We start from the raw sequence: 115,343 nt of genomic DNA on the forward strand, positions 1-115,343 counted from the left end.
AGGCCATGGTAGTTTGAGACGGCCCCTTACTTTTACTCCTGGACCGGCTACACTGAATTGGACAATTTTTTTAAGGTCTAGCAGATGGCATTTAACTGGAAAGCGGCAAAACAGACGTCCTCCAGTTCTCATTGGACTTTGACAACCAAAGCCAAGTAAAAAGCTAGACATACCCAAATGGCAGCAAAGTTATCTACGAATACGACACGCTGAGAAGAGTTCTCACGGAAAGCTACCGCCACCAGGGAGCAACCCGCACCACGACGTATGTGTATCGGGACGGTGAAGCGTCCGGCACGGGCGCGGAGGGGCTGGGGATCGTCGAAAGAATTTTTTGCCCGATTCGTCCGGATCATTACCTACTACACACCATACGGGGACATCGCCTACCAGGAGCAGCACGGGACGAGCGGAGGCAAACGTCCGCTGCTAGAAAACGAGTTTACGGCAGACGGTATGCAGATCAGCCGCACCACCCCATTCGGCAACCAGGCGCAGAGCACCACGTATGCCTACGACTGGGACGGCTTCGTCTACCAGACTACGAACGCCTTGGGTACGACCCGCTCCCATCGGGCCAACGCGTATTCAGACGGAACCAGCTATTTGCCGCGCCTGATCGAACAAACATTGTCACCCAACGGCTACATCGTCACCACCTACCGCGACCTGTACGGCCGGGTAGAGAGCGTGGAAGAAACGACCCAACGAGGCAGCCACCACCGCGTGACCAACTACCAGACCGACCGCTTCGGAAAAGTTACCGACAAGGAAGTCACGGACGGCAGTACCACTCAACGCTGGACAATGCGCTACGATCACAACGACCAGTTGGTCTATTTGCGCGACCCGGAAAACAATGTGAATGAATACAGCTACGACGGACTCGGCAACCTGACCACCGTGATCGAAAACGGCACCCCTACTGCCGTGTACACGTACAACGCGCTGTCCTGGAAGTTGTCCGAAAAGAACCCGGAAACCAAGGCCGAGCAGTACACGTACGAGAAAAACGGCGCCGTCAAAACTTTCAAAGACAAAAACGGCGTCCTGTTCAGCTACCAGTATTCGCCGTTCAACGAAATGACGAAACTGTCTGCGGGCAGCAGCTTCTATGAAGAACGCAGCTACGATCCACTCTCCGGCTTGCTTTTGATGGAAACAAACAACTACGGTCAAACTGTCCGCTACGGCTACGACGAATACCGCCGCCTGAACCGGCAAACGATGATGGGAAAAGACTACCAGCTCGTCTACTCCGACAACGATGAGAGCATCGACGCCCTCATTTATCCATCTCGCAGTGCGGTTTCCGGTTCGGCCCCTACTTTGCGCGTTGATTATACCTACGACAATGCCGACCGCCTCAGCGCCGTGACAATCCCAGGCGTAGGAACGACGAGCTACAGCTATACGATGAACAATAGTGGCGAGACCAACACTGTCTCCTACCCCGGCCAGTCGTCGGCGATGCAAAAAACGATCAGTTCCTTTTCCGAGATCACGGGGATCAATCACGCGGATGGTTGGAATGAGACGAACAGCCACGACCTGTTCGGCAACATCATAAGCCAAAAGCGCGGAAGTACGATCTACGGCACGTTTGCCTACGACAAACTGTCCCGAATTAAAGAAGAAACCATTCAGGGCAACACCCGACAGTACGCCTACGACCGCCGCGGCAACCGCCAAATCTATGCCAATGCGCCCGCAGATTCGACGCGCAGCTACGAGTTGAAGCACGATTTGCTGAATCGCCTGATCGAGTACAAAGACGCCAAAGGCACCACAAAGTACACGTACTACCCAGGCGGCCTGCGCGCGACGAAACAGCAGACCGGAAGCGTCACGGACACGACTCATTATGTGTATCTCAACGGGCAAGTGATCGAAGAACTGACCCAGGACGGTAGGGTCAAAGCCCGCAACGTCTTTGGCAACCAGCTGATCTGGCGCAAGGACTACACGACGAACCAGGAAGGCACGTACTATTACAACACCCACGGGGATGTCGTGAAGATCAAAGCTCCGAATGGGAATGTGTTGAATACGTATGAGTATGACATCTGGGGCAACTTGCTTGCCGATAAAGTCAAGGAAACGATGCCGAACCCGTTTGCATATGCGGGGGAGATGTACGACAAGGAGAGCGGTTTTTACTACCTGCGTGCCCGGTATTATGATCCGAAGATGGGGAGGTTTGTGTCGGAGGATACGTATAAGGGGCAGGTGGATAATCCGCTTAGTTTGAATCGGTATGCGTATGTGAGTAATAATCCGTTAAAATATGTTGATCCAAGTGGACATAGTAATGTAATAGTTGGTGAAGGGAATCCTGGAACCTATTATTATTTTGATAATGAGGGTGTCAGGAGAATTCATGGGACAAAGGAGATTGATTGGCAGTATTACCGAGAGTGGTTCGAAAAAGATCAAGCAGGGATGCAGGATGCACTGAGAGGTACAAACAAAATTAAAAATGCCATAGCGGCTAAGGTTACATGGGATTGGGCGATGGAAAATGGCATCCCTATGGACGGCGGAGGAGTAGGTAAAGCGCCAGTTGTAACAAAGAGTAAATCAGCTACTTTCAAGTCGTTATTTGGATGCAACTGCTTTACGGCAGGAACAAAGGTGTTAACAGACGAAGGGGAGAAACCTATCGAGGAAATCGAGGTAGGGGATAGGGTTCTCGCTAAGTCTGATGAGACCGGAGAAGTGGCATATAAAGAAGTCGTGGGTCTGTTCCAAAAGCAAGCTGACGAAATATACTACATCCATATTCAGGATGAAATTATCGAAGTTACGGGTGAACATCCATTCTGGTTGGATGGTAAGGGATGGACGCTTGTTAAAGACCTTAAAGTTGGTGACTTGCTTGTTTCGAGCGACGGCTCTAAACTTGCAATAGATAAGATTGAGAAAGAGCCACGTGAAGCAACGGTCTATAACTTTGAAGTAGCTGACTTTAATTCTTACTTTGTATCCAATCTTGGCATTTGGGTGCATAATTGCAGTACATTAAGGTACGCATTAAAGTCTCAAGATTTAGATTGGAGAGGTACTGGGAAAACATACAAGGATGCTCTTGACCAAGCGTTTAAAAATACTGGTGTTGACCGAAGCGAATTTACTGTGACGAAGTGGGCCAAAGACCAGTATGGTAAATCAGTTCCGGTTGAATGGCGTTCAAAAAATGGCGCAGAGGTTAGTATTGACTATGCTCACTATGGTGTTGATAGGAATGGAAATTGGGTAACAGGACCGGATGCTCCGCATATTGGATGGCAAACACCAGGAAAGAAAAATTCTGTAACAGGTCACATAATTGTTGATTCAGTACCTTATGGAAGATAAGGAGGAATGTCCTATTTGGGATATTAAGGAACAAATTTTCGCCGCAAGTCAGATGTTAAATATACCATTTAGAATTATGGAAGATGCATCGAAAGAATCAATTATTTCATCGGTTATGGAAAAGTATTGTAAGGTAAAATCGCACTGGCCCATATGGGAAAAATTCAGTGATTTTGTCGGGGTAAGTAATAAAGATGCATGGCAGTGGATTGAAGAATTTGTAGGCTCGAACAAATGCATTTTATTTTTTAATCCTTCCGATGAGAAAAGGGCGTACTTATTTGAATCAGGACAACATGTAGTGTCAGTGATTGAAGAATTGTTTAACGTCGAATTTTATGTCACCAATGAAGCAACTGACTATTTACTATGCTTTAATCATCACGATTGTTTAATGGCGTTAGGTAATGCAATAGATTGGTTAGATACTAGAGGTTAGTTTTTTCATTCGGCCTTGAGGGTGGCAATCCTCAAGGTCTTTCTTGTGCGCCCAGCATGGGCGTCCATCTTTAGGGTGAAAGTCCCGAACGGGGGCTGGCGAGCGCCTACCGTTAGCCAAGAGCAAGGGTGTCCATCGTGAGGTGGAATCTGAAGGAAGCTGGAGGCAAATGCTCGACCCAAGGTACACGAACCCAATTTGAGGCTAGGGTAGTCGTGGATCGGCTACACTGAATTGGACAATTCTCTTAAGGTCTAGTAGATTGAAAGCAAATCGATACAGAACGGGGAGAATGTCATGGGGAAACGTGAGCGTCGGTCATTTACAGACGAGTTCAAGCGGCAAATGGTTCAACTCTACGAGAATGGAAAAACGCGTGCAGATATTTTGAGAGAATACGATCTGAGTGCATCTGCGTTTGACCGTTGGGTCAAACAGAGCAGAACGACAGGTTCTTTCAAAGAAAAAGACAATCGAACGGAAGAACAGAATGAACCTTTCTCTTATTGTAATTAGGTTTTGAGAGTTTACACAGAATATTTTACAGTCCCGAATTTGCTTGATTTAGCTTAACCATGCTCTTTGACCTTGAGGGCACATTCCTCAAGGTCTATACTCTTATCCCACCTAGTGCCGAGTAAATTGGGCGGCTCTATGATATTCCTAAAATTTTCTTGTACGCACATAAATACTTGAGTTTTATCCCCCAAATAACGGGATACATTTACGTTGAACAGGTTGATTATGGTCAGATAGCACCATGATTGACCTGCTTTTTGTTATCTTCGTTTTCTCACGCTCGTTAAAATTAAATAACAAATGAAAAATATTGTTAATTAAAACTTTGTTTTGCCCCACTCTTCCAGAACGTAAACAAAAAACAGAAACCATATACCCCCTTTCCACCCCAAAATACCTCCGGGCGAACAGGGGGCTTTTTGCGAAAAAACGCTCAAAACGGCTCCCAGCGCAGCTTCCGCGCCTGCTGGAAACGCTCCTCTACATAGGGCCAATTCACGATCTTCCACCAGTTTTCCACGTATTTGTCCCGCTGGTTTTGATACTGGAGAAAATAAGCGTGCTCCCAGACGTCCAGCACGAGGAGCGGGACCGCATCCCATTGCGCCAGGTTTTGATGCTTTTCCGCCGTCAGGATTTCCAGGTGCTGGGCGCGCGGCGACCAGACGAGGATTGCCCAGCCGGGGCCCTCCACTTTTCCGGCTGCCTGGGAAAACTGCTGCCGGAATGCGTCAAAAGACCCGAAGTACCGTTGGATCGCCTCTGCCAGCTCGCCTGTTGGCGTATCGCCTCCGTGCGGGCTCATGGACGGCCAGAAAATGGAATGCAAATAATGGCCAGCCCCGTTAAAAGCCAGCTCGCGCTCCCAGTGGCGAATCAGGTCGTAGTTGCCGTTTTGACGGGCTTCGGCCAGCTTTCGCTCTGCTGTATTCAAGTCATCTACATATTTTTGATGCAGCTTCTCATGATGAATGCGCATCGTCTGCTCGTCGATATACGGCTCAAGCGCGTTGTACGCATACGGCAAGGGCGGGAGGGTATGACGGCCAGGGGCGACGGGGCGCGCGACGCGTATGGGTTCGCGTGCGGTTTCACGTACAGCCTGGTACGGAGCGGAAATGGCCGTCTCCCTCATCTGGGCAGGTGTTGCTTCGCAGGTTTCTGTCGCTTCCTGAACCGCTTCTGCTTCAAAAAGCTCCTCCTGCGCCACTGTCTGCTCCACGAACCGCTCATCCTCCGTCAGCTGGGTCAGCCGCAAAAAATGGTGGAATTGCTTCTGTACCTCCTCAGCCCGCGCGATGAGTATCGGGAGTGCCTCTGCTGCTTCTGCCTTGTGAATCCGCGTAGCCTGTCTTCCTATTTTGATAAAAGATTCTTCAAATTTGTGCAGATGCCGCTCCAACTCCCGGTTCAGTGTTTTTTTTCTCCGCAAATGGTCGATCCATTGGCGGCCCCACTGACTCCAATCCAGCAATTTTCTGGCTTTCTCTTCCAAAAAAATTCCTCCTCACTTGGGCGCATCTCACCCTCAGATTATGAACGCAGCCCAGAGAAGGTGCGACATTCGCGGAGTACAAGAAAATTAAATGCCGCATATGGTAGTAGCACAAATGTTTGAGTGGTATGCTGTACTATATTCATTACAACAGGGGAGACACATTGCATGAGTAGAGATGAAGCGATTGCCGTCATTGATTCAGGAGTGGGAGGATTGACCGTAGCAAAGGAAGTCATGCGTCAGCTACCCGAAGAAAAAATCATCTACGTAGGAGACAACGCGCGGTGCCCGTACGGCTCCAAGTCCCCGGAAGAGATTCGGACATACAGTTTTCAAATGATCGATTACGTCATGAATACGCCGCTCAAGGCGCTGGTGATTGCCTGCAATACGGCAACAGCAGTTGTTCTGGAGGAAGCGATGGCTGATTTGCCGCTGCCGGTGATCGGGGTGATTGAGCCGGGAGCGCGCGCGGCCGTTTCGGTGACGAAAAATGGACGCGTCGGGGTGATCGGGACAGAGATGACCATCCGCACGAAAGCGTACGAGCGTGCCTTGCTGCGTGCCGAGCCGAATTTATATGTGGTGGGAAAAGCTTGTCCGGCGTTCGTGCCGCTTGTGGAGAATCATCTGGCAAACTCGGACCAGGCGCGAATGGTCGTCGAAGAAGCATTGGCGCCTTTGCGTGCGGAAGACCTGGACACCTTGATTCTCGGCTGTACCCACTATCCGCTCCTGGCCCCGGTTATTCAGGAGGTCATGGGGGAGGGGGTCAGGTTAATCAGCTCCGCCGAGGAAACTGCGCGCGAGCTGGCCGTACAGATTGCGCCGTTGGCGGCACGCAGACAAGAGGAGCCGCCACAGCATCTGTTTGTCACGAGCGGAGACGCGGAGCGCTTCCGGACGATTGCCGAAGAGTGGCTTGCGGGCAAGGTGAACGTCCTGCATCATTCTCTGGAAAAATCCGTGCAGCCGTAAAAGCGCGGCTGGCTGTCCTTTTTGCCAGACAACTTTCAACGCATAAACCCAAGCCCTGCTCGTATACATGGTAGTACAAAGTGTCTGGAGGAGGCTGGGGAAATGAAGATGGGACACATAGGCAAAATGACGACCGTTTTGGGGGTAAGCGCCGTGCTTTTGTCGGGCTGCGGTCTCTACGGCCCGGAAACGGAAACGAGCAGCATTGACGCACCGCCACAGGTGTCGGTCGATCAGCCGAACGGAGCAGTGTCACCAGATGTCGCCGTTCAGGGCAGCGAGCAAGCGGTTCAACAGACAAGCGAAAGAACCGTCTATTTGCTCGACGCAAACGGCTACGTCGTACCGGTGTCGCTGACGCTTCCGAAAACAGAAGGCCCTGCCAAGCAAGTTTTGAGCTACATGGTCAAGGGCGGGCCGGTAGAAAGCATGCTGCGGGGCGGTTTTTCAGCCGTGCTGCCGCAAGGGACGGAAGTGAAAGGACTGGTTATCAAAGACGGCGTGGCCACGGTTGATTTTTCCAAAGAGTTCAAAACGTATGAGGAAAAAGACGAGAAGAAAATTCTCGACGCCGTGACCAGGGCGCTGACCGAGTTTTCCAACGTCAAGACCGTGCAAATCTGGGTGAACGGAACTCCGCTTACCGAAATGCCGGTTGCCAGCACGCCGATTACGCAGTTGGACCGCAGCCATGGGGTCAATCTGGAGCTGGCGGAAGGGGCCATGCCGGGAAAAACGTCAGCGGTGACCGTATATTTCCAGGGGCAACTGGATGACCAGCGCACGTACTACGTTCCAGTCACCCGTCTCGTCCCGGAAACGGCTGACATCGCCAAGGCGACCGTGGAGGAGCTTATCAAAGGGCCGAAGCAAGGTTCGCAGCTGTTCAGCTCCCTATTGCGGACGACCCGCGTGCTGGACGTAAAACAGGAGAAAGACCTGATTACGGTCGATCTGAGCAGCGACATTCTCAAGTACGACGAAGGCAAGGAGGCAAGCCCGGAAGCTTTGCAATCCCTCGTGCTCTCCTTGACCGAATCGACGGGAGCCAAACAGGTGCAGCTTCTCGTTGAAGGCAAGCCGCTTGCCAACGGCGCATTCACAAAGCCTGTGAGCCGTCCGCTGCAGCTCAACCCGATCGCGTTCTAATCAACCGAAAGCCTGCCCACCCACGCCCGAATGCTGCGAGCGTGGCTTTTTCTTTGCAAAAAGAAGCAAAGTCATACGAAAATTTGCAATTGGTGTAAATAAGGGAGAGCGGTTTGGGCAGTGGCAGAGCGTTTCCTGCCTCTGGTATAATGAGCGGAGTGTATTAAAGCAATTTAGGAGGAACTTGGAATGAGAGTGGATGGCCGTGCCCATGACCAGTTGCGCCCAGTAACCATTACGCGCAATTACATTAAACACGCGGAAGGATCGTGCCTGATCGAAGTTGGAGATACCAAGGTAATTTGTACGGCAACTCTGGAGGATCGGGTACCGCCTTTCATGCGTGGCGGCGGGAAGGGCTGGATCACAGCCGAGTACTCCATGCTTCCCCGCGCGACTGCGACCCGCAACGCGCGTGAGTCTTCCAAAGGCAAGGTCGGAGGACGGACGATGGAAATCCAGCGATTGATCGGACGCGCGCTGCGTTCGGTGGTGAATCTGGAGGCGATGGGAGAGCGCACGATCTGGCTGGATTGCGACGTGATCCAGGCGGATGGCGGTACGCGCACAGCTTCCATTACGGGAGCGTACGTGGCGATGGTCGACGCGATGCAAAAGCTGGTGGAGAGCGGCGTATGGAAGCAACTGCCGCTGAACGATTTTCTGGCGGCGACATCCGTAGGCGTGATTGGCGATGAGACCGTGCTGGACTTGAACTACAAGGAAGATTCGACAGCGACGGTGGACATGAATGTCGTCATGACGGGCAAAGGCAAGTTCGTCGAGCTGCAGGGCACCGGCGAGGACGCTCCGTTTTCCCCGGAACAGCTGCAGGAGATGATCGCTCTTGCAAAAATCGGGATCGGCAATCTGATTCAGAGCCAGAAGCAGGCGCTCTCTGATGTTCCCCTGACGTTTGCTGAAAACGTAGTGGAGGAAAGCCATGTCTGATCGAAAAAAAGTCGTTCTGGCGACACGCAACCAGGGAAAAGTGAAAGAGTTCAACCGACTGTTTGCCGATTACGGCTGGGAAGGCATCAGCCTTGCGCAGTTCGAGGGCGTGCCGGAAGTGGTGGAGGACGGTGACACGTTTGAAGCCAATGCGCTGAAAAAGGCAATCGAAATTTCTACATACTTGCAACTGCCGGCTCTTGGCGACGACTCCGGGCTGGAGGTAGACGCACTGGACGGACGCCCGGGCGTCTACTCCGCCAGATACGCCGGAGAGGAAGCGACAGACGAACAAAACTGGCGCAAGCTGCTGCAAGAGCTGGAAGACGTGCCGATGGAGCAGCGCACCGCGCGCTTCCGCTGCACGTTGGCGCTGGTCATTCCAGGCGAGGAACCGATTATCGCAAACGGCGCCTGTGAAGGGCTGATCGCCCGGGAGCCAAAAGGGACCAACGGCTTCGGCTACGATCCCGTCTTCTACATTCCCGAGCTGGGAAAAAGGATGGCGGAGCTTTTGCCGGAGGAAAAAAACCGGATCAGCCACCGCGCCAAAGCGATGCAGAAGCTCTTGGAAGTGCTGAAATAACGGGCAAGCAGCCTGACTGAAGAGAACACGGGAGAGTGAGGCTCGATGGCAATTCTCGTCATGAGTGACAGCCATGGTCTGGTTCGGGAAGTAACTCAGGTGGCAAACAGACATGCTGTTGACAAAATTTTGCATTGTGGCGATTTTTGCGTCGATCACGAGCGCGATCCGTTTTCCCGGATGACGCTGGTGAGAGGAAACTGCGATGTCGCTTCCGAGGTTCCGACCGAGCAGCAGACAAAATGGCGGGACCTTCACATCCTGCAAACGCACGGGCATCTGTTCGGGGTCAAAAGCTCGCTGCTTCGCCTGCATTACCGGGCAGAGGAGGTCGGAGCGAACGTGGTCGTCTTCGGTCATTCGCACGTCCCCGCCTGTGGCGTCGAGCGGGATATTCTGTTTGTAAACCCGGGGAGCCTGCAACTGCCGAGAGGCTTTGACGTGCCGACTTACGCAATTATCGAGGAGACGGGCGCCAAGCCCCAAACGGTCCAGGTGGCCGTCACCTTTTACGACTACCAAGGCAACCTGGTGCGGGAGTTGGGCGGAAGCTATTCGATTCGACGCTGAGTCGGGTAGCTTCTTGTAAAATAAAAGATTTATGCTATACTAGAATGGTTATAATGGCTAGAATATTATCGTCGGAGCCTGCGAAGATACCACGGCGCGGCTGGCGATGTTCTGTTATTCGATTTAGGAGGGGAAGTTTACGTGACAGCAAAATGGGAAAAGGTAGAGAATAACCAGGGAGTCCTGACGGTTGAAGTAGATGCTGCGCAAGTAGACGCAGCATTGGATCAAGCGTTTAAAAAAGTTGTGAAAAAGGTGCAAGTTCCAGGATTCCGCAAAGGAAAAGTACCTCGCAAAATGTTCGAATCCCGTTTTGGTGTAGAGTCTCTGTACCAAGACGCGCTCGATATTCTGCTTCCAACTGCTTACGGACAAGCTGTTCGTGAAACTGGCATCGAGCCGGTAGATCGTCCAGAGGTGGACGTAGAGCAAATGGAAAAAGGGAAAAACCTGATCTTCAAAGCTACTGTAACGGTGAAGCCTGAAGTGAAGCTCGGCGAGTACAAAGGTCTGGAAGTCGAAGAAAAAGACTTCACCGTGACTGACGAGAGCGTGGATGCTGAACTGAAGCGCATGCAAGAGCGTCACGCTGAACTGGTAACAGTAGAAGAAGGTACTGCGCAAAATGGCGACATCGTTGTCATCGATTTCGAAGGCTTCCAGGATGGCGTTGCATTCGAAGGCGGAAAAGCAGAAGACTACTCTCTGGAACTCGGTTCCGGCACTTTCATCGCCGGCTTCGAAGAGCAACTCGTAGGTCTTGCCATCGGCGAAGAGAAAGAAATCAATGTTACCTTCCCGGAAGAGTACCATTCTCCTAACCTCGCTGGCAAGGAAGCCGTATTCAAAGTGAAACTGAACAGCCTGAAGCGCAAAAACCTGCCAGCATTGGACGACGAGTTCGCAAAAGATGTGAGCGAGTTCGATACGCTGGAAGAGCTGAAAGCTGACACCAAGAAAAAACTCGAAGAAAAAGCTGCGCAAGAAAAAGAACAGTACGTTCGTGAACAACTGGTTCTGAAAGCAGCAGAAAACGCGGAAATCGATCTGCCAGCCGTTATGGTTGAGCACGAGCTGGACCAAATGGTGAACGAGTTTGGTCAACGCCTCCAGTTCCAAGGCATGACACTGGATCTGTACTACCAGTTCTCCGGCATGGATGAAAGCCAGCTGCGTGACCAACTGCGTGCAGATGCGACCTCCCGCGTGCGCACTTCCTTGACATTGGAAGCAATCAGCAAAGCGGAAAAAATTGAAGCGACAGAGGAAGATGTAACCGAAGAGCTGAACAAGCTGGCTGGCGTTTACGGCCGTCCTGCTGACGAGCTGCGCAAAATCTTCACTGCACAAGACAACATGATGGCACTTTACCGCGATGTGCAAATTCGCAAAACGGTTGATTTCCTGGTTGCACAAAGCAAAGCAAGCGCATAAGCTTAGGAAGAACGCATGATGATTGGCCGGTGGTCAGGCATTCTGGACCGCTGGCTGTACCAACTACAAGGCACGATGCACTCGTGCCTTGTTTTTCCACCATCGACTTTTTGGTAAAATCCTTCCCAACTAAAGGGTGACACCTTTTACCTTAAAGGAGGAAAGATACATAATGCTGATCCCTATGGTCATCGAGCAAACCAGCAGAGGCGAGCGCTCCTACGATATTTACTCGCGTCTCCTGAAAGACCGGATCATTCTGCTCGGCACCGAGATTGACGATCAGGTAGCCAATCTGGTAGTGGCCCAGCTGCTCTTTTTGCAGGCAGAAGACCCGGACAAAGACATTTCGCTATACATAAACTCTCCAGGCGGTTCTGTAACAGCAGGGATGGCTATCTATGACACGATGCAGTACATCAAGCCGGACGTGTCCACCATTTGCGTGGGCATGGCTGCCAGCATGGGGGCATTCCTCCTCGCTGCTGGTGCCAAAGGCAAGCGCTTTGCCTTGCCAAACAGCGAAGTGATGATTCACCAGCCACTCGGAGGCGTACGTGGGCAGGCGGAAGACATCCGGATTCATGCGGATTGGATTCTGAAAACGAAGCGCCAACTGAACCAGATTTTGTCCGAGCGTACAGGTCAACCATATGAAAAGGTCGAACTGGATACAGATCGCGACAACTTCATGAGTGCAGAAGAAGCCAAGGCCTATGGATTGATTGACTCGATTATTGAACGCAAAAACTGACCCGTTGTGAGGTGAAGCGCATGTTTAAGTTTAACGACGACAAGGGCCAACTGAAGTGCTCCTTCTGCGGCAAGTCCCAGGAACAGGTGCGCAAGCTGGTAGCCGGTCCTGGCGTTTACATTTGTGACGAGTGTATCGAACTGTGCAACGAGATTGTACAGGAAGAGCTGGGGACGGAAGAAGAAATCGACATGAAGGAAATTCCGAAGCCTGTGGAGATCCGCAAAATCCTGGACGACTATGTCATCGGTCAGGATCTGGCGAAAAAATCGCTGTCTGTAGCGGTGTACAACCACTACAAACGGATCAACTCCGGGGCGAAGATCGAGGATGTGGAGCTGCAAAAATCCAATATCCTGCTGATCGGGCCGACAGGTAGCGGGAAGACGCTGCTCGCGCAAACGCTGGCGCGCATCCTGAACGTGCCGTTTGCGATTGCGGACGCCACCTCCTTGACAGAGGCAGGCTACGTGGGCGAAGACGTGGAAAACATTTTGCTCAAGCTGATCCAGGCTGCTGACTACGATGTAGAAAAAGCCGAAAAAGGCATCATCTACATTGATGAAATTGATAAAGTCGCGCGCAAGTCGGAAAATCCTTCGATTACACGCGATGTTTCCGGGGAAGGCGTGCAGCAGGCTCTCCTGAAAATTTTGGAGGGAACGGTTGCCAGCGTTCCGCCACAAGGCGGGCGCAAGCATCCTCATCAGGAGTTCATCCAGATCGACACCTCGAACATTTTGTTCATTTGCGGCGGTGCATTCGACGGGATCGAACAAATCATCAAGCGTCGTCTGGGTAAAAAAGTAATCGGCTTCGGTGCTGATTTTTCCGATGGGGTCAAAGGCGATCTGAAAGCGGGCGAATACCTCAAGTACGTCCTGCCGGAAGATCTGCTGAAATTCGGTCTGATTCCCGAGTTCGTCGGTCGTTTGCCTGTTCTGGCTACATTGGAGCCGTTGGACGAGGAGACGCTCGTGCGCATCCTGACCGAACCGAAAAACTCTTTGGTGAAGCAGTATCAAAAGCTGCTTAGCCTGGACGGTGTTGAGCTGGAGTTTGACGCTGGCGCCCTCCTGCAAATTGCCAAGGAAGCGATCAAGCGCAATACCGGTGCACGCGGACTGCGTGCGATCATCGAGCAAATCATGCTCGACATGATGTATGAGCTGCCTTCCCGCGACGACGTGACCAAATGCGTCATTACGGAAGAGACCGTGCGCGACAAGGTGAAGCCGCGCCTCATGACCAAAGAAGGCGTCGAAGTGCACGGTGAAACTGCATAAGCTTGTGTTACGCTAACCATCCCGTTTTTGCGGGGTGGTTTTTGTTTTGTCGAAAAAAGGGGGCCTATTTTCCAAAATCATCCAGATTGCTTTGCGGGTTTATGGTTTACGCATACGGATGCGAGGCAATACTACTTGATAATCGCTGAAGAGACACTTTTACATATGTGTACAAAAGCTGCAAGGACGCATGGGAGGGACTGCATATGGACTATACGACGTTGGTCATTGCTGTCATTGAAGTGGTTGTCGGCATTGTCATTGGCACCTACTTCTGGAATTTGCTGCGAGCGCAGAGAAACTCAAAGACTTCCACGGAAAAAGAATCGCGAAAAGACCTGGACACGATTCGCAAAATGAGAATGATTGCTCTGACCGAGCCTTTGTCGGAAAAAACACGGCCAGCTACCCTGGAAGAAATCGTCGGGCAAGAAGACGGGCTGCGGGCACTGCGGGCTGCGCTGTGCGGACCGAATCCGCAGCACGTCATCATCTACGGACCGCCGGGCGTAGGCAAGACGGCTGCTGCCCGTGTCGTGCTGGAAGAAGCGAAGAAAAACCAGCTGTCCCCTTTTAATGCGGACGCCAAATTTATTGAGATTGACGCGACGATTGCCCGGTTTGACGAGCGGGGGATTGCCGACCCGCTGATCGGTTCTGTTCACGATCCGATTTACCAAGGGGCGGGCTCGCTCGGTCAGGCGGGCATTCCCCAGCCGAAGCCGGGTGCTGTGACAAAAGCGCACGGAGGGGTCCTTTTCCTCGATGAAATCGGAGAGCTTCACCCTGTCCAAATGAACAAGCTGCTAAAAGTTCTCGAAGACCGCAAAGTCATGCTGGAGAGCGCCTACTACAGCGAGGAAAACAGCCAGATTCCGTCGCACATTCACGATGTGTTCAAATACGGGCTGCCAGCCGACTTTCGACTTGTCGGTGCGACGACGCGGCTTCCCGAAGAGCTTCCCGCTGCCTTGCGCTCCCGTTGTCTGGAAATTTTCTTCCGTCCGTTGAAGGGGCCGGAAATTGGCAGCATTGTGCGCACTGCCGTTGCCAAGATGCAGATGAGCATGGAGGACGATGCGGTAGCAGTTATCGAACGCTACGCCACCAATGGCCGGGAAGCGATCAACACGCTGCAAATCGCCGCGGGAATCGCACTTACCGAGGAACGCAAAACGATCATGGCCAAGGACGTGGAGTGGGTCGTACACAGCAGCCAGAAGTCGCCTCGTCCCGAAAAGCAGGTGCACGATACGCCGCAGGTAGGGCTGGTAAACGGACTTGCCGTTTACGGACCGAACATGGGCAGTGTCATGGAACTGGAAGTGACGGCAACGTCTGCCGCAGTGCCTGGTCAGGGCAGATTGACGATGACAGGCATGGCGGAGGAAGAGGAAATGGGAAGCCGCAGCCGGACGATTCGTCGCAAGTCCATGGCCAAAGGATCGATTGAAAACGTCTTGACTGTGTTGCACAGAATGGGCGTTCGTCCGTACGATTACGATCTTCATATCAATTTTCCCGGCGGGGTCCCGGTCGATGGCCCTTCGGCGGGCATTGCCATTGCGACCGCCATCTACTCGGCGATCATGGAAGTGCCAGTCGACAACCTGATTGCCATGACAGGCGAAGTAAGCATTCACGGAAAAGTGAAGCCGGTAGGCGGCGTGGTAGCCAAGGTCGAGGCGGCTCGTCAGGCGGGAGCGACGCGCGTGCTGATTCCCCAGGAAAACTGGCAGAGCATTTTCGCCGACATGAAGGGCATCGAGGTCATTCCGGTTTCAACCGTCTCGCAAGTCATGGAACTGGCCATGCCGAAGGTCGCCGTGCAGGATGAGGAGGCGTCCGGATTTACCCTGCAAATTCCGGCAAAGGATCTGGCATCCTCGCCGATGACACTCTGACAGTCGCAAGCGCCCGTGGATTAGACATCGGATTGTGTTTGCGCTACAATGGTAAAAAGCTTCTGCTTGCAAAGAGCCCGGGGCCCTACCCGGCCTGTAACGGGCTCCCCAAATGAGGGGATGGACCGTCAGAACGACTGTCTTTTCTGTGTGTCGTTTGGGGTGATTCGGATATGCCGGGTGGGCAAAAAACGGCTTTGGGAGCCGTTTTTGTCTGTTATCAGGCTCTTTGTTAAGAAGGGATAGATCAACAAGGAGAGGTGCATCCGCTTGGGCGAACGTTCCGGTAAACGAGAATTACCGCTTCTCCCGTTGCGAGGATTGCTTGTGTATCCGACTATGGTACTCCACCTGGACGTTGGACGGGAAAAGTCCATCCGCGCACTGGAGCAAGCCATGGTGGACGACAACAAGATTTTGCTTGCGACACAGGAAGAGGTACACATAGAGGAGCCAGATGCAGAGCAAATCTACAGCATCGGTACCGTTGCGCGTGTGAAACAAATGTTGAAGCTGCCAAACGGCACAATCCGTGTGCTGGTGGAGGGACTGCAACGCGCAAAAATTGAGGAATATCTTCAACAGGAAGATTATTTCGTCGTGTCCATTACATACTTGGAAGAGGAAAAAGCGGAGGAAAACGAAGTAGAAGCGCTGATGCGCTCGCTGCTGAGCCATTTCGAGCAATACATCAAGCTGTCGAAAAAGGTTTCCCCCGAGACGCTTACATCCGTGACAGACATCGAAGAGCCAGGGCGACTGGCTGACGTGATTGCCTCCCACCTGCCGCTGAAAATGAAGGACAAACAGGAGATTTTGGAGACGGTCAACATCAAGGAGCGGCTCGAAATTCTGTTGGAAATCCTGAACAACGAGCGCGAGGTGCTGGAGCTGGAGCGCAAGATCAGCAATCGCGTGAAAAAGCAGATGGAGCGCACGCAAAAAGAATACTACCTGCGCGAGCAGATGAAGGCCATTCAAAAAGAGCTCGGCGACAAGGACGGCCGTCAGGGCGAAGTGGATGAACTGCGCGCTCAGCTGGAAAAATCGGACGCTCCGGAAAGAATCAAGACCAAGATCGAAAAAGAGCTGGATCGTCTGGAGAAGATGCCGACCACTTCTGCGGAAGGGTCTGTCATCCGCACGTATATCGACACGCTGCTCGCCCTGCCGTGGACGAAGAAGACAGAGGACAATCTGGACATTCACCACGCGCAAGAAGTGCTCGACGAGGATCACTACGGACTGGAAAAGCCGAAAGAACGCGTCCTGGAATATTTGGCGGTGCAAAAGCTCGTCAACTCCATGCGCGGGCCGATTCTTTGTCTGGTTGGACCTCCCGGCGTCGGGAAAACCTCGCTCGCCCGCTCGATCGCACGCGCGCTGGAGCGCAAGTTCGTGCGCATTTCGCTCGGGGGTGTGCGTGACGAAGCAGAGATTCGCGGACATCGCCGCACTTATGTGGGTGCTCTGCCGGGCCGTATCATCCAGGGGATGAAGCAGGCGGGCACGATCAATCCAGTCTTTTTGCTGGATGAGATCGACAAGCTGGCATCCGATTTCCGGGGCGATCCTGCATCGGCGCTCCTGGAAGTGCTGGACCCGAATCAAAACGACAAGTTCAGCGATCACTATATCGAAGAGACGTACGACTTGACCAATGTCATGTTCATCACGACAGCGAACAGCCTCGACACGATTCCACGTCCGCTGCTCGACCGGATGGAGGTCATTTCGATCTCGGGCTACACCGAGCTGGAGAAGCTCAACATCATGCGCGGATACTTGCTGCCGAAGCAGATGGAAGAGCACGGACTCGGCAAGGATAAGCTGCAAGTGCACGAAGATGCCATGCTGAAGCTGATTCGTCTGTACACGCGCGAAGCCGGGGTGCGCAACCTGAACCGGGAAGCAGCCAACATTTGCCGCAAAGCCGCCAAGCTGATTGTCAGCGGGGAGAAAAAGCGCGTCGTCGTCACCGCGAAGACACTGGAGGGGCTGCTTGGCAAACCGCGCTACCGCTATGGCCTGGCAGAGAAAAAAGACCAGATCGGCTCCGTGACGGGTCTTGCCTGGACACAGGCAGGCGGCGATACGCTGAACGTAGAGGTCAGCATCCTGCCGGGAAAAGGAAAGCTCACCTTGACCGGAAAGCTGGGCGACGTCATGAAGGAATCCGCGCAGGCGGCCTTCAGCTACATTCGCTCCCGTGCAGACCAGTGGGGAATTGACCCGGCTTTTCACGAGAAAAACGACATCCACATCCACGTTCCGGAGGGCGCGATACCAAAAGACGGTCCGTCTGCGGGGATTACGATGGCTACCGCGCTTGTATCGGCGCTCACCCATATCCCTGTGAAAAAAGAAGTGGGGATGACGGGCGAAATCACACTGCGCGGAAGAGTTTTGCCGATTGGCGGCCTGAAGGAAAAGTGCATGTCCGCCCATCGTGCTGGCTTGACGACGATTATTTTGCCAAAAGACAACGAGAAAGACATCGAAGATATTCCGGAGAGCGTGCGAAATGAACTGACCTTCTATCCGGTCGAGCACCTGGATGAAGTGTTGCGCCACGCCCTGACCAGACAGCCGACAGCAGGTGAAAAAGCATGAAAATAACTTCTGCGGAGTTCGTTATCAGCGCTGTCGGACCTAAGCAATACCCGCAGGACGGCCTGCACGAGATCGCTCTCGTCGGCCGCTCCAATGTGGGCAAATCTTCCCTGCTCAACAAAATGATGAACCGCAAAGGGCTCGCGCGCACCAGCTCGCGGCCAGGGAAGACCCAGACGCTGAACTACTTCCGCGTCAACCAGATGCTCTATTTCGTCGACTTTCCCGGCTACGGATACGCCAAGGTCGCGAAGACGATCAAGGAACAGTGGGGAAAGATGATCGAGGGCTATTTGAAAAACCGGGAACAGTTGCGGTTCGTCATCCAACTGGTCGACATCCGTCATGCTCCATCCAAGGACGACGTGGCGATGTACGATTGGTGCAAGCAAATCGGCATCCCGACCGTAGTGGTTGCGACCAAGGGCGACAAAATTGCGCGCGGCCGCTGGCTGCAGCACACCAAGATCATCCGCCAGACCTTGAACATGCGCGGCGACGATACGCTCATCGTGTTTTCTTCGGAAACAGGACAAGGCAAGGATGAGCTGTGGGGAGAAATCCTTCGCCGTCTGCGCGAAAAAGACCAGCCTGCGGCAGAGGAAGGAAGAGAGGCGGCGGACGCTTCTGTTCCTGCTGCGGCAAGCGAGACGGAACAGTAAAACAGATACAGTCAAAGACCCAATCCGCAAGTGGGAAGGGGAGGCAGCTTTGTGAGCAAACTGGCTTGCTTTGCCGTACGCGGTGTGATCGAAGGCTTCTACGGAACGCCCTGGACGCATGCAGAGCGGCTGGACATGATTGACTTTTTGCATCGCCACGACTACAATGCGTATTTCTACGCGCCCAAGGACGATGTGTTTCTGCGGGAGCGATGGATGGAGCCGCATCCGGAAGCGGCGATGCGCCAACTGGACGAATTGATTGCCAGCACGGCGGGGCGGGGTATGCAGTTTGTGTATGGTGTAAGTCCTGGCCTCAGCATGGAATATGCAAATCCGGCTCACACAGAGTTGCTTGTCAAAAAATATCGGACGATGTACGACAAAGGCGTCCGGTATTTTTCCTTGTTGTTCGACGACATCCCGATGCAGCTGCTGCATGAACGGGATGTCGCGCAGTTTGCCCATCTCGCAGATGCTCACGTGCAGACAGCCCGGCGCGTGTATGAGCTGATGCAGGAGTGGGGAGAACCCGTCAAGCTGGTCGTCTGCCCGACGCAGTACAACGGCATTGGCAAAGAGCCGTACATCCGGTACCTTGGCCAGCATTTGCCCGAAGCGATTGACGTGTTCTGGACGGGGCGGTTTGTCTGCTCGCCGTATCTCACGGACGGGGATGCCGTTCGCTTCGCGGAGTACACGGGGCACAAGCCGTTTTACTGGGATAACTACCCGGTCAACGACCTCGCGATGGCAAATGAGCTGCACATCGGTCCCTTGCGCCATCGCGATCCGGACTTGTGGCAGCACGCCGCAGGCTACGTGGCCAATGCAATGTCGCTTGCGGAATGCTCGAAAATTCCGTTGGCGACAACGGCGGCCTATTTGCGCGATCCGCAAGGCTATGATCCGACCGTGGCCTGGAAGCAGGCGGTGGAGGAGGTGGCAGGCAAGGACGATGCCGCAGCCTTTTTTGCGTTTGCAGATAATGTGCAAGGCTCGTTTTTGTGCGAAGTCGAGTCGCCGCGCCTGCTCGAAGCGTTCCTTTCCTTTCGCTTCCAGTTTTTGCAGGGAGATCGGAACAAGGCGGTGTCCGAGCTGACTTTGCTGTTCCGTGAAATGGAGCAAACCGCCCAGCAACTGCTCGGCGGGATGCGCAACCGAAAGCTCGCGCAGGAAGCGCGGCCCTGGATCGAAAAATACCGCCACTGGGCAAAAGTCGGCCAGGCCGCCGTCGCCCTGATCGACCACGGTACTAGCGGCAAAATCCCGCAAGCCGCCTATCACCTGCTGCGGCTCAAACAGTGGATCAGGCGCACGGAGCGCTTGCCGCAAAAAGTATGCGGCCAGGTCATGCAACTGTTTGTTGACGCGATTTTGCAGGAACTACGAAAAAGCAACTGACCAGTGACTGACTGCTGGATCAGGGCTTTTTTCGCTTGCACAAAAAAGGTTCCTTTCCGGTTAGGGAGAAGGAACCTTCTTTGTCATTTCAGGCAGACTCTCGGCCTTCTTTTGCCTTGCCTTTGCGCGCGCGTGACTGTGCGAGCCATTGTCCAATCGGTAGCTCTGCCAAAATCATGCCGGTAAAAATCATCAGACAGCCGGTCAACTGTCTGCCGCTTAATACCTCGTGGATAAAGACGTACGAAGTCAGTGCAGCGAACACAGGTTCAAGGGCGAAAATGAGCGCCACCCGCGTTGAACTCGTTTGCTTTTGCAAAGCCGTCTGGGCCAAAAAGGCGAGGGCGGTTGCAAAAATCGAAGTAACGATCAGCCCCATGGCCACTTCCGGGGCGAGCAGGATCGCCGGATCAAACGCACGGCCCCAGTCCTCGAAGAAAAAGGCGTAGACCCAGCTCATGACGGCAACAGTCCCGAGCTGAACGATTGCCAGCGGCAATGCCGCAAAGTGCGGCGCGTATTTTCCGGTAAAAACGATCTGCAAGGCGAAGCAAATCGCGCAGCCGAAAACGAGAACATCCCCCAAGTTGAAGGAGAAGCTATGGTTCTGTGTCAGCAGATACAAGCCTGCTGCTGCGAGGATGACGCCGATCACCGCCACAGGCTTGATCTTGTCTCGCAATAGCAAAAAGGAGAACAGCGGAACAAGTACGACAGACAGGCCCGTAATGAATCCGGCTTTGGATGGCGTCGTGTACAAGAGGCCGACCGTTTGCAGCGCGTAGCCGAGACAGAGCCAAAAGCCGAGAATGATGCCGGAGCGAATGAGCGGGCCGCGAAAGGTTGCAAGCTGGTGGCGCGAGCGTATCAGCAAGATGACGAGCAAAAACAGGGCGGCCACCGTGAAGCGCACTGCGTTGAACGTATTGGGAGGCAGGGAGGCGATTGCCTGCTGCACAACCAAAAACGTCGTGCCCCAGATAAAAGCGATGAGAAGCAGCGTTATATCCGCCATCCATGGTTTTCTCAATGTCTGTTTTCTCTCCTCTCCGTCGGACTGTTTATAAAATTTCATATTTGAGACGTATAGCCAGCATCATACGTGATTCAAAGCCGGATTTCAAGCGGATTCATTCGCGATTTGTCGCTTTTTGCAGCCGGTTGAAAGCTGTTTTTTCGACAAGGGAAGCGCCCAAAAGTGTGTTCAGTTAAAAAACTTTTCACAATTACTCGTGGCTGACTCGGGACATAATGATATAATAATAGTGCATTTTACACATGGCGTATGCACGATTGTCATTCTGGGAGGACACTATGGATATTCTTTTGCTGGGCTTAAACTACAAAACAGCGCCTGTCGAAGTTCGCGAAAAGTTTACATTCAGCGATGATGGGACTGCACGCGCTCTTCATCTTCTCTCCCAGACGAAGAGTATTGCAGAATGTGTCATCCTCGGGACATGTAACCGTACAGAACTGTATGTCGTCTGCGATCAGGCCAATATCGGCCGTGACTATACCCTTCGCTTTCTGGCGGAATGGTTCGGTGTGGAAAAAGAGAAATTCAAGGCTCACCTTTATATAAAAGAAAATGAACAGGCAATTGAACATTTGTTCAGAGTGTCTGCCGGTCTCGATTCCATGGTGATGGGAGAGACGCAAATTCTCGGACAAGTCCGCGATGCGTTCCTGATGGCACAGGAGCTGAAAACGACGGGGACGGTGTTCAACACGCTGTTCAAGCAAGCGATTACATTTGCCAAGCGCGCGCATACGGAGACCGCGATCGGACAAAATGCCGTATCGGTCAGCTATGCTGCCGTCGAACTGGGGAAAAAGATTTTCGGCTCTTTTGCAGGGAAGTCTGTCCTGATTGTCGGAGCGGGCAAGATGAGCGAGCTGACGGCCAAACATTTGCACGCCAATGGTTCCGAGCGCGTCATGGTGGCAAACCGCACATTGGAGCGGGCACAGCTTTTGGCGGAAAAATTCAAGGGAGATTCCTGTACGATGGAGCAGTTGCCTGAGGCGCTGCTCACTGCCGACATCGTCATCAGCTCTACGGGAGCAACCGGATACATCCTGGGCAAAAAGGATCTGGCACCGATCATGAAGCAAAGAAAACACCGCCCGCTGTTCATGGTGGACATTGCGGTTCCGCGTGACCTGAATCCTGACCTGCACGAGCTGGATAACGTCTTTTTGTACGACATCGATGATCTGGAAGGAATTGTCGCAAGCAATATCGCAGAACGTTCGCGGGAAGCAGAACGGCTCGATGCGATGATTGAAGAAGAGATTGTGGCCTTTACGACCTGGTATCAGACGCTGGGGGTAGCGCCCCTGATTGCCGCGCTGCGTGAAAAGACGCTCGGCATTCATGGCGAAGCGATGCGCAAGATTGAAAACAAGCTGCCGAACTTGACCGAGCGGGAAATGCACATCATCCGCAAGACGACCAAAGGCATCGTCAACCAGCTCATGCATGATCCGGTCGTGCGTCTGAAGGAAATGGCAGCAACCAAATCCGGCGAGGAAGTGCTGGATATTTTCACCAAGATGTTTGCCCTGGAAGAAATTTTGGAGCGCAAAGAGCAGGAAGCGCTCTGGGCAGACGACAAAAGCAAGCAGCCGGCAGCTCGCGAGCAGGTTCTGGCTTCCCGCGTGCCGAAATAAGACCTTCTCTTCTTTGAAAAGAAAGATAGATTGCCATTGATAGAAACCGATAGGGGAAAGAGGGGAGAGAGTGCATGGCCGAGGTGAGATGGATCTACGACCTGACGATCTTTCTCTACGCTGCAAGTGTTCTCTTCTATTTTAACGACTTCTTGCAAAGCAACCGGAAAGTCAATCGTCTGGCTTTCGGGTTGCTTATTGTCGTTTGGGCCTTGCAAACTGCTTTTTTTGTGTCGCAGACCGTGATGAAAGCTTACTTTCCTGTCATTACGCTGTTCGAGACGCTCTTTTTTTACTCGTGGGTGCTGGTAAGTTTGTCACTTGTCTTACACTATTTTTTTCGCATTGATTTACTGGTTTTTTTTACAAATATTATCGGGTTTGTCGTTCTGGTCATGTCGATGTTTTTGCCAGAGACGCCCATCGTCGCAGTATCTGACGTCCTGACCTCGGAGCTGCTCTTGACGCACGTGACGCTGGCGATGTTCAGCTACGGCGCATTTTCGCTGTCGATGATTTTTTCCGCCATGTACCTGTTGCAGCATAAGATGCTCAAGGGGCGTCGCTGGAATCCGCTTCTGCGCAGGCTGCCCAGCCTCGACCAGTTGGAGGGCTACGCCTATCGGATGAATATGCTCGGCGTGCCAATGCTGCTTCTTTCGATTGTACTGGGGATTATTTGGGGAAAAATGGTACTGCCGGAGAAGTTTTGGCTGGACTCCAAGGTGGTTACTTCCATGCTTGTTTTGGCCAGCTATTCGTTCTGGCTGTACAAACGCTATCGGGATACGCTGCAAATGCGCAGACTGGCCCAGTGGAACGTCCTCGCGTTTTTGCTTTTGCTCATCAACTTTTTAGGCATTACGACTTCTACATTTCACAGCTGGTGGTAGTGGCTGTTCATCAAGGAGGCTGTCATGGGAAAATGGAAAGTAGGGACGCGTCGCAGCAAGCTGGCGCTCACCCAGACGAATTGGGTTGTGCAAAAACTGAAGGAGATCGCGCCGCAAGCTGAATTTGAGCTGCACGAAATCGTGACGAAGGGCGACCGCATTCTCGATGTGACGCTGTCCAAGGTTGGCGGAAAAGGGCTTTTTGTCAAAGAAATCGAACAGTCCCTGTACGATAAGGAAACGGATTTTGCGGTGCACAGCTTGAAGGACATGCCGGCTGAATTGCCGGAGGGCCTTGTGATCGGTGCGATTCCGAAGCGGGTTGACCCGCGGGACGTCCTCTTGTCCCTGGATGGCAAGACGCTGGATGAACTGAAAGAGGGAGCATTGGTAGGCACGAGCAGCCTGCGCCGCAGCGCACAGCTTCTCGCCTATCGCCCGGACATTCAGATCGAATCGCTGCGCGGCAACATTGATACGCGCATCCGCAAGCTGGAAGAAGGCAACTTTGATGCGATCATCCTGGCGGCAGCGGGTCTTGAGCGCGTCAACTACAAAGGGAACATTTCGCAGTATTTGCCTGTGGAAATCAGCCTGCCCGCAGTAGGTCAGGGAGCGCTCGCCATCGAATGCCGCGCCGACGACGAAGAGACGCTGGCCTTGTTGAAGCAGCTCGACGACGAACCGACGCGACTGGCGGTGACAGCCGAGCGCAGCTTCCTGCACAAGCTGCAAGGCGGCTGCCAGGTTCCGATCGGGGCATACGCAACGGTAGGCGAAGACAAGCAGATCACCTTGACCGGAATGGTCGGCTCGCCAGACGGAAAACAAATGTTCAAAAACACGGCGACTGGCCGCGATCCACTGGCGCTCGGCGTACAGGTAGCGGAAGCGCTTCTGGCGCAAGGAGCTGGCGAGGTGCTCGCACAGGTGCTGCGGGAGAACGAGCAATGACAACCGATGGATCGCGCGGGCCGCTTGCGGGCAAGCGCATCATGGTGACGCGGGCGAAAAGCCAGGTGCAGGAGCTGGTGGAAAAAATCGAGCGGCTGGGCGGAGAGGCGTATGCCTTTCCGCTCTTGAAAATGATCCCGCCCGCAGACAAAACCAAGCTCGACGAAGCCATCCGGGAGCTTGCGAGCTACGACTGGGTGATGTTTACCAGTGTCAATGGCGTGCGGTTTTTTCTGGAACGAATGGAGCAGGTGGGAGCCAGCTTCGCGTCGTTTTCCGGGAAGATCGCCGCAGTCGGGCCAAAGACCGCACAGGCTCTGACAAAGCACGGGCTTGCGGTTGCGGTCATTCCCTCCGATTATGTGGCGGAAGGGTTGCTTGCCAGCTTGCATGACCAGTTGCAGCCAGGGCAGCGTGTACTGCTGCCGCGAGCCGATATTGCGCGCAAGGCTTTGCCGGCAGAGTTGAAGGAGCTGGGGCTTGCCGTGACAGAGGTAGACGTCTATCACACGGTGATCGACGGGACATTGGCGCCGGAAGCGGCGCAACAGCTGCAAGAAGGCCGGATTGATGTCATTTTGTTTACCAGTTCATCTACCGTGACTCATTTCATCCAGGCGCTGGCGCCGTTTGCCTCGCCAGGCTGGCTGGATCAGGTGCGGATTGCCTGCATCGGTCCGATCACGGCCGAGACAGCCAGAAAAAACGGACTAGCCGTCGATGTGGTTGCAAGCGAGTACACCGTGGATGGACTGCTGGAAGCTTTACGAGAGAATCTGGGAGGGAATTGACATGGCACTTACATTTGATCGTCATCGCCGCCTGCGCAAAAGCGCGGCAATGCGCAATCTGGTACGGGAAAATCACGTTCGCGTGGAGGACCTGATTTATCCTCTGTTTGTGGTGGAAGGGACCGGGATTAAAAACGAGATTGCTTCCATGCCAGGCGTGTATCAGCTCTCCCTGGATATGTTGGCGGAAGAAATGAAGGAAATCGCGGAGCTGGGCATTCAGTCGGTTCTGATGTTTGGCGTGCCATCGCACAAGGACGCTTGCGGAACGGAAGCGTACAACGACGAGGCGATTACACAGCAAGCCATCCGGCAGATCAAAAAAGACCATCCGGAAATGATCGTGATTGCCGATACGTGCCTGTGTGAATACACCGATCACGGACATTGCGGCGTCATTCACGAGGGCGAAGTTGTCAATGACGAGACGCTGGAGCTGTTGGGCAAGACTGCTGTGTCCCAGGCAAAAGCCGGGGCGGACATCATTGCGCCATCCAACATGATGGACGGCTTCGTGATCGCCATCCGCGAAGCGTTGGACGAAGCGGGCTTCCAGAAAATTCCGATCATGTCCTACGCAGTGAAATACGCGTCCTCCTTCTACGGACCATTCCGCGATGCGGCTGGATCGACACCGCAGTTTGGCGACCGCAAGAGCTATCAGATGGACCCGGCAAACGCACGCGAAGGCTTGCGCGAAGCGGCTTCCGATGTGAAGGAAGGGGCAGACTTCTTGATCGTGAAGCCAGGACTGGCCTTCATGGACATGGTGCTGCGTCTGCGTGAAAACTTCAACCTGCCGATCGTCGCCTACAATGTGAGTGCCGAGTATTCCATGGTCAAAGCCGCTGCGCAAAACGGCTGGATCGACGAAGAGCGGATCGTGATGGAAACGTTGGTTGGCTTCAAACGGGCTGGTGCGGACCTGATTATTACGTACCATGCCAAAGATGTCGCAAAATGGCTGGCGAGGTGAGGAAGCGATGACAAGAGAAAAATCGACGCAGTTGTTTGCAGAAGCACAGAAATACATACCAGGCGGAGTGAACAGCCCGGTGCGGGCGTTCAAGAGCGTGGGAGGCAATCCGGTCTACATTGCCAAAGGGGAAGGCTCCCGGATATTTGATGTGGACGGCAACAGCTACATTGACTACATTGGCTCCTGGGGACCGCTCATTCTCGGACATGCGCATCCGCGCGTACTGGCCGCAATTACGGAAGTGGCGGCGCTGGGCACGAGCTTCGGTGCGCCGACAGAGCGTGAAACCGAAATGGCCAAGCTCGTATGCGAGCTGGTGCCGTCCGTAGAAGTCGTGCGCATGGTCAACTCCGGGACAGAGGCGACGATGAGCGCCCTGCGGCTGGCACGCGGCTATACGAAGCGCAACAAAATCATGAAGTTCGAAGGCTGCTACCACGGCCATGCGGACAGCTTGCTGATTAAGGCAGGCTCCGGTGTCGCTACGCTCGGTCTGCCGGATAGCCCGGGAGTGCCGGAAGGGACAGCTTTGAATACGATCACGGTTCCTTACAACGATTTGGACAGTGTGAAGCTCGCCTTCGAAACGTTCGGCGACGACCTGGCGGCTGTCATCGTGGAGCCGATTGGCGGCAATATGGGTGTTGTACCGCCACTGCCCGGCTTTTTGGAAGGGTTGCGCGAGATTACGGCGAAATACGGCACGCTGCTTATTTTCGATGAAGTCATGACGGGCTTCCGCGTCGCGCTTGGCGGTGCCCAACAGCTGTACGGCATCACGCCAGACCTGACCACGATGGGCAAAGTCATCGGCGGCGGTCTTCCGGTAGGAGCCTACGGCGGCAAACGGGAGATCATGCAGCAGATTGCTCCGGCAGGGCCGATCTACCAGGCGGGAACGCTTTCCGGCAACCCGCTGGCGATGGCGGCCGGCTTGACCACGCTGCAAGAGCTGAGCAAGCCGGGGGTATATGAACATCTGGAAAAATTGTCGGCACGTCTCGGGGAAGGTCTTGCGGAAAACGCCCGCAAACTGGGTATCCCGCACACGATGAACCGGGTCGGCTCCATGGTTTGCCTGTTCTTTACCGATACGCCTGTCATCAACTACGAAACAGCGAAAACGGCTGATCTGGAGCGTTTTTCCGCTTACTTCAGCTACATGCTGGAAGAAGGCGTCATGCTTCCGCCGTCCCAGTTCGAAGGGATGTTCGTCTCGCTGGCGCATACCGAGGAAGATATTGAGCGCACGATTGAAGCAAGCTACCGCGCGATGCAAAAAACGCTGAAAGCCTAAAGCGAGCGCCAAAAAACATAAGCAAGCACCTCCTGACTGATTTTCGGGAGGTGTTTTTTCTGTTAAGAAACATGATGCACAGCAGGATTTTGCGATCGAGTCTGAGAATAGGAGGGGAGCATAGAGGGATCATGCGGCGGAGAGCAGAGAACGCGTACGACAAAGGCATCCCACTCCGTCAAGCAACGGGTCTAAGTATCTTGTAAAAAATCGAGACGAGTTGTACAAGCAGTACGGAATCGATCATGGGATTTTCGCGTTTGGTAATCCTACTAAATGGAAAGCCCCGGCGGGCCAGGAAGAAGTTTTCCTGCAAAAAGAGCCTGCAAGTTTTTCCTGGATGCCAGCGACAAGAAAGAGCAGCTCACCCCCAAAGGATTGAAGCGGTTTACGCGCAGATAGCAGAAAGGAGCAGATGCAGATGAGAAAAGAAGCACAACTGACAAACGGCGTCAAACTGGCGTATGTGGAGGAAGGAACAGGCGAGCCGATCGTCTTGCTGCACGGCTTTTGCGGCAGCCTGAACTACTGGGACAAGCTCGTGCCGTTGTTGAAGCGCTCGCACCGCGTGATCGCCGTCGATTTGCGCGGCCACGGACACAGCTCTGCGCCGGATGAAGCGTATTCGATGGAGCGGTTCGCCGAAGACATTGCGCTTTTTGCGGCGGCAGTCGGCCTGGACAAGTTCCACCTGTTCGGGCACTCGCTCGGCGGCTACATTACGCTCGCTTTTGCCGAAAACTACCCGGACAAGCTGCTCGGCTTCGGATTGGTCCATTCCACGCCATATCCCGATGACGAGGCGGCCAAGGCCAACCGCAACAAAGGAGCCGACAGCATTCGCGAAAACGGCATGGAGCCGTTTATCAAGGCGCTCGTCCCCAAACTGTTCGCCCCGCAGCATGTAGCGTCGATGCCAGCAGAAGTACAGGCTGCCAAGGAAATCGGCCTGGCTACCAGCCCGATTGGAGCGATTCAGACGCTGTACGCCATGCGCGATCGCAAGGACCGCAACCACGTCTTGCGGGAGACGACGCTGCCTGTGCTGTTGGTCGCAGGCGCAGAGGACCAGATCATTCCCGTGTCCAAAACGTTCACGGTGCAAAAAAACAACGTCGTCGAAGCATTGCTGCCCGAAGCGGGACATATGGGCATGCTCGAAACACCGGAACAGTTGGCAGAAGCAATTGGCGGGTTTATCGAAAAGAACAGGAAAAGAGAACCATTGTCCTAGAAAACTTTGTTATAATGGAAGAGCTATCCTATCCAAATTACATAGATGAGAGGGGAATTTGAGCATGAAAAAATCACGTCGCGTGATGATGACAGCGTTTGCATCTGTCGTATTTGCATCGCTGATGTCAACCTCCGCACTCGCAGCTCCACTGCATCCTGTCAAACACGTTGACTGGATGGAGAAAAAAGCGATCGTCACTGCCGGACAAAATGGCGACCTGGCGCTGGATCGCGCTGTTACGCTTGCGGAGGCAACGGTTGTTTTCGCCAAGCTCAAAGGTGCACAAATCGGGACAGCAGCAAAAGGCGCACACTGGGCGACTCCTTATCTGGACTGGGCAAAAGGGCAAGGTGCAGTAACCCAGGATGACTTCAAAAATCCGGGCCAGGTGCTGACGTCCGCGAAGCTGGCGCAACTGGCGGACAAACTCGGCTACAAAATCGCGCTCGACAGTAAAGCGACCGTGACGCGCGGCGAATTTTTCCAGGCTCTCGGTGATGCGGCAACGACCCACATTACAATCGCGCATACAAACGATACACACGGACACATTCAGGAAGACAAAAGCCAAAAGGAATACGGCTTTGCCAAAATTGCGACCTTGCTGAAAGAATGGCGCGCGGAAAACGACAACTTCCTCTTGCTCGACGCGGGTGATACGTTCCAAGGCACGATTTTCGTGAACCAGTTCAAAGGTGAGTCTGTCGTTCCGATCCTCAACAGCCTCGATTACAACGTGATGGCTGCGGGCAACCACGAGTTTGACTTTGGCTACGAGCAACTGCTCAAGCTGCGTGACATGCTGGAGCATCCGGTCATCTCCGCGAACGTGTTCAAGGCGGATGGCAAAGAGCTGTTGCTGCCAACCTTCAAGGCTGAGATCGGCGGCAAGAAGTTCGGGTTCGTCGGCTTTGTCGCGGAAGACACGCCAGTGCTGACTCACCCTGACAACGTCAAGGGCCTGACCTTCAAAAATCCGGTGGAGGTAGCGAAAGTCGTTGTCCCTGAGCTGAAAAAAGAAGTGGATCACGTCGTTGTCGTTTCCCACGTCGGGGTGGACGTAGACCGCGAGATCGCGAAAAACGTGCCTGGCATCGACTTGATCGTCGGCGGCCACTCCCATACCCCATTGACAACGCCTGAACTCGTAAACGGCACCTACATTGTACAAGACTGGGAGTACGGCAAATCGCTCGGACGCGCTGACCTGTACTACCTGGGCAAAGAGCTGGTAGCGTTCAGCGGCGGTCTGAAAGAATACGATGAAACCGTCGTGGCTGACCCGGAAATTGACAAAATGGTTCAGGAAATTGTGAAAAAAATTGATACCGTAATGAATGTCGTGATTGCGAAATCCGAGGTTCCGCTCGACGGCGATCGCGCACTGATCCGGACAAAGGAAACAAACGTAGGCAACCTGATTGCCGACATCATGCTGGAGCGCACCAAGTCCATCAAAGGATACGAGGCAGATGTAGCGCTGGCAAACGGCGGCGGTATCCGCACGCAACTTCCGGCAGGCGACATTACGAAGAAAGACTTGTACACACTGCTGCCGTTCGAAAACAATACGCTGGCGATTGTGGAAGTGACAGGCGAGGAACTGAAGCAGGCACTGGAGAACGGTGTCAGCCAGGTGGAAACAGGCGCAGGACGCTTCCCGCAAATCAGCGGCATGAGCTTTACGTACAACCCGACCAAGCCTGCAGGCGAGCGTGTTCTGGAAGTGAAGGTAGGCGACAAGCCGCTTGATCTGACCAAAACGTACAAAGTAGCGACCATCGACTTCCTGGCAGCAGGCGGAGACGGCTATGAATCGCTCAAAAAGCCGTTCTTCAACACAGGCTTGTCCATGTACAGCATCGTGGAAGAAAGTCTGATGAAACGCAAAGTGGTCAATCCGAAAGTGGAAGGCCGCATCGTCGAAGTGAAATAAGCTTGCACACGAAAGCAAGGACAGGGAGCGCGTTACTCCCTGTCCTTTTATATCATAAAGTACCTTGCAATATGCAATACCTCTTTGGTAAGCTTTGACATGGGTGATGTACATTGAACGTACAGTTTAAAAAAGGTGTCCTGGAGCTGTGTGTTCTCGTTTTGACAGCGAAGCGGGACAGATACGGATACGAACTGGTCGCAAGCATCTCGGAGCGGTTTCATATCGCCGAAGGAACGGTATACCCTTTGCTGCGGCGCTTGACCCAGGAAGGCTTTTTCATAACCTATTTGGCAGAGTCGCAAGAGGGTCCGCCGCGAAAATATTATCACCTGACGGAGCGAGGGAGACAGTACATGAACGATCTCGTGCTGGAATGGCGAATATTCAATAGCGGCGTCAACGAAATGATCGAGGAGGGACTGGGCTATGACAAGGCGTGAGTTTATGGACGAGCTGGGCGCATTGCTTGGCGAATTGCCGGACAAGGAGCGTCTGGACATTCTCGCTGATTATACGGAGCATTTTTTGATCGGGATCAAGCAGGGAAAAAGCGAACACGAAATTGCCGAAAGCCTGGGCAGTCCAAAAGCAGTAGCGAGAGAACTGCTTGCGGGCTACCGGATCGATCAGGCGCAGTCGAATGCGTCCGTTGGCAACATGTCCAGGGCGATCATTGCCACAATCAGTTTGGGCTTTTTTAATCTCGTGTTTGTGCTGGGGCCGTTTTTCGGACTGATTGGCGTGCTGGTCGCCTGTTACGCCGTTTCCTTGTCGCTTTTGGTGGCACCGCTCGGCATTTTGATGGAATACGGAGTTCCCGCGCCGTCGCCGGAACGGCTGTTGCTTTTGTTCGGAAGTCTGGTTTCCATCGGACTGGGGGGAATGTTGGCGGTAGGCTTGCTGCGGTTGACCAAATGGCTGTACCGTCTGTTCCTGAAGTATCTGCAGTTTAACGTGCAGATGATTAGGGGGAAATAAGATGAAGAATTGGGGAAGAAAACTGTTCGGACTAAGCTTGCTGTTGTTTGTCGTGGGCGTGTGCGGACTCATCTGGCTGTTTGCGAGACAGGAGCACTTCGTGTTTTCCTTAAAAAAATTAGAGGATGTGCGCGTCATCGAGCAGCCGTTCAAGGCGGTCTCCATAGAGACGGCAACAGCGGATCTCGTCATTACGCCGACGAAAACGGCACAAGCGACTGTGCGCCTGACAGGGGAAATCTCGGAGCAACACAAGGAACGGCTGCAATTGACGAGCGAAGTCACAGAAGACGGAACCTTGCGCGTCCAGTTGCAGGAAAAGCTGTTCGTCAGTCTGTTTTACCCAGGCAGCGAGGATTTGAGACTGGAAATCATGCTGCCGGAAAAAGAGTACGAGAGCATTCGGCTGGAAACGGCTACGGGAGACATCAAAAGCGGAGTGCTCACGGCGAAAACGGGGAAAGTATCGTCCGGCGCAGGTGATGTCGATTTGACCGGGTATGCGGGAGAGCGCCTGGACGTGCGGACGGATACGGGCGATCTGAAGCTGGCTGGAATTCGCGCCACCTTGAACGTCTACAGCTCTACAGGTGAAATCGACAAACTCGTCTTGCCTGAGTTGACGCAAGATGTAACCGTGCGCACGGATACGGGTGATGTGCGGATTGAGGTGGAAAAGCTGCCGGAAGCAGCGCAGTTGGAGCTGGCATCCGACGTGGGAGACATCGAGGTCCAGTGGGCCAACCTCTCCTTTGCCAAAAGAGAAGAGCAAAACATCAAGGCATCTGTCGGGACAGGCGGTCCAAAACTGGCTGTGAAAAGTTCTACCGGAGATATTCGCATTCAATAGTAAAAGTCTGGAAACAATAATGGATAGGATTGGAAGAGGCGCGAAACGAAAAGATTTTGACACAAAAGAGTCATTACTTGTCGAATACCCAATGGTATCATATTGATGGGATAGATTATTGTGCAAAGAGAGGTTTATTCATGACTTCCAAACCATTTAACGATACGTTTTTGAAAGCATGTCGCGGGGAGGCGACAGAGCGTGTCCCTGTCTGGTATATGCGCCAGGCGGGACGCTATCAGCCTGAATACCGCGCCATCCGCGCGAAGTATAGCTTTTTTGAAATGAACTACATACCGGAAGTATGTGCGGAAGTGACGCGTCTGCCTGTCGAACAGCTGGGCGTGGATGCTGCCATTTTGTTTGCCGACATCATGACGCCGTTAAAGCCGATTGGGGTCGATGTGAACATCGAGTCGGGCGTTGGCCCTGTGATCGGCAATCCGATTACCTCGCTCGCGGATGTAGAGCGCCTGCAAGACCTGGAGCCGGAAACGCACGTGCCGTATATTATGGAATCGATCAAGCTGTTGCGCGAGCAGCTGTCCGTCCCGCTGATCGGCTTTGCGGGAGCGCCATTCACGCTCGCCAGCTACATGATTGAGGGCGGTCCTTCCAAGCATTACCACAAGACAAAGGCGTTCATGTACACCGAACCGGCTGCCTGGCAGGCATTGATGGACAAGCTCGGCGACATGACCATCACCTACCTGAAGGCACAGATCAAGGCCGGGGCGCAAGCGGTTCAGGTGTTTGACTCCTGGGTAGGCGCGTTGAATGACGAAGATTACCGCGAGTACATTACGCCTGTGATGACGCGAATTTTCCAGGCGCTGAAAGAAACCGGAGTACCGACGATCTATTTCGGGATCGGGGCGGGTCATCTTCTGCTGGATTGGAACCGCTTGCCTGTCGATGTTGTCGGTCTGGACTGGCGCACTTCGATTACAACCGCACGAAACATGGGCGTTACCAAAACGCTTCAGGGCAATCTCGACCCGACACTGCTGCTCGCTCCGTGGGAGAAGCTCGAAGCCAAAGCAAAAGAAATTCTCGACGAAGGAACAAAGCAGCCGGGATTCATTTTCAATCTGGGGCACGGTGTCTTCCCTGACGCCAAAGTAGAAACGCTGCAAAAATTGACCGCGTTCATCCACAGCTACAAAAGGGACGTGTGACCAGGAGGGGTATGAGATGGCAAAGCCAAAAACAGGGCTTTTGTTGATGGCGTATGGAACGCCGCGCAGCCCGGAAGAGATTGAGCCGTACTACACGCACATTCGGCGTGGCCGCAAGCCGCCGCAGGAACTGCTGGACGATCTGAGGGCGCGTTATGAGGCAGTCGACGGCCTGAATCGGTTTGCCGACATCACAGACGAGCAGGTGCGCGCGCTGGAGCGGGAGATGAATGAGCGCTATCCGGACCGGGAGTTTGTCGGCTACCTGGGGCTCAAGCACATCGCGCCGTTTGTGGAGGACGCCGTTGAACAAATGAAGCGCGACGGGATTACCGAGGCGATCAGCCTGGTGCTCGCTCCGCATTACTCCAGCTACAGCGTCAAGGAATACAACGGCAGAGCTTGTGAGCATTCCGAAGCAATCGGCGGTCCGAAAATCACCTGTATCGACAGTTGGTACAAGGAGCCGGGCTTCATTGCGTACTGGGCAAAAGCAATCGAGGACACGTTTGCTGCGATGCCAGCTGAAGAACGCGAACAAGCCGTGGTCATTTTCTCCGCGCACAGCCTGCCGGAAAAAATCCTGAAATCCGGGGACCCGTATCCGCAGCAACTGGAGGACACCGCCAGACTGATCGCCGAGCAGGCAGGGATTGAACGGTACGCAATCGGCTGGCAGAGCGCCGGGAATACACCGGAGCCGTGGCTTGGCCCGGACGTCCAGGATTTGACGAGAGAGCTGTATTCGACGCACGGCTATCGCTCCTTTGTCTATTGTCCGGTCGGATTTGTCGCGGAGCATCTGGAAGTTTTGTACGATAACGATATGGAATGCAAGGCAGTCACGGAAGAACTGGGTGTACAGTACCATCGTCCTCCGATGCCGAACGCCAGACCTGCGTTTATCTCCTGTCTGGCTGATGCCATCGAGAAAAAGCTGGCGAACTAGGAGATGGATCACATGAGTGAGAAATCATGTCATGTCACGATTGTTGGCGGCGGCATCACCGGATTGACCGCTGCTTTTTACTTGCAAAAAGAGATCGAGGCCAAGCGGCTGCCGATCCGCTTCCAGCTGATCGAGGAACAAGACCGTCTTGGCGGCAAAATCAAGACATGGCGGCACGAAGGCTTCGTTATTGAGCTGGGGCCCGATTCCTTTTTGGAGCGGAAAACAAGTGCAGGCGAGCTGGCGGCAGACCTTGGGCTTGCCGATGAACTGGTTCGCAACAGTACCGGACAGGCGTACATTTGGCACAAGGATCGGCTGATGGCGATTCCGGAAGGGGCCGTGATGGGCGTGCCGACCCGGCTGATGCCTTTTGTCACGACAGACCTGATCTCCTGGCCGGGCAAAATTCGCGCAGCACTCGACCTGATCCTGCCCGCTTCCAAAGGGAACGAAGACATTTCCGTAGGAGAGTTTTTCCGGCGCAGGCTTGGCGACGAGGTCATCGACAACCTGATTCAGCCGCTTTTGTCCGGCGTCTACTCCGGCGATCTCGACAACCTCAGCCTGCTCGCGAGCTTCCCGCAGTTTGCGCAAATGGAAAAACAGCACCGCAGCCTGATTTTGGCGATGAAGCATTCCCGTCCGCAGGCGAAGACGCAGGGCAAGCCAAAAGGCATTTTCCTGACGCTCGCAAACGGCTTGCAATCGCTTGTGGAAGGCATCGAAAAAAGCTTGCCCAGTGAAGTGCTGCAAAAAAACAGCGGGGTAGCCAAGCTGGAAAAGCAGGCGAACGGCAAGTACACCCTTGTTTTGAAAAACGGCCAGGTGATCGAGACGGACGCTGTCTTGTTCACGGTGCCGCACGCCGTGACGGAGCCTTTGCTCAGACCGTATGCCAGTGTGCCTGCTCTGCCTGCTGCCAAGCCGCACATGGTGGCGACGATTGCGATGGCATTTCCCGAGAGCGGCATTGAGCTGGGGATGGAAGGGACAGGCTTCATCGTGCCGCGAAACTCGGGTGCGACGATTACGGCCTGTACGTGGGCGCATCGCAAATGGCCGCACATGGCCCCGAAAAACAAGGCGCTTTTGCGCAGCTTTGTCGGAAGAGCGACAGAACAATCGTTCATGCAGATGACGGATGAAGAGATTTTGGAGGTCGTGCTGCGCGATCTGCGCAAAATCATGACGATTCGCCAGCCGCCTGAGTTTTACAGTGTGACGCGCCTGCAAAATGCGATTCCGTACGTAGTCGGCCATCAGGCGTGGGTAAAAGACGTAAGGCAGAAGCTGCAAACGAACCTGCCGGGTGTATTGGTGGCAGGCGCCTCCTATGACGGAGTGGGCGTGCCTGATTGTATTGCGCAAGGAAAAAAAGCGGTTTCGGAATTGATTGCATCTGTGCAACCGGGGAGATAACCCCGGTTTTTCCTTTTTTCGGTGCTAAACGGCTCGTCCTGTCCATATAGTATAGGGAAATGTCCTGCACTTGGTCGATTACAGGCTGCCTGCATCTGTATCGGCCTTGGCGCAACAAGGCATCGACCAAAACAAGCTTGGCGAAGCCAGGTTTCGAAAAAGGAGGAGCACGAATGGCGTTACAGGATGGGCTGCTTTCGTTTGCCATCAAGGAGACCATTTTCCTCTCATCCGATAGAGCCGGGATCGGCGAGTTGCAAGAGCTGGAATTGGTACCCGATGTAGAGGTTCTGGAAAACGACTCCTACGTCTCCATCACCGGATGCCTGCAGTTGGTAGGAAAATACGAGCCGATCAGAGAGGCCGCAGAAGCGAACAGCGGCGGGACGGAAACTCTGGTTGAGGCAGTCACTTTTCCGCCATTTCGCAAGGAAGTGTCGGGGGAGGGGCAATATGGCTGGGAGGAACAGATCAGCCATCGCATACCGTTGAATATTACCATTCCGTTGGATCGAATCGCGGAAATCGGTGACATTTATGCGATCGTGGACAGCTTTGACTACAAGCTGGAGTCGCCGCATCAAATGCTGATTGACGCCGATCTGAAAATCATGGGGATCCGTCTTGGCGAAAATCAGGTTGACGAAAATCAGGCGCAGCCGGCTTTCGCCGATCAGGAGCCTGTGGAGGAAGCACAGACATGGGAGTACGCCCATGTGGCGGAGGAGACGCCGCAAGCACACGTTGTGCCATCTTCCCTTGAAGAGATCGAGGAAAAGCTGAGCGCTTTGGAAGCGGAACTGGATCGGCAAGCTTTGCCGGCGTCGTATGACTCGGCTGAATCGCCTTCCGTGTTTGACACTCCTGCGATTGCCTACAACCAGCAAGAAGAGTACCAGCAGCAGTTCGGCGAAGTGCAGGAGCCGTACAGCGAAGTGCAAGAGGTGGCCGGAAACGAAGCGCAGGACGCTTGGAGAGCTGATCCTGCCTCCTACGGAACAGAGCGGCAGTCAGAAGCGCAGTATGATTCCCCGGCGTACGACGTGCCTGCCATACGCGATGTGCAGACGCCGGAGCCTGTCAGGGGGCAGACTGAAAAAGAGGAGCCGATTCTGGTCGTTCACGATCGGGATCATCAGGAGCATGTAGACTACGCACGGGGCGACACAGAAGCAGCAGAGTCCGCACACGCAGCAGAGCATGTGCGGGAAGTGCATGCGGACGCCGAGGAAGAAGTGGCAGAGCCGGTTGTCGCGCAGCCGGAAGTGGTGGAAGAAACAGAGCTCAAGGTAGCGATTTCCGGCAAGGCTTCCCGGGAAGAGTCCGACAACGTCAATCTCACGTCGATTTTCTCGCAGGCGTCTCGCGCCAGACAGGAGGCGCAGGAGATGGAGGCGGAATCCTCATCCAGTTCGTCCCGGCAAAGTGCAGCAGTCAGCACCAATTCGGCGACGATGGAAGCGATGCAAAATCTCACTTCTTTTGTACGGCGCAAGGAAGAGACTACCAGTCAGCTCAAGCTGTGCATCATCCAGCGCGACGAGACGCTGGAACAAATTTCCCAGAGATACCAACTGCCCGTTTCCCGAATCGTGGAAGTGAACAGGCTGACTTCCGAGCATGTTGTCGCGGGACAAATTTTGTACATCCCACAATAAAGGAGTGGGGGACCGTGGATAAGATTGATCTCTCCGAAGTGTGCCAGCATTATCGAGCGCGCGTGATCCGCATCACGCCGCTCGATGACTGCTATTTACTGGAGACGAACCGGGGCCCCAAGGAACTCCACGTCTGGCCGCGTGTGGATGTGATGCGCTGGTCGTTTGCCTGGCGCGAGCGATTGGCGCGTCAGGGGTTTCGCGCAGTGGAACGATTTATACGGACGCGAGACACCAAGCCGTTTCTGGTTGTGGGCAAGCGCGGTGTAACGATGACCGATCACGTCAGGCACATCGAAGCCTGTGAGCCTCGCGCCGAACTTGCCCGAAGCTGCGGCAGAGTCATCGGAATGATGCATCTGTCCCAGCAGGAAAGTCCGCTTCTTTCCGGCGCAGATTACTTGAAGCAGGAGCAGATCAGCGCCGATGCCAAATGGACGCGGGCCAAAGCTTTTGCAGAAGCGTTCCGCAGCAAGTACGGACGCGAATCGGGTGAAAAAAGGTGGGTAGCCGAGCTGATGCAGCCGATGCTGCAGCGGATGGAGCGTTCCTTGGCCATGCTGTCGCATGAGAGTGTAACGCCGGATGCAGTCAGTGTGTCGCACCGGGATTTGCAACGGGACAATTGGGGAATGGTGCAGGGCGAGCTTTACTTGCGGGGCTTTTTCCGCCCGGCCTTGTCCGTGCAGCAGCGGGATGTGGCGGGCTTTTTGCGGGAGCATTACTTGACGCACAAAGACCTCGCCCAGATTGACGCTTTTTTGGACGGATATGAAGAGATCAAGCCACTCCATTACGGTGATTATACCTTGCTGCTCGCCTTCATGGCTCGTCCCCGCGAGGTGTACAAAAGCATCGAAGCCTATACGAAGCGGGTTGCCGGCAAGGAAGAGCCTTCTGTCAAAGCGATTGAGCAGGCGCTGCGCATCCAGCAGTCCGTAGACGAGCTCTTGCAACACATCGCCTACCGAGCAGAGCAATCGAGGAGGGAGGGAGTACATGAGCCGCTATGACGACATCTATCCGTTGTTTCATGAGTACGACATGTACGCGCAGAGCATCGAGATTTTGAAAGAGCCAAATGTGTACAAGGCGGCCACTCCCTATGGCTCCTACGTCTGCAAACGGTGCCAGATGCCTGCCAAGCGGCTGATTTTCGTAAGCGACATGCTGCGCCAGTTGCAGCAGCGAGGCTGGGACGGGGCGGTTCCGTTCACGTACACAAAATTCGACGATCCGTTTGTGGTGCGGGGAGACTCCCTGTACTATGTGACACCCTGGCAGCCTGGGAACGAGGAGTGGACAGAGCAGCCGTTGGCCTGGGCTACCCCGGCGATTGAGCGGCTCGCGGAGCTTCACCACCTCACGCAAAATTACCGCTATGACGACCCGCGACAGGTGGAGCCACTGATTGATTCGCTGCTGAACCGCTGGCAGTATTGGCAAAACCAGATGGAAAAAGCGGCAGAGGTAGCGGGAGGGCGGAAGTACCAGTCCCCGTTTGACCTGGTGTTTTTGGCCAACAAAGAGTTTATTGCGGAAATGAGCCAGACAGCGACCGAACTGTTGACGGACTGGAAGGAGCGGCACGAGACGCATGCGCATTTTCGCTTGTCGCTCATTCACGGCTATCCGCATCCGGCCCATATCGTGCCGGATCGCTTTGGCAGAGGCAAGCTGCTCAATTTTGACCGGGCCAGCTTCGATACGCCTGTACGCGATCTCACGTTGTTTTATCGGACGTTTTTTCAACTGGCGGGAGATGAAGCAGGTGCCTCCCAACTTTACCATCGCTATGCCGCCATCTTCCCGTTGCGGCCGGAAGAAATCGAGCTGTTGGCGTCGTTTCTCTCATATCCGGAACGAATCATGAGAGACATCGACATCTATTACCACAACCGCCGGGATTGGAGCGAGCTGTACGCGGTAAAGCGCCTGGAAAAAGATATGGACCGCCTGATGCGGCTGCATCGCTGGGTCCAGCAAGCCTTTTAACGAGCAACGTCTCACGAGGTGGGGCGTTGCTTTTCGCAGTTACAGCCACTCCAGGACGATGGCGACGTACAGCACGGCGAGCAGGCCGAGCAAAATCACGTCGAACGAGGTGGGAAGCAGGACGGTGCGAATGAACTGAAAAATCATCAAGGGAATCAGCATCTGTTTGCACCCGAACTTGATGCGCAGGTAGGTAGGATTGTATTTCCAGCGAAAATTCATCATCGTTATCACCTCATTTCAGCATATGCGAGGCCTATTGGGACAGTGCCTATATTTCCCGCGGGCACATGCCGGTTTTCGCGGGCGGCGGACTTGCGGCCACAGGTTTGAGTATGGGAGGAAAAGGGAACGTATAGGGCAGGAAGACCAGGACGAATTTGCAAAGGTGAACAGATGATCTGGAAAATAGCGCTCTATTTGTCAGGAATAGGTGCAGGAGTGTGCGTGATTCTCTTTTCCTGCGACTTGCTTCGGCAGAGGATGACGAGACAGCATGCAGGGTTGGTGCAGGTCATTCTTCTGGTCATAGCCGCTTTCTTGCTTGCGCTGCCCGAGATGCCGTTTTATGCTAGAGTAGGATTGGTAATTACCATTTCTTGCATAAGTATTCGGGCATACATGAATAATCAGAACAATGACGAATGGATGACGGAGACGCTGTCGGCGGTGAGTACACTCGAATCCAGGCCGATCCAGCAGCTCGCCCAGACAGAATGGATGAATCATCAACTGTCGCGTGTCGGAGAGTTGAAGCATGGCTACGAGGGACTGCTGATTGCCAGCAACAAAATCTGTGTGAGCAACGTCCATTATGATAACATCCATCAATTGACCAGCGAGCTTGTCGACGTCTGGTTTGGCAAAATCCATTCGCTCGTCTATCTGGGCATCAGCTGGGAATCCGAGCAGGGAGATGTCTATTTTCAAGCCGAGCGAGGCAATAGAGACGAGCAGGGCGCGGTGCCGTTTTTCGAGGAGCGCATCGTCGTCTCGGAGCAATGGGATACGGCCAAAACGCCGCGTTTCGTCCGGCTGGTGGCGCAAACTGCTGTCGAGCAGAGCGATAGAGAGATAGAAGAGCTGGAGCAATCTTTTTTTCAGCTTTTGCTGGTGAATGTGAGAGGTCTGATTTTGCGGTGTTTGCATGAACATCAGTCGACAGAGCTGAAGGAGCTTGAGATGGAGATGGGCCTGGCCCGAAGAATTCAGTCCATGCTGATTCCAAAAGAGGAATGGCAGATGAACGGTCTTCGCGCCAGGACGGTCTACGTTCCCGTCACGTACGTTGGGGGAGACTACATTGATTTCGTGCGGATCAATGAGCGCTATACCTGCTTTGTCGTGGCGGACGTATCGGGACACGGTTTGCCGGCGAGCATTTGGGCGTCGGTGATTCGAATTGCGGTTCGCGCCATTTTGCAGACGAGCTGGTCCCCGGATGAAATTTTACAGCGGCTAAACCAGCTCCTGTATGCCGATTTGGTGAAAACGCGCTCGTATATTACGATGCTGGTCGCCGTCCATGACGCAGCGCGCCACCGACTGCTGATTGCCAGAGCGGGCCACCCGCAACCCATCTATTTGTCCAGCACGCAAAAAAGCATCCTTCACTGCAGGAGCGGAGTAGGGCTCGGGCTTTTGCCTGACAGCACCTATGAGCTGGAGGAAGTCCCCTTGACAGAAGAAGGGATCTTGTTGCTATACACAGACGGATTGCTGGATACAGGAAGAAAAGACGGGCAGCACAGCTCTCACCAACTGCTTGCAGCTCTCGCCGCCCTGCTGGACGAGCCAGGCAAGGAAGAGATGATGGAGCGCGTCGAATCGTACCTGTGGGCGATGACGCGCCAAGGCCCGCAAACAGATGACATCTCCGTTTTGATTTTGCAGTTTCAAACCGGCTCTCATGCGGGACAACGAGGAAGTGAAACTCCTGCACGGACGGGAGTGCCCGAGCTGAAGCGCCTGTGAATAGGAGGATGAACGGTGATTGTGTGTGAACAGTGTCCGGACAATCCCGATTGTTGCAACTGTCTTCTTGAGCTCCGTTCAGGAGGTTCTGCCCAAAAAGTGCTGCCGCCACGCAAGGTGAAGGTGACGGAGCTTGCGACAATGGAGACAAGTCAAGCGCAATTGGTAGCGGTTAGCCGGACAGCCATCGGCCTGTTAAGTTCGACCAGGCAGTTGCTTGGTCGTCTGGAGGTCGAACTCGCTTTCGATTTTCGCATTATCGGCAGCGGGCTGCAAGGAATCAACGGTGTTCCTTACCATGTTGTTGACATCGAGAAAGTTTTGCGCAAGGAAGAAGTGTTGGAACGGCTGCTTCTGGAAGAATTTCATACGTGGCATATGAGTAGCGAGCTGGACCCTACTGACGTATTGCATAATTGGAAGGATCGGGATGACGAGCGGGGACGTCTCATCAAGCAGGAGCTGCAAAAGCTGTCTATCCTGCGTCAAATCGAGACGATTTTCCTCTACCTGTTTGACGCCGGCCATTTGCGTCCGCTTGGCTCAAACCGGGCTGACCCCGATGTCGAGAGAGAAATGCGTCGCCTGGTTGGCGAAGCGATCATCCACGGCAGTTCGCTGCGCGAGCAGATTGTCAGTCAGGACGGGAAAAAAGTGTTTGATATGTACGCGTCCATTTTGCCGGATCAGACCTGTGGGATCGCGCTGATTGACGTGACGACTGTCATCGCGGAGGAACGCAAACGAAAAAGGCGCGAATGGGAAAATTACCGGGATATTCTTGGCGTGGTCACGTCGGGCAAGCTGTTGTTGCTAAGTGACGAGGAACTGTTTTGTCTGTTGCGGGAAGGTCACAGGTCGCTTGCGATGGACATCCAGGCACCGGAAGACCTGGCGTTGCTCAGAAGGTCGTTCAAGAGCACGCTGGAGCCGCTCGGTTTTGCCGCCACCCGTCTTTTGCACTTTTTGGTAGCTGTCAACGAGGCGGCATCGAACACGCTCAAACATGGCAGCGGGGGAACGATCATGCTGTATATTGTCCCCGATCAGCAGCTTTGCCGGGCGGTCATTCACGACCAGGGCCAGGGAATTTTGCTGGAGGATTTGCCGCGAGCGACACTGCAGCAAGGATTTTCGACGCAAAATTCGCTGGGAGCGGGCTTTCACGTCATGCTGCAATACTGTGACCGAATCTATTTGAGCAGCACGGCGGCAGGAACGAAGCTGATCCTGGAATGTGTGCTGACAAGCTGACAAAACAATCGGAGAAAATTCCAAATGTTTGAAATCCGGATGAAACGGGTAACATGAGTGAGAAAGGACAAAATCAGCTACACCGATACCTTTTGAGAGGAGTTTGAGAATGGACTACCGAGCAACCGAGACGAACGGACAGGCTACGCTGTTTTTCGCCGGAGAGTTGGAGATGGCGGTGGGAGAGCGAGTGGGTGAATTGCTCCAGCAGTACGGGGGGCGCAATCAATCCGTTACCGTCGATTTTCAGGGAGTATCCTTTGTGGATTCTTCTGGTATTGGAAGTCTGTATTTTACTACGAAAGAATTGCTTGCTTCCGGAAAACAGGTCGAGATTGTCAATGTCCGCGAAGAAATTTTGGATATTTTAAGCGTGCTCGGTTTTACCAAGGCGCTGGGGATCACAGTAGGAAAAGTGGGCGAAACCGGGTTTGACGCGAAACAGCGTGATTGTATATAATAAGCAAAGCAACGATACCACAACTACATATCGGATCAACGATGATCGGGAAGAGTAGGTCAGGAGCCCTTTGCAGAGAGGAGAATCAGTTGGTGGAAGATTCTCTAAGGAGAGCAGGACTGAAGGTCGCCCGGGAGTTGTTTTTGGTGAACACGATGTGTCTAGCCAAAAGCGGTTCGCAGCCGTTATCTTGTTTGAGGGAACATACGCCGGACTTTTCCTGCCGTATGTTAACAAAGGTGGTACCGCGAAATAATCCTTTCGTCCTTTGGATGAAGGGTTTTTTTATTTTCCCAGAGGAGGAAGCATATCCATGTCAACTCAGCCAACAACCGACATCGACCAATTGCTGCCGAAGAACTACGATCCGAAGGCAGCCGAGAGCAAATGGTATCCGTACTGGATCGAAAAGCAGTTTTTCAAGGCGGAACGCGACCCGGAGAAGCGTCCGTTCACGATCGTCATCCCGCCTCCGAACGTGACAGGCAAGCTGCACCTCGGCCACGCGCTCGATACCACACTGCAGGACATCATCACCCGCGCAAAGCGGATGCAAGGCTACAGCACGCTGTTTTTGCCTGGGATGGACCACGCCGGGATCGCTACGCAAGCCCGCGTAGAAGCGACGCTGCGCGAAGAGGGCATCTCCCGTCATGACCTTGGCCGTGAGAAGTTCATCGAAAAAGTATGGGAATGGAAGCACATTTACGCTGCGCACATCCGCGAGCAGTGGGAAAAGCTCGGTCTTGCGCTGGACTACTCCCGCGAGCGTTTTACGATGGATGAGGGCTTGTCCAAAGCCGTGCGCGAAGTGTTCGTCCGTCTGTACGAAAAAGGCTTGATTTACCGCGGCAATCGCATCATCAACTGGGACCCGGTTGCCCGTACCGCCCTGTCTGATATTGAAGTCATTTACAAGGAAGTAAAAGGTGCGCTGCACCATATGCGCTATCCGCTCGCTGACGGCACAGGCTACATCGAAGTGGCGACGACCCGTCCGGAAACGATGCTGGGCGATACCGCTGTCGCTGTCCATCCGGAAGACGAGCGCTACAAGCACCTGATCGGAAAAACCGTCATTTTGCCGATTGTCGGCCGTGAAATCCCGATTGTCGCCGATACGTACGTCGATCCGGAGTTTGGCTCCGGCGCGGTAAAAATCACACCTGCACACGACCCGAACGACTTCGAGCTGGGACTGCGCCACCAACTGCCACAAATCGTCGTCATGGATGAAACGGGCACGATGAACGAGCAGGCCGGCATCTACAAAGGGCTGGACCGTTTTGCCTGCCGCAAGCAAATCATCAAAGACCTGACCGAACAAGGCGTCATGTTCAAGATCGAGGAGCACATCCACCAGGTAGGTCACAGCGAGCGCAGCGACGCCGTTGTCGAGCCGTATTTGTCCACCCAGTGGTTCGTGAAAATGCAGCCATTGGCTGACCTCGCACTGGCCAACGCCAACAGCGAAGACAGCGTCAAATTCGTTCCGGAGCGTTTCAAAACCAACTACCTGCGCTGGATCGAAAACATCCGCGACTGGTGCATTTCCCGCCAGCTTTGGTGGGGCCATCGCATTCCTGCCTGGTACTGCCAGGAGTGCGGCGAGACGGTCGTATCGCGCGAAGATGTCACCGAATGTCCGAGCTGCCACAGCCACAAGCTGGAGCAGGACAGCGACGTGCTCGATACCTGGTTCTCCTCTGGCCTGTGGCCGTTTTCCACGCTCGGCTGGCCGGAAGAAACCGAGGACATGAAGTATTTCTATCCGACCAATGTACTTGTAACCGGATACGACATCATTTTCTTCTGGGTAGCGCGCATGATGTTCTCCGGTCTTGAGTTCACCGGAAAAAGCCCGTTTGAATCCGTGCTGATTCACGGTATTATCCGCGACTCCGAAGGCCGGAAAATGTCCAAGTCGCTCGGAAACGGTGTCGATCCGATGGAAGTGATCGAAAAATACGGTGCCGATGCCCTGCGCTTCACGCTGGCAACAGGCAACTCGCCGGGGAACGACCAACGTTTTTACTGGGAAAAGGTGGAGGCAAACCGCAACTTCGCCAACAAGATTTGGAACGCCTCCCGCTTTGCACTGATGAACCTGAGCGGATTTACGTACGACGACATTGATCTTAGCGGTGAGCTGTCGACGCCAGACAAGTGGATTCTCTCCCGTCTGCAAGCGACGATCGCAGACGTGACGCGCCTGACCGACGCCTTTGAGTTTGGCGAAGCGGGCCGCGTGCTGTACAACTTCATCTGGGATGACCTGTGCGACTGGTACATCGAGATGGCGAAGCTGCCGCTCTACGGCAGTGACGAAGCAGCGAAAAAGACGACGCAATCCGTGCTCGTGACTGTACTCGACCAAACGCTCAAGCTGCTCCATCCGTTCATGCCGTTCATCACCGAGGAAATTTGGCAGGCGCTGCCGCACCAAGGCGAGAGCATTACGGTAGCCCCTTGGCCAACGGTTAACGAGCAATGGATTTTCACCGAGGCAGAGAGCGAGATGACCATGCTGATGGACATTATCCGCAGCGTGCGCAACATCCGCGCGGAAGTAAACGTGCCGATGTCCAAAAAAATCGAGCTGCTGATTAAGCCAAGCGATGCCACCTCAGCCGAGCGTCTGGCGCGCGGCGAAGAGTACATCGCCCGTTTCTGCAATCCGGAGAAGCTTGCGATCAGCATGGAGCTGGCTACCCCGGAAAAAGCGATGTCTGCCGTGGTGACAGGAGCGGAGCTGTTCTTGCCGCTGGCCGGCCTGATCGACATCGAGCAAGAGCTGAAGCGACTGGAAAAAGAACTGGCTACTTTGCACAGCGAAGTGGAGCGGATCGAGAAAAAGCTGAACAACCCAGGCTTTATGGCCAAGGCACCGGAAAAAGTCGTGGAAGAAGAAAAAGCGAAAATGGCGGACTACATGGAAAAACGGGATAAGGTCATCGCTCGACTGGCCGAACTGAAGGGTGAATGATCCGTCGTGCAAACGCATAATTTTGAGAATGGAGCATTTTGGTATGCATGCTGAAGGACAATTTGTTGAATACAAAGAAGCGCTCGACTGGCTGCATGGGCTGCTTCGCTTCGGTCAGCGGCCCGGGCTTGAGAGAATGCAATGGGTACTTGAGCAACTGGACCATCCGGAACGGAGAATCCCGTTCATCCATGTGGCAGGCACCAATGGAAAAGGGTCGACGTGCGCGTTCCTGACGCAAATGCTGATGGAGGCCGGCTACAGTGTCGGCACGTTCACCTCGCCTTATCTGGTCGATTTTCGCGAGCGCATTCGCTACAACGGGAGCATGATCGAGGAAGCCGATCTGCTCCAGCTGGTGAATGAAGTCAAGGTACTGATCGAGCGCTGCGAGCGCGAGACGGAATTTGGCTCTCCTACCGAGTTTGAAGTCATTACGCTGATCGCGATTCTCTATTTTTCGAGAGTGAAGAGACCGGCTGTCGTCGTCTGGGAGACAGGGCTGGGAGGGCGGCTGGACTCGACCAATGTCGTGCTGCCGCTCGTCTCCGTTATCACAAATGTTGGGATGGACCATACGCAGGTGTTGGGCAATACCCTGGAGGAGATTGCCCGCGAAAAAGCTGGCATCATCAAGCCGGGCGTACCTGTCGTCACGGGCGAGACCCGGCCGGAAATACTTGCGGTGCTCAAGGAGCGGGCTCTTCAGACGAAAAGCACCGTCTACAGCTTGCAGGAGCACTTCTTTGTCGAACAGGCAGAAGAAGAACTGGGACAGCAGTGGATTCGCTACAACAGTATCCATCGGCGCCATGAAGCTGCCTATCGCCTGACCATGAACGGCATTCATCAAGCGACAAATGCAGCGGTCGCGTTGATGACCATTGATGTCTTGCGCAACTATTTCTCTTTCTTGCTGGAGGAAGAAGAAATTTCCCGTGGTTTGCAACAAACACGCTGGCCTGGTCGTCTGGAAGTCGTATCGCCAAGACCGCTTGTGATCTTGGACGGGGCACACAACCAGGAGGGAATGGAAGCACTCGCCAATAGCCTGGAGCGGCTTTTGCCAAACGATGCAGGGCTGCACCTGCTGTTCTCCGGCTTGGCTGATAAGCCGCTTTCCGAGATGGCAAAGGCGCTTTCGCCCGTGAAGGCGAAAATCAAGTCACTGAACGTGACGGAATTTGACTTTCCGCGTGCAGCAGCGGCAAGCACGCTGCGCGATGCGTTTTTGCAAGGCGGATGGGCGGAGGAAAAGCTTGAAGCCGTCCCGGACTGGCGGGCGTTCCTCCTTTCCTGGATGCGGGAGAAGCAATCGGCGAAAGCGGATGACTGGTTGGTCGTCTGCGGTTCGCTCTACTTCATCGCCCAAGTACGCGCATTCTTTCCCACTACAGTAGAAGAGGCAGGTGAATAGGGTGGATCAGGCTAGGCACGTCCACTTTGTGGGCATCGGCGGATATGGCATGAGTGCCATTGCCCGCGTCTTGATCGACCTTGGATACAAGGTAACTGGCTCCGATGTCGCCATGAACGAATTGGCGAAGAAGCTGGAAGCGAGAGGGGCGGTCGTTCATATCGGCCATCATGCTGCCCACGTGGAGGGAGCAGACATCATTGTTTACTCGACCAGCATCCCCAAGGACAATCCGGAGGTAGTCGCAGCGGAAGCGAAGGGCATCCCGGTCATGCACCGCTCCCAAATGCTCGCCCGCATCTTGAACGAACGAACAGGTGTAGCCGTAGCGGGAGCGCACGGCAAGACGACCACGACCTCCATGATTTCCCATGTAATGGAAGAGTGCGGAGTTGACCCGACCTTCATCATCGGCGGAGAACTGATGAATGCGGGCACAAACGCCAAGGCGGGGACAAGTGATTTTGTCATTGCCGAAGCGGACGAGAGCGATGGTTCTTTTTTGGAATACAGACCGATGTACGAGATTGTTACCAGCATCGAGCCGGACCACCTGGAGCATTTCGATGGCGACTTCAACAATTTGAAGCAGGCGTACGTCAAGTTTTTGAGCCATCTGAAGCCGGGCGGCAAAGCGATCTTGTGCATCGATGATCCGCACGTTCGCGAAGTGATGCCGTCTGTCGCCGGCACGGTAGTCACCTATGCGATCGATCCGGATTTTGTGTCGCAGGCCGAGTTTCGCGCGGTGTCGATCGAGTGCGGGGATCGCCGCAGCACATGCCAGGTGTATCATCAGGAAAAGCTGCTCGGGACACTCTCGCTCACTGTGCCGGGCAAGCACAATATCGCGAACGCGCTGGCAGCGATCATCGTCTGCCTGAACGCCGGACTTTCGTTTGAACAGATTGCCAATGCCCTGACCTCGTTTCGGGGCGCAAAGCGCAGATTCCAGATCATTGGAGAGGCGCGCGACATTCTCGTGGTGGACGATTACGCACACCACCCGACAGAGATCATTGCGACGTTGAACGGAGCCAAGGCGTCCGGCCGACGGGTTATCGCCGTTTTCCAGCCGCAGCGCTACACGCGCACGTATTTCCTGATGGATGAGTTCAGCCGCGCTTTTTCGCAGGCGGATGAAGTCATCATTACGGATATTTACTCTCCGGCTGGGGAAGCGAAAATCGAAGGTGTAAGCTCCGAGGTGCTGGTCCAAAAAATCCGCACCAACAGCCACCCGCGTGCAAAGTACATTCCGACCAAGGAGCAAGTGCAGGAACAGTTGGTCAAGGAATTGAAAGCTGGCGACCTGGTGCTGACCATGGGCGCGGGAGACATCTGGAAGTCCGCTTACTGGCTGGCAGAAAATCTGGAAAAATAAAAGCAGCACATATCGTTGCAAGCGAAGGAGACTTGGTTCTGAACGGAGCCAAGTCTTTTTTCGTGCGTCGAAACAGAAAAATTAGTACCAGGTATTAATATCTGATGTTATAATGAAGTCACAAACAAGCAGAGGTGATGATTGCAATGATGAGCGCAAATGCTTTTCCATCCCGCATAACCGCGATTGGTACTTGCGTGCCGAGCCGCGTGCTTCGCAATGCCGATCTGGAAAAGATGGTGGAGACTTCAGACGAATGGATTTTGCAGCGAACAGGTATTCACGAGCGGCGAATTGCTGCGGAAGATGAGTTTACAAGTGACTTGGCGATTGCAGCTGTGAAAAACATGGCCGACACTTATCAGAAAGAGCTGGCAGACGTCGATTTGATTCTTGTGGCGACGAGCACCCCGGATTTTGCTTTTCCCAGTGTGGCGAGCCAAATCCAGGCTCATTTTGGGATTTTGCAGGCAGGGGCCATGGACCTTTCCGCCACATGCGCCGGCTTTACTTACGCACTGCACACAGCGAATGCGATGATCGCCTCCGGGCTGCATCGCAAAGTATTGGTGGTGGCTGCCGAAACTCTTTCCAAAGTGACCGACTACACCGACCGGACGACTTGCATCCTGTTCGGAGACGGAGCGGGCGCGGTACTGGTGGAAGCCGCTCCGGGCGCGCCTTGTTTTCACTCCGCCTATTTGGGTTCGAAAGGGGACGGCGGCATTCATGTATATCGCTCCGGGCTGTCGACGAGCATGAACGGCAGAGAGCTTGCGGGTAACGGCTGCATCGTCCAAAATGGCCGGGAAGTGTACAAGTGGGCAGTCACGACGGTGCCAAAAGGAATGCAGGAGGTCGCAAGCCGCGCGGGCATGACGCTGGAAGAAATCGACTGGTTCATCCCGCACAGCGCCAATTTGCGCATGATCGAATCGATTTGTGAGCGGAGCGGCTTTCCGATGGAAAAGACCTTGTACAGCCTGGCCTACTACGGCAATACATCGGCGGCTACCATCCCGCTTGCGCTCGGAATGGGCATCGACGAAGGAAAGGTAAAAGCGGGAGACAAGATTCTCATGTACGGCTTTGGCGGAGGGCTCGTCCACGCCGGACTGCTTTTGACCTGGCAACCGTAAGCTTTTGCGAAAAAGTTCCCCGACATGCTGCTTTGCTAGACGATTTGCTAGATTTGTAGATCGCAGTCATAACCCGTCCCGGCAAGACGTAAGCTAGTACAAATAGCCTGCAAGCTGGGAGGGCATGAGCGTGAACGGAGAAAAGAAAAATCAGGTAACAGTCAGGATGAACGGCAGGTATTGGGACGAAAAGCGCGAGACAGTCAGGCAGGAGGCGAGTGCGAAACGAACCCCGAAAGACGATGCGCCGCGGGTGCATATTCAAGGGCCGTCGACCCCTTTTCACGGCGCACTTCCGCCGACGAAGGAAAATGACGCCTGGGCACGGATGATGCAACTGAGAAACGCCGCACGGACGGAGCCAAGCAGAGAGGCGGGACTTCTTCCGGGTGATGTGCCGGAAAACGAAGAGTCGATCCGGCAGGAGGATTTTTTAGGAGGCTACAGCACCCCCGCTAAAGGTTCAGCAAAGCACTTCCTCGCTTTCTGGCCGAAAACTCCCATCTGGCGCACAGCGCTGACGACAGGAGGGGCGGTAGCCATCGGGCTGTTGTTCGGCTTTTTGGTGCTGTCCGTATTCACGCAGAAAGAATTTTCGCAATCCTACGGATCCGTTTTGAGCGATACCGTGCAGACGCTGACGGCACAAGAGGCCAAAAACGGGCAGACAGGCGGGCAGGAAACGGTTGCTGGCAAAGGTACGTCCGCGACAGGAGCTGGCGCAGAGGCAGCAGCCGGAAACGCTTTTTCTGGCGAGCAGCATAATGTGTCCCTGCAAGTTCCGCAGATCAGCATGTTCGTCGCCCAGACAGGCGTGTTTCAGCCGGACGCTTCTCCGGAGTCGGCCGCGGAGCCGCTTGCAAAAGCCGGTATCCCGCACCTTTTTTACAAGGATGGCGGCAAGCAGTACATGTTCGCAGCCGCAGCTCCTACGAGAGACGCCGTATTGGGCTTTGCCGCCAGCCTGAAAAACAAGGGGATGGATGTGTACGTCAAGGAGTTTGCATTCCCGGCCTTCCAGGGAGCGGTTCCGGTGAGCAAACCAGCTGCCGCCACAGAGGGCCCGAACGTGCAGGAGTTTTTTGACAATGGCGTGAAGCTGGCTCGGGCGCTCTCTGCCCAATCCGGACTGATTATTACATCGGGACAGCTTTCGTCTTCTATGCAGGAGACGGCCGATTTGAAGGAATGGCATCGCCAATTGCTGGAGGAAAGCCGACTGATACAGGTGCAGGAAGCATGGAAGCCGCTGTTTGAAGGAATGGTCAACGGGATCAATCAGGCGATGGCAGCCCGCGATAAAATGGCGGAAGCGAGCGCGGGCAAAAAAGGGGACAGCGCCGAATCTTACGCGTGGCAAGTCCAGGCAGGCGTTCTTCGCTATTTGGAGAACTACGCAAGCTGGGTGCAGATGGCGCGCTGAAACGAATAGGCAGGCAATGAGAAGGCTTTGTGCAAGTTTTCTTGCAGGAGGGCCTTTTCTTTTTATACAGTAACTACCAAGAGTAATCAGGGATTGTTTCACCCCCTTCCATTTGCTAAACTTATGGTTGGCAAAAAGAGAATCCCTTCTTAAAAGGGAGTTGGGAACAAGTAATGGGGAAAGAAACGCTTACACTCGTGTTTCTATTGGTGAGTGGGCTTTTGTTCGGAAGCATCGTCGGGGAAATTCTCGGTCCCTGGGTGCCTTTTTTGACCAAGAGCAAAATCATTACATGGTCACCTGCGGCGGATTTAGAAATTTTGAAGTACGACCTTACCTTTCAGGTAAAACTAAATCTGGCCAGTATCGGGGGGCTTGCCCTCGCGTTTTGGATACATCGACGGATAAAGTAGGTTGAAAAATGACGACAGAAAAACATGACACGCTCATTCTCGCTTCCTCATCGCCTCGCCGGAGAGAACTGCTGCAGGCGCTGGGCATTCCGTTTACCGTCATGACCAGCGATGTGGACGAGATGACTGCTCCTGAGTTATCTGCCAGGCAAGTGGTAGAGGAGCTGTCCCTGCGCAAGGCAAGGGCAGTGGCAGCTCGTCTGACAGAAGGCATCGTGCTCGGTTCCGATACGATTGTCGTGCTCGATGGACAAATATTGGGCAAGCCGATCGACGAAGCGGACGCGTTTCGCATGCTGTCCATGCTCCAGGGGCGAGAGCATACTGTATACAGCGGCGTGGCCCTGGTTGATGCAGCGACCGGGCGCTCAGAGGTGGCACACAGTCATACCGCTGTGAAAATTCGCCCGTTGAGCGAAGCGGAAATCAAGTCTTACATTGCAACGAAAGAGCCGATGGACAAAGCGGGCTCTTATGCGATTCAAGGGATTGGAGCGACGATTGTGGAGGGGATCACCGGGGATTACTTTACGGTTGTCGGGCTTCCGCTGTGCTTGACCTCCAAGCTCCTTGCGCGCTTCGGGATGCCGATTTTGTAGGAAAAGCTGTGTTTGTGTGCTAGTGACAACGGCCAACCGCTTCATGACCTTCTTCATGTCAGCCGTTAACGATAATGAGATAGGTGGGAGGCGGCGAAAAATGGCAGTAAATACCTGTAACAAAACAGACGGCAAAAACGTCCCTTACTATGACCGTCCACGTGAACGACTGCTTCGCGAAGGAGCGGTCCATCTGTCTGATACAGAGCTTCTTGCCATTTTACTGAGGACAGGCAGTGAGCAGGAGTCAGTCTATCAGTTGGCTCAGCGCTTGTTAGCCAGATTTGGCGACCTGCGTGGATTGGCCCAAGCCTCTCATGCTGAGCTGACGGAACTGAAAGGGATCGGCCCGGCAAAAGCAGTGGAACTGCACGCTGCCTTTGAACTCGGGCGCAGAATGGTTGGCATCCCGCGGAAAAAACGCGCTTCCATCCGACTGCCCCGCGATGTGGCTGACCTGATGGCCCCTGAGCTTGCTCATCTGACACAGGAGCATTTCGTCTGCCTCTTTCTGAATACCAAGAACCACGTGATTGGCAAGCAGACTATTTTTGTAGGCAGTCTGGACGCTTCCATCGTGCACCCTAGAGAAGTCTTCAAAGAAGCGATCCGTCGTAGCAGCGCATCGGTAATTTGCCTACATAACCATCCAAGTGGTGATCCGACACCTAGCAGGGAAGACATCGCGATCACGCATACGCTGCGTGAGGCGGGAGAACTGGTAGGGATTTCACTGTTGGATCATGTGATTATCGGAGATGGCAGGTACGTGAGCTTGAAAGAGCAAGGGTACTTGTAGGACGTAAAATCGCTTGTCATTTGTATATTATTGGAAGGAGTTTTTTTTATGTTTGGTGGATTTACACGTGACTTGGGGATTGACCTCGGCACTGCCAATACACTTGTTTTTGTAAAAGGAAAAGGAATTGTCGTGCGCGAACCTTCTGTAGTGGCGATTCGTACCAACAACAATTCCATTGAAGCCGTGGGGAATGCGGCAAAAAGCATGATCGGCCGCACACCTGGCAACATCGTAGCCGTACGTCCGATGAAGGACGGGGTTATCGCGGATTTTGACACAACGGCAACCATGATGCGCTATTTCATCAATCAGGCCCAGAAAAACCAGGGGCTGTTCAGCCGTCGCCCAAACGTGATGGTTTGTGTGCCATCGGGAATTACCGCTGTAGAAAAGCGCGCCGTTGAAGACGCGACAAAGCAGGCTGGCGCACGCGAGGCTTACACGATTGAGGAGCCGTTTGCGGCAGCGATCGGAGCAGACTTGCCTGTGTGGGAGCCAACCGGAAGCATGGTGGTCGACATCGGCGGCGGTACGACAGAAGTCGCGATCATTTCCCTGGGCGGGATCGTTACCTCCCGTTCCATTCGTGTGGCCGGTGATGAGATGGATCAGGCGATTATCCAGTACATCAAGCGCCGCTACAATCTGATGATCGGGGAACGCACAGCAGAAACATTAAAGCTGGAGATTGGTTCTGCCATCGCGCCAGACGAACCGGAAAACGTGGACATTCGCGGCCGCGACCTCGTGACTGGCCTGCCCAAGACACTCTCGGTCAGCAGCACGGAAATCGCAGAAGCTTTGGCTGAAACCGTTGCTGCGATCATTGAAGCTGTGAAAGTGACCTTGGAGAAGAGTCCGCCGGAGCTTGCGGCAGACATTATGGACCGCGGGATTGTACTGACTGGCGGGGGAGCGCTGCTGCGCAATCTTGACCGCCTGCTCAGCAAGGAAACAGGTATGCCCGTGCATGTTGCGGAAAATGCGCTGGATTGCGTAGCGATCGGGACAGGCCGCGCTTTGGAGAATATCCACCTGTTCAAATCGAAACAAGGCATCACCTCTTCCCGACAAAAACGGGGTAAATAAACGGAGGGTAGGGCATGTCGTTTTTCGGGAATAAGCGGCTTATTATCGTACTTGTAGGCTTGGTCCTGCTAATCTCCGTCGTGGGCTTCACTTCCCGTGAACGGGTTAACCTGACCTGGCCAGAAATGTTTTTCAAAGATACGTTCAGCGTGGTGCAGGGCTTGTTTTATCGCCCTGCCCAAGCTGTTTCTGGCTTTTTTCAGGAAATAGAAGACGCGTACAGCGTCTACGAAGAAAACAAGGCTCTCAAGGCAGGGCTGGATCAGTATGCCCGGCTGACAGCAGAGCTTCACGACCTCAAGGCGGAGAACGAACGACTGAGAAAAGAGCTGGATGCAAAAAACAAACTCAAGTCGTCGTACAATCTCCGCTTTGCAGAAGTCGTGGCGCGCAATCCCGATACGTGGAACAACGTCATTACGATTGACCTGGGGCTGAAGAGCGGCATTAAAAAAGATATGGCAGTCATTACGTCAAAAGGGATGATCGGACGTGTACAGAGTGTTGCCAACTTTTCAGCTACTGTTGAATTGTTGACCAGTTACGAACGACGCAACCACATTTCCGCCGATATACAGGCTTCGCAGATCGTTGACGGCAAGACGGTCTATGAGCCAATCAGCGGTGTCATCGAGGAATACGACCCGCAGGAGCGGTTGCTCGTCATGCGCAAAATTCCGTGGGGCAAAAAAATTGAACCGAAGCAACAGGTCATTACCTCCGGCCGGGGCGGAGTAGTTCCGCGAAATCTGCCAATCGGCTACATTGTCCGGGTCGTGCCGGACGACTACGGGTTGACGCAAACGGCTTACATACAGCCGAGTGCTGACTTTTCGCAATTGAGCGAAGTGATGGTGGTAGAGCGCGACTTTACGATTACGCCAAACGGTGAACTGATCCCCAATCAGTCGGCTGGTCAGGGACAGCAACCTGTGACGGGCGGCAAGGCGGCAACTCCCCATTCGACGGGGACTTCCTCCGCAGCTAACGGCGGAGGTGGTCAATAGATGGCGCGTTTTTTATTGACGCTTGGTGTCGTGGTCTTGTTTGTTCTGGAAGGGACAGTCATGCAGGTCCTGTCACCTGATTTATGGGGACTGTCATGGATGACAGTCCCTCGCTTCGCACTCGTATGCTGTATCCTCATTTCCATGTATCTCGGGAGACGGGAGGGGCTGTACTACGGTTTTGCATTCGGCTTTTTGCAGGATGTCCTGTTCGGGCAAGTGATCGGGATTTACACGATGTCCATGATGGTAGCCAGCTATTTTGCCGGACTGATCGTTCTGTTGTTTCAGCGCGGGATTGGCATGGTATTTGTGACGAGCTTTTTGATTCTGTTCGGTCACGAGTGGCTCTTGTATTCCGTGTACCGTCTGTTCTCGGTCGCTCCCTATGATGTGCAATGGATTCTCACCCATCAAATTTTGCCCACGGTATTGATGAACCTCGTCTTCGGCCTGATTGTGTACATTCCGATCAAAAAAGGCTGCAACAAGTTGCTCGCGAAAAAAGAAATGCACGTGGAGTAAAAAGGGGATAAGGGATGACCCGGAAAGGAGAGGATCACGCGTGGAAGAGACCAAAGAACCCCAATCGCACATACCCGTGCGGCTTAACATATTGTTTCTGATCGTCTTTCTGTTCTTTGCCGCCATCATTTTACGGCTCGCCTTTGTCCAATTGGTGCAAGGGGAGCAGTATCAGCACGAGCTGGAAAAGTTCAGTATCCGCGAGTTGCCGATCCCTGCGCCACGCGGCCGGATTTTGGACAAAAACGGCGAAGTGCTCGTCTCCAACAAACCCGTTTACACGGTGCAATATGTAGAAGAGCAAGGACAGGACATCGACGAGGAAAAAGTGGCGGATCGTCTGGCGAAAATTTTGCTGCCTGACGGGGAAAAAATCGGCACGGACAATGAACTGCTCAAAAAGACGATTGAGCTGAGCTCCACGTTGCCGGTCGCTTTTAACACCGAGGAAACGAATGCGTTGAAAAGCCGGGTAGCGGCCAAGCTGCAAGCTGTTCCCAGGCAGGAAGCCGTCGACAGCATGTCTGACTTCGAGCTGGTCAAAACGGCGTTGTATGTCGGCTTGCGTGTCCGCTCGCCTTTTGACGACAAACAGCGCAATGATGTCATCAAAAAGCTCAATGCCAACGCAAAAGGAAAAGGGAAACTCCTGACAGAAGACAACACCTCCGATCTGGAACTGCTCAAAATGGCAATCAGCGCAAACATGAACCTTGTGCTCACACTCGACAAGGAAGACCGTGTCGCCCTGATAAAAGAAGTGAAGGCACAAATTCGCAAGCTTCCGGCTCCAAACGAGCTGTCGGGCAAATCGGACATGGATTTGTTGCGTTACGCCTCTTTGTTTGAACTGGATGTAAAACTGCCGCTAACAGAGGAGCAACGCAAGTTCCAATGGCACAAGCTCTCGCTTTTGCAGGAAATGCGCTCACCGCAGATGCCGAGCTATATCCCTCGCCGGGTGAAGGTGAACATCAGCGAGGAGGAAATGTTTCAAATCGAAGAGCGCCGTACAGAGCTGCCAGGGATTAGCGTCGTGCTGGAGCCTGTCCGGCAAATTTTCCAGGACCCTGACGGCTCTGCGTTTGGGACTCATTTTCTCGGATACATCAACGCGATTCGCCCGGAAAGTCTGAAAGAGTATCAGGCACAAGGCTACAACGCGATTGACCGCGTCGGTGTGACGGGTCTGGAAAGCTACTATGAGAGATATTTGCGCGGCAAAGACGGTATCATGGATGTCTATGTCAACAAAAAATCGGAGACGATCAAAAAAGAAATGCGGCCGGGAATGGAACCGGAGCCAGGCAACGACCTCGTGCTGGCAATGGACTGGCGCTATCAGAGCAAAGTGGAAGCGATTTTGAAGGAAGAGGTAGAAGCGTTTAAAAAACGGCCTACGACGCCAAAAGAGTTCAAGGATGCGCACGTTTTGGTGATGAATCCGAATACGGGCGAAATTTTGGCGATGGCCAGCTACCCGGATTACGATCTGAATCTGTACTACGATCGCAAGGCGTTCAACGAAAATTACACCTCACTCATTTTGCCAAACGAGTCCAACCGGTTCATCTATACGCCGTACCCGCCTGCTTCCACCTATAAGCCGCTGTCGGTCATGATTGCCCTGCAGGAAGGGCTGACAACGCCAAACGAAACGATTAACGACCGCGGCGGTTTGAATGTCGGTAACACCTTCAAGCGCAACTGGAAGGCTGGCGGTCACGGGATTGTCAACGCCCGCCGTGCATTGCAGGTTTCGAACAACACGTATATGTACGAAATGGCGATCCGCTTGGCGAGAAAAGGCAAGGAAGGCTGGGAAAAACAATTTTCCGTGCTTGATTACTACAATGCCCAGTTCGGACTTGGCGTCAAAACAGGGGTGGACCTGCCGGGCGAAAAGACCGGATGGGAAAACACGAACTTGTACTACGGGAACCTGGCTGACGCGCTGATCGGTCAGTACGACCTGTTTACCCCGATGCAGATCGGCCAGTACGTCTCGGCGATTGCCAATGGCGGATACCGGGTTCGCCCGCATCTCGTCAAGGAAATACGCAAAGGCACTACCGATCCGAAGCAGAAGGGCCAGACGCTTGCGCAAATCGAGCCGCAAGTGTTGAACCGGGTCAACATCGATCCGAAGTACATCCAGGTCGTCAAGGAAGGGATGCGCATGGTTACGCAGCCGGGCGGTACGGTGCAGCGTTTCAACGGCTTGCCGTTTACGGTTGCCGCAAAATCCGGTACAGCGCAGACAGGCAGAAGTGCAGAAAACGCCCTGGTTGTAGGTTTTGCCCCCTATGAAAATCCGCAAGTAGTGTTCGTCGTGATCGCGCCAAACAGCTTGCGGGACGGAACCTCCAGTTCCGATGCGACGGGCCCGATTGCGCGTCGCCTGCTGGAAGCTTACAACGAATTGAATCCGGGAGTGCTTACAAACGGCGTTCCGATACCAAATCCGCCTTCTTCCAAGAAATGACCGGGCCAGCCCCTTTGACGGCAGCATTTGACCTGATTCGGCAATTTTTTCATGCAGAGCAGGAGAAATCTTTCTGTATGGCGAATGGTAACGGTCGAGGTGAAACCGGGTGACAACTGTGAAAAGCAAGGTCACAATCAAAGGGACTAAAGACGGTCTCGTCTTCTTTATGGATGATGCCTGTTCCTTCGACGAGCTGCTGGAAGATGTGCGTGAAAAAATAGAGCACAGTCATCAGCAAATATTGTCGGGGCCACTCATACGGGTATCCATCAAATTGGGAAAACGCTACTGCTCGCCTGAACAGCAGGAGCAGTTGACACAAATTATCCGGCAAAAGGGAAACCTCGTGATTCATACGATTGAAGCGGATGTAATCACACGGGAGGAAGCTTTTGCTGAACGCTTGAAAAGCCAGTTTTCCATACAGGTAAACACCGTGCGCTCCGGTCAAGTGCTGGAGTTTGACGGCGATTTGCTCTTGTTGGGGGATGTCAATCCAGGGGGAACTGTTCGCAGTACAGGCAGCATATACGTGCTGGGAAATCTGCGCGGATACGCCCATGCAGGTATTTCCGGCGATACACAAGTCATCATTGCTGCTGCGGTAATGAGCCCGACCCAGCTTCGGATTGCCGATGTCATCAGCAAGCCTGGGGAGGAATGGACGAATCAGTCCGGAGGAACCGAGTTTGCCTATCTGGAAAATGAGACCATGCTCGTGGCAAAAATGAACTACCTGTCGCGAATACGCCCGGATCTTGGCTCGAAAAAGCGTGAGGGTTGAAGGGAAGAGGAGGAACGGACGTGGGTATTGGAATAGTCATCACTTCAGGAAAGGGCGGCGTGGGCAAGACGACCACATCCGCGAATTTGGGAACTGCGCTTGCATTGCTGGGCCAAAAGGTGTGCATGGTAGATACTGATATTGGCTTGCGCAATCTCGATGTCGTGATGGGACTTGAGAACCGGATCATTTACGATCTGGTGGACGTGGCGGAAGGGGCCTGCCGCCTGCCGCAAGCGCTGATTAAGGACAAGCGGTTTGAAAATCTGTCGCTTTTGCCAGCGGCGCAAACAAAAGACAAATCGGCAGTCTCTCCCGAACAGATGGAAGAAATCGTCACGCAGTTGAAGCGCGAGTTTGATTACGTCATCATCGACTGCCCGGCCGGGATCGAGCAAGGGTTCCGCAATGCCGTAGCAGGCGCCGATCAGGCTATCGTCGTCACGACTCCCGAAAAAGCGGCCGTGCGCGATGCCGATCGCATCATCGGTCTTTTGGAGCGGGAAAGAGTCGGGATGCCCAAGCTCGTTATCAACCGCGTGCGCTCCCATATGATGAAAAATGGCGACATGCTCGATGTGGAAGACATTTTGGATTTGCTTGCCATTGACTTGATCGGTGTCGTACCTGATGATGATTATGTGATCAAGTCCGCCAATCAAGGCGAGCCTGCGGTCATGAATCATGAATCGCGGGCATCGATTGCCTATCGCAATGTCGCGCGCCGTCTGCTCGGAGAAGCGGTTCCTCTGCAGCCGCTTGAGCAAAAGGGAGGCGTGCTTCACAAAATGCGTAAATTTTTTGGGCTAAAATAGGCTATACATGGCTCCCCTTCTGGTAAAGAGGGGAGTCACGTTTTCTAGGAGGAAAAACATGGACCTGGAAAAACGGCACGTAAAATCGATTGACTGGACCATCATCCTGATCCTGATTGGACTGTGCGCTTTCAGCTATCTGGGTATTTCGGGATCGGCCTCTGGACTGGAAATGGCGCAGCGGCAGGTGATATGGTATGTCTTCGGGTTTATCATCCTCATCGGAATCTTGCTGTTTGACTATCGACTTTTTTACAACCTATCCTACGTCCTGTACGTGTTTGGGCTGATTTTGCTGATCGGGGTCTTTCAGACAGAGGCTAGGAACAACGCTACCAGCTGGTATAATCTGGGGCCGATTTTGTTTCAGCCATCCGAACCGATGAAGCTGTTTACGATACTGGCTGTCGCCCGCTTCATGGCGAAAAAAGCGGAAGACCAGGATCGCTTCTACTATTTTTATCAGCTGATTCCGGTAGCGGCACTCGTGGGCGTGCCTTTGCTGCTCATTTTGCTTCAGCCTGACCTGGGAACAGCGATGGTTTATACGGGAATGCTCGCCACGATGCTGATCGTCGGCGGTATCCGCATGAAGCACGTATTGTACCTGGGCGGGATTATCGGCAGCTTTTTTGCCGGGATGACGCTGTTGTACGAATACAAGCAAGACATTTTTTTCAAGATCATCAAGCCGTACCAGTGGGACCGCATCGTCTTCTGGATGGACCCGGATCTGGAGCCGATGGGACGCGGCTTCCAGTTGAAGCAGGCATTGATCTCCATCGGCTCGGGGCAATTGTTCGGCAAGGGCATCAACACTCCGACGCAGGCGAGCTTTGGCTGGGTGCCTGTCGGGGAGAGTGACTTCATTTTCACGGTGATCGCGGAAAGGCTCGGCTTCGTTGGAGCCGGCGTGCTGATGATTCTGTTCTTCACCATGATCTACCGCATGATCCGCATCGCGATGGAAGCGAAAGACCCGTTCGGCTCGTACGTGGTTGCGGGTGTGGTCGGGATGCTCACCTTCCAGATATTTGAAAACATTGGCATGACGATTCAACTGATGCCGATCACCGGGATTCCGTTGCCGTTTATCAGCTATGGGGGCAGCTCGCTGATTACCAACTTTTTAATTATCGGCGTCGTCCTCAATATCGGCATGCGCAAAGACAAACTGAGGTTTGATTAAATGCGTGACAAATCGGAAATTATGTGATAAAATCATCCTAAGTTAACCATTTTTACAAGTTATAGTGGTTTGGATGATTGGTTATGGAGTCGTACAGTTGTGAGTGACGTCACCATTGGTCAATCGCAATTTGTTCGACTTTTTTCCTTGACGCAAAAGGCTTATCTGTAAAGGGGTTAACGCTACACTCTTTCGCCTCATGGGGCGTAATGTTCAGGGAGGTTTTGTTTCATGCAACAAGGTATCGTAAAATGGTTTAACGCGGAAAAAGGATACGGATTCATCCAAGTTGAAGGTGGAGACGATGTATTCGTACACTACAGCGCGATCCAGTCTGAAGGTTTCAAATCTCTGGACGAAGGTCAAAAAGTTGAGTTCGAAATCGTTCAAGGTAGCCGTGGACCACAAGCCGCTAGCGTAATCAAACTGTAAACTTCGACTGATTCAAAGGCAGTCTCTCAACGGGGAGACTGTCTTTTTTGCGTATTGGGGCGGTTTTTTGCAAGGGAAGGAGCGTTGGGAGCGGCGGCATAAAGCAGGCAGACAAGTCATAAAATGGAACAAAGGCTTGGCCTGCGGAGGGATGGACATGTTCGGTGGAACAAATCGTGTAAAAGAACGAAGACGGGAGCGACTGGAGCGAATCCGTACCCAATCACGAGACAGTTTCTCTCCCTACGTGGACGACTGGAAGGACCCGATCGAAGTGGAGCCTGAGCCGTTCGGGTTTTCCTTGAAGGAAAACAACGAAGGGATGCAGCCGCCGTCTCATGAAAAATGGGGGCTGCAAGTTTTCGCTTCCGTGCTTTTGCTGGGAGTGGCGTACTTGTTGTTCCAAACGTCTCTGATTCCAGCCAGTTGGAAGGATTCTGCGCGCGAGGTCATGACGCGGGATTTTAACTTCGCGGGTGTGGCAGCCTGGTACGAAGCCCGGTTCGGCCCGATTCCGACGATGTTGCCCCAGGTTCCGGGGCCAAGTGCCGTATCGGCGACCAGCACGGCAAAGGATGCAGCTGTCTGGCGGCTGCCTGCCAACTGGAAAGTGGTGAAAGCCTATGAAGCGTCAGATGCGAAAGTTGTGCTGGATACAGGAGTCGGCGAGCAGGTGAAAATCGGGGAGATGGGCTGGGTTTCCTACGTCGGGGAGCAGCCTGGCTTTGGAACGACCGTCATTGTGCGGCTGACAAAAGGACGGGAAGTGTGGCTTGGCAATCTGGACAGTGTCGGCGTGGCAAAAGACGAGGTGCTGTCGCCCGGACAGGTGATTGGAACGGCACAGGTGGTGAACGGAACAGAGCGGCATTTGTACTTCGCGGCGAAAACAGATGACCAGTTTGTCGATCCGCTGGAAGTGATTCCGTTTGAATAACGGCGGATGGCTGTACATACGCTTTCGCATTCATTTGCTCTTTTGGGCGGTAATCGGTGTGTCGGTATTCACCGGGCACTTTTTGGAAGTGATTACCCTGTTCGTGATCGTCCTCATTCACGAGCTGGGACATGTGGCGATGGCCCGCGAGCTGGGCTGGAGGGTGCAGGAGATCCAGCTGCTCCCTTTTGGCGGGGTGGCGACAGTGGAAAACAGCTACGCCACAGACCCGCTGGATGAGATGGCAGTGGCGCTTGCCGGGCCGTTTATGAACATGGTGATGATGGCAGCCTCGTACCTGTTTTGGTATACAGGGGTCTGGACGGAAGACTGGTCCCGGTTTTTTCTCGTCAGCAACGCGACGATCGCGCTTTTCAACCTGTTGCCGATTTGGCCGCTGGACGGCGGACGGATCGTGCTGGCGATGCTTTGCTGCTTCCTGTCCTATCGCCAGGCAGCTCTCGCCTCGCTTGCGGGCAGCACTTTGCTTGCGGGCGTCCTCGTCGGAGTGTCTGGTCTTGATCTGAAGCTCAATTTGCTCATTATCGGGCTATATTTGCTCGTGCTGAATATCCAGTCATTTTTGCGCTTTCCGTATCAGTTTTTTCGCTTTCTGGTGGAAAAGTACGGGCGCAGGCAGGAAGAATCGTCCGTCCATGCGATCCGCGTCCACCCGGAGGAGACGGTACTGGCAGTGTCCCATAAGCTGCGACGCGGCCGATCCCATCTTTTTTACGTGCAGGGAGCGGGACTTTTGGCAGAGGAACAGCTTCTGCACGCCTTGTTGTTTGAGCAAAAACACGATGCTGCAGTGGGCAAGCTCCTTTGACGTTTTTTCGGGAAGGGGCTATTCCACAAGCGAGCAGACGCGCCAGCTTCCTTTGTGCCACTTGTGCCGGGGAAGCTTTTTCTTTTGGCGAAATCCGCATTTTCGTGGCAGACGATTCCTGGCGACATCGCGCCTTCCCTTTTCCGGTAGCCTATGATAGATTACTTGCTGGGAGTCCGGCCATTTTTCAGGTGTCGGAAAAGGACGGGAATACGGAGTGTGAGTGCGATGAGACAATTGGCAATGAGCGGCAAGGGCGGGGTGCGGATCGCTTATCTTGCGGATGGGCAGTTGATCGAGTGGCGGACGCAGGAGACAGGCGGTCACGTCAGCGCTGGGGATCTGTACTATGGACGTATCGCGGATGTAAAGCCGGGTATTCAATCCGCTTTTGTTGATATTGGGTGCGGGCAAAACGCTTACTTGTATGTAGACGACACGCTGCCAGCGGGCAAGGACAAAGCAAGCATTTCCGAACGCGTGCAGGCGGGCCAGTATGTCATCTGTCAGGTCATCAAGGAAGGGGCAGAACTCAAGGCGCCCAAAATTTCATTGAAAATCAGCCTGCAAGGACGCTACCTCGTGTACCTGCCAATGGAGGAAGGCTTGTCTTTGTCGCGAAAAATTGACGGGCCAGAGGAGCGGCAGCGGCTTAAGCAGATCATCTCGCCGCTTCTCGGAAGCAAGGAAGGAGCGATTGTGCGGACGGAAGCGGCTGGCGTGGACGGCGAGGATCTTGCGCGCGAGCTTGCCTATTTGCGCAAGCGCTGGGAGAATGTGTGCCAGCAGGTGGAGGCAAGGAAGTCGCCCGGTCGGCTCGACAGCGATCTGGACGTGGTCGAAGCGGCGCTGCGCGAGGCGCTGGCAGAAGGGCTTGACGAAGTGGTAGTGGAGGATGCCGCTACCTATCAGCAAGTAAAGGCAGCGCTGGCGGTGTTCGCTTCGGATGCGCAAAATCTGCTGCGAAAATATACGGGCAAAGAGCCGCTGTTCGACGCGCTGGGCGTGGAGGCCAAGCTGCAACGGGCTCTCCAGCGCGAGGTGCCGCTGGCAAACGGCGGCTATCTCGTGATGGACAGGACAGAGGCCATGACCGTGATCGATGTGAATACCGGGTCGTTTACCGGAGGGGGCGGCCAGCAAAGGGAGCAGGCCGTCACCGCAACCAATCTGGAGGCGGCAAAGGAAATCGCCAGACAGCTGCGGCTGCGCGACATCGGAGGTATCGTCGTCATTGATTTTATCGACATGAAGGAGCCGGCCAATAAAGAAAAGGTGCTGACGATGCTGAAAAAAGAGCTGGCCAGGGATCGGGTCCCGGCAACGGTGCATGGCATGACGGCGCTTGGACTGGTCGAACTGACGCGAAAACGGGTGAGGGCAAGTCTGGCCGAGCGGCTGACGGAGCCTTGTGCAGCGTGCGAGGGACGGGGACGAGTTTTGCGTGCAGACGAAAGTATTCACCGTTTGCAAAACGAGCTTGCCGCGCTTGCCCGTTCGCAGCAGGCAGAGGCGGCTGTCGTGGAGCTTTCTGCCAGACTTTTTCCGCTCGTGGACGACGGGGCAAAAGCGGCGGCAAACGGTTGGCCGCTCCGCGTTTTCAAGCGCGAGGAACCACGGCTGGCCCCGGACGGTTACCGGATCACCTATGCGGGAAGCGCGGCGGAAGCCAAGCGCTTGTCCGAAAACAATCGGAATATGACTTGACTGGGCGATTGCGGCTATGATAAGCTAATGTTTGTCATGCAGCTATGTCTTGTGCATACTGTAACCGCACGAATCGGGTACATAAGTCGCCGCCAGACGGCGCACCTGTAGAGGCGAGTCTGAGTATAGGAGGTGCACACAGTGTACGCAATTATCGAAACCGGTGGAAAGCAATACAAAGTAGAAGAGGGTTCCGTTCTCTTCATCGAGAAATTGGCTGGCAACGAAGGAGAAGTTGTTACTTTTGACAAAGTTCTCTTCGTAAGCAAAGACGGCAAAATTACTGCAGGAACTCCTACAGTAGCTGGTGCTACGGTAACTGGTAAAGTAGAAAAACACGGTAAAGGCGCAAAAATTATCGTGTACAAATACAAAGCCAAGAAAAACTACCGTCGCAAACAAGGTCACCGTCAACCGTTCACCAAAGTTGTGATCGAAAAGATCAACGCTTAATTTTGGTGATCTGCTATGATCGAAGTGATCGTGAGCCGTGCGCAGCACGGTATCCATGAAATTAGTATTTCCGGACATGCCAATGCAGGTGCCTATGGGGAGGATATCGTTTGTTCTGCCGTATCAGGCATCAGCTTTGGCATATTAAACAGCGTGCAGCCGCTGACGGGACTGACACCGCAAGTTTCAGTCGCCCAGGAAGGCGGCGGCTTTCTGAAGTGGACGCTCGCTTCCTCGGAAGCGGCGGACATACAGGAAAAGCAGCAGCTTTTGGCTGAAAGCATGGTCATCGCCCTGCTATCGGTTGCAGCGCAGTACGGGAAATACGTAAAAGTGAATGACCATAAATGGCAGGGAGGTGTCTGATATGAACATGCTGTTTAATTTGGACCTTCAGTTTTTCGCATCGAAAAAAGGGGTAGGTTCCACAAAGAACGGACGCGATTCCATTTCCAAGCGTCTGGGCGTGAAACGCGGTGACGGTCAATTCGTTACTGCCGGAAACATCCTCGTTCGCCAACGCGGAACGAAGATTTACCCAGGTGCGAACGTAATGAGAGGCGGAGACGACACTCTGTTTGCAACTGCAGATGGTATTGTTCGTTTCAAACGTCTGGGTCGTGATCGCAAGCAAGTTGTGATCGAGCCAGTTGCTTCCGAAGCGTAAATATTTGTTGAAGGAAAGCCTAGCATCCTAGAATCGATGCTGGGTTTTCTTTTGCTTTTCGGGCATTCGGAGTGCAAGGGAGCAGGCTGCTTTCAAAATAGTTGGACATAGCCAAGTTTTCTCATTGTCCCGGCTTCTTTTATGATACAATAGTTAGGAAAGAAATTCTTATTGACTTGGGTGAAAGTGATGGGGGACGAGCGGAGACTGCTTACGCATCAGACAGACCAGCTGTTGGCAGTGCTGAACCGACAGCGGCATGACTGGTTGAACCACGTTCAGGTTCTGCTCGGCTATTTGCATATGAACCGTACTGAGCAGGGAGAGGCGCACTTGAAGCGTATCGCGCAGATGGCGATGCAGGAATCCATGGTCGCACGTCTGAACAACTCCCTGTTGTCCGTCTTCTTCTTGACATTCAATGCGCTGAACAAGGAGATGCTTTTGGAAGTAGACGTGTGCAATGATGTGGATCTCACGCGAATAGCATTGGGTGAGCAGGACTTGTTTCAGTTGGTGTCGGGGATATTGTGCACAGTGAACGATCATGTCGACCAAAATGGCTATGAGCCAGCCAGCATGCAGGTAAGCTTGCGGGCGGATCAACGAGGTGTTCATTTCCGTTTTGACCTGGCCGGAGAGCTGAATGCATCCGGAATGGAGAAATTGGAAAAGCTGATACGGGATAGCGAACAAAGTACGGTGGAGGTCACCGAGTGGATACAGACAGAAGACGAATGGGTGCTGGACTTGCTGGTTCCATTCGCGGAATGAAAGAGGTGACACCATGTTTGTCGATCAGGTAAAAGTGTATGTAAAAGGCGGAGACGGTGGGAACGGAGCCGTTTCCTTTCGCAGAGAGAAGTACGTGCCGCTTGGCGGTCCTGCAGGCGGTGATGGCGGAAAAGGCGGCGATGTCGTGTTTGAGGTTGACGAAGGATTGCGCACGCTCGTAGACTTCCGCTATCAACGACATTTCAAGGCGCCGCGCGGAGAGCACGGACGCAACAAGTCGCAGCACGGAGCCGGGGCGGAAGATTTGATCGTCCGCGTACCGCCGGGCACGACTGTCATTGATGACGACACAAAAGAAGTCATCGCCGATCTTGTGGAGCACGGCCAGCGCGCCGTAATTGCCAAAGGCGGACGTGGCGGACGGGGAAATATCCGTTTTGCCAATGCGTCCAATCCCGCGCCACATATCTCGGAGAACGGAGAACCGGGCCAGGAGCGTTACATCGTCCTGGAGCTGAAGCTGATTGCCGATGTCGGGCTGGTTGGTTATCCGAGTGTTGGAAAATCGACGCTGCTCTCCAGTGTGACAGGGGCGAAGCCAAAAATCGCGGCGTACCATTTTACGACGCTCACGCCAAATCTCGGTGTCGTGGATTTGGGCGAGCAGAGCTTTGTCATGGCTGACTTGCCGGGACTGATTGAAGGCGCGCACGAAGGTGTAGGGCTTGGACACCAGTTTCTGCGCCACGTAGAGCGGACCCGCCTGATTATTCACGTCATTGACATGGCAGGGGTGGATGGTCGCGATCCGTACGAGGATTACTTGCAGATCAACCGCGAGTTGAAGCTGTACAACCTGAAGCTGGAGGAGCGTCCGCAAATTATCGCAGCGAACAAGATGGACCTGCCGGAAGCGGCGGAAAACTTGCGGCGCTTCAAAGAAAAAGTGCCGGATGCAAAAGTGTTCGAGATTTCGGCAGCGACCAGACAAGGCGTACAGGAGCTGATGTACGCAGTGGGTGAAATGCTCTCGACCATTCCGGACAAGCCGACAGTCGAGGAAGTCGAGGCAGTGGAAGAACGCGTGGTGTTCCGGGCGGAAAAAGAGCCAGAGCCATTTGAGATCAGCCGCGAAAACGATGTGTTCGTGGTCAGCGGTGAGAAAATTGAAAAGCTGGTGCGTATGACAAACCTCAACAGCTACGACGCGGCTCAGCGCTTCGCGAGACAGATGCGCAGCATGGGTGTGGACGAGGCATTGCGCAAGCACGGTGCAAAAGACGGGGATACCGTTCGTATTGGCAATTTAGAGTTTGATTTTGTGGAGTGACAAACAAAATGACTGATACCCCATCCCTTACCCCTTTTATGGCGGACAAACGCCTCCAACGCGGTGCTTCTTTGCCGATGATGGTCTCAAGACAGGTCAAAACGCCCATTCAAGCAATGGTAGAGTACGTCAAAAACAATTATCTCGTTGTCTCTCTTGAGATGAAGGCAGAAGCGAGAGCCGAATTGCTCGGATCAACGGTACGTGTTCGGTGGGAATCGGATGCGGCTATTAACACGATTGATCTGGAAGTCATTACAGAAAAAATAGTATGGCCAATCAAGTTGTTGGCGATGGTTCCGATTAGCGTCGGCGTCGAGATTGCGCCAGGCCACAAGCAGGAGCCCATCTCCCCGGGAGTCAACATCCGGGTTCCGTACAAGGTGATGGGAGCAAGACCGATCGAGGAAAAAGGAGAGGCTGTGCTGCTGAAGATTTCACCTACACGGCTGATCCTTGGTACAGAAGGCTACGTGGCCAAGGGAGAGTTTCTCCACCTCTCGTTCACGGTGCCGTCAACCGGCCAGGAAGTCGTCATGATGGCAAAAATTGTAGAGAAAGCCTTCGATGACAAACAGACCGTGATCGAGTTGATTTTTACGGACATCAATGAAAAACATCATCAAGCCATCAAAGATTATTATAAAAAACTCACGTCTGCCGCTTCTTCTTAAGAAGCGGTTTTTTTCCTTTGCTGTTCCTGTGAAGAAAGTATATAGTAGAGTACATAGAGTTCTGAATCGAGCCTGTTCACCTGGTGAATTTTTGTGTACGCTTTCCTGAATATCTCTTTGTGAAATTCTGCACTTTTTTATCATTTCGTGCTGTTGTACACTTCACTTTGTGAAAAATATTACAAGCACACATGCTTTGCGGTATTTTGGGAGAATAGCGGCCGTTACTTGTATGAACAGGCATCGAGAAGGAAGGCCTCTATTCCAAAGCAAAGGAGGACGTTTTTCTATGTCTCAAACAACCACGCAACAAGCTCATGCGGAAGTAGCAAGCACAGCTACCCTGGCGCCTGAGCAGCCAATGGATGTACTCGATCAGTTGATGAAACCGGAAATTCAAGAATCCCTGAATGTATTGGTGGCAAACCTGCCAAAACTGGCCGAGATGACAACTATCCTCACCAAAACGTACGATCTGGTACAAACCGTAGCCAACGACCAGGTGCTCATCAATGACATCAAGGGCGGCATGGAAGAGTTCGTAAAACCGATCTCTGACAAGGCAAAAGGCATCGCACAAGCGGCAATCGAGGCAAACGACCGCGCGCACGCGGAGGTATCCACTGTCGGTTTGTTCGGCATTCTCAAAATGCTGAAAGACCCGCAAGTGCAAAAAACATTGCGTTTCGCACAGGCATTCCTGGAAGTTTTGGCAGAGCGCGAGCAGCAAAAACGCTAATTACGATAACCTACGAGAGACAAGGACGGAGGATTGGGCATGGCGAAGCATATTCTCATTTTGGGCGGCGGCTACGGCGGATTGCTGTCCGCTTTGACTGCACGTAAATACATGACGGCTGAAGAAGCGACCATCACGCTTGTGAACCGTTTCCCTACTCACCAGATCATCACGGAGCTGCACCGTTTGGCAGTAGGAAACCTGTCCGAGCAAAACGTGGCACTGCCGCTGGAAAGACTGCTGCGCGGCAAAGAGATTAACCTCGTGATTGATACTGTGGAAAAAATCGGCCTCGAATCGCAGCGTGTGACGCTGGCAAGCGGCGAGTACATCAAATACGATGCGCTTGTTATCGCATTGGGCAGCGAGACGGCATTCTTCGGCATTCCTGGCCTGCAAGAGTACAGCTTCACTCTGAAATCCGTGGAGGAAGCAAACCGTCTGCGTGCGCACCTCGAAGAGCGCGTGGCAGAATACAGCAAGAGCAAAAACAAGGCGGATGCTACCTTTGTGGTTGGCGGTGGCGGTCTGACCGGGATCGAGCTGGTTGGCGAGTTCGCCGACATGCTGCCGGACCTGTGCCGCAAATACGGCGTAGACTTTGCAGACCTGTCCATCTACTGCGTGGAGGCAGGGCCATCCATCCTCGCAGGCTTTGCCTCTGACCTGGTAGAGCGTGCGAAAACAAGTCTGGAAAAACGCGGCGTTCAGTTCCTGACCGGCGTTCCGGTAACGGAAATGAAAGAAACGACGGTATGCCTGAAAGACGGCAGCACCATCGAAACCAAAACAATGGTTTGGACTGGCGGTGTACAAGGCAACCGCGTAGTTGCAGAGTGCGGTATTGAAGTAAACCGTGGCCGTGCAACAGTAAACGAATTCCTGCAATCCACTTCTCATCCGGAAGTATTCCTCGCTGGCGACAGCGCGGTTGTGATGGGGCCAGAAGGCCGTCCATACCCGCCGACTGCCCAACTGGCATGGCAAATGGGCGAACTGGTGGGCTACAACCTGTTCGCGCACTTCAAGGGCACCAAAATGGATACGTTCAAGCCGGTATTCTCCGGTACGCTGGGCAGCCTGGGCCGCAAAGACGCCATCGGAACCATCGGCGCAAGCCAGTTGAAGCTGAAAGGCTTGCCGGCAACCTTGATGAAGGAAGCGAGCAACATCCGCTACCTGACTCATATCAACGGTCTGTCCTCGCTGGCCTACTAATTCATACGAGTAACACGCACAAACCCGGGATCTCGCATCCCGGGTTTTTTCACGTGCTCGCGCGATTATTTGTTGCCGCTCGGATCTTCGACGATGTTCGGGGATTGTGCCATTTTTTTGCCGCGCAGATCAGCGCCAAACTGATCCAGGCTGCTCGGCTTCCCGGCCGGGTGATTGTTGCGGCGCTCAGATTTGTCGGACTTTCCGCGTCCTGCCATCTGTCTTTCACCTCCTCTTCCTCCAACCGCTTTTAGTGTGCGCGAAGGGGGGCAAGCTCATGTAACGAGAGTGAACCGAACAGGGTTCGTTGAAAAAAGTTGGCCGTCAAGGATTGTCACAGCGAACAGTATCCGTTATAATGTCCTCTATGTAGAAACAACTGTTTTTCTCAGGAGGACATGAAGGTGAAACGGGAAGAGAAGTTCTACTTGATACGATCAGACATCTTACCAGAATCCATCGTCAAGACGATCGAAGCGAAAAAGCTGCTGGAGTCCGGCGAAGTGGACACCGTGAATGAAGCTGTGGAGCGGGTAGGACTGAGCCGGAGTGCTTTTTACAAATACAAGGACGGTATCTTTCCCTTCAATGCCATGATGAGCGAGAAGATCATGACGATCACGTTTTCGCTGGAGCACATGTCCGGCTACTTGTCCAAGGTGCTCACGTATGTGGCCGAGCAAGGCGGCAACGTGCTTACGATCAATCAGACGATTCCGTTGCAAGGGATTGCCAACATTTCCATGTCTGTCGATATGGCCAACCTGCGCGTATCCAGCACGGAATTTCTGGAAAGTCTGCAAGAAATACCCGGCGTTCGCAAAGCGATGATCGTCGGCAGAGGGTAAAAGATTGGGTAGGAGGAGAGAAAAAATGGAGAAGCAAAGCATCAAGCTGGGATTAATGGGGTTTGGCACGGTAGGGACAGGGGTTGTCCGCATCATCCAGGCGCATCAGGACGATTTGCAAAAGCAGACGGGTCTGGGAATTGAGATTGCGAAAATTCTCGTACAGGACGCAGAAAAATCGCGCCATATCAGCTCCATGAACAGTCTTTTGACGACAGACCCTGCTGAGCTTCTGGATAATCCGGACATTGAAGTGATCGTCGAAGTGATCGGCGGCATCCATCCGGCCAAGGAGTACATTCTCGCGGCACTGGAGCGCGGCAAGCACGTGGTGACAGCCAACAAGGACCTGATGGCGCTGCATGGGGCAGAAATTTTGAACAAGGCACAGGAAAAAGGCTGCGACGTCTTTTACGAAGCGAGCGTTGCAGGCGGCATTCCGATCCTGCGCGCGCTGGTGGAAGGCTTTTCCTCCGACCGCATCACCAAAATGATGGGCATCGTCAACGGGACGACCAACTACATCCTGAGCAAAATGAGTCAGGAGGGAGCCGACTACAGCGACGTTTTGAAAGAGGCGCAAGCATTGGGATATGCGGAAGCGAATCCGACCTCCGATGTCGAAGGCTTCGATGCGGCCCGCAAAATGGCGATTCTGGCTACACTCGGCTTCCGCGTACCGATGAAGCTCGAAGATGTGGACGTCAAAGGAATCAGCTCTGTCAGCAAGGAGGACATCGCCTACGGCAAGCAGTTGGGCTATGAAATCAAGCTTTTGGGCCTGGCAAGACGCGATGGTGAAGCGATCGAGGTAAGCGTGCAGCCGACCATGGTGCCAAAATCGCATCCGCTGGCTTCTGTCAACGGCGTGTTCAACGCGGTGTACGTTCACGGCGAAGCGGTTGGCGAGACGATGTTCTACGGGCCGGGGGCAGGTGAGCTTCCGACAGCAACGGCAGTTGTGTCTGACCTTGTGACCGTCGTGAAAAACAGAAAGCTGGGGGTAAACGGACGCGGCATGGTTGCTCCATACAAGGAAAAAATTCTCAAGGACGACAGTGAAAAGCTGTCCAAGTATTTCCTGCGAATCGTCGTGACAGACAAGCGCGGCGTTTTGGCGCAGATCACCCAGCTTTTGGCTGACAAAAACATTTCCCTGGAGCAGGTCATCCAGCAGCCGTACAATAATGGCGAGGCGGAAATCATCATGGTGACGCACCTGTCCGCAAAGAGCGACATGGATGGAGTCATTGCCTACATGGAACAAATGGACATCGTGTCCAAAATTGAAAGCTGCTACCGGGTAGAAGGGGGAGACAAATAATGAGTTCGGATCGACAATCTGGCATTATCGCACGCTATCGGGAGTTTCTTCCGGTAACGGACAAGACACCGCTTATCAGCCTGCACGAAGGAAACACACCGTTGATTCACGCGCCAAACCTGTCCAGACAGCTTGGCGTTGAGCTATACGTGAAATACGAGGGACTGAACCCGACAGGCTCGTTCAAGGACAGGGGCATGGTGATGGCTGTCGCCAAGGCAGTAGAGGAAGGCAGCAAAACGATCATGTGCGCTTCCACCGGCAACACGTCGGCTGCTGCCGCTGCTTATGCTGCACGCTCCGGCCTGCGCTGCATCGTGCTGATTCCGAGCGGCAACATCGCTCTCGGCAAGCTGGCGCAAGCGATCGCGTACGGCGCGGAAGTGATCGCCATCGACGGCAACTTCGACGAGGCGCTGAACATCGTGCGCGAAATTACGGCGAAAGAGCCGATTACGCTCGTCAATTCCGTCAATCCGTACCGGATCGAAGGGCAAAAGACAGGAGCGTTCGAGATATGCGACGCCTTGGCTGACGCACCGGACATTTTGGCGATTCCCGTTGGCAACGCCGGAAACATCACCGCTTACTGGAAAGGTTTCAAAGAGTACAAGGAAGCGGGCAAATCCAGCCGCCTGCCGCACATGTACGGCTTCCAGGCAGCGGGTGCCGCGCCTCTCGTGCTCGGACAACCTGTTCCCAACCCGGAGACGATTGCAACGGCAATCCGCATCGGCAACCCAGCGAGCAAGGATGGCGCTCTGAATGCCATCGCCGAATCGAACGGACTCGTCGACAGCGTGACAGACGAAGAGATCATGCAGGCGTACCAGCTTTTGGCGAAAAACGAGGGCGTCTTCTGCGAGCCGGCATCTGCTGCGTCGCTGGCGGGCATCATCAAGCTGCATCAGGCAGGAAAGCTTCCACAAGGCGTCAAGGTAGCTTGCGTCTTGACCGGAAATGGCCTGAAAGACCCGAACATCGCCCTGAAGCTCGTAGGCGAAGAGCCGCGTACGGTGCCTGCGACACATGAAGCGGTCATGCAACTGGTTCGCCAAAGCGGGAGCGAAGTCGTATCATGAGCGGGCAGCGCGTAAAAGTGACGATTCCCGCAAGCACAGCCAATCTGGGGCCGGGCTTCGATGCTTTGGGAATGGCTTTTCAACTGTATTCGGTCGTGGAAATGGAAATCAGTGAGCGGACAACCGTCGAGCTGGTGGGAAAAGAGCTGGAAGGGATCCCGAAAGACAAAAGCAATCTGTTGTATCAAGTAGCTGCGGACCTGTTTGCAGAAGCCGGGCTGGCCGTTCCGGAACTGGCGATACGGGCTTCGAGCGACGCTCCCTTGACGCGCGGGCTGGGCAGCAGTGCCGCGGCGATTGTCGGAGCGCTGGTGGCAGCGAATCAGCTTGCCGGGGAGCCGTTTACCCGCGATGAACTGTTCGCGAAGGCAACTGCAATGGAGGGACACCCTGACAATGTAGGAGCTTCGATGTTTGGCGGCATCATCGTGGCAACCATGCCGGAAAAAGCGGGAGAGCCTGTCCCGTATGTTCGCTTCTCTCCACCCGCCGGGCTGCAAACGCTCGTCGTCATCCCGGATTTCATGCTGGAAACGCAAAAAGCGCGCAACGTCCTGCCGCAGGTGTACAGCAAAGAAGATGTTGTATATAATGTGGGACATAGCAGTTTGCTCGTAGCCGCATTGGCACAAGGCAGACTCGACCTGATGGGACGGGCGATGTCCGATCGGCTGCACCAGCCGTATCGCGCTAAACTTGTACCTGGCTTGAAGGAAATCCTGGACAACGCGACTGAGCACGGTGCCGTAGGCGCTGCTTTGAGCGGCGCGGGTCCGACGATTCTTTGCTTCTTTTCGGGCGCAGAAGAGGAGAGACAACTGCGCGCATTCGTGGACAGCGTGATGAAAGGACATGGCATTACATACCGTGTCATGATTTTGCAGCCGGACGAAAATGGCGTACAAGTAGAGATCCATCAGAGATAGAAAATAGTGGATAGGAGAACGCCATGGAGAAGAAACTTGCTTTTCTTGGACCTCGCGGAACGTTTACGGAAGAGGCGGCTCGGTCTTTGACGCAAGGCCAGCCGATCTCGCTCGTTCCGTACCCGAGCATTATTGATGTGCTGAACGCCGTTTCCAACAAGGAAGTGGCATTCGGAGTTGTGCCGATGGAAAATTCCATCGAGGGAACCGTCAATTCCACTCTGGATTGGCTCATTCACGAAGTCGACTTGCCGATCATGGCCGAGCTGGCACTGCCGATTACGCAAAACTTGCTGGTGGCAAAAAGAGAGCAGCCATTGCCTTTGTCTGCCATTACGAAAGTTTTGTCGCATCCGCAAGCGATCGCGCAAAGCCACAACTTTTTACGGGAAAACTTGCCGCATGCCCAGATCGAGTATGTGAACAGCACGGCGCTGGCAGCGAAAATCGTGAGCGAGCATCCCGAAGAGCCGTGGGCTGCTGTCGGTACCAGACTGAACGTGGAGATTTATCCGCTGGAATTCGCCCGCGAGCAAATTCAAGATTATTCGAATAACTACACCCGCTTTGTGCTCGTCGGCCAGGAGCCGATTGCGCTGCAGCCGTCTGCGCGTGAAAAGACAACGATTCTCGTCACGCTGCCGGAAGACTTCCCGGGGGCGCTGTACCAGGTGCTGGCGGCGTTTGCCTGGAGAAAAGTCAACCTGTCGCGGATTGAATCCCGCCCGACGAAAAAAGCATTGGGAAGCTACTACTTTGTTATTGATATTGAGCAAAAGATGGATGATGTCCTGCTGCCGGGAGCCTTTGCCGAGATTGAAGCAATCGGCTGTCAGGTGCGCCAGCTGGGAACGTATCCGTTTTATATGCAAGGAGCCAATTGTTAGAAATTGGCTTTTTTCTTTTTTCTCCCCCTGTCAAGAAGGCCAAGGCGTAAAGGAGCAAAACGCCCATGGGTGCATACCATGGTAGGGAGTTTTTACGCAAGGGAGGAGAACCATTGAGGATTCACATCGTACAAAAAGGCGAGAGCATGTGGAAAATCGCCAAAAAATACGGCGTCGATTACAAGGAATTGCTGCGTTTGAACAGCCAAATCAAAACTCCCGATACGCTCTATCCCGGAGCGAGAATCAAAATTCCGGCAAAGCGCGTGCCTGTCAGGCCACAACCGCGGACAACGCCTCACCCGATGAGCGAGGCGGCTCCATTTGTAAAAGAACGGCCAATGACTGAGCCGAAGTTGGATGACGTGCCGCTGCAGATTGAGCGGCGTCCGATTGAGCCGGAAGAACAAGAGGAAGAGGTGCGGATTGAGTCGGAAACCAAGCCAACAGTGAGTCCGGAGGTTCCGCAAACGCCGAAAGCGAAGGAAATGCCCCCGGCTTCGCCAGCTCCGTCTGTGTCGCCAGAGATGCTCCAGCCAACGCCAACACCGGTTCCAACACTAACCCCAACACAGACTCCCGAACCAATGCCGGAGGAGGAGGAGGACGACGTTTCCCCAACGCCATCTGGACCGAATATCAACCTGGGGCCGCAGAGGCCGCCAGCGCCAACGACGCCAGCCCGGCCTACGCTACCGCCTGTGCAGCCAACGCAGGTAAGCCCGTACATGTACCAGCCTCCCAGCCCGCCGAACATCACGATGCCGAACATACCGCCGCTGCCGCCTGCACAGATTATGCCGCTTCAGCCGCAGACACCGCCAGCGATCCATTGTCCGCCATGCCCGCCTGTTCAGGCTCAGCCAAACGTACCACCAGCACAAGTAAGTCCGTTTTCAACGATGCCGCCAGCACAGATGCGCCCTATGCAGCCGCTGCCGCCACAGCAGGTACGCCCCATGCCGATGCCAACGCGGCCACCGCAGCAGCAAGTGCGTCCGCTGACACCTGCGCCACAGCTTCGCCCGTGCCCGCCTGTTCGGCCATGCCCTCCATGCCCTCCATGCGCCGCTCCGCGAATGCCTGTGCCGCAGCAGCCGGGAAGACAGCTGGTCAGTCCGCAGCAGATGGGACCGCAGCAAATGGGACCGGAGCAAAGGCGTAGACCGTTTCCAGGGCAAGAGCAGCCGATGTTTCCTTACAGGCCGTTTACAAGCCCGGGACAGATGATGGCGCCGTTTCCAGGCATGATGCCGTACGGTATGCCGCCAATGCGTCCAATGCCGTTGCCAATGCCGCTGTATCCGATGCCGCCGATGCATCCATCCATGCTCATGCCGTATCCGCCAAGACCGCCGCGTCTGAAAATGCCTGTTTGCCCTGAACCAGTGGAGTCTTCCTCATCATGTGAGTGTTCCTCGGCCAGCCCCGCGTTCAGAAAGCGCAGACGCGTGAAAAGCAGTCGTTGTCCGCAGCCGTTTCATGGCAACAAGAAATTTCCGCCTACCCAGTGCGTTGTATCCATGCCCGAACAAGGCGCATGGCCAAACTGGGGAGACGGGCTCGATGAATCGTCTTCGTACTGAGAGGGACGGTTATGAACAAAGGACTCATACCAGCGATTGAAAAAGCTTTTCGTTGTGAGGTGTACGGGGTAAAGCCGAAGAGGAACGTCAATCTGCTCAAAACAGACCAGGGACACTGGATCATCAAAGGGTATAAGCATTTGGAAAAAGCAGTATGGGTCACGGAGTTAGCCGATGCCTTGAGGCAAAAGGGCTTTGTCCGCACGGTGCACTACGTCTCCGATGTGGAGGGCGGCAAAATTTTGCCTTACGAAAATCGTTACTACACGATCATGAAGCTGATCGACGGTGTGGAAGCCGACAACGCTTCCCTATATGATGTGAAAAAGACAGCGGAGACATTGGCTCGTTTTCATGTCGCGGCGCAAGGCTTCCCGGTCCCGCATTCGTTTGCGTACGAAGAAAAGCCGAATTTGCTGGATAAGTGGGAGAGCCGACTGGAATACTTCGAGCGCCTGACATGGATGATCGAGCAAAACGGCCCGCAAAACAAGCTGGAGCAAATCATTGCGCATTCGGCCGAAGAGGTGCTGCGCGACGGTCAGCAACTGTTGCAGTCTGCCTACAAGCTGCCGTTGATGCCGGAAATGTACATGGCCATGGAGAGAGGCACGCTGGCGCATCGAGACGTCGCGAGCCACAACTTTTTGCTCACCCAGCGAGGGAACTGCTATCTCATCGACCTGGATACGGTCGGGCACGACATCCAGCTCGTCGATCTCGTCCAGCTGATGTCGCGCATGCTGCTGATGCAGGACTATCGCATGGAATCGTTCGTGGAAGCCATGGAAGCGTACAGCAACATCAATTATTTGAGCGACACGCAAATATGGACCGTTCATCAACTGCTCCGTTACCCCGACAATTTTTTGCGCGAGGTGACAGGACTGTACAGCAGACGACCAGGCTACCATATGCGCGGCGTCCTGCAGCTTGTGATGCTAGAGGGAAAACTTGCGCGAAACCGGCAAAAGTTTTTGGACGACGGGGAGCGCATCTTCCAGCGCTCGCCGTGGGGAGAATATCATTTTGTCGGGTAAACGATACGAAGAAAAAAACATCCCTCGAACAAATGAGGGATGTTTGTCTTAAAGAGGTCAGGCTTACTTGGAAGCTGGCTTGGACAGGTCGATGGCGAACTTGGCAAAGCCGGATTCCAGTTGGCCGATGAATTTCAGGTTTGGCATTTTTTCGGCAAAAGGCTTCGCGTCAGGCGAAGAAGTGAAGGTTACGTTCACTTTCGCGTCAATCGGTGCAAACGTCCAGTTGTTGTCTGCTGCCGGGTTGATGTCTTTTTGGCTCAGGATGTAGTCGATCACGACTTGGCGGTTTTCATCCGGAGAATCGATGACGATGTTTTTGCCGTCCAAACCAGGGAAGTTGCCGCCGCCGCCTGCGCGGTAGTTGTTGGTTACGACGAGGAACTTGTCTTCCGGTTTGACTGGCTTGCCATTGTAGGACAGTTTTTTGATCCGGTTTGCGTCTTTGTTTTCCAGTTTGCCGTCGATAGCGTATCTGGATGGCTGTGTCACGTCGATTTGGTAGGTTACACCATCAATGACGTCAAAGTTATAAGTCGGGAAGGCTTCGTTAATAAGCGGTTGCTCTTCCGTTTTCTTCACATCGATCTGGTTGAATTGACCCGCAGAGCGCTCCAGCCATTCTTTCAACTGGGAACCGTCAATCAGGACAGCCTTCAGCGTGTTTGGATAGATGTACAGGTCAGACACGTTTTTGATCGCGATAGTGCCTGCAGGGATGTTGGTGTAGTACGATGCGCCGTTGCGGCCGCCTGCCTTGAATGGAGCTCCTGCGGACAGAACCGGAATGCCTTCGTATTCTGTACCTTTAATGTTTTTCTCGACAAACCATTTTTGTGCGTTGGTTACGATCTGGATGGATGGGTCATCTTGCACCAGCGCGAAGTAGCTGAAGATTGGGGAAGAGGTTTTCCCTACAGCGGAGCGTACCCATTCCACGGTGTGATCGTGCTCTTCCTTGACGGCATCGAGAACCGCCTGGTCTGCCTCTACCAGGGGAGCTTTCTTTGTGCTGTCGTAGATCGGAATCGTTTTGGTAACTGACTCAACCACTTTCCATTTGCCGTTTTCCTGCTTCAAGGTCAGGTCGATCACGCCAAGGTTGTTGCCCCAGTAGCCAGGCATGACAGCCGGCTTGCCGTTGATCGTTCCTTTTTCGCTGTCAACGCCAGGGATGTTCTCGAAGCCAGGTCCAGGGAATACGAGGTGGGAGTGGCCGAACAGAATTGCGTCAATGCCCTCTACCTTGCTCAGTTGGTAGCTCGCGTTTTCCAGGTTTGCTGCCGGTTCAACCGGGCCGATGCCGGAGTGTGGAACCGCAACGATGATGTCGGCACCTTTTTGCTTCATTTCAGGGATGAACTTTTTCGCGCTTTCCACGATGTCTTTTGCGATGACTTTGCCTTCCAGATTCGTTTTGTCCCACTGCATGATTTGCGGAGGAACGAAGCCGATCACGCCGACTTTCAGGGTCACTTCTTTTCCGCTCTCGTCCTTGAACTTGCGCTCCAGGATTTGATATGGAGTGAACATGTTTTTGTCGTTGTCCGGATTGTTGTCTTGGTCGTCAATGTAGACGTTGGAGTTGATGTAAGGGAATTTTGCGCCTTTCAGGCTGCGATTCAGATGCTCCAGACCGAAGTTGAACTCGTGGTTCCCGATGTTGCCAAGGTCGTAGTTCAACAGGTTCATTGCTTTGTAAACCGGGTGGGTTTCACCGTCTTGCAGCGGATCGATTTTCGCTACGTAGTCGCCCAGCGGGTTTCCCTGGATCAGGTCGCCGTTGTCGATGAGAATGCTGTTTTTCGCTTCTTCTCTCGCTTTTTTAATCAGGGTAGCGGTTTTGGCGAAGCCGAATTCATCGGTGGATTTGTCTTGATAGTAGTCGTAGTTTACGATGTTGGTGTGAATATCGGTTGTCTCAAGCAAGCGGAGCTTCAAGGTAGAGCCGGTTTCGGCGCTCACGGGGGTAAGCGGGAAAGCAAGGGCGCTGACAATTAGGGACGTGCTGAGAAGAAAAGCAGCCAGCGTCTGTTTGTTTGACTTTTTCATTTCAGATTAACCTCCAATAAGTTCGCATAAAAGTACAAGCAAAAATATTTTATCACTAGAATGTGTAGATTGGTAGATAAATGCAGGTCAAGATTATTAAATTTTATCTATTGACAAAAAAGAAAGAATGGTATAAATATTCACCTATTTTCTCGCGATAAATTTCTCGCCAATTACGAATCCTTGCGAGATTCACGTATGTCCCCCTTCAAACATGGCAAAACTAGGAAAAAAGGCTTGAGAAGGGGTTCATCAAACCATGCGAAAAAAATGGATGGTGTACGCATCGTGGAGTGCGGCACTTCTCACAGGGATCGTATTGGGTATCCTGCTGACAGGCAGTGGGAGCAAGGAAAACGGTCTGCTCCGACTGCTGCATACAGACTTCGGCAAGACGGCCGTGGTGGCAGGAAAGCCGTATGAGCTGGTGCTCACGCGCAGCTATTTGTGCGGCGTCCGGGATGAAGAACGGCAACCGATTGCTGCCGGGCATTTGCCGGAAGCGATGGGAGATTACAAAGGCTGGGAGATTGTGTCGGCCGATCCGAGCAAAATGATTTTACTGAAAAGGGAGCAGGACATTTCTCCTGCATGCAAGGAGAACGGACATTTTGGCTTGTCGGCGGACGGGATGCTGACACTGTTTCACGGGCTGCCTGCCGAGCAGGACGTCATCCAGACGTTTTACCGGATCAACACGGCGAAAATGGAAGCGAGCCTGCCAAAAGAGCAGTTGGAAAGCTTGAAGCGGGGCATCCGCATTCGCAATCTGGCAGAGTACAACAGCGTGCTGTCGACGTACGGAGAGTTTCAACTGGATGATGAATAAAAAGAGAGTGAGACAAAAAGCCGGCGATCCTGCAAGGAGGATGGTCGGCTTTTTCTCTGCTGTCGTGCTTCGTTACAAGTCTATGGCGATAATCTGCCACCTGTCCCACGGCGTGGCGCGGCGCAGCACAAACGTCCACTCTTCATTCCTTTCGCTGTTGTCATGGGTGAAATAGGTGAGGTGGACGTGGACTTCCGAAAGCAACGGTCCCCGTTCGTCAGAGGGAATAATGATCTCACTCTTGCGGACGGATGCCACGTTGGAAAGCCGGGCAGGCAGCGTGAAGCCGTCTGTGGTCATTTGTACAACATGATTGTCCTGTTCGTGGAGAGCCGTGAGAAAATACCCTACCAGTTCCTCCGCCGTCGCACCGATCATCGCCGTGGCCAGCGAGCCGGACGCTTTTTGGATCATCAGGCTGTGGCTGGGGTCGGGTTCCTTGCGTCTGTGAGTCGAGCTTCCGAAAAAGTGGATGCAAAAATGGCCGGGAAAATCATTGCCCGCAATCGCTCCTGCACCGTGCGGCATGCCGTGCATGGAAGCGGCAAAATACACGCCATTGACCTCGACGAGAATCGCCCTGCGCTTCCAGCTCCATTTGCCCTGGTAAATCTTTTTCATCGTCTGCGTATCCGTGCGCGTCAGCGGCTGCACATCGGCGTGTCTGCTGCCTGCACGGCGCTGGACGTGGAACCGCTCGCCTGTCTCCAGGTCAATGACGGTGGCGTACTCCATGCGGCCGAAGATGTTTTTGACCTGCTCCCACGGAATCGCTTTTGCGTAATGAACGCTCTCCACCTGCGCGACAAATTCCTCGATTCGTTGCTGTACATCAGTCGGCAAAAGGTATTGCAGCGGCTTGTCGCTCGCAAACAACTTCCCGTCGTGATCGTACACAAACTCGCGCTGGTTGACAGTCAATGTGGCCCGAACCCAGTGAGGATGCACGAACGCTGCCACCTTTTTTGCGGCAAACAGCCGTTTGACGAATGAAGGCTGGGTATGAAAGCTCAGCGTAGAGCGAAAAGCCGAGGCTGGCGAGACCGAGACAGAGACGGTGACTTTTTCTTTGCCCTTCGCCTGGGCGGGCTGCTCCGGGCAGAAGGTGGCGAGAAGAAGAATGGCAAGCAGGAAAGCGGTCAGCAAGCGTCTCACCAGATCAGCACCTCCCTCTATATGGTTTGTCGGCAAAGTTGCGGAAAATGAGCTGTAAATGTTGGCATCATAAGGCCAGAGGTGTGACGCCATACTGTACTCATACGGCGAGCGAAGGAGGAATCTTTTCTTATGTCTACCATGCCCAGAGGTAGCTACAAGGACCAGTTCCACCAGCGTTTGTACGTTCAGCTGAACCAGGGACACAACAAGCTCAATTACCAGCAGATCAACCGGATCAGGGAGCAGATGCAGAGCGGCGTAGATGAATACGCGCACATGCAGCATGATGTGTCGGATTCGCTTGGAATGAACAAACACTAAATGCGACGCCGTATGATTACCCGTTCCCTTTGCCAGGAGCGGGTTTTTATATGGAAATACACGTTCGCTTTTTGGGCGCTTTGTGATACAGTAGAGAGTAGAGACTTGGCAAACGGAGAGTGGACCATGCGCATATTAGGAATCGACCCTGGCATTGCGATCGTTGGGTTTGGGGTTCTGGATAAACAGGGTAGCCAATTGCGTCCCGTCCAGTATGGAAGCATTCAGACAGAGGCAGGCTTGCCCGTTCCGCTTCGCTTGAAGCAGATTTTTGAAGCGATGCAGAGCCTGCTGGAAACGTATCGACCGGATGAAATGTCAGTAGAAAAACTGTTTTTCAATAAAAACGTGACCACGGCCTTCACGGTGGGCCAGGCGCGCGGTGTCATCCTGCTTGCGGCGGAGATGGCCGGAGTGCCCGTCTATGAATACACGCCGATGCAGGTCAAGCAGGCGGTGACAGGCTACGGTGGGGCGGAAAAGAAGCAGATTCAGGAAATGACCAGGCTGCTGCTCAGGCTTAAGGAAGTGCCAAAGCCTGACGACGTGGCGGATGCCTTGGGCATTGCGATTACGCACGCTCAGTTTCGGACGTTCATCTCCATCTCGGAAGGAGTTCAAAAATGATTGATTTTGTGGAAGGGACACTTTGTTACCTCGATTCAGAATACATAGTGGTAGAAGCGGGAGGGATCGGGTATCGCCTGTTCTGTCCCAATCCGTACCAGTTTGTGCGCTACGAAGGCAGCAAAACGAAGCTGTACACGCACCATCACGTCCGCGAAGACGCGATTTTGCTCTACGGTTTCGCCACCCGTGACGAGCGCGACCTGTTTCGCAAGCTGCTTGACGTGAGCGGCATCGGACCAAAGGGCGGTCTGGCGATTCTCGCGGCGGCAACTCCCGAGCAGTTGGTCATGGCGGTGCAACAGGAAAATGTGACCTATTTGACGAAGTTTCCTGGGATCGGCAAAAAGACAGCACAACGCATCATACTCGATCTTAAGGACAAACTGGTCGGGTACACGCCATCCGCGATTCTCACTGTCGCGGCAGGCGATCTGACAGCAGGCGAACAGGCGGTCTCTGCGCTGAACGAGGCGCTGGAAGCGTTGACCGCGCTCGGCTACTCGGACGGCGAGCTGCAAAAGATCAGAAACGCGCTGGCGGAGAAATCAAAAGAGGGCGAAAGTGTGGAAAAGCTCATCAAACAAGGGCTTGCCCTGCTTATGAGGGGGTAGGATTTTGGATCAGCGAATCATTACGACGCATATGAACTGGGAAGAAGATGCGGCGGAGCTGAGCCTCCGTCCTCGATATTTGAATGAGTACATCGGACAGCAGCATGTGAAGGAAAACCTGAAAATTTTCATTGAAGCGGCGAAAATGCGCAAGGAATCCCTGGACCACGTCCTGCTGTACGGACCGCCGGGGCTGGGCAAGACGACGCTGTCGCAAATTATCGCCAACGAGCTTGGGGTCAACATTCGCACGACGTCCGGCCCTGCGATTGAGCGGCCTGGCGATCTGGCGGCGATTTTGACCAACCTGCAGGAAGGTGACGTGCTGTTTATCGACGAGATCCACAGGCTGAACCGAAGCGTTGAGGAAGTGCTTTATCCGGCCATGGAGGATTTTGCGCTCGATATTATCATCGGCAAAGGGCCGAGCGCGCGCAGTGTGCGCCTCGATTTGCCGCGGTTTACGCTCGTGGGAGCAACGACGCGGGCAGGGATGCTCTCTGCGCCGCTGCGCGACCGGTTCGGAGTGGTGAACCGTCTGGAGTTTTACACCGTTCCCGAGCTGACCTTTATCGTCTCGCGGGCAGCGGATATTCTCCAGGTGGTAATTCGCGAAGGCGGCGCGGAAGAAATCGCGCGTCGTTCACGGGGAACTCCGCGTGTGGCGAATCGTCTGTTGAAACGGGTGCGCGACTTCGCCCAGGTAAAAGGGGAAGGCGTCATCACGACGGAGATTGCCAGGGAAGCACTGGAACGGCTGCAGGTAGACGCCTGCGGTCTGGATCATATCGACCATAAGCTGCTGCTCGCCATCATCGATCGCTTTGACGGCGGTCCAGTCGGTCTCGATACGATTGCCGCCACGATTGGCGAAGAGGCGCAAACGGTTGAAGACGTGTGCGAGCCGTATTTGATGCAGATTGGTTTTATGCAGCGGACGCCGCGGGGACGTGTGCTGACCCCGAGCGCGTACCAGCACTTTGGGCGGGAGATGAAATCGTGAATCCAGTAGCCAAGCTTCTCATTATCGGCGGTGCCGTACTGATCGTCATCGGCCTGTTGTGGCAGGTGGGCGGCCGCTTTTTGCCGCTGGGACGCCTGCCAGGAGATATTGTGGTGGAAAAGGAAAACGTCAAATTTTACTTTCCGGTCGTGACGTGCATCGTCATCAGCATCGTGTTGTCTCTTGGGATGTATTTGTTTCGTCTTTTCAAATGAAGGCTTTTGTCTAGCACACATAGCTTGTCTGGATGCCATCGGAGCTGTTTTTTCCGGTGGCTTTTTGTTTGCCGGGACTGGTCCTATTTTGCAGGCAAGGGCAGGAAAATCGCCTGGTATTGTCGAAAAGATTGGGAGTACATGCCAAATTTCGACGAGAAGAGATCAAGAAGAGATCAGGAGAAAGGAAGGACGTTGGACGACATGAAAAAGAAGTGGATGGGGAGAGTCCTTTCGGCGGGCCTGATAACAGTTGCTCTCCTGGGGGGACAAGCGCCGACAGAAGCAGCTTCTGACCATATTCGGGTTGCTCTGTTTATAGATACGGGCCAAGGCTACAGGGGAGTTGTTCCTTCCGTTACACTGACAGCGGAAAAAGGAATGGAAGTGACGTTGGCAGGCCCAGACGGGGAGAGCGAACTGCCTGATTTGAAAGCAAAAGCTGCCCGTTACCGGGTAGATGAATATCATCTGGTCGTGGCGCAGACGCCGGACTGGAACCAGGCGCAGCAAGTCGCCCAGCTTTTGAGCCAGCGCAAATACGAGGGCTCGATTCAGGTGGCGAAACGAGGCGGACAGACCGTTTATCAGGTTGTCAGCGGTACATACGACACGTATCAGGCAGCAGCCAATCAAGCAGCGGCTGTGGCCCAGGCGACAGGACAAAAGCCGGTTGTGCAAGGTCCGCTCCGGCTGGAAGCGGGGCAGTTCAAAAGCTTGAGCGAAGCCCAGAAGTGGCAGGAGGCGTTTGAGCAAAAAGGTATCCCGGCGTACCCTGTGCTGTTGTCGGACGGCAAAAAAGTCAAATACGCCGTCTGGATCGGCGACGAGGTCAGCCAGGAAGCGCTCGCTGCCTTGGCGCGCAAAGCGAGCAGCGCTGTTCCGGGCTTTTCCTACAAGACGCCTGACAGCAAGTCTTACGTCGTACTGAAGCAAGATGTTTACGGCTCTCCTGATGAGCCGATCTGGAAGTACGTGTTCTCTCCGCAGGCCAAGCTGACGGTTGAAGCGAAAAAAGCGGAGCCGGAAGCGTTGATCGGCGTCGTCGAGCGTGACCAGCGGACGTACCGCGGCGAGATGGAGCTGTCGGAATACAACGGTCACTTGACGGTTGTCAATGAACTGCCGCTGGAGGAATATCTGTACGGGGTTGTCGGTTCGGAAATGGCTCCGGGCTGGCCGCTGGAAGCGTTGAAAACGCAGGCGGTGCTGTCGAGAACAAGAGCCCTGTGGCAAGGAAACAAGTACGGGATCGCCAACGTGTCGGATACAGTGGTAGAGCAGGCGTACTACGGCTATGGCAAGGAGTCGGAAGATGTCCGCGTGGCCGTTGACGAAACCGCCGGGGAAGCCATCTATTACCAGGGCAAACTCGTCGAGTCCCTGTTTTACTCGAATGCAGGCGGGATGACTGCGGATGGCACGGAAGTATGGGGAAATCCCGTTCCGTATTTGCGGCCAGTCGAGAGTGATGATACGTATCCGATGGTAACGGCGAACCTGTGGTATCGGGTACAGCTTGCAGATGGGACGATCGGATATGTGCGCAGCGACCTGGTGCAGCAGACAGGGGATGCCAATGGCGCAAGAACAGGCGTCATCACGACGGAAAACACGAATTTGCGCACAGGCCCAAGCACCACGACGCACAAGGTTTTGTCTACACTCCCAAGCGGCGCCCAGGTGACAATCCTCTCCGAAGAGCCCGAGGAAAATGCCTATGCGTGGACACGCGGTCCCTTTACCTCTGCGGAACTGACCGCGCTGCTGAATGCGAACCAGGACAAACAAAAGGCACCGCGCATCCCTGGGAACGTCACCAGCCTGAAAGTGACGAAGCGAGGACCGTCCGGACGGGTGATCGCGATGGAGGCGAATGGTGTTCCGATTGCCGTTTCGTCCCCGGATGCTTTCCGCTCGCTGTTCCAGCAAGGCGGCAACTCGCTTCGCAGCACGAAGTTCGATGTCGAGGTCATTCAGGGTGACAAGCAGGCGGGGCCACAGTTTTTGTTCCGCGGCTACGGCTTTGGACACGGCCTTGGTGTGTCGCAATACGGGGCTCGCGCAATGGCGGAAAAAGGGTATGACTACCTGCAAATTTTGCAACACTATTACCAGGATGTGACAATTGACAAGTAATCCTTTTGCCACATGTACTGTCATCAAAGGAGTTAACGATTCGTGGACGTGCAACAATTTGATTTTGAACTTCCGGAGCATCTGATTGCCCAGCATCCTTTGGAGGACCGGACAGCTTCGCGGCTGCTCGTTCTGGACAAACAGACCGGAAGCATTTCCCATCAGCGCTTTACCGACCTGATCGACCATTTGCAGCCGGGAGACGTGCTGGTCATGAATGACAGCCGCGTGCTGCCCGCAAGGCTGATCGGCGAAAAGGCCGGGACGGGGGCGAAGATCGAGATCCTTTTACTGAAATCGCTCGGGGACGACCGCTGGGAGACGCTGGTGAAGCCAGGCAAACGGATGAAGCCGGGAACGGAAGTGGTCTTTGGCAACGGACTGCTGCGCTGTGTATGCGAAGAAGTGACAGAGACAGGCGGGCGGATTGTGCGTTTTTTGTACGAAGGCATTTTTTACGAGATTCTCGACCAGTTAGGCTCGATGCCGCTGCCTCCTTACATTCATGCGCAGCTTGAAGACAGCGAACGGTACCAGACGGTGTATGCGCGCGAGCGAGGCTCAGCGGCAGCGCCGACAGCAGGGCTGCACTTCACCAAGCCTTACCTGGAGCAAATCGCTGCAAAAGGCGTACAGCTCGCATACGTGACGCTGCACGTAGGACTTGGAACGTTCCGGCCTGTATCTGCTGACACGGTAGAGGAGCATGTCATGCATGCCGAGTATTACGAGATTCCGGAAAAGACCGCCGAACTGGTGAACAAGGCGAAGGCGGAGGGGAGAAGAGTCATTGCGGTCGGGACGACTTCGTGCCGGACACTGGAGACGGTCGGACGCGCGAACGGCGGCAGGCTGGTGGCGACAGCGGGCTGGACGGACATCTTCATTTATCCGGGATACACGTTCTCGATTCTCGACGGGCTTTTGACGAATTTTCATCTGCCCAAGTCGACACTCGTGATGCTGGTCAGTGCGCTGGCTGGCAAGGAGCATGTCATGAATGCGTACAGAGCGGCGATCCAGGAGGAATATCGCTTCTTCAGTTTTGGCGACGCGATGCTGATCGTGTAAAAAATGTACAAATCCCACCCGCATAAGTGTATACTTATAAGCCGGGTGGGTTTACTTCACTCTCAAGTTTTCTTATAATAGGAAAGACTTACATACATAGCTTGAGGAGTGCGACAATTTGGCTGTACGCTACGAATTAATCAAAACATGCAAGCAAACCGGCGCTCGTCTCGGAAAGCTGCACACTCCCCATGGGACGATCGACACGCCTGTCTTCATGCCAGTCGGCACGCAGGCAACGGTCAAGACGATGAGTCCCGAGGAGTTGAAAGCGATCGGGGCGGGCATTATCCTCAGTAATACCTACCATCTGTTTCTGCGTCCAGGTCATGAAATTGTCCGCGAAGCAGGCGGATTGCACGGCTTCATGAACTGGGACCGCGCCATTCTGACAGACTCCGGCGGATTTCAGGTGTTCAGCCTGAGCAACCTCCGCAAAATCACGGAGGAAGGGGTTTCCTTCCGCTCTCATCTGAACGGGGAAAAACTGTTTATCGGCCCGGAGGAGGCCACCCAGATTCAAAACGCGCTCGGCGCCGATATTTTCATGGCGTTTGACGAGTGTGCGCCTTATCCTGCGGAGTACGATTACGTGAAAAAGTCGATGGAGCGCACCACCAGATGGGCGGAGCGCTGCCTGAAGGCACACGCGCGTCCAAACGAACAGGCACTGTTCGGGATCGTGCAGGGCGGGATGTTCAAGGACCTGCGCGAGCAAAGCGCCAAAGACCTCATCTCCATGGACTTTCCGGGATATGCAATTGGGGGCTTAAGCGTGGGCGAACCGTTTTCCTTGATGTACGAAGTGCTGGAACACACTGTTCCGCTGCTTCCGACAAACAAGCCGCGCTACCTGATGGGAGTAGGCTCGCCTGATGCTCTCATCGACGGCGCAATCCGCGGCATTGACATGTTTGACTGCGTCTTGCCGACGAGGATCGCTCGCAACGGGACATGCATGACGAGCCAGGGAAGACTGGTTATCCGCAATGCCAAATACGCGCGCGACTTCACACCGCTCGACCCGAATTGCGACTGCTACACATGCAAAAACTACACCCGCGCTTACATCCGCCATCTCATCAAGGCGGAGGAGACTTTTGGCATCCGTTTGACCACCTACCACAATCTGCATTTCCTCGTGAAGCTGATGGAGCAGGTGCGCCAGGCGATTGCCGAAGACCGCTTGCAAGATTTTCGGGACCAGTTTTTCGCTCAGTATGGATTGAGTGAAGATAGATCTTTTTAATCGAGGGGGATATTCATGGAGGGCTTGACTCAGTTTTTACCGATTATCATCATGTTTGCGATTTTCTACTTCTTGCTGATTCGTCCGCAACAGAAGAAAGCCAAACAGCGCAATGCCATGCTCGCTGCTCTGAAAAAGGGCGACAGGATCGTTACCATCGGCGGCATGCACGGTACCATCCAGGAGTTGACCGACGACACGGTGACTCTGCGCATTGCGCACAACGTCAACGTAACGTTTGATCGCGGTGCCATCAACAACGTTGTGTCTTCCAGCAACGAACCGGCAAAAGCGGAAAAAGAAGAGTCCAAATAAAGCAAGGAAAAGCAGGTGGGAGCATCCGCCTGCTTTTTTTGATGGCCAGGACCGCCTTGATCGTTTGGGATGGGAGCAAAAATTTTTACCGTCTCGGCTTGAAGCTTTTGGGCTTGCTGCCGGTATTGGCCGAGTTGACGCCGAGAATGCCGCCCAGTGCAGCGATGCCGAACGCACCGAGCAAAAAGAGGAACGTCCCCCATTGCAGCGGAGCATCGAAGCCGAGAAAGCCGATTAAAAGGATCAGGAGGAAATAGGAGAACCCGGTCAAGCCGCCGTAGTACCAGCCTTTGCCGCCACAGCGCTTTCCGGTGACGAAACCGCCGACGAGCAAGGCAATTGCGTTGATGATGTACGTGAAATAAGGCAAAGACCCTTCGCGCATGCTGGTAAAGCTGAGAAGCAAGGTAGCGAGCAATGCCCCGAACAAGACGAGACCTGTTGTGTACAAAAGACCTGTCAGTACAGAGGTGGACGCACTCCGCACAATAGTAACCCCCTCACTGGTCAACTGTTTGTACCATCTATATGAATGGCCTGGCCCATGTATTCATCTTCGCGTTGAACATTGGAAGGAATTTTCGTATGATGGATGGGGAACGAGACGGGGGTGAGGAAGATTGATTAAAACGTACTTTTACAACCATTCAGAGCAGAAGATGTTTCACGATGTTGATCTGTCCACGAAGGATCAATGGCTGAAATCTCCCGAGGATTTGCTCTGGATCGATCTGTATGATGTGGGGAACAATGAGCTGCCCTATATTGCCAAGATTTTCGACTTTCACCCGCTGGCCATCGAGGACTGCCTGCACGTCAGTCCGCGTGCCAAGGTTGACAAGTACGATGATTATTATTTCTTCGTTTTTCACGCCCTGCGTTACAATGAAGAAAGCGACGACGAGATTACCACGGTAGAACTGAACGTTTTTCTCGGCCCCAACTACATTGTTACGATCCATAAATCGCCGATGAACACCATCGGGCGGATCGCTGCCATGTGTCACCGCAACAACTCCTATCTGAACCGGGGGCCCGACTACTTGCTCTACGCGATTGTCGACGGGATCACGGATGAATACTTCCCGATCATCGACCGGATCAGCGTGCGGATTGACGAACTGGAGGACGAGATTTACGAACACCAGATGGAGGAAATTACGGAAGAGTTCCTGGCGCTGAAGCGGACGATTATTTTGATAAGGCGTGTCATCATGCCGCAAAAGCGAATTTTTGCCAACGTCAATGGCCGCTACTCTTTCGACATTTCCGAGGAAAACGTTCCGTTCTACAGTGACCTGACCGACCACCTGGAGCGCATAGCGGACTCCACCGAGACGTTCCGCGACCTGGTGAACGGTGCGCTTGATACGTACTACACGATCATCAGCGCGAAGACGACAGAGACGATGCGCGTCCTCACGATCATTTCCACGATCATTCTGCCGCTTACATTCATTACCGGGCTGTTCGGGATGAATACGTTCGCCTGGCTGGGAGAAGAGGCAGAGCCTTACATGCTGATCGTGGCACTCGTTATCATGCTGGCGATGACCTTTTTCATGCTGCACATTTTCCGCAAACGAAAGTGGTTGTAATTGGAGCTAATAGTTGCAAGCCCCCTGCCGAACACTACTAGCAAAAATGTTCGATAGGGGGCAGCGGGAAGTGGAAGAAATTTCAATGGTATTGTTGCGCACCCTTTTCTCGTATTTTTTCCTCCTGATCTTGCTCCGCATGATGGGCAAGCGAGAACTGGGGAAGTTGTCGGTTTTTGATGTTGTGATCTCCATCATGCTGGCAGAAATGGCGGCACTGGCTATCGAGGACGTGGAAAAGCCGGGGCTTCAGTTTTATTTGCCGATGCTGTTGATCGCCCTGTTGGAAATCGTTATGGCGTACATTTCCCTCAAGAGCAAAAAATTCCGCGATGTCGTCGATGGTTCCGCTGACATGATTATCGAAAACGGGGAAATCCGCGAGCAAGCGATGCGCCGAAATCGGTTGAACATGGATGATCTGCTGGTTCACCTGCGACAAAAAAACGTGAAAAACATTGCGGATGTCGAGTACGCCATGATGGAGCCTACAGGGCAAATGAGCGTCTTTTTGAAGCAGGACAAAGAACCCCTTACGCGCGGAGATTTAGGGCTGCCCAAAGAAAAACCGGTAAGCCCTGTTTCGTATAAAGGTTTGCCGATTCCGTTGATCCTCGACGGCAAGGTGAGGCAGGAGGCATTGCAAAAGATCGGGCAAAATCAGCTTTGGCTGAAACGGGAAATCCGCAAGTACGGGATCAAGGACATTCGCGAGGTGTCCTTTTGCAGCATTGACGAACAAGGCATCATCTACATCGACAAAAAAGACAAGCCGCTACACTAGGTGTTAGCGGCGGGGGAAAAACATGGCGAGCTGCTCGCCGATCCACGGAATGCGACGGACGTCCTGCTTGCCCAGGACGCGCATGGCCACGAGCAGCACCAGGTACAGCAAGGTGCTGATGCAGGTGCTGGCCAAAAGCAGCTTGCCCGTCGAAGAATGCAGGAACCAGTGCTCGGCCATGTACGTGCCAAGGTAGCCCATGGCCAGCATGGCGATCCCTATTTTTCCAAATTCCCATACGTCAATGGTAAAGCCGATTTTTTTGGTGAGACTGGCAAAATGGAGCAGCGTTCCCAATGTGATGCCGATGTTGGTGGCAATCACAGCGCCGTGGATGCCAAAAGCCGGCTGGGCGGTGAACACGAACATCGCCCCTGTTTTTACGATGGCACTAATCAGTGTATTGCGAAAGACGACCTGGGCGTAGTCGAGACCTTGCAAGGCAGCGGCCAGCGGGGCCTGGAAAAAGAGAAAGACGGAAAAGGGAGCAAGCTCCTTCAACAGGACGCCGACCTCGCGATACTCGCTGCCGTAGAGCAGCACGCACAACGGCTCGGCAAAAATAGTAAGCAGAACGGTACAAGGTGCTCCGATGACGAGTGTGATGCGCATTGCCTGGTAGATGCGCCGATGCACGAGAGGAGCATTTTTTTGATAGGCCGCCTCGGCAACGGCAGGAACGAGCGAAACGGACAAGGAATAGGTTAAAAAAGTGGGAAAGAGCAGCAGCGGAACCGCCATCCCGGCAAACTGTCCGTACAGTCCGGTTGCAGCTGCCGTCGTGTACCCGGTGATGACGAGCGCAAACGGAACGAGCATTGGCTCCAGCACGTAGGCGATGGAACCGATGATGCGACTTAAGGTAACAGGCAGGGCAACGTGGATCAGCTGCGCGAGGTTTGCTCTGCTTGCGGAAATGGCTTTGCGAAATGACGTTTCCAGAAGCTGTGTGGCCGCTTTTTTACTTCCTTTTCGGTATTGCCAGAGAATGTAGAGAAGTCCGGCAGCTTCCCCGAAAATAATGCTGCCCACCGCACCGGCTGTGGCGTACTCGACGCCCGCAGGTAAAAACGACACGGTCATGACGACGACCAGCGCCATGCGCGCTACCTGCTCCAGCAGTTGGGAGACAGCTGTCGGAATCATGTTTTGCTTGCCCTGGAAGTATCCGCGCAGAACGAGCGAAATACTGGAGATCGGAATGACAGGGATGGCGGCGAGCATGACGATATGGGCGCGCGGGTCGGCGAACAGGGCACCTGCGATCCGGTGGGAAAACAAAAGGAGCAGTGTGCAGATGAACAGGCTGATGCCGCCTGCCACAGACAAGGCCAACAGCAGGTAGCGGCGGGTCAGCCGCGGATTGTTCGCCGCTTCCGTCTCTGCTACCTGCTTGGCGATGGCGACAGGCAGACCGAATGTCGTCACCGTAATCAGAAAGTACAGCAGGGGCACAACCATTTGATACAGCCCCATTCCTTCCGCTCCAATGATGCGTGATAGCACGATCCTGTGAGCAAAGCCGAATACTTTGGTGATGCCGCCGGCAATGATGAGGATAACCGTTCCGAAAAAGAATGACTGTCTCATGGAAGGCTCCTTTGCAATGAAAAATTCATTCAGTAAAGAATATGGACGTGCCGCTGTCGGCATGACTACTTTGAGGGGGAAACGGGGATGGACCAAGCGCAAAAGCAGGAATGGTATGGGCGAGTAGCAAGTCTTTGCCAGAGCAAGGCCGAGGAATTTGCCATGCTGGGCTATGAAAATGTAGAGGCCGCAGACATCTGGGAATGTGTCACGAGCGGGTACAAGGAAATCCCCCCGATGCACCGTCTTGTCAACGATATTCTTTCGCTCAAGCCGAACAAGTACATGAATTACCTCATGATGCAAATGTATAAAAACAGTTAGTGAAACTTCCTGTCTCTTCGTTCGTATAAGTAGCATGCTTTTAGTAGAGAAGGGGTTGGTTACCATGGTTCGCTCTTCCAGCATTCGTTGACACGTTTTTTCTCACTTCGCTATAATGGGCATATTGGTTTCTCGCCTTGGCGCGGGACCCTGTTTATGAAAGAGGGGTATCACAAAAATGATAAAATGGGGAAGATTTCTCCTGTTCCTGGTTGTTGTCGGCCTTTTGGCGACACTGGTGTCTACTACGACCAAGCAGGTAGCAGGAAACATCACGCTCGGTCTTGACCTGCAGGGCGGGTTTGAGATTTTGTACGAGGTTGAGCCTCTCGAGGCTGGACACAAGGTTGATCTTGAGCTTTTGAAATCAACCGCACACATGATTGAGAAACGGATTAACATCGGTGGCGTGGCAGAGCCTGTGATCTCTACCGAGCTGCCAAACCGGATTCGCGTGCAAATCGCTTCGCAGTCCGCGGATCAGGACAAGCTGCGCGAGCTGATCGGCAAACCCGCTGTACTGACGTTCCGCGACGAGTCGGGCAAGATTATCCTGCAAGGAAGCGACCTGGCGCCGAACGGGGCAGCGGTTGGCTACGATGAGTTGAAACGTCCGCTCGTAACCTTGAAATTTTCCGACGTGAAAAAAGTAGAGGAAGTTACCCGCGCGAACCTTTACAAGCGCATGGCGATTTATTTGGATGAAACCATGCAAACCAATCCAACCATTCAAGCTGTGATTACAAACGGAAGCGCGCAAATCACAGGCGAATATACCCAGGAAACGGCACAGGAACTGGCTGACCTGCTCAATTCCGGTGCGATGCCTGCGAAGCTGACCGAGAAGCAGGTGACATCGGTAGGGGCTTCCCTCGGTGCGCTGGCCCTGGAGAAAACGCTCTATGCCGGCTACATCGGGGCTGCATTGATCTTCGTGTTCATGCTGATCGTCTACCGCATGCCAGGGATGATCGCCAATATTACGCTGGCTGGGTTTACTTATTTTTGTATGCTCGTACTCGACTGGATGGATGCTACCCTGACGCTGCCGGGTATCGCCGGTTTTATTTTGGCAGTAGGGATGGCAGTCGATGCGAACATCATTACGTATGAGCGTATCCAAGAAGAAATTCGCTCGGGCAAAACCATTTTGTCAGCTTTCCGTGCCGGTGAGCGCCGTTCCCTGATTACCATTATCGACGCGCACGTGACGACACTGATTGCGACAGGCGTGTTGTTCTACTTCGGGACAAGCTCCGTGCAAGGGTTTGCTGTCGTTTTGGCCATGACAATCATCGTGAGTGTGATTACCAACGTGTTTGGGTCTCGCTTCCTCCTCTGGCTGGTGGTCCGTTCCAACATGTTTAAAAAGCCGTTCTGGTTCGGGGTAAAGGAGAGTGAGATCGGTGAGCTTTGATCGTGAACACACTGTCATTCGATTTGACATCGTAAAGAATCGCCGGAAGTACTTCATTTTCTCTTCCGCGATTATCATTATCGGTTTTTTGTTTATGCTGTTCCAGGGGCTGCACCTTGGTGTTGACTTCAAGGCAGGGACCCGTCTGGACATTTTCGTTGGAAAAGAGTTCAACCCGGCTGATGTCGAAGCGGTGTTGAAGCAGGAAATTCCGGACGTAACCTTTTCCAAGGTGACACCGTACGGAACGAATCAGGCTTATACCCGCTTCGATCAAACGATTTCCTCTGACACGCTGATGAAGGTGGAAGAGGCGCTGAAGAAGAAATTCGGCGATCAGGTCACGAAGCAGGTATCATCTGTCGACCCGATTATCGCCCAGGAAATGGTGAAAAAGGCAGCGATTGCAGTAGCGATTGCCTCGCTTGGGATCGTTGTCTACATCGCGATTCGTTTCCAGCTGCTGTTCGGGATTGCCTGCGTCGTCGGGCTTTTGCATGACGTAATCATTCCGATTGCGCTGTTCTCCGTGTTCAATCTGGAGGTAGACATTACCTTCATTGCCGCGCTGTTGACGATTCTCGGTTACTCCATCAACGACAAAATCGTTATTTTTGACCGTATCCGGGAAAATCTGCGCACCATGAAGTCCAAAACGATTCCGGATCTGGAGCATCTCGTGAACGTGTCGCTCTGGCAAACGATGCGCCGCTCTGTGTACACCGTAGCAACTGTGTTCTTTACCGCGCTTGCGATCGCGGTGCTTGGCAGCGAGAGCATTCGCAACTTCTCGCTGGCGCTGTTGTTCGGTCTGGTGAGCGGTACGTACTCCTCGATCTTTATTGCTGCTCAAGTTTGGGTAAACCTGAAAGAGCGGAATATGAAAAAGAAAAAAGAAGCGTAATGGGCAGACCGCAGGGAATTTCCCCCTGCGGTTTTCTACGCTTGTTCGTCCAAACGTTGTTTGCGAAAAAGGGCGCGGATCGTGCAGGAGAAGAACGATGGCCGATGATCGGCTGGCCAAAGCCCAGCTTGGTGGCCCAGCTTGCGGTATTTTCGGTTCTAGCTCGCAACCGCCATGTTTATGCAGTTGTCAGTCTGTCGCTCCATCCACTATAATGAATGAGGATTGGAGGAGAGCCTATGCTGAAAGCGAAAACACGCTGGAAACTGGCCACCTACGATGAACAGATTGCGGCCGCGATAGCTGAGGAGTGCCAGCTAACTCCGCTCGTGTCCAAGCTGCTTGTCATTCGCGGCATCGACACAGCGCAGAAGGCCCGTGATTTTTTGCAAGCTGGCCCGGAATTGTTTCATGACCCTTTTTTGCTGGATGGAATGGAACAGAGCGTGCATCGCATTCAACAAGCGATAGAGAGGCAAGAGCCGATCTGCATTTACGGCGACTATGACGCGGACGGGGTCAGTTCGACATCGTTAATGGTACATCTGCTGCGCCAACTGGGCGCTGTTTTTGACTACTACATTCCCAACCGTTTTACCGAAGGGTACGGGTTACATAAAGAAGCTTTGGCGCATTTGCATAAAAGCGGTTACAAACTGATTATTACCGTAGACACGGGGATCAGTGCAGTAGAGCAGGTAGCGTATGCGTCACAGCTGGGGCTTGACGTCATTGTAACCGACCACCACGAACCTCCGGCAGTCATCCCGGAGGCATTTGCTGTGATTAACCCGAAAAAGCCGGGCTGTCCGTACCCGTTTGACATGCTCGCGGGAGTCGGGGTCGCCTTCAAGCTGGGGCATGCTTTGCTAAAGGAGCCTCCTTTGCATTTGGCTGACCTGGCTGCACTCGGGACGATCGCCGATCTGGTGCCACTGGTGGATGAAAACCGGATTCTCGCCAGGGTGGGACTGAAACGGTTGAACCAGACGCGCAATATCGGTTTGCAAGCGCTTATTCGCGTGTGCGGGCTGGCTGACAGCGAGCTGTCGGCAGGACATGTCGGCTTTGCTCTTGGACCGCGGCTGAATGCGAGCGGACGACTGGAGACGGCAGAGGCCGCTGTCAAGCTGCTGACGACCGAGGATCAGGACGAGGCCGAGCAGTGTGCGCAGGCGCTGGACGATTTGAATCGCGATCGCCAGGAGCTGGTGGCGCAGATCACGGAAGAAGCCGTACAGATGGTCAGAGAGCTGTACCCACCGGAAAAGAACAACGTCCTCGTGCTGGCCAGGGAAGGCTGGAACGTCGGCGTTGTGGGAATTGTGGCGTCTCGGCTGGTCGAGCTGTTTTACCGTCCGACCATCGTGCTCGGCATCGACCCGGAAAAAGGCACGGCCAAAGGCTCGGCGCGGAGCATCGCCGGCTTTGACATGTACGAGGCCCTGACGGCGTGCAAGGAATGGCTCCCGCATTATGGCGGGCACACCATGGCGGCAGGAATGACCCTGCCCGTGGAAAATCTCGATCTGTTGCGCAACAGACTGAACGAGCTGGCAGGCGAATGGCTGACGGCAGAAGACTTTATCCCGCTGACCAAGGTCGATGTGGCAATGAGCATGGACGAGATCAGCCTGGAAGCCGCGGAGCAGCTGGAACGGCTCGCTCCGTACGGAATGGGCAACCCGACTCCACTCGTCTTGCTGGAGGAAGTGGAAACAGAGGGGATGCGCGCGATCGGGCGTGATGACAATCATTTGAAATGCACACTCGTCAAGTCTGGCCAATCGTTGGATGCCATCGGCTTCAACTGGGCGCACGTGACGAAACAAGTGACCCCAAAAGCGCGCTTTCATGTGCTGGGAGAGCTGTCGGTAAATGAATGGAATGGCAACCGCAAGCCACAGTTGACCATCCGCGACTTGTCGGTCAATCACCAGCAAGTTTTTGATTGGCGGGGCAGTCGTGATAAAGTAGAGAAATGGCAGCAGCTTGTAACTGAATCAGTGACGACGACGGTCGTGTTTCGCAGGGAAAGCTATGAGTTGCTGGTGCAAAAGGCGGCGGAAGCGCAGCGATCTTCCATGGTGTTGCTCGCGTCATCCGTAAAGCCTGAACACGAGGGACCCAGGCAGACAATCATCCTCTACGATTTGCCAAAACGCCGCGCGGATTTGCATGCGATCAGCGCGTTGCTGCAGCAGGCCGAGCGCATTTACTGCCTGTTCGGCGACCCGGATCTGGGGATGGAGCGGCTTTCCTGTCCAAGCCGGGAGCACTTCAAGCAGCTGTACCAGTTTTTTGTACAGGTGCCGACCGTAAAGCGCATTCACCTCGATGCGCTGGCCCGCAAGCTGCAATGGAAAAGGAGCTTGCTGGACGGGATGCTCGCGATTTTTGTCGAGCTGCAGTTTGTAAGCGAGGATGCAGAACAGTACCGATTGCAAGAGGTGGCGGAAAAAAGGCCGCTGGAAAGCTCGGTTCTATATTCAGAGTGGAAGGAAGAGGCGCAGCTTGCTACGGACTTGCTGCTTTCCTCTTCGGAATCATTGATTCAAACGTTTCATCAGTTGGTGACACCTGTCACCGTATAGGAGGAATTTTTCATGGATTACAAACAATACATTCGCGTCATTCCGGACTTTCCGCAACCGGGGATTCGCTTCAAGGATATTACGACGCTTTTGAAAGACGGCGCTGCCTACCGCGCGGCGATTCAGGAGCTCGCTGAGTTCGCCCGCGAAGTGCAGGCAGATGTCATCGCGGGTCCGGAAGCACGCGGATTTGTTGTGGGGGCTCCTTTGTCTTACGAGCTCGGGATCGGTTTCGTGCCAGTCCGCAAGTCCGGCAAGCTTCCTTACGAATCGATCAAGGCGGACTACGATCTTGAGTACGGCAAAGACGCACTCGCTGTACACGTGGATGCAGTTACCCCTGGACAGCGCGTTCTGATCGCAGACGATCTCTTGGCAACCGGGGGAACGATTGAAACGACGATCAACCTGATTGAAAAGCTGGGCGGAAAAGTGGTCGGCGCCGCTTTCTTCATCGAGCTGTCCTACCTGGAAGGCCGTAAAAAAATCGGCGATGTTCCGATCAAATCTTTGGTGCAGTATTAATTGAACCATCAACGAAAAACGGGTCATACGCCCGTTTTTTTCTTTTTTCCGCGCACTGTTCATACTTTACAGGGGAAACAGCTTTACAATACGAACGACATAAAAGATAATAGTATGCAATAGAGATGAGGTTCTTTTTTCATCCAGACAAACGATCGATTATTCAAGCCTGCTTCTTCGCAAGAACTTCAACCTTTAAGGCTTTTTTTTATACGCAACGCAGCCTTCGCCTGTGACATAAGGCTTGGCAAAGCCAGGTTTTCCAATGAGAGGATAAGGGAAGGGAACTATGATTACCGGCATTGATGAGGTAGTAAAAAAAGCAAGCACCTATTTATCACAATCGGATCTGGAGCTGATTACTCGCGCCTATAAGCTGGCCGAAAAAGCTCATGAGGGGCAGGTCAGAAAATCAGGCGTCCCGTACATCATGCACCCGATTGCCGTGGCAGGGATTCTCGCAAACCTGCACATGGACGCCGTGACGATTGCGGCCGGATTTTTGCATGATGTGGTGGAAGACACCGACGTTACGCTTGACGATCTACGGGAACAGTTCGGGCCTGATGTGGCTCTGCTGGTAGATGGGGTAACCAAGCTGGAAAAAATCAAGTACAAGTCCAAGGAAGAGCAGCTTGCCGAAAATCACCGCAAGATGCTGGTCGCCATGGCCCAGGACATTCGCGTCATCATGATTAAGCTGGCAGACCGACTGCACAACATGCGGACACTGCGGCACATGTCCGAAGAAAAGCAACGGGAAATTTCCGATGAGACGCTGGAAATTTTCGCTCCGCTTGCCCATCGCCTGGGGATTGCCTCGGTCAAATGGGAGCTGGAGGACACCGCGCTGCGCTATCTGAACCCGCAGCAGTATTACCGGATCGTCAACCTGATGCAGAAGAAGCGCGTAGAGCGCGAGGCTTACCTGAACGAAGCAGCGGACATGATCCGGGAGAAGCTGGGCGAGCTGAACATCGAGGCGGAAATATCGGGACGTCCGAAGCACATTTACAGCATCTTTAAAAAGATGACCAAGCAAAACAAGCAGTTCAACGAGATTTACGACTTGCTGGCGCTGCGCATCATCGTGAACGACATTCGCGATTGCTACGCGGTACTGGGCATCGTCCACACCTTGTGGAAGCCGATGCCTGGCCGCTTCAAGGACTATATCGCGATGCCCAAGACGAACATGTACCAATCGCTGCACACGACAGTAATCGGGCCAAAAGGCGAACCACTGGAAGTGCAAATTCGCACATGGGAGATGCACCAGACGGCAGAGATCGGGATCGCGGCGCACTGGGCGTACAAGGAAGGCAAAAGTGTCGTGCAAGGATCGTTTGCCGAGAAGCTGGGCAGTCTGCGCGAGATGATCGAAGGCGGGTCCAAGGAAGCGCCCAATGCGCAGGAGTTTATGGAAAGCCTCAAGCAGGATTTGTTTTCGGATACGGTCTTTGTCTTTACGCCAAAAGGCGATGTCGTGGAACTGCCAAAAGGCTCCGTACCGCTCGACTTTTCCTATCGCATTCACTCGGCGGTTGGAAACCGGACGATTGGGGCGAAAGTAAACGGCAAGATCGTCCCGCTGGACTACGCCATGAAAACGGGCGATATTGTCGAGATTCTCACCTCCAAGCATTCGTACGGGCCGAGCCAGGACTGGCTGAAAATAGCCAAGTCCGCTCATGCACGCAACAAGATCAAGCAATGGTTCAAAAAGGAAAAGCGGGAAGAAAACGTCGCCAAAGGCCAGCAAATGGTCGAGGCTGAGATCAAGGCGCGCAACTTTGACGTGAAGGAAGCGATGACGGAGGCGAACCTGAAAGAAGCGGCAGCACGGTTTAATTTTCAGGGGGCGGAGGACATGTTTGCGGCAGTCGGCTACGGCGGCATTACCGCCTCGCAGATTGCCACCAGGCTCGTCGACAAGCTCCGCCGCGAGCGGGAAGAGCAAAACCCCGTCATCCCGGAAGTCAAGCAAAATCCGGGACAGCGTTCGCAAAAAAGCGAATCCGGCGTCAAGGTACGCGGCGTAGAAAACCTGCTGGTGCGCATCTCACGCTGCTGTACGCCGGTTCCAGGCGACCAGATCATCGGCTTTATTACCAGAGGACGCGGGGTGTCTGTGCACAGGAAGGACTGTCCGAATGTGCTGACGGACGAGTGCTCGGAGCGTTTGATCGACGTCGAATGGGATACGGACCAGAAGCACAACTTCAACGTGGAAATCGAGATCACAGGTCACGACCGCAGCGGCCTGTTGAACGACGTACTGCAAGTGGTGGCCGAGACGAAGACGAATATTGCTGCCGTCAGCGGCAAAGCAGATAAAAACCGGGTGGCTACGATTCATATGACCATCTCGATCAGCAATGTGGATCATCTGTTGAAGGTTGTGGAACGAATCAAGCGCATTAAAGATATTTATTCGGTTCGCCGCATTTTGAGCACCTGATCCTTCGTGGGTCGGGTGTTCTTGTTTGTGGGCAAATGGCGGCAAACAGCATGACATAAAACGAAAGGAATGGATCGACGTGAGAGTAGTTGTGCAAAGAACGAAGGAAGCGAGTGTGACCGTTGCCGGCGAGGTGGTGGGGCAAATCGAGCACGGGCTTTTGCTGTTGGTAGGCATCACCCACGAGGACAGCGAAAAAGAGGTGGAGTTCGTCGCGGACAAAATCGCCAACCTGCGAATTTTTGAAGACGAGGAAGGAAAAATGAACTACTCTGTGCTGGATACGGGCGGTCAGATCTTGTCCGTGTCCCAGTTTACGCTGTACGGGGACTGTCGGAAGGGCAGACGGCCAAACTTCATGGCCGCCGCTCGTCCGGAGCAGGCGGAACCGCTGTACGAGCTGTTCAATGCGAAGCTGCGGGAAAAAGGTCTGGTCGTGGAGACGGGGCGTTTTGGCGCGATGATGGACGTGCGTCTGCTCAACGACGGGCCTGTCACCTTGATTGTGGAAGCGTAGCAGAAACGACGCGGGAGGCGGTCAAATGGCACGGGAAGCATTGGTAATCGGGGCGAGCGGGATGCTTGCAGAGGTGTCCCGCTGGCTCGCAAACGAAGGCTGGCAAGTAACGATAGTGGGACGGAATCGTCAAAAGCTCGAACAGGTAAGGGATGGGGCTATGAATCCCGACTCTGTTCATCTGCTTGCGCTCGATTACGGGCAGACGGAGTCGCTGCGCACCGCCATGGCAGAGCTTGTCGCGAGCCGGGGGGCGGTGGAACTGGTCGTGGCCTGGATTCACCAAACGGCGCCAGATGCGCTTGCGACCGTCTTGGCAGAACTGTCCCGCCCCAATCAGCCGTTTCGGTTGTACCACGTCTGCGGCAGCAGCGCCTGGAAAAATCCTCCGGTTGTCCATGTGCCGAAAACGTGCACGTACCATCGTGTCATTCTCGGTTTCGTGTGCGAAGGGGAAGAGGCGCGCTGGCTGACCAACAGGGAAATTGCCGATGGCGTCATCCGGGCCATCCGGCAAGAAGCAGCGCAGGCGATCATCGGCCAGGTCGAGCCGTGGGAGATGCGTCCGACCTACTGAACATGCGAACAGGTGCAAGATACAAAGAAAAAACGGCTGCCGAGGCAACCGTTTTTTTGTGTTACGTGAAGTGCGACTCCCCAGGGCTCAACCACCTTGCGGGTTCAACGAGCTGAAATATTGGACAATCCCTTTGAACAGGCCCTCTGCCGCCAGATCCTGCTGCTTCTCCGAGCGGACGCGAATCTCGTCGTTGTAGTTCGAGAGGAAGCCGATTTCCGCCAGGATGGAGGGAACGGAATTTTCCCGCAGGACGAAGTAGTCGCCGAAGCGGGACTGCAAGTCTTTGTAGTTCGTCGCCTTGACCAGCTCGTTTTGCACCAGGGATGCGAGCTTGCTGGAATTGCCCTGGTGGTAGTAGAAGACGATGGAGCCGTTCGTCGCCGAGTTTGGATGCGTATTGTGGTGAATGCTGACAAAAATGTCGGCTTTGTTTTGCACGGCGATGTCCACACGCTGCTGCAAGGTGAGCTTGCGGTCGTCTGCCCGCGTCATGATGACTTTCGCTCCGGCTGCTTCCAGCTTGTTGCGCAAAAGCAGGGCGACTTGCAGGTTTACGGTTTTTTCCAGAGTGGAAAAGCTGGAGCCGGTCGCGCCGTTGTCGTTTCCTCCGTGTCCGGGATCGACGACGATCAGCTTGTTTGCGATGGCCTGGCTGTGAATGACAGCAGGCACTCCGTTCGCCGCAACGAGCCAGCCGGCTACATAGCCTGTTGTGCCATCGCTGAGCGTTACTTGGAACCAGTCGCCCTCTCTGTTCACGATGCTGTATTTCTCGCCAGTCTGCACTTGCCGCAGTACGCTGTGTTCGGTGCCGGGACCAGAGCGGACATTTGTATTGGCATTGATGATCGTGACGTATGGCCCGCTTGGCGTAGGCGTGTTCGCTCCCGAGACGGCGACGAGCCAGCCTGCGACCCAGCCCGTTTTTCCGGCAGAGGTTTGCACGCGGTACCAATCGCCTTGCTTTTCCAGTACCTTCAGCTTGCTGCCGAGGGGCAGCGTGGTGAGGATGGCGCTGGACGTGTTGGGCTGGCTGCGCAAATTCAGCCCGTCTGTTTGCACCGTCGCCGTCTGCTCAGCAGGTGTGGCAGGCGTGCTTGGCAGAGCTGGCGTGCTCGTATTGCCTGCACCACCTGTATCGGTGCTTGGCGCCGTGGTGGTGTCTTGGGCAGTTGTGTTGCTGTTCGTGGAAATCCAGGCGTTCACCCCGTCGTAGGGGAACTGAATCCAGCCGTTTTGCTGCGAGAGCACCGTAATCGTCTCGCCGGCGTGCAACTGCCCGATTGCAGGTGTGCTGGCATCCGGCGTGGGGTACACATAGGGAGCAAAATCGAGTGTCAGACTGGCTCCCTGAACGGCTGGCGGCTTTGCTGGTGCTGTAGCGCTTCCAGCAGTGCCCGGCGGATTGCCGCCTGTCGGTCCGGTTGGCTGCGCTTGGGTGGAGCCAGCGCTTGGCGTGGAGCCTGTCGAGGCAGACGTGCTGTCTTTGACGAGCCAGCCTGCGACCCAGCCTGTTTTGCCACCGCCGAGCTGGATCATGATCCAGTCGCCGCTTTTTTGCACGATCGGGTAACGCGTTCCCGGATTGATCGTCTGGATAACCGGGTGAGTCTGGCCGGGACCGGAGCGCACGTTGAGATTGGTCGTCGTGCTCTCCACAGTGCCTTTCGCAGCGGGCGCTGGCTGCTGCTGTGCCGAGACGAGCCAGCCTGCCACCCAGCCGCTTTGTCCATTGGGCAGCTTGACCTGCACCCAGTCGTTTTTGGTGGAGATGACAGGCAGTATCGTCTTGTTCGGCAGCGTGGTCACGATAGTGTCCTGTAGGCTCGGACCGGAGCGGACATTGAGCTTGTCCACAGTGACCTGAACAGACCCGGCAGCCCATGCTGTCGAGACGGGAAGAGAGAGGGCGCAGATGATCGTCAAAAGCGACCTCCCGATTTTTTGACGTAAAGACACGGTAGACATCCTTTCCCATTCATTGAAATGCTAGAGTTGTAACGGAACGCTTCTTTCATGTTTTTGCCAACAAAATCACTTCGCGCCTGCTTCGGCTTTTTCCTGCAAAAAGCGACAAAGCTTTGCAAGTCCTTCCCCCGACTGCACGGTCTCGCAATGGGCCATACTAGTACGGAAGAGAACCATTGCATGCAGCACGCAGGAGGAGTAGATTGTGAGACAGTCCACTAAGGAAACATTTGCGCAAGGCTTGAATCGGCAATTTTTTTCCGTCGACTTTCATGACGATTTGGCCAAAGAATCGTCACGGCAAAATGTAGAAATGTCCCAAGATTTTTTGGTCGGCACGCGCGATATGCAGCAGTTGCGCCAAAAAAGGAAGTAATCGCCTGCAGTGCCGCTCCCTTGCTTTTGTTGACCGGGGGGAACTCCGTCAGCTATGATGAGGAGTGGCATTTTAAAAAAGCAGGTGAACGAACCATGATTCAAATAAAGTGCGAGGGACACGCGTTTGAACGCGAGCTATCCCTGATTCTCGCCTTGTTTTACGAAGATCCCGCGCTCGCCTTTGTCTCTCAGTGGGAAGGTGAGGCCGATATGCGAATCAAGCTGGCACTGACGGTACAGGACGAGGGCGTGGTGGCTTCGGGCGAGCTTGTTGCCGGGGGCAGACAGCTCGCTCACCAAGTCAAACGCAAATACGTCTCGCACGATGAAAAAGCGAAGCGCAGAACGGCCAAGCAAGCCCTCTGCTATGCCTTGCTGCTGATGCTGGAAGAGTATACCGGAATCGAGCAAGGCTGGGGCATCCTGACGGGGATTCGCCCGACGAAACTGTTGCACCAACTGAACGCTGCAGGTGTCGGACGCGAGGAAGCGCACCGGAAGCTGCAGCAGGAGGTCATTTTGCGTCCGTACAAGCTGAAGCTTTTGCAAGAGATCGTAGACAAGCAGCTGCAGGTTGTGCCCGACTTGTACGAGATCGACCGGGAGCTGTCCGTGTACATCGGCATACCTTTTTGTCCGACGAAATGCGCGTACTGTACGTTCCCAGCCTATGCGATCCGCAGCCATACCGCTTCGGTCAACCCGTTTCTTGAAGGGCTGCACTACGAGATCGAGAAAATGGGCGAGTGGCTGACGAGAAACAACCAGCGCATCACCTCCATCTACTTCGGGGGCGGCACACCGACGAGCATTACGGCGGAGGACATGAACCAGCTGTTTGAGACGATGCACCGCAGCTTTCCGCATATGGACGGGGTGCGCGAGCTGACGGTTGAAGCAGGCAGGCCGGATACGATTACGGCGGAAAAGCTCGCTGTCATGAAGCGCTGGAAGGTGGACCGGATCAGCATCAATCCCCAGTCGTTCACCCAGGAGACGCTTCGCGCAATCGGCCGTCACCACACCGTCGAGGAGACGATTGAAAAGTACCATCTCGCCATGGAAATGGGCCTGACCAATATCAACATGGACCTGATTATCGGGCTGCCCAACGAAGGTGTGGCCGAGCTGACACACAGCCTCGAACAAGTGGAGAAGCTGATGCCCGCCTCTTTGACTGTACACACCTTGTCTTTTAAAAGGGCTTCCGAGATGACCCAGAACAAGGAGCGCTACAAGGTAGCCAGCCGCGACGAGATCAGCAGGATGATGGAAATGGCTTCCGCCTGGACAGCGGCAAACGGCTACAACCCGTATTATTTGTATCGGCAAAAAAACATTTTGGGTAACCTGGAGAATGTCGGTTACGCCAAGCCGGGGCAGGAAAGCATCTACAACATCATGATTATGGAAGAGGTGCAGACGATTCTCGGTCTTGGCTGCGGTGCCGTCTCCAAGCTGATGGCGCCGGGCAGCGGCAAGCTGAAGCGTTTTCCCAATCCGAAAGACCCGAAAACGTACAACGAAACGTACAGGACGCTGGTGGAAAACAAGCTGCGTGAGCTGGACGAAATTTACACAGGGGCGACTGACGCAGAAAAAAAGGCGCACGCATAGGCGCTTTTGCCGATCCCATTAGCAAAAAAAGTTTTACGGAGAGCCTGTTGACGCCTGCTGGCTGGTTTGCTATGATTCACATTAAGCTTTTGGATAAAACAAGATCTGATGACGGGAACAAGTACCCAACGAAACGGATAACCAGAGAGGAAGCGCCGTGGCTGAGAGTGCTTTCGTATCACGACTTGGTGAATGACATCCCCGAAGACCGCAGTGAACAGGCGAGGTATTGGCCTCGATTCTTCAGTAACTGGCAGGCGTGCGCCGGCGTTAACGGCTAACAAGTGGGATAGCCTTTTTCCATAAGGCTGTTCAAACAGGGTGGCACCACGGGAGTATAACCAGTCTCTCGCCCCTGACATGTGGCGAATTGCCGAATGTCAGGAGGCGAGGGACTTTTTTATTTGTCAGCAAAAAAAGTTGTCTCATCCTGGAGGTTTGGCGTAGCCCAAGTTTTTCAAAAGACATGGAGGTTCGAGAGGAATGACGAGAATCCAGATTCCCCGCGGTACGCAGGATATTATGCCCGGTACCGTAGAGCTGTGGCACTACGTGGAGGCAAAAGCCCGCGAGCTGTGCCGCCGCTTTAACTACGCGGAAATTCGCACGCCGCTGTTCGAGAGCACGGAGCTGTTCCAGCGGGGTGTAGGCGAGACGACGGACATCGTGGAAAAAGAAATGTACAGCGTGGCCAACCCGCGCAGCAACGATGCGCTCACGCTGCGTCCGGAAGGGACGGCGGGCGTCGTTCGTTCCTATGTGGAAAACAAGCTGTACGGTTCGCCAAATCAACCCACCAAGCTGTACTACCTCGGGCCAATGTTCCGGCACGAGCGTCCGCAGGCGGGTCGCTACCGCCAATTCGTGCAATTCGGGGCAGAAGCAATCGGTTCGAGCGATCCGGCGATTGATGCCGAAGTGATCGGGCTTGCCATCCGGCTGTACCAGGAGCTGGGACTGACAGGGCTGTCCGTCGAGCTGAACAGCGTCGGGACGGTAGAAGACCGGGCGCGCCACCGCGAGCATCTGCTGGCGCATCTGAACGGCGTGCGCTCCGAGCTGTGTGCAGATTGCCAGTCCCGGATGGACCGCAATCCGCTGCGCGTACTCGATTGCAAAAACGAAAAATGCAAGACATTGACGAAAGACGCTCCATCCATTCTGGATTACTTGAGCGAAGAGTCGGCGGCCCACTTTGAGGCGGTGAAAGAATATCTGACTGCGCTCGACATTCCGTACCATGTCAACCCGCGTCTGGTTCGCGGACTGGATTACTACACACTGACCGCTTTTGAAATCAAGATGGCGGAGATTGGCGCGGTGGAAACGCTTTGCGGCGGCGGTCGCTACAACGGCCTGGTCGCAGAGCTGGGCGGCGACGACATGCCGGGAATCGGCTTTGCGCTCAGCATCGAGCGCTTGCTGCTTGCGCTGGAAAAGCAGGGCGTACAGTTGCCGATTACAGGCGGAATCGATTGCTTCGTCGCCGTGCAGACGCCGGAAGCGAAAAAAGGCGCGTTTATTCTCGTCGACCAACTGCGTCAGGCGGGCGTGTCTGCTGAGCTGGACTACCTCGACCGGAAAATGAAAGCGCAACTGAAGCAGGCGGATCGGCTGTCTGCCCGTTTCACCGCGATCATCGGGGAGTCCGAGCTGGCCAACGGCACAGTCGTGCTGAAGGAAATGGCAACAGGCGAACAGCAGGAGATCAAGCAGGACGAATTCGTCTCTGTTCTGGCTGCAAAAGTGCAACAAGCAAACGAATAAACCAAAAGTGGAGGAAATCAACATGTCTTGGCAATATCGCACCGTACATTGCGGTGAAGTGACAACCGAACACGTAGGACAGGAAATCGTACTGAACGGCTGGGTGCAAAAGCGCCGTGACCTTGGCGGAGTCATTTTCATCGACTTCCGCGACCGCACCGGAATCGTGCAAATCGTCTTCAATCCGGAGCACAACAAGCCAGCGTGGGAAGCCGCTGACAAAGTGCGCAGCGAGTACGTTCTGGTGGTAAAAGGCAGCGTTGTAAAACGTGCGCCGGAAGCGGTCAATCCGAAGTTGAAAACGGGAGAAGTCGAGGTTCACATTTCCGAAATCCATATTTTGAACGATGCCAAAACGCCTCCGTTCCCAATCGAGGACGACATCGACGTCGATGAGCAGGTTCGCCTGAAATACCGCTACCTCGACCTGCGCCGTCCGGAAATGCAACGCTCCCTGATGTTGCGCAGCAAAGCGGCGAAAGCATTCCGCGACTACCTGGACGAGAACGGCTTCGTGGAAGTGGAGACGCCGATGCTGACCAAGAGTACGCCAGAGGGCGCGCGCGACTACCTCGTGCCATCCCGCGTACATCCCGGCGAGTTCTACGCGCTGCCGCAATCGCCACAGCTGTTCAAGCAGCTTTTGATGGTATCCGGTCTGGAGCGCTACTACCAGATCGTGCGCTGCTTCCGCGACGAAGACTTGCGCGCTGACCGCCAGCCTGAGTTTACCCAGGTGGACATCGAAACATCCTTCCTGTCGATGGAAGAAATTTTGCCGATGATGGAAAAAATGGTCGCGCACGTGTTCAAGCAAACGATTGGCGTGGACATTCCGACTCCATTCCCGCGCCTGACTTATGCGGAAGCGATGGCTCGCTACGGCTCTGACAAACCGGACGTACGCTTCGGCATGGAACTGACAGACGTATCCGATCTGGTTGCGACAAGCGACTTCAAAGTTTTCGCAAGCGTAGTCGCTGGCGGCGGACAGGTAAAAGCGATCAACGCCAAAGGCTGCGGCCACTACTCCCGCAAGGAAGCGGATGACTTGCAAAAATTCGCGGCCCGCTACGGTGCGAAAGGACTTGCGTACATGGGCTTCAAGGACGGCGAAGTAAAAGGCCCGATTGCCAAGTTCTTTAAAGAAGAAGAGATTAACGAACTGAAAAAGCGTCTCGAAGCAGAAGAGGGCGACCTGCTCCTGTTCGTGGCCGACAAGCCAAAAGTCGTCGCAGACGCCTTGGGCGCCCTGCGCTCCAAACTGGGTGCGGAGCTTGGCCTGATCGACCACAGCAAGTTCGCGTTCCTGTGGGTGGTAGACTTCCCGCTGCTGGAGTGGGATGAGGAAGCAAAACGCTACGTGGCACTGCACCATCCGTTCACTCGTCCAAAAGACGAAGACCTGCACCTGTTCGACACCGATCCGGGGCAAATCCGTGCGCAAGCATACGACATGGTGTTGAACGGCTACGAGCTGGGCGGCGGTTCCATGCGGATTTTCAAACGCGACGTACAGGAAAAAATGTTCAAGGCACTCGGCTTTACAAAAGAAGAAGCGCATGAGCAATTCGGCTTCCTGCTCGATGCATTCGAGTACGGCACGCCTCCGCACGGCGGAATCGCGCTCGGCCTGGACCGCCTGATTATGCTGCTGGCTGGCCGTAACAACCTGCGCGAAGTCATCGCGTTCCCGAAAACAGCAAGCGCGAGCGACCTGATGGTCAATGCGCCGGATGTGGTAGCGCCGAAGCAGCTGACAGAGCTGTCGATCGCCACACTGGCAAAAGAAGAAGAAAAGGTAGAAGCGTAACCGACTTGCGCAACTGCATGGCTGTTTGATACAGTGGTAATACTACTACCAAGCCCTGCGATGTTCGTGACATCCGAAAGTTTTGAGCCACAAATTTTGTTTCGGGAGTTTTTCGTCCGCAATTGTAAAGACATGCCTCCGTCGAGTGGACGTCTGCAACAATTGGGCAAGACACCCACCTGCGATTAGCAGGTTCAAAACCAAGGAGCTACACGGCATTCTGGGGCTCCTTTTTTCTTTGTGATTCCTACTTTTCCGATTGACTATGAATTTACTTGCGAATGAAAGGTGAAACTTACGATGCTTCATCAATTTTCCCGTTGCGAATTGGCCATCGGTCCCGAAGGTTTGGAAAAAATGAAAAATAGCCGCGTCGCCGTTCTCGGTGTGGGCGGTGTTGGTTCTTTTACAGTGGAAGCGCTTGCCCGGACAGGTGTCGGCAAGCTCGTGCTGGTAGACAAGGACGTGGTTGACATCACCAACATCAACCGGCAGATTCACGCGAACTTGAACACCATCGGACAAAAAAAGGCAGAGCTGATGAAAGAGCGGATCGCCGCGATCAATCCGGAATGCGAAGTCGTGACGCTCAACATGTTTTACAACAACGAGACGGCCGAGCAACTGTTTGCCCATGAACTGGACTACATCGTGGACGCCATGGATACGATGTCGGCCAAGCTGCATCTGATCCAGGAGGCGAAGCGCCGCCGCATTCCGATCATCTCCAGCATGGGGGCGGCGAACAAGATGGACCCGACCCGTTTTGAGGTCGCAGATATTTCCCAGACAAGCTATGACCCGATTGCCAAGGTGATTCGCCGCGAGCTGCGCAAAAAAGGCATTTACAAAGGTGTCAAGGTAGTGTATTCCAAAGAAATTCCGGTGACTGTGCGCACAGATGTGCGGGAAAAAATCGTGACCAACCCGGATTCTCCGATCAGCAAAGTGCGGCAGCCTCCTGCAAGCAACGCTTTTGTTCCATCTGTAGCGGGCCTGATTCTGGCCAGCGTCGTCGTGCGTGACCTGCTGGACTGGCAGCCCGTAAAAGGATAGGATAGCATGAGCGATCTGTTTTCGTATGCCTATGACCAGGAAGGGGGCCGCAAGCAAAAGCCGCTCGCTGCGCGCATGCGGCCCAGGACGATTCAGGAAGTGATCGGCCAATCGCACATTCTGGCGCCGGGCAAGCTGCTGCGTCGGGCGATTGAAGCGGATCAAGTATCGTCGCTTATTTTTTACGGTCCGCCCGGCACGGGAAAGACGACGTTGGCAAAAGTGATTGCCCGCACGACCCGCACACATTTTTCCGAGTTGAACGCAGTCACGGCAGGGGTAGCGGACATCCGCAAAGTCGTGGATGCAGCCAAAGAGCGGCTCGTCATGGACAACCAGCGGACGACGCTGTTCGTCGACGAGATTCACCGCTTCAACAAGTCCCAGCAGGACGCGCTTCTTCCCTACGTGGAGGAAGGGACGATCATTTTGATTGGCGCTACGACGGAAAATCCTTTTTTCGAGGTCAATCCGGCCTTGCTGTCCCGCTCGCAAGTGTTTGCCTTGCAGGCGCTGTCACATGACGAACTGCGGCAGGTGATGGAGCGGGCGCTGACCGATGAGGAAAACGGATTGGCAGAACTGGCCGTCACCGTGACGAAGGAAGCCGCCGAGCACTTGATCCAGTATGCGGAAGGAGACGCCAGACGGCTGCTGAATGCGTTGGAGCTTGCGGTGACGACGACGCCTCCTGATCCGGACGGCGGCGTGACGGTGACGCTGGATGTAGCTGTAGAGTCCATCCAGCGCCGCGCCGTTCGCTACGACAAAAGCGGCGACAATCATTACGACACGATTTCGGCTTTTATCAAATCGATTCGCGGCTCCGATCCGGATGCTGCGCTTTATTGGCTGGCGAGGATGATTGATGCGGGTGAAGATCCCCGGTTTATTTCGCGCCGACTGGTGATTTCGGCTTCCGAAGACATTGGAAATGCAGACCCGCAAGCGATCTCGGTTGCGGTTGCCTGCTTTCAGGCGGTAGAATTGGTGGGGATGCCGGAAGGACGAATCCCTCTGGCCCAGGCAACGACGTATTTGGCGACAGCGCCGAAAAGCAATGCGGCCTACAACGGAATCAACTCCGCGCTGGAGCGGATTCGCACGGATGGCCACAAGCCGGTTCCGATCCATTTGCGGGATTCGGCGTACAAGGGCGCAGCCAAGCTGGGACACGGTCAGGGATACCTGTACCCGCACGACTACCCGTATGGATATGTACCCCAAAAGTATCTGCCTGATGGTGTGAATTATTCGTTCTACCAGCCAAAAGATTTTGGCTACGAGCGGCATATCCGGCGCTTCCAGGAAGAGCGGAAAAAGCTGGATGCTCGCGGATTGCCGAAGAAAAACTCCCCCGAATAACAGGGGGAGCATTCCATCAGGTGCGGACGTTGCCGCCTGGTTTGTTCGGCAAATCGCCGTTTTCATTCGGCTGTTTGCTCTGTTCGCTTGCCCCGAAGCGGGCTTTGTGGGCAATGGTGCCCGCAGGCTGGTCGTACAAGGTGGCGGACGGGTGGTTGCGTCCTCGTTCCGAGCGCTTGTTCGTTGCCATTTTGCTTTCACCCCCCTAAGATGCTAGTGTGTCCCGGGACGCCCAAGTCATGTAGGGTAAGGGAGTGGGTAAACACAAGAAAAAGAGGAGAGTTGTTACGTGAAAATTTCTACGAAAGGACGCTACGGACTGACGATCATGATGGAGCTGGCCAACCGGGTAGGGGAAGGGCCGACCTCCTTGCGCAGCATTGCCCAGAAGCATGAACTGTCCGAGCATTATTTGGAGCAGCTGATTGCGCCTTTGCGCAACGCAGGATTGGTAAAAAGCATTCGCGGAGCCTACGGCGGCTACGTTTTGGCAAAACAGCCGGATGAAATCTCTGCCGGAGATGTCATTCGTGTACTGGAAGGGCCAATCAGCCCGGTTGAGTTTGCAGAAGAAGAGGACCCGGCGAAGCGCCAGCTGTGGCTGCGCATTCGCGACAGCATTTCCGCGGTGCTCGATTCGACCTCGCTGCAAGATTTGATTAGCTATGAAGATGACGGACATACCGATAACTATATGTTTTACATTTAAGCAATTTCAGCACGGCTGCCAAGCCAGTAGAAGGTGACACTTTTGTCTGACATGTTGTATTTTGACCACGCTGCTACGACTCCGGTGCATCCCCGTGTACTTGCAGCGATGACTCCATACTTAACGCAAGTATTTGGCAACCCGTCCAGTGTCCACGGCGCCGGACGCGAGGCGCGCAAGGCACTGGAACAAGCGCGGGATACGATCGCGGGCTTTATGGATGCCGATCCGCAATCGCTCATCTTCACCAGCGGCGGGACGGAAGCGGACAATATGGCGATCATTGGCGGGGCGATGGTGCAGCGCGAACGCGGCCGCCATGTCATTACGACCCGGATTGAACACCACGCGGTCCTGCATGCTTGTGAATTTTTGGAGCAGGCAGGTTTTGAAGTGACGTATCTGCCTGTAGACAGAACAGGCTCTGTCCGGCTGGAAGATGTGAAGCAGGCTGTCCGCCCGGATACCGTGCTCGTCTCGATCATGTACGGCAACAACGAGGTTGGAACGATCCAGCCTATTGAAGAAATCGGCGCTTTCCTGCGGGAAAAAGGCATTGTTTTTCACACGGATGCCGTACAGGCATTCGGCGTGTTGCCGATTCAGGCAAAACAGCTTCCGGTGGACATGCTCTCTGTGTCCGCGCACAAAATCAACGGCCCCAAAGGTGTAGGGGCCCTGTATCTCGGACGCAAGGTACCGATCTCGCCGATTTTGCACG

The 115,343-nt window shown here is 54.1% G+C and carries 106 protein-coding genes, 1 other RNA gene, 1 pseudogene and 2 other annotated features (1 of these 110 running past the window's edge); of the genes and pseudogenes, 98 read left to right on the forward strand and 10 right to left on the reverse strand.

The features are described 5' to 3' along the window. Positions 1 to 282: 282 nt before the first annotated feature. From EDM57_RS16905 to EDM57_RS16920, 3 genes and pseudogenes are all read left to right on the forward strand, one after another. Positions 283 to 3,357, forward strand: a complete 3,075-nt coding sequence (locus EDM57_RS16905; protein ID WP_425455811.1) for a polymorphic toxin-type HINT domain-containing protein — start codon at positions 283 to 285, stop codon at positions 3,355 to 3,357. After that, complete coding sequence (locus EDM57_RS16915; protein ID WP_148039124.1) at positions 3,347 to 3,796, forward strand: DUF6756 family protein; 450 nt, start codon at positions 3,347 to 3,349, stop codon at positions 3,794 to 3,796. Before EDM57_RS16905 ends, EDM57_RS16915 begins: the two co-directional genes overlap by 11 nt. 297 nt (positions 3,797 to 4,093) lie before the next feature. Next, positions 4,094 to 4,291, forward strand: a pseudogene (locus tag EDM57_RS16920) (transposase); the annotation flags it as partial. A gap of 457 nt (positions 4,292 to 4,748) precedes the next feature. Here the strand turns inward: EDM57_RS16920 and EDM57_RS16925 are convergent. Beyond that, on the reverse strand, positions 4,749 to 5,810 hold the full coding sequence (locus EDM57_RS16925) for a superoxide dismutase (protein ID WP_122905867.1): 1,062 nt from the start codon (positions 5,808 to 5,810) through the stop codon (positions 4,749 to 4,751). Between the two features lie 168 nt (positions 5,811 to 5,978). On the opposite strand from EDM57_RS16925, the gene racE reads away from it, so the two are divergent. The 12 genes from racE (at position 5,979) to EDM57_RS16985 (ending at position 20,104) form a co-directional block, all read left to right on the forward strand. Next, positions 5,979 to 6,791 carry a glutamate racemase gene (gene racE, locus EDM57_RS16930; protein ID WP_122905868.1) on the forward strand — a complete coding sequence of 271 codons (813 nt, stop codon included), beginning with the start codon at positions 5,979 to 5,981 and terminating at the stop codon, positions 6,789 to 6,791. A 102-nt stretch (positions 6,792 to 6,893) separates the two neighbouring features. Further along, positions 6,894 to 7,940 carry a GerMN domain-containing protein gene (locus EDM57_RS16935; RefSeq protein ID WP_122905869.1) on the forward strand — a complete coding sequence of 349 codons (1,047 nt, stop codon included), beginning with the start codon at positions 6,894 to 6,896 and terminating at the stop codon, positions 7,938 to 7,940. Positions 7,941 to 8,129: 189 nt separating this feature from the next. Then, on the forward strand, positions 8,130 to 8,891 hold the full coding sequence (rph, locus tag EDM57_RS16940; protein WP_122905870.1) for a ribonuclease PH: 762 nt from the start codon (positions 8,130 to 8,132) through the stop codon (positions 8,889 to 8,891). Next, positions 8,884 to 9,477, forward strand: coding sequence for an XTP/dITP diphosphatase (locus EDM57_RS16945; protein ID WP_122905871.1), 594 nt, complete (start codon positions 8,884 to 8,886; stop codon positions 9,475 to 9,477). The genes rph and EDM57_RS16945 overlap by 8 nt, the downstream gene beginning before the upstream one ends. 45 nt (positions 9,478 to 9,522) lie before the next feature. After that, entirely contained in the window at positions 9,523 to 10,047 is a 525-nt protein-coding gene (locus tag EDM57_RS16950; RefSeq protein WP_122905872.1) for a metallophosphoesterase family protein, read from the forward strand. Between the two features lie 141 nt (positions 10,048 to 10,188). Further along, positions 10,189 to 11,481 (forward strand): trigger factor, encoded by a 1,293-nt coding sequence (tig, locus tag EDM57_RS16955; RefSeq protein WP_122905873.1) that lies wholly within the window; start codon positions 10,189 to 10,191, stop codon positions 11,479 to 11,481. Positions 11,482 to 11,653: 172 nt separating this feature from the next. Next, positions 11,654 to 12,235 carry an ATP-dependent Clp endopeptidase proteolytic subunit ClpP gene (clpP, locus tag EDM57_RS16960; RefSeq protein WP_122905874.1) on the forward strand — a complete coding sequence of 194 codons (582 nt, stop codon included), beginning with the start codon at positions 11,654 to 11,656 and terminating at the stop codon, positions 12,233 to 12,235. A gap of 20 nt (positions 12,236 to 12,255) precedes the next feature. Then, on the forward strand, positions 12,256 to 13,521 hold the full coding sequence (gene clpX / locus EDM57_RS16965; RefSeq protein WP_122905875.1) for an ATP-dependent protease ATP-binding subunit ClpX: 1,266 nt from the start codon (positions 12,256 to 12,258) through the stop codon (positions 13,519 to 13,521). Between the two features lie 206 nt (positions 13,522 to 13,727). Then, positions 13,728 to 15,425: an ATP-dependent protease LonB gene (gene lonB, locus EDM57_RS16970; protein WP_122905876.1), complete on the forward strand. Its 1,698-nt coding sequence runs from the start codon at positions 13,728 to 13,730 to the stop codon at positions 15,423 to 15,425. 270 nt (positions 15,426 to 15,695) lie between these two features. Next, positions 15,696 to 18,038 (forward strand): endopeptidase La, encoded by a 2,343-nt coding sequence (gene lon, locus EDM57_RS16975; protein WP_122905877.1) that lies wholly within the window; start codon positions 15,696 to 15,698, stop codon positions 18,036 to 18,038. Next, entirely contained in the window at positions 18,035 to 18,700 is a 666-nt protein-coding gene (gene yihA, locus EDM57_RS16980; protein ID WP_122905878.1) for a ribosome biogenesis GTP-binding protein YihA/YsxC, read from the forward strand. Before lon ends, yihA begins: the two co-directional genes overlap by 4 nt. A 51-nt stretch (positions 18,701 to 18,751) precedes the next feature. Next, on the forward strand, positions 18,752 to 20,104 hold the full coding sequence (locus tag EDM57_RS16985) for a protein O-GlcNAcase (protein ID WP_122905879.1): 1,353 nt from the start codon (positions 18,752 to 18,754) through the stop codon (positions 20,102 to 20,104). 88 nt (positions 20,105 to 20,192) lie between these two features. Here EDM57_RS16985 and EDM57_RS16990 read toward each other — a convergent pair whose 3' ends face one another. Next, positions 20,193 to 21,134, reverse strand: a complete 942-nt coding sequence (locus tag EDM57_RS16990) for a DMT family transporter (RefSeq protein ID WP_342771486.1) — start codon at positions 21,132 to 21,134, stop codon at positions 20,193 to 20,195. Between the two features lie 284 nt (positions 21,135 to 21,418). Here EDM57_RS16990 and hemA point away from each other — a divergent pair, with 284 nt between their 5' ends. The 17 genes from hemA to EDM57_RS17075 all read left to right on the forward strand — a co-directional run bounded on the left by hemA (position 21,419) and on the right by EDM57_RS17075 (position 39,900). Further along, positions 21,419 to 22,780 (forward strand): glutamyl-tRNA reductase, encoded by a 1,362-nt coding sequence (hemA, locus tag EDM57_RS16995; RefSeq protein ID WP_122905881.1) that lies wholly within the window; start codon positions 21,419 to 21,421, stop codon positions 22,778 to 22,780. 74 nt (positions 22,781 to 22,854) lie between these two features. Continuing rightward, positions 22,855 to 23,673 (forward strand): cytochrome C assembly family protein, encoded by an 819-nt coding sequence (locus EDM57_RS17000; protein ID WP_122905882.1) that lies wholly within the window; start codon positions 22,855 to 22,857, stop codon positions 23,671 to 23,673. 24 nt (positions 23,674 to 23,697) lie between these two features. Then, positions 23,698 to 24,627 (forward strand): hydroxymethylbilane synthase, encoded by a 930-nt coding sequence (gene hemC, locus EDM57_RS17005; protein ID WP_122905883.1) that lies wholly within the window; start codon positions 23,698 to 23,700, stop codon positions 24,625 to 24,627. Further along, positions 24,624 to 25,418, forward strand: a complete 795-nt coding sequence (locus EDM57_RS17010; RefSeq protein WP_122905884.1) for a uroporphyrinogen-III synthase — start codon at positions 24,624 to 24,626, stop codon at positions 25,416 to 25,418. Before hemC ends, EDM57_RS17010 begins: the two co-directional genes overlap by 4 nt. 1 nt (position 25,419) lies before the next feature. Continuing rightward, entirely contained in the window at positions 25,420 to 26,394 is a 975-nt protein-coding gene (hemB, locus tag EDM57_RS17015) for a porphobilinogen synthase (protein ID WP_122905885.1), read from the forward strand. 7 nt (positions 26,395 to 26,401) lie between these two features. Then, positions 26,402 to 27,694 carry a glutamate-1-semialdehyde 2,1-aminomutase gene (hemL, locus tag EDM57_RS17020; RefSeq protein WP_122905886.1) on the forward strand — a complete coding sequence of 431 codons (1,293 nt, stop codon included), beginning with the start codon at positions 26,402 to 26,404 and terminating at the stop codon, positions 27,692 to 27,694. A gap of 421 nt (positions 27,695 to 28,115) precedes the next feature. Then, positions 28,116 to 28,928 (forward strand): alpha/beta fold hydrolase, encoded by an 813-nt coding sequence (locus EDM57_RS17025; protein ID WP_122905887.1) that lies wholly within the window; start codon positions 28,116 to 28,118, stop codon positions 28,926 to 28,928. A gap of 64 nt (positions 28,929 to 28,992) precedes the next feature. Further along, positions 28,993 to 30,867, forward strand: coding sequence for a bifunctional metallophosphatase/5'-nucleotidase (locus EDM57_RS17030; RefSeq protein WP_122905888.1), 1,875 nt, complete (start codon positions 28,993 to 28,995; stop codon positions 30,865 to 30,867). 113 nt (positions 30,868 to 30,980) lie between these two features. After that, entirely contained in the window at positions 30,981 to 31,310 is a 330-nt protein-coding gene (locus EDM57_RS17035; protein ID WP_122905889.1) for a PadR family transcriptional regulator, read from the forward strand. Beyond that, complete coding sequence (locus EDM57_RS17040) at positions 31,297 to 31,848, forward strand: HAAS signaling domain-containing protein (protein ID WP_122905890.1); 552 nt, start codon at positions 31,297 to 31,299, stop codon at positions 31,846 to 31,848. The genes EDM57_RS17035 and EDM57_RS17040 overlap by 14 nt, the downstream gene beginning before the upstream one ends. Position 31,849: 1 nt before the next feature. Then, positions 31,850 to 32,698, forward strand: coding sequence for a DUF4097 family beta strand repeat-containing protein (locus EDM57_RS17045; RefSeq protein WP_122905891.1), 849 nt, complete (start codon positions 31,850 to 31,852; stop codon positions 32,696 to 32,698). Between the two features lie 140 nt (positions 32,699 to 32,838). Continuing rightward, positions 32,839 to 33,876: a uroporphyrinogen decarboxylase gene (gene hemE / locus EDM57_RS17050; RefSeq protein ID WP_122905892.1), complete on the forward strand. Its 1,038-nt coding sequence runs from the start codon at positions 32,839 to 32,841 to the stop codon at positions 33,874 to 33,876. Positions 33,877 to 33,892: 16 nt separating this feature from the next. Further along, positions 33,893 to 34,825 carry a ferrochelatase gene (gene hemH / locus EDM57_RS17055; RefSeq protein WP_122905893.1) on the forward strand — a complete coding sequence of 311 codons (933 nt, stop codon included), beginning with the start codon at positions 33,893 to 33,895 and terminating at the stop codon, positions 34,823 to 34,825. A 12-nt stretch (positions 34,826 to 34,837) separates the two neighbouring features. Then, on the forward strand, positions 34,838 to 36,247 hold the full coding sequence (hemY, locus tag EDM57_RS17060; RefSeq protein ID WP_122905894.1) for a protoporphyrinogen oxidase: 1,410 nt from the start codon (positions 34,838 to 34,840) through the stop codon (positions 36,245 to 36,247). Positions 36,248 to 36,420: 173 nt separating this feature from the next. Then, entirely contained in the window at positions 36,421 to 37,905 is a 1,485-nt protein-coding gene (locus EDM57_RS17065) for a LysM peptidoglycan-binding domain-containing protein (RefSeq protein ID WP_122905895.1), read from the forward strand. 14 nt (positions 37,906 to 37,919) lie between these two features. Then, on the forward strand, positions 37,920 to 38,918 hold the full coding sequence (locus EDM57_RS17070; RefSeq protein WP_122905896.1) for a phosphotransferase: 999 nt from the start codon (positions 37,920 to 37,922) through the stop codon (positions 38,916 to 38,918). Beyond that, on the forward strand, positions 38,905 to 39,900 hold the full coding sequence (locus EDM57_RS17075; protein WP_122905897.1) for a protein kinase family protein: 996 nt from the start codon (positions 38,905 to 38,907) through the stop codon (positions 39,898 to 39,900). Before EDM57_RS17070 ends, EDM57_RS17075 begins: the two co-directional genes overlap by 14 nt. Before the next feature lie 39 nt (positions 39,901 to 39,939). On the opposite strand, the gene EDM57_RS17080 is transcribed toward EDM57_RS17075, so the two are convergent. Beyond that, positions 39,940 to 40,125 carry a hypothetical protein gene (locus EDM57_RS17080; protein WP_122905898.1) on the reverse strand — a complete coding sequence of 62 codons (186 nt, stop codon included), beginning with the start codon at positions 40,123 to 40,125 and terminating at the stop codon, positions 39,940 to 39,942. A 396-nt stretch (positions 40,126 to 40,521) separates the two neighbouring features. Between EDM57_RS17080 and EDM57_RS17085 the strand changes: the two genes are divergently transcribed. The 30 genes from EDM57_RS17085 (at position 40,522) to EDM57_RS17230 (ending at position 71,369) form a co-directional block, all read left to right on the forward strand. Continuing rightward, entirely contained in the window at positions 40,522 to 41,874 is a 1,353-nt protein-coding gene (locus EDM57_RS17085; RefSeq protein ID WP_246005832.1) for a PP2C family protein-serine/threonine phosphatase, read from the forward strand. Positions 41,875 to 41,973: 99 nt separating this feature from the next. Then, positions 41,974 to 43,128 carry an ATP-binding protein gene (locus EDM57_RS17090; protein WP_246005833.1) on the forward strand — a complete coding sequence of 385 codons (1,155 nt, stop codon included), beginning with the start codon at positions 41,974 to 41,976 and terminating at the stop codon, positions 43,126 to 43,128. 109 nt (positions 43,129 to 43,237) lie between these two features. Then, positions 43,238 to 43,588 (forward strand): STAS domain-containing protein, encoded by a 351-nt coding sequence (locus tag EDM57_RS17095; RefSeq protein WP_122905900.1) that lies wholly within the window; start codon positions 43,238 to 43,240, stop codon positions 43,586 to 43,588. 32 nt (positions 43,589 to 43,620) lie between these two features. Beyond that, positions 43,621 to 43,860 (forward strand) — a binding site (T-box leader). Between the two features lie 41 nt (positions 43,861 to 43,901). After that, entirely contained in the window at positions 43,902 to 46,574 is a 2,673-nt protein-coding gene (locus EDM57_RS17100) for a valine--tRNA ligase (RefSeq protein WP_122905901.1), read from the forward strand. A 43-nt stretch (positions 46,575 to 46,617) separates the two neighbouring features. Continuing rightward, a complete protein-coding gene (locus EDM57_RS17105) occupies positions 46,618 to 47,991 on the forward strand; it encodes a bifunctional folylpolyglutamate synthase/dihydrofolate synthase (RefSeq protein ID WP_122905902.1) in 1,374 nt (457 codons plus the stop codon). A gap of 1 nt (position 47,992) precedes the next feature. Further along, on the forward strand, positions 47,993 to 49,375 hold the full coding sequence (gene murC / locus EDM57_RS17110; protein WP_122905903.1) for a UDP-N-acetylmuramate--L-alanine ligase: 1,383 nt from the start codon (positions 47,993 to 47,995) through the stop codon (positions 49,373 to 49,375). A gap of 146 nt (positions 49,376 to 49,521) precedes the next feature. After that, entirely contained in the window at positions 49,522 to 50,514 is a 993-nt protein-coding gene (locus tag EDM57_RS17115; protein ID WP_122905904.1) for a ketoacyl-ACP synthase III, read from the forward strand. A gap of 124 nt (positions 50,515 to 50,638) precedes the next feature. Further along, a complete protein-coding gene (locus tag EDM57_RS17120; RefSeq protein WP_246005834.1) occupies positions 50,639 to 51,937 on the forward strand; it encodes a hypothetical protein in 1,299 nt (432 codons plus the stop codon). A 173-nt stretch (positions 51,938 to 52,110) separates the two neighbouring features. Further along, positions 52,111 to 52,350 carry a DUF4321 domain-containing protein gene (locus tag EDM57_RS17125; RefSeq protein ID WP_122905906.1) on the forward strand — a complete coding sequence of 80 codons (240 nt, stop codon included), beginning with the start codon at positions 52,111 to 52,113 and terminating at the stop codon, positions 52,348 to 52,350. Between the two features lie 8 nt (positions 52,351 to 52,358). Then, positions 52,359 to 52,949 carry a Maf family protein gene (locus EDM57_RS17130; RefSeq protein ID WP_122905907.1) on the forward strand — a complete coding sequence of 197 codons (591 nt, stop codon included), beginning with the start codon at positions 52,359 to 52,361 and terminating at the stop codon, positions 52,947 to 52,949. Between the two features lie 100 nt (positions 52,950 to 53,049). Beyond that, a complete protein-coding gene (gene radC / locus EDM57_RS17135; RefSeq protein ID WP_122905908.1) occupies positions 53,050 to 53,748 on the forward strand; it encodes a RadC family protein in 699 nt (232 codons plus the stop codon). A gap of 48 nt (positions 53,749 to 53,796) precedes the next feature. Beyond that, positions 53,797 to 54,840, forward strand: a complete 1,044-nt coding sequence (locus EDM57_RS17140; protein ID WP_122905909.1) for a rod shape-determining protein — start codon at positions 53,797 to 53,799, stop codon at positions 54,838 to 54,840. 14 nt (positions 54,841 to 54,854) lie between these two features. Next, positions 54,855 to 55,847 carry a rod shape-determining protein MreC gene (gene mreC / locus EDM57_RS17145; RefSeq protein ID WP_122905910.1) on the forward strand — a complete coding sequence of 331 codons (993 nt, stop codon included), beginning with the start codon at positions 54,855 to 54,857 and terminating at the stop codon, positions 55,845 to 55,847. After that, positions 55,848 to 56,372, forward strand: a complete 525-nt coding sequence (mreD, locus tag EDM57_RS17150) for a rod shape-determining protein MreD (protein WP_122905911.1) — start codon at positions 55,848 to 55,850, stop codon at positions 56,370 to 56,372. A gap of 40 nt (positions 56,373 to 56,412) precedes the next feature. Next, positions 56,413 to 58,857, forward strand: a complete 2,445-nt coding sequence (locus tag EDM57_RS17155) for a peptidoglycan D,D-transpeptidase FtsI family protein (RefSeq protein ID WP_122905912.1) — start codon at positions 56,413 to 56,415, stop codon at positions 58,855 to 58,857. 109 nt (positions 58,858 to 58,966) lie between these two features. Continuing rightward, the gene (minC, locus tag EDM57_RS17160) at positions 58,967 to 59,644 is read left to right on the forward strand and encodes a septum site-determining protein MinC (protein ID WP_122905913.1); all 678 of its coding nucleotides are present in this window, start codon (positions 58,967 to 58,969) and stop codon (positions 59,642 to 59,644) included. A gap of 20 nt (positions 59,645 to 59,664) precedes the next feature. Beyond that, positions 59,665 to 60,459 carry a septum site-determining protein MinD gene (gene minD, locus EDM57_RS17165; RefSeq protein ID WP_122905914.1) on the forward strand — a complete coding sequence of 265 codons (795 nt, stop codon included), beginning with the start codon at positions 59,665 to 59,667 and terminating at the stop codon, positions 60,457 to 60,459. Positions 60,460 to 60,517: 58 nt separating this feature from the next. Next, positions 60,518 to 61,648 (forward strand): rod shape-determining protein RodA, encoded by a 1,131-nt coding sequence (gene rodA, locus EDM57_RS17170; RefSeq protein ID WP_122905915.1) that lies wholly within the window; start codon positions 60,518 to 60,520, stop codon positions 61,646 to 61,648. Between the two features lie 231 nt (positions 61,649 to 61,879). Next, positions 61,880 to 62,080, forward strand: a complete 201-nt coding sequence (locus EDM57_RS17175; RefSeq protein WP_122905916.1) for a cold-shock protein — start codon at positions 61,880 to 61,882, stop codon at positions 62,078 to 62,080. 157 nt (positions 62,081 to 62,237) lie between these two features. Continuing rightward, complete coding sequence (locus EDM57_RS17180; protein WP_122905917.1) at positions 62,238 to 63,017, forward strand: M23 family metallopeptidase; 780 nt, start codon at positions 62,238 to 62,240, stop codon at positions 63,015 to 63,017. Further along, on the forward strand, positions 63,010 to 63,846 hold the full coding sequence (locus EDM57_RS17185; RefSeq protein WP_122905918.1) for a M50 family metallopeptidase: 837 nt from the start codon (positions 63,010 to 63,012) through the stop codon (positions 63,844 to 63,846). Before EDM57_RS17180 ends, EDM57_RS17185 begins: the two co-directional genes overlap by 8 nt. 228 nt (positions 63,847 to 64,074) lie before the next feature. Further along, a complete protein-coding gene (locus EDM57_RS17190; protein WP_122905919.1) occupies positions 64,075 to 65,553 on the forward strand; it encodes an Rne/Rng family ribonuclease in 1,479 nt (492 codons plus the stop codon). Positions 65,554 to 65,605: 52 nt separating this feature from the next. Beyond that, positions 65,606 to 65,684: a sequence feature (ribosomal protein L21 leader region), on the forward strand. A gap of 10 nt (positions 65,685 to 65,694) precedes the next feature. Further along, the gene (gene rplU / locus EDM57_RS17195) at positions 65,695 to 66,006 is read left to right on the forward strand and encodes a 50S ribosomal protein L21 (protein WP_122905920.1); all 312 of its coding nucleotides are present in this window, start codon (positions 65,695 to 65,697) and stop codon (positions 66,004 to 66,006) included. A 15-nt stretch (positions 66,007 to 66,021) separates the two neighbouring features. Beyond that, positions 66,022 to 66,372 (forward strand): ribosomal-processing cysteine protease Prp, encoded by a 351-nt coding sequence (locus EDM57_RS17200; protein WP_122905921.1) that lies wholly within the window; start codon positions 66,022 to 66,024, stop codon positions 66,370 to 66,372. A gap of 7 nt (positions 66,373 to 66,379) precedes the next feature. Further along, positions 66,380 to 66,673 (forward strand): 50S ribosomal protein L27, encoded by a 294-nt coding sequence (gene rpmA, locus EDM57_RS17205; protein ID WP_122905984.1) that lies wholly within the window; start codon positions 66,380 to 66,382, stop codon positions 66,671 to 66,673. 180 nt (positions 66,674 to 66,853) lie between these two features. Next, positions 66,854 to 67,447, forward strand: a complete 594-nt coding sequence (locus EDM57_RS17210; RefSeq protein ID WP_246005839.1) for a Spo0B C-terminal domain-containing protein — start codon at positions 66,854 to 66,856, stop codon at positions 67,445 to 67,447. A 13-nt stretch (positions 67,448 to 67,460) separates the two neighbouring features. Further along, positions 67,461 to 68,738 carry a GTPase ObgE gene (obgE, locus tag EDM57_RS17215; protein WP_122905922.1) on the forward strand — a complete coding sequence of 426 codons (1,278 nt, stop codon included), beginning with the start codon at positions 67,461 to 67,463 and terminating at the stop codon, positions 68,736 to 68,738. 8 nt (positions 68,739 to 68,746) lie between these two features. Then, positions 68,747 to 69,412, forward strand: a complete 666-nt coding sequence (locus tag EDM57_RS17220) for a PilZ domain-containing protein (RefSeq protein WP_122905923.1) — start codon at positions 68,747 to 68,749, stop codon at positions 69,410 to 69,412. A gap of 289 nt (positions 69,413 to 69,701) precedes the next feature. Then, positions 69,702 to 70,151 carry a DUF1641 domain-containing protein gene (locus EDM57_RS17225; protein ID WP_122905924.1) on the forward strand — a complete coding sequence of 150 codons (450 nt, stop codon included), beginning with the start codon at positions 69,702 to 69,704 and terminating at the stop codon, positions 70,149 to 70,151. A gap of 39 nt (positions 70,152 to 70,190) precedes the next feature. Beyond that, the gene (locus tag EDM57_RS17230; RefSeq protein WP_122905925.1) at positions 70,191 to 71,369 is read left to right on the forward strand and encodes an NAD(P)/FAD-dependent oxidoreductase; all 1,179 of its coding nucleotides are present in this window, start codon (positions 70,191 to 70,193) and stop codon (positions 71,367 to 71,369) included. A gap of 65 nt (positions 71,370 to 71,434) precedes the next feature. On the opposite strand, the gene EDM57_RS23415 is transcribed toward EDM57_RS17230, so the two are convergent. After that, positions 71,435 to 71,587: a hypothetical protein gene (locus EDM57_RS23415; RefSeq protein WP_007782400.1), complete on the reverse strand. Its 153-nt coding sequence runs from the start codon at positions 71,585 to 71,587 to the stop codon at positions 71,435 to 71,437. Positions 71,588 to 71,773: 186 nt separating this feature from the next. Here EDM57_RS23415 and EDM57_RS17235 point away from each other — a divergent pair, with 186 nt between their 5' ends. From EDM57_RS17235 to EDM57_RS17265, 7 genes are all read left to right on the forward strand, one after another. Further along, entirely contained in the window at positions 71,774 to 72,217 is a 444-nt protein-coding gene (locus EDM57_RS17235) for an ACT domain-containing protein (RefSeq protein ID WP_122905926.1), read from the forward strand. 25 nt (positions 72,218 to 72,242) lie between these two features. Then, positions 72,243 to 73,541: a homoserine dehydrogenase gene (locus EDM57_RS17240; protein ID WP_122905927.1), complete on the forward strand. Its 1,299-nt coding sequence runs from the start codon at positions 72,243 to 72,245 to the stop codon at positions 73,539 to 73,541. Further along, positions 73,541 to 74,623 (forward strand): threonine synthase, encoded by a 1,083-nt coding sequence (gene thrC / locus EDM57_RS17245; protein ID WP_122905928.1) that lies wholly within the window; start codon positions 73,541 to 73,543, stop codon positions 74,621 to 74,623. Before EDM57_RS17240 ends, thrC begins: the two co-directional genes overlap by 1 nt. Beyond that, a complete protein-coding gene (thrB, locus tag EDM57_RS17250; protein WP_122905929.1) occupies positions 74,620 to 75,549 on the forward strand; it encodes a homoserine kinase in 930 nt (309 codons plus the stop codon). Before thrC ends, thrB begins: the two co-directional genes overlap by 4 nt. 23 nt (positions 75,550 to 75,572) lie before the next feature. Beyond that, complete coding sequence (pheA, locus tag EDM57_RS17255) at positions 75,573 to 76,436, forward strand: prephenate dehydratase (protein WP_122905930.1); 864 nt, start codon at positions 75,573 to 75,575, stop codon at positions 76,434 to 76,436. Positions 76,437 to 76,549: 113 nt separating this feature from the next. Beyond that, on the forward strand, positions 76,550 to 78,022 hold the full coding sequence (locus EDM57_RS17260; protein ID WP_122905931.1) for a LysM peptidoglycan-binding domain-containing protein: 1,473 nt from the start codon (positions 76,550 to 76,552) through the stop codon (positions 78,020 to 78,022). A gap of 11 nt (positions 78,023 to 78,033) precedes the next feature. Continuing rightward, entirely contained in the window at positions 78,034 to 79,062 is a 1,029-nt protein-coding gene (locus tag EDM57_RS17265) for a phosphotransferase (RefSeq protein ID WP_122905932.1), read from the forward strand. Positions 79,063 to 79,125: 63 nt separating this feature from the next. On the opposite strand, the gene EDM57_RS17270 is transcribed toward EDM57_RS17265, so the two are convergent. Beyond that, positions 79,126 to 81,114, reverse strand: coding sequence for a bifunctional 2',3'-cyclic-nucleotide 2'-phosphodiesterase/3'-nucleotidase (locus EDM57_RS17270; RefSeq protein WP_122905933.1), 1,989 nt, complete (start codon positions 81,112 to 81,114; stop codon positions 79,126 to 79,128). A 259-nt stretch (positions 81,115 to 81,373) separates the two neighbouring features. On the opposite strand from EDM57_RS17270, the gene EDM57_RS17275 reads away from it, so the two are divergent. Continuing rightward, a complete protein-coding gene (locus EDM57_RS17275; protein ID WP_122905934.1) occupies positions 81,374 to 81,943 on the forward strand; it encodes a BofC C-terminal domain-containing protein in 570 nt (189 codons plus the stop codon). A gap of 72 nt (positions 81,944 to 82,015) precedes the next feature. Here the strand turns inward: EDM57_RS17275 and EDM57_RS17280 are convergent, their stop codons facing one another. Beyond that, on the reverse strand, positions 82,016 to 83,098 hold the full coding sequence (locus EDM57_RS17280; protein ID WP_122905935.1) for a hypothetical protein: 1,083 nt from the start codon (positions 83,096 to 83,098) through the stop codon (positions 82,016 to 82,018). 132 nt (positions 83,099 to 83,230) lie between these two features. On the opposite strand from EDM57_RS17280, the gene EDM57_RS17285 reads away from it, so the two are divergent. From EDM57_RS17285 to yajC, 9 genes are all read left to right on the forward strand, one after another. Beyond that, positions 83,231 to 83,422 (forward strand): hypothetical protein, encoded by a 192-nt coding sequence (locus EDM57_RS17285; protein ID WP_122905936.1) that lies wholly within the window; start codon positions 83,231 to 83,233, stop codon positions 83,420 to 83,422. Positions 83,423 to 83,548: 126 nt separating this feature from the next. Continuing rightward, positions 83,549 to 84,049 carry a crossover junction endodeoxyribonuclease RuvC gene (ruvC, locus tag EDM57_RS17290; protein WP_122905937.1) on the forward strand — a complete coding sequence of 167 codons (501 nt, stop codon included), beginning with the start codon at positions 83,549 to 83,551 and terminating at the stop codon, positions 84,047 to 84,049. Then, positions 84,046 to 84,663: a Holliday junction branch migration protein RuvA gene (ruvA, locus tag EDM57_RS17295; RefSeq protein WP_122905938.1), complete on the forward strand. Its 618-nt coding sequence runs from the start codon at positions 84,046 to 84,048 to the stop codon at positions 84,661 to 84,663. Before ruvC ends, ruvA begins: the two co-directional genes overlap by 4 nt. A gap of 4 nt (positions 84,664 to 84,667) precedes the next feature. Beyond that, entirely contained in the window at positions 84,668 to 85,666 is a 999-nt protein-coding gene (ruvB, locus tag EDM57_RS17300) for a Holliday junction branch migration DNA helicase RuvB (RefSeq protein WP_122905939.1), read from the forward strand. Further along, a complete protein-coding gene (locus EDM57_RS17305; protein ID WP_122905940.1) occupies positions 85,663 to 85,881 on the forward strand; it encodes a DUF2905 domain-containing protein in 219 nt (72 codons plus the stop codon). Before ruvB ends, EDM57_RS17305 begins: the two co-directional genes overlap by 4 nt. 195 nt (positions 85,882 to 86,076) lie before the next feature. Beyond that, positions 86,077 to 88,020 (forward strand): SpoIID/LytB domain-containing protein, encoded by a 1,944-nt coding sequence (locus EDM57_RS17310; RefSeq protein WP_122905941.1) that lies wholly within the window; start codon positions 86,077 to 86,079, stop codon positions 88,018 to 88,020. A 42-nt stretch (positions 88,021 to 88,062) separates the two neighbouring features. Then, complete coding sequence (gene queA, locus EDM57_RS17315) at positions 88,063 to 89,091, forward strand: tRNA preQ1(34) S-adenosylmethionine ribosyltransferase-isomerase QueA (protein ID WP_122905942.1); 1,029 nt, start codon at positions 88,063 to 88,065, stop codon at positions 89,089 to 89,091. A 118-nt stretch (positions 89,092 to 89,209) separates the two neighbouring features. After that, complete coding sequence (gene tgt, locus EDM57_RS17320) at positions 89,210 to 90,340, forward strand: tRNA guanosine(34) transglycosylase Tgt (RefSeq protein WP_122905943.1); 1,131 nt, start codon at positions 89,210 to 89,212, stop codon at positions 90,338 to 90,340. 15 nt (positions 90,341 to 90,355) lie between these two features. Beyond that, positions 90,356 to 90,655, forward strand: a complete 300-nt coding sequence (yajC, locus tag EDM57_RS17325) for a preprotein translocase subunit YajC (RefSeq protein WP_122905944.1) — start codon at positions 90,356 to 90,358, stop codon at positions 90,653 to 90,655. A gap of 85 nt (positions 90,656 to 90,740) precedes the next feature. Here the strand turns inward: yajC and EDM57_RS17330 are convergent, their stop codons facing one another. Beyond that, the gene (locus EDM57_RS17330; protein ID WP_122905945.1) at positions 90,741 to 91,142 is read right to left on the reverse strand and encodes a TIGR04086 family membrane protein; all 402 of its coding nucleotides are present in this window, start codon (positions 91,140 to 91,142) and stop codon (positions 90,741 to 90,743) included. A gap of 133 nt (positions 91,143 to 91,275) precedes the next feature. On the opposite strand from EDM57_RS17330, the gene corA reads away from it, so the two are divergent. Continuing rightward, on the forward strand, positions 91,276 to 92,253 hold the full coding sequence (gene corA / locus EDM57_RS17335; RefSeq protein ID WP_122905946.1) for a magnesium/cobalt transporter CorA: 978 nt from the start codon (positions 91,276 to 91,278) through the stop codon (positions 92,251 to 92,253). A 46-nt stretch (positions 92,254 to 92,299) separates the two neighbouring features. Then, positions 92,300 to 93,037 carry a DUF421 domain-containing protein gene (locus EDM57_RS17340; RefSeq protein ID WP_425455812.1) on the forward strand — a complete coding sequence of 246 codons (738 nt, stop codon included), beginning with the start codon at positions 92,300 to 92,302 and terminating at the stop codon, positions 93,035 to 93,037. A 3-nt stretch (positions 93,038 to 93,040) separates the two neighbouring features. Here EDM57_RS17340 and spoVB read toward each other — a convergent pair whose 3' ends face one another. Then, a complete protein-coding gene (gene spoVB / locus EDM57_RS17345; RefSeq protein WP_122905948.1) occupies positions 93,041 to 94,627 on the reverse strand; it encodes a stage V sporulation protein B in 1,587 nt (528 codons plus the stop codon). 87 nt (positions 94,628 to 94,714) lie between these two features. Between spoVB and EDM57_RS17350 the strand changes: the two genes are divergently transcribed. The 8 genes from EDM57_RS17350 (at position 94,715) to EDM57_RS17385 (ending at position 103,946) form a co-directional block, all read left to right on the forward strand. Beyond that, positions 94,715 to 94,951: a post-transcriptional regulator gene (locus EDM57_RS17350; protein WP_122905949.1), complete on the forward strand. Its 237-nt coding sequence runs from the start codon at positions 94,715 to 94,717 to the stop codon at positions 94,949 to 94,951. A gap of 178 nt (positions 94,952 to 95,129) precedes the next feature. Next, complete coding sequence (gene secD, locus EDM57_RS17355; RefSeq protein WP_122905950.1) at positions 95,130 to 96,368, forward strand: protein translocase subunit SecD; 1,239 nt, start codon at positions 95,130 to 95,132, stop codon at positions 96,366 to 96,368. Next, positions 96,358 to 97,272, forward strand: a complete 915-nt coding sequence (gene secF, locus EDM57_RS17360) for a protein translocase subunit SecF (RefSeq protein ID WP_122905951.1) — start codon at positions 96,358 to 96,360, stop codon at positions 97,270 to 97,272. Before secD ends, secF begins: the two co-directional genes overlap by 11 nt. Positions 97,273 to 97,511: 239 nt before the next feature. Further along, a complete protein-coding gene (gene recJ / locus EDM57_RS17365; RefSeq protein WP_122905952.1) occupies positions 97,512 to 99,866 on the forward strand; it encodes a single-stranded-DNA-specific exonuclease RecJ in 2,355 nt (784 codons plus the stop codon). 12 nt (positions 99,867 to 99,878) lie between these two features. Continuing rightward, positions 99,879 to 100,391, forward strand: coding sequence for an adenine phosphoribosyltransferase (locus tag EDM57_RS17370; RefSeq protein ID WP_122905953.1), 513 nt, complete (start codon positions 99,879 to 99,881; stop codon positions 100,389 to 100,391). A gap of 289 nt (positions 100,392 to 100,680) precedes the next feature. Next, positions 100,681 to 102,852 carry a RelA/SpoT family protein gene (locus tag EDM57_RS17375; protein ID WP_122905954.1) on the forward strand — a complete coding sequence of 724 codons (2,172 nt, stop codon included), beginning with the start codon at positions 100,681 to 100,683 and terminating at the stop codon, positions 102,850 to 102,852. 79 nt (positions 102,853 to 102,931) lie between these two features. Beyond that, positions 102,932 to 103,369, forward strand: coding sequence for a D-aminoacyl-tRNA deacylase (gene dtd, locus EDM57_RS17380; RefSeq protein WP_122905986.1), 438 nt, complete (start codon positions 102,932 to 102,934; stop codon positions 103,367 to 103,369). Between the two features lie 25 nt (positions 103,370 to 103,394). Beyond that, entirely contained in the window at positions 103,395 to 103,946 is a 552-nt protein-coding gene (locus EDM57_RS17385) for a short-chain dehydrogenase (RefSeq protein ID WP_122905955.1), read from the forward strand. Positions 103,947 to 104,033: 87 nt separating this feature from the next. Here EDM57_RS17385 and EDM57_RS17390 read toward each other — a convergent pair whose 3' ends face one another. Further along, positions 104,034 to 105,917, reverse strand: a complete 1,884-nt coding sequence (locus EDM57_RS17390) for an N-acetylmuramoyl-L-alanine amidase family protein (protein WP_246005836.1) — start codon at positions 105,915 to 105,917, stop codon at positions 104,034 to 104,036. Between the two features lie 205 nt (positions 105,918 to 106,122). Between EDM57_RS17390 and EDM57_RS23420 the strand changes: the two genes are divergently transcribed. The 7 genes from EDM57_RS23420 to EDM57_RS17425 all read left to right on the forward strand — a co-directional run bounded on the left by EDM57_RS23420 (position 106,123) and on the right by EDM57_RS17425 (position 113,913). Then, positions 106,123 to 106,293, forward strand: coding sequence for a hypothetical protein (locus EDM57_RS23420; RefSeq protein ID WP_170163464.1), 171 nt, complete (start codon positions 106,123 to 106,125; stop codon positions 106,291 to 106,293). Positions 106,294 to 106,388: 95 nt separating this feature from the next. Further along, positions 106,389 to 107,912 carry a coproporphyrinogen III oxidase gene (locus EDM57_RS17395; RefSeq protein ID WP_122905987.1) on the forward strand — a complete coding sequence of 508 codons (1,524 nt, stop codon included), beginning with the start codon at positions 106,389 to 106,391 and terminating at the stop codon, positions 107,910 to 107,912. Between the two features lie 483 nt (positions 107,913 to 108,395). Then, positions 108,396 to 109,679 carry a histidine--tRNA ligase gene (hisS, locus tag EDM57_RS17405; RefSeq protein ID WP_122905958.1) on the forward strand — a complete coding sequence of 428 codons (1,284 nt, stop codon included), beginning with the start codon at positions 108,396 to 108,398 and terminating at the stop codon, positions 109,677 to 109,679. Positions 109,680 to 109,701: 22 nt separating this feature from the next. After that, complete coding sequence (gene aspS, locus EDM57_RS17410; RefSeq protein ID WP_122905959.1) at positions 109,702 to 111,492, forward strand: aspartate--tRNA ligase; 1,791 nt, start codon at positions 109,702 to 109,704, stop codon at positions 111,490 to 111,492. Between the two features lie 49 nt (positions 111,493 to 111,541). After that, positions 111,542 to 111,723, forward strand: a non-coding RNA gene (gene ssrS, locus EDM57_RS17415) — 6S RNA. A gap of 69 nt (positions 111,724 to 111,792) precedes the next feature. After that, the gene (locus EDM57_RS17420) at positions 111,793 to 112,548 is read left to right on the forward strand and encodes a tRNA threonylcarbamoyladenosine dehydratase (RefSeq protein ID WP_122905960.1); all 756 of its coding nucleotides are present in this window, start codon (positions 111,793 to 111,795) and stop codon (positions 112,546 to 112,548) included. 6 nt (positions 112,549 to 112,554) lie between these two features. After that, on the forward strand, positions 112,555 to 113,913 hold the full coding sequence (locus EDM57_RS17425; protein WP_122905961.1) for an AAA family ATPase: 1,359 nt from the start codon (positions 112,555 to 112,557) through the stop codon (positions 113,911 to 113,913). 16 nt (positions 113,914 to 113,929) lie between these two features. Here the strand turns inward: EDM57_RS17425 and EDM57_RS23425 are convergent, their stop codons facing one another. Then, positions 113,930 to 114,103, reverse strand: coding sequence for a hypothetical protein (locus EDM57_RS23425; protein WP_170163465.1), 174 nt, complete (start codon positions 114,101 to 114,103; stop codon positions 113,930 to 113,932). 99 nt (positions 114,104 to 114,202) lie between these two features. Between EDM57_RS23425 and cymR the strand changes: the two genes are divergently transcribed. After that, the gene (cymR, locus tag EDM57_RS17430) at positions 114,203 to 114,622 is read left to right on the forward strand and encodes a cysteine metabolism transcriptional regulator CymR (RefSeq protein ID WP_122905962.1); all 420 of its coding nucleotides are present in this window, start codon (positions 114,203 to 114,205) and stop codon (positions 114,620 to 114,622) included. Between the two features lie 42 nt (positions 114,623 to 114,664). Continuing rightward, positions 114,665 to 115,343, forward strand: partial view of a cysteine desulfurase family protein gene (locus EDM57_RS17435; protein ID WP_122905963.1) — the 5' portion only. It continues 470 nt past the right edge of the window; the window shows 679 of its 1,149 coding nt (coding positions 1-679); its start codon is at positions 114,665 to 114,667; its stop codon lies beyond the right edge, outside the window.

Origin of the sequence: Brevibacillus gelatini (assembly GCF_003710935.1) — a bacterium.
GTDB lineage: Bacteria > Bacillota > Bacilli > Brevibacillales > Brevibacillaceae > Brevibacillus > Brevibacillus gelatini.

Coding starts and splice junctions, on each gene's coding strand:
- EDM57_RS16915 (WP_148039124.1), top strand. CDS start 3,347: ATGGAAGATAAGGAGGAATGTCCTATTTGGGATATTAAGGAACAAATT.
- racE (WP_122905868.1), top strand. CDS start 5,979: ATGAGTAGAGATGAAGCGATTGCCGTCATTGATTCAGGAGTGGGAGGA.
- EDM57_RS16935 (WP_122905869.1), top strand. CDS start 6,894: ATGAAGATGGGACACATAGGCAAAATGACGACCGTTTTGGGGGTAAGC.
- rph (WP_122905870.1), top strand. CDS start 8,130: ATGAGAGTGGATGGCCGTGCCCATGACCAGTTGCGCCCAGTAACCATT.
- EDM57_RS16945 (WP_122905871.1), top strand. CDS start 8,884: ATGTCTGATCGAAAAAAAGTCGTTCTGGCGACACGCAACCAGGGAAAA.
- EDM57_RS16950 (WP_122905872.1), top strand. CDS start 9,523: ATGGCAATTCTCGTCATGAGTGACAGCCATGGTCTGGTTCGGGAAGTA.
- clpP (WP_122905874.1), top strand. CDS start 11,654: ATGCTGATCCCTATGGTCATCGAGCAAACCAGCAGAGGCGAGCGCTCC.
- clpX (WP_122905875.1), top strand. CDS start 12,256: ATGTTTAAGTTTAACGACGACAAGGGCCAACTGAAGTGCTCCTTCTGC.
- lonB (WP_122905876.1), top strand. CDS start 13,728: ATGGACTATACGACGTTGGTCATTGCTGTCATTGAAGTGGTTGTCGGC.
- yihA (WP_122905878.1), top strand. CDS start 18,035: ATGAAAATAACTTCTGCGGAGTTCGTTATCAGCGCTGTCGGACCTAAG.
- hemA (WP_122905881.1), top strand. CDS start 21,419: ATGGATATTCTTTTGCTGGGCTTAAACTACAAAACAGCGCCTGTCGAA.
- EDM57_RS17000 (WP_122905882.1), top strand. CDS start 22,855: ATGGCCGAGGTGAGATGGATCTACGACCTGACGATCTTTCTCTACGCT.
- hemC (WP_122905883.1), top strand. CDS start 23,698: ATGGGAAAATGGAAAGTAGGGACGCGTCGCAGCAAGCTGGCGCTCACC.
- EDM57_RS17010 (WP_122905884.1), top strand. CDS start 24,624: ATGACAACCGATGGATCGCGCGGGCCGCTTGCGGGCAAGCGCATCATG.
- hemB (WP_122905885.1), top strand. CDS start 25,420: ATGGCACTTACATTTGATCGTCATCGCCGCCTGCGCAAAAGCGCGGCA.
- hemL (WP_122905886.1), top strand. CDS start 26,402: ATGACAAGAGAAAAATCGACGCAGTTGTTTGCAGAAGCACAGAAATAC.
- EDM57_RS17025 (WP_122905887.1), top strand. CDS start 28,116: ATGAGAAAAGAAGCACAACTGACAAACGGCGTCAAACTGGCGTATGTG.
- EDM57_RS17030 (WP_122905888.1), top strand. CDS start 28,993: ATGAAAAAATCACGTCGCGTGATGATGACAGCGTTTGCATCTGTCGTA.
- EDM57_RS17040 (WP_122905890.1), top strand. CDS start 31,297: ATGACAAGGCGTGAGTTTATGGACGAGCTGGGCGCATTGCTTGGCGAA.
- EDM57_RS17045 (WP_122905891.1), top strand. CDS start 31,850: ATGAAGAATTGGGGAAGAAAACTGTTCGGACTAAGCTTGCTGTTGTTT.
- hemE (WP_122905892.1), top strand. CDS start 32,839: ATGACTTCCAAACCATTTAACGATACGTTTTTGAAAGCATGTCGCGGG.
- hemH (WP_122905893.1), top strand. CDS start 33,893: ATGGCAAAGCCAAAAACAGGGCTTTTGTTGATGGCGTATGGAACGCCG.
- hemY (WP_122905894.1), top strand. CDS start 34,838: ATGAGTGAGAAATCATGTCATGTCACGATTGTTGGCGGCGGCATCACC.
- EDM57_RS17065 (WP_122905895.1), top strand. CDS start 36,421: ATGGCGTTACAGGATGGGCTGCTTTCGTTTGCCATCAAGGAGACCATT.
- EDM57_RS17075 (WP_122905897.1), top strand. CDS start 38,905: ATGAGCCGCTATGACGACATCTATCCGTTGTTTCATGAGTACGACATG.
- EDM57_RS17080 (WP_122905898.1), bottom strand. CDS start 40,125: ATGATGAATTTTCGCTGGAAATACAATCCTACCTACCTGCGCATCAAG.
- EDM57_RS17085 (WP_246005832.1), top strand. CDS start 40,522: ATGAATAATCAGAACAATGACGAATGGATGACGGAGACGCTGTCGGCG.
- EDM57_RS17095 (WP_122905900.1), top strand. CDS start 43,238: ATGGACTACCGAGCAACCGAGACGAACGGACAGGCTACGCTGTTTTTC.
- EDM57_RS17100 (WP_122905901.1), top strand. CDS start 43,902: ATGTCAACTCAGCCAACAACCGACATCGACCAATTGCTGCCGAAGAAC.
- EDM57_RS17105 (WP_122905902.1), top strand. CDS start 46,618: ATGCATGCTGAAGGACAATTTGTTGAATACAAAGAAGCGCTCGACTGG.
- EDM57_RS17115 (WP_122905904.1), top strand. CDS start 49,522: ATGATGAGCGCAAATGCTTTTCCATCCCGCATAACCGCGATTGGTACT.
- EDM57_RS17120 (WP_246005834.1), top strand. CDS start 50,639: ATGAGCGTGAACGGAGAAAAGAAAAATCAGGTAACAGTCAGGATGAAC.
- EDM57_RS17125 (WP_122905906.1), top strand. CDS start 52,111: ATGGGGAAAGAAACGCTTACACTCGTGTTTCTATTGGTGAGTGGGCTT.
- EDM57_RS17130 (WP_122905907.1), top strand. CDS start 52,359: ATGACGACAGAAAAACATGACACGCTCATTCTCGCTTCCTCATCGCCT.
- radC (WP_122905908.1), top strand. CDS start 53,050: ATGGCAGTAAATACCTGTAACAAAACAGACGGCAAAAACGTCCCTTAC.
- EDM57_RS17140 (WP_122905909.1), top strand. CDS start 53,797: ATGTTTGGTGGATTTACACGTGACTTGGGGATTGACCTCGGCACTGCC.
- mreC (WP_122905910.1), top strand. CDS start 54,855: ATGTCGTTTTTCGGGAATAAGCGGCTTATTATCGTACTTGTAGGCTTG.
- mreD (WP_122905911.1), top strand. CDS start 55,848: ATGGCGCGTTTTTTATTGACGCTTGGTGTCGTGGTCTTGTTTGTTCTG.
- rodA (WP_122905915.1), top strand. CDS start 60,518: ATGGACCTGGAAAAACGGCACGTAAAATCGATTGACTGGACCATCATC.
- EDM57_RS17175 (WP_122905916.1), top strand. CDS start 61,880: ATGCAACAAGGTATCGTAAAATGGTTTAACGCGGAAAAAGGATACGGA.
- EDM57_RS17180 (WP_122905917.1), top strand. CDS start 62,238: ATGTTCGGTGGAACAAATCGTGTAAAAGAACGAAGACGGGAGCGACTG.
- EDM57_RS17190 (WP_122905919.1), top strand. CDS start 64,075: ATGAGACAATTGGCAATGAGCGGCAAGGGCGGGGTGCGGATCGCTTAT.
- EDM57_RS17200 (WP_122905921.1), top strand. CDS start 66,022: ATGATCGAAGTGATCGTGAGCCGTGCGCAGCACGGTATCCATGAAATT.
- rpmA (WP_122905984.1), top strand. CDS start 66,380: ATGCTGTTTAATTTGGACCTTCAGTTTTTCGCATCGAAAAAAGGGGTA.
- obgE (WP_122905922.1), top strand. CDS start 67,461: ATGTTTGTCGATCAGGTAAAAGTGTATGTAAAAGGCGGAGACGGTGGG.
- EDM57_RS17220 (WP_122905923.1), top strand. CDS start 68,747: ATGACTGATACCCCATCCCTTACCCCTTTTATGGCGGACAAACGCCTC.
- EDM57_RS17225 (WP_122905924.1), top strand. CDS start 69,702: ATGTCTCAAACAACCACGCAACAAGCTCATGCGGAAGTAGCAAGCACA.
- EDM57_RS17230 (WP_122905925.1), top strand. CDS start 70,191: ATGGCGAAGCATATTCTCATTTTGGGCGGCGGCTACGGCGGATTGCTG.
- EDM57_RS23415 (WP_007782400.1), bottom strand. CDS start 71,587: ATGGCAGGACGCGGAAAGTCCGACAAATCTGAGCGCCGCAACAATCAC.
- EDM57_RS17240 (WP_122905927.1), top strand. CDS start 72,243: ATGGAGAAGCAAAGCATCAAGCTGGGATTAATGGGGTTTGGCACGGTA.
- thrC (WP_122905928.1), top strand. CDS start 73,541: ATGAGTTCGGATCGACAATCTGGCATTATCGCACGCTATCGGGAGTTT.
- thrB (WP_122905929.1), top strand. CDS start 74,620: ATGAGCGGGCAGCGCGTAAAAGTGACGATTCCCGCAAGCACAGCCAAT.
- pheA (WP_122905930.1), top strand. CDS start 75,573: ATGGAGAAGAAACTTGCTTTTCTTGGACCTCGCGGAACGTTTACGGAA.
- EDM57_RS17265 (WP_122905932.1), top strand. CDS start 78,034: ATGAACAAAGGACTCATACCAGCGATTGAAAAAGCTTTTCGTTGTGAG.
- EDM57_RS17270 (WP_122905933.1), bottom strand. CDS start 81,114: ATGAAAAAGTCAAACAAACAGACGCTGGCTGCTTTTCTTCTCAGCACG.
- EDM57_RS17275 (WP_122905934.1), top strand. CDS start 81,374: ATGCGAAAAAAATGGATGGTGTACGCATCGTGGAGTGCGGCACTTCTC.
- EDM57_RS17285 (WP_122905936.1), top strand. CDS start 83,231: ATGTCTACCATGCCCAGAGGTAGCTACAAGGACCAGTTCCACCAGCGT.
- ruvC (WP_122905937.1), top strand. CDS start 83,549: ATGCGCATATTAGGAATCGACCCTGGCATTGCGATCGTTGGGTTTGGG.
- ruvA (WP_122905938.1), top strand. CDS start 84,046: ATGATTGATTTTGTGGAAGGGACACTTTGTTACCTCGATTCAGAATAC.
- yajC (WP_122905944.1), top strand. CDS start 90,356: ATGGAGGGCTTGACTCAGTTTTTACCGATTATCATCATGTTTGCGATT.
- EDM57_RS17340 (WP_425455812.1), top strand. CDS start 92,300: ATGTTCGATAGGGGGCAGCGGGAAGTGGAAGAAATTTCAATGGTATTG.
- spoVB (WP_122905948.1), bottom strand. CDS start 94,627: ATGAGACAGTCATTCTTTTTCGGAACGGTTATCCTCATCATTGCCGGC.
- EDM57_RS17350 (WP_122905949.1), top strand. CDS start 94,715: ATGGACCAAGCGCAAAAGCAGGAATGGTATGGGCGAGTAGCAAGTCTT.
- secD (WP_122905950.1), top strand. CDS start 95,130: ATGATAAAATGGGGAAGATTTCTCCTGTTCCTGGTTGTTGTCGGCCTT.
- recJ (WP_122905952.1), top strand. CDS start 97,512: ATGCTGAAAGCGAAAACACGCTGGAAACTGGCCACCTACGATGAACAG.
- EDM57_RS17370 (WP_122905953.1), top strand. CDS start 99,879: ATGGATTACAAACAATACATTCGCGTCATTCCGGACTTTCCGCAACCG.
- EDM57_RS17375 (WP_122905954.1), top strand. CDS start 100,681: ATGATTACCGGCATTGATGAGGTAGTAAAAAAAGCAAGCACCTATTTA.
- EDM57_RS17385 (WP_122905955.1), top strand. CDS start 103,395: ATGGCACGGGAAGCATTGGTAATCGGGGCGAGCGGGATGCTTGCAGAG.
- EDM57_RS17390 (WP_246005836.1), bottom strand. CDS start 105,917: ATGTCTACCGTGTCTTTACGTCAAAAAATCGGGAGGTCGCTTTTGACG.
- EDM57_RS17395 (WP_122905987.1), top strand. CDS start 106,389: ATGATTCAAATAAAGTGCGAGGGACACGCGTTTGAACGCGAGCTATCC.
- hisS (WP_122905958.1), top strand. CDS start 108,396: ATGACGAGAATCCAGATTCCCCGCGGTACGCAGGATATTATGCCCGGT.
- aspS (WP_122905959.1), top strand. CDS start 109,702: ATGTCTTGGCAATATCGCACCGTACATTGCGGTGAAGTGACAACCGAA.
- EDM57_RS17420 (WP_122905960.1), top strand. CDS start 111,793: ATGCTTCATCAATTTTCCCGTTGCGAATTGGCCATCGGTCCCGAAGGT.
- EDM57_RS17425 (WP_122905961.1), top strand. CDS start 112,555: ATGAGCGATCTGTTTTCGTATGCCTATGACCAGGAAGGGGGCCGCAAG.
- EDM57_RS23425 (WP_170163465.1), bottom strand. CDS start 114,103: ATGGCAACGAACAAGCGCTCGGAACGAGGACGCAACCACCCGTCCGCC.